Source organism: Paenibacillus marchantiophytorum, from assembly GCF_014640555.1.
GTDB classification, from domain to species: domain Bacteria; phylum Bacillota; class Bacilli; order Paenibacillales; family NBRC-103111; genus Paenibacillus_E; species Paenibacillus_E marchantiophytorum.
Window position 1 is genome coordinate 1 of the sequence record NZ_BMHE01000030.1, and the last position, 90,816, is coordinate 90,816.

The 90,816-nt window shown below is 48.3% G+C and carries 78 protein-coding genes, 1 rRNA gene and 1 riboswitch; of the genes, 23 read left to right on the forward strand and 56 right to left on the reverse strand.

What is annotated here, in order from left to right:
• The 3 genes from IEY34_RS23390 to IEY34_RS23400 all read right to left on the reverse strand — a co-directional run.
• Positions 1-61 (reverse strand): 16S ribosomal RNA (locus IEY34_RS23390); the annotation flags it as partial.
• 352 nt (positions 62-413) lie between these two features.
• Positions 414-1,538 (reverse strand): FtsW/RodA/SpoVE family cell cycle protein, encoded by a 1,125-nt coding sequence (locus tag IEY34_RS23395; RefSeq protein ID WP_229757811.1) that lies wholly within the window; start codon positions 1,536-1,538, stop codon positions 414-416.
• A 132-nt stretch (positions 1,539-1,670) separates the two neighbouring features.
• A complete protein-coding gene (locus IEY34_RS23400; RefSeq protein WP_189015659.1) occupies positions 1,671-3,074 on the reverse strand; it encodes an NCS2 family permease in 1,404 nt (467 codons plus the stop codon).
• A 138-nt stretch (positions 3,075-3,212) separates the two neighbouring features.
• A riboswitch (purine riboswitch) is annotated at positions 3,213-3,313 on the reverse strand.
• A gap of 597 nt (positions 3,314-3,910) precedes the next feature.
• Between IEY34_RS23400 and IEY34_RS23405 the strand changes: the two genes are divergently transcribed.
• Entirely contained in the window at positions 3,911-4,282 is a 372-nt protein-coding gene (locus IEY34_RS23405; protein WP_189015660.1) for a hypothetical protein, read from the forward strand.
• 409 nt (positions 4,283-4,691) lie between these two features.
• On the opposite strand, the gene guaA is transcribed toward IEY34_RS23405, so the two are convergent.
• The 5 genes from guaA to IEY34_RS23430 form a co-directional block, all read right to left on the reverse strand.
• The gene (gene guaA / locus IEY34_RS23410) at positions 4,692-6,230 is read right to left on the reverse strand and encodes a glutamine-hydrolyzing GMP synthase (RefSeq protein WP_189015662.1); all 1,539 of its coding nucleotides are present in this window, start codon (positions 6,228-6,230) and stop codon (positions 4,692-4,694) included.
• A gap of 98 nt (positions 6,231-6,328) precedes the next feature.
• Entirely contained in the window at positions 6,329-8,647 is a 2,319-nt protein-coding gene (locus tag IEY34_RS23415) for a transglutaminase-like domain-containing protein (protein ID WP_189015664.1), read from the reverse strand.
• Positions 8,634-9,848, reverse strand: coding sequence for a DUF58 domain-containing protein (locus IEY34_RS23420; protein ID WP_189015666.1), 1,215 nt, complete (start codon positions 9,846-9,848; stop codon positions 8,634-8,636). The genes IEY34_RS23415 and IEY34_RS23420 overlap by 14 nt, the downstream gene beginning before the upstream one ends.
• 11 nt (positions 9,849-9,859) lie before the next feature.
• On the reverse strand, positions 9,860-10,837 hold the full coding sequence (locus tag IEY34_RS23425) for an AAA family ATPase (protein ID WP_189015668.1): 978 nt from the start codon (positions 10,835-10,837) through the stop codon (positions 9,860-9,862).
• A 56-nt stretch (positions 10,838-10,893) separates the two neighbouring features.
• Complete coding sequence (locus IEY34_RS23430; RefSeq protein WP_189015670.1) at positions 10,894-12,336, reverse strand: polysaccharide deacetylase family protein; 1,443 nt, start codon at positions 12,334-12,336, stop codon at positions 10,894-10,896.
• 174 nt (positions 12,337-12,510) lie between these two features.
• Here IEY34_RS23430 and IEY34_RS23435 point away from each other — a divergent pair, with 174 nt between their 5' ends.
• A complete protein-coding gene (locus IEY34_RS23435; protein ID WP_189015672.1) occupies positions 12,511-14,025 on the forward strand; it encodes a methyl-accepting chemotaxis protein in 1,515 nt (504 codons plus the stop codon).
• Between the two features lie 80 nt (positions 14,026-14,105).
• On the opposite strand, the gene bcp is transcribed toward IEY34_RS23435, so the two are convergent.
• Together bcp and IEY34_RS23445 are read right to left on the reverse strand one after the other, a co-directional pair.
• Positions 14,106-14,585, reverse strand: a complete 480-nt coding sequence (gene bcp, locus IEY34_RS23440; protein ID WP_189015674.1) for a thioredoxin-dependent thiol peroxidase — start codon at positions 14,583-14,585, stop codon at positions 14,106-14,108.
• Positions 14,586-14,619: 34 nt separating this feature from the next.
• Positions 14,620-14,826, reverse strand: a complete 207-nt coding sequence (locus IEY34_RS23445) for a hypothetical protein (RefSeq protein ID WP_189015676.1) — start codon at positions 14,824-14,826, stop codon at positions 14,620-14,622.
• Positions 14,827-15,015: 189 nt separating this feature from the next.
• On the opposite strand from IEY34_RS23445, the gene IEY34_RS23450 reads away from it, so the two are divergent.
• Positions 15,016-16,266 carry an S-layer homology domain-containing protein gene (locus IEY34_RS23450; RefSeq protein ID WP_189015678.1) on the forward strand — a complete coding sequence of 417 codons (1,251 nt, stop codon included), beginning with the start codon at positions 15,016-15,018 and terminating at the stop codon, positions 16,264-16,266.
• 49 nt (positions 16,267-16,315) lie between these two features.
• Here IEY34_RS23450 and IEY34_RS23455 read toward each other — a convergent pair whose 3' ends face one another.
• The gene (locus IEY34_RS23455; RefSeq protein WP_189015679.1) at positions 16,316-17,332 is read right to left on the reverse strand and encodes a hypothetical protein; all 1,017 of its coding nucleotides are present in this window, start codon (positions 17,330-17,332) and stop codon (positions 16,316-16,318) included.
• A gap of 141 nt (positions 17,333-17,473) precedes the next feature.
• Between IEY34_RS23455 and IEY34_RS23460 the strand changes: the two genes are divergently transcribed.
• The 4 genes from IEY34_RS23460 to IEY34_RS23475 all read left to right on the forward strand — a co-directional run bounded on the left by IEY34_RS23460 (position 17,474) and on the right by IEY34_RS23475 (position 21,971).
• Complete coding sequence (locus tag IEY34_RS23460; protein ID WP_189015681.1) at positions 17,474-18,169, forward strand: response regulator transcription factor; 696 nt, start codon at positions 17,474-17,476, stop codon at positions 18,167-18,169.
• A complete protein-coding gene (locus IEY34_RS23465) occupies positions 18,162-19,172 on the forward strand; it encodes a sensor histidine kinase (protein ID WP_189015683.1) in 1,011 nt (336 codons plus the stop codon). Before IEY34_RS23460 ends, IEY34_RS23465 begins: the two co-directional genes overlap by 8 nt.
• A gap of 98 nt (positions 19,173-19,270) precedes the next feature.
• Positions 19,271-20,032 carry an ABC transporter ATP-binding protein gene (locus tag IEY34_RS23470; protein WP_189015685.1) on the forward strand — a complete coding sequence of 254 codons (762 nt, stop codon included), beginning with the start codon at positions 19,271-19,273 and terminating at the stop codon, positions 20,030-20,032.
• A complete protein-coding gene (locus IEY34_RS23475) occupies positions 20,022-21,971 on the forward strand; it encodes an FtsX-like permease family protein (RefSeq protein WP_189015687.1) in 1,950 nt (649 codons plus the stop codon). The genes IEY34_RS23470 and IEY34_RS23475 overlap by 11 nt, the downstream gene beginning before the upstream one ends.
• A gap of 73 nt (positions 21,972-22,044) precedes the next feature.
• Here the strand turns inward: IEY34_RS23475 and IEY34_RS23480 are convergent, their stop codons facing one another.
• The 3 genes from IEY34_RS23480 to IEY34_RS23490 are packed head-to-tail and all read right to left on the reverse strand — an operon-like array spanning position 22,045 to position 24,677.
• Positions 22,045-22,830, reverse strand: coding sequence for an ABC transporter permease (locus tag IEY34_RS23480; protein WP_189015689.1), 786 nt, complete (start codon positions 22,828-22,830; stop codon positions 22,045-22,047).
• Positions 22,831-22,834: 4 nt separating this feature from the next.
• Entirely contained in the window at positions 22,835-23,629 is a 795-nt protein-coding gene (locus IEY34_RS23485; protein WP_189015691.1) for an ABC transporter permease, read from the reverse strand.
• Positions 23,622-24,677, reverse strand: coding sequence for an ABC transporter ATP-binding protein (locus IEY34_RS23490; RefSeq protein WP_189015693.1), 1,056 nt, complete (start codon positions 24,675-24,677; stop codon positions 23,622-23,624). Before IEY34_RS23490 ends, IEY34_RS23485 begins: the two co-directional genes overlap by 8 nt.
• A gap of 206 nt (positions 24,678-24,883) precedes the next feature.
• Between IEY34_RS23490 and IEY34_RS23495 the strand changes: the two genes are divergently transcribed.
• From IEY34_RS23495 to IEY34_RS23505, 3 genes are all read left to right on the forward strand, one after another.
• Positions 24,884-25,924, forward strand: a complete 1,041-nt coding sequence (locus IEY34_RS23495; RefSeq protein WP_229757812.1) for an LCP family protein — start codon at positions 24,884-24,886, stop codon at positions 25,922-25,924.
• 138 nt (positions 25,925-26,062) lie between these two features.
• Complete coding sequence (locus IEY34_RS23500; protein ID WP_189015695.1) at positions 26,063-27,409, forward strand: glutamate-1-semialdehyde 2,1-aminomutase; 1,347 nt, start codon at positions 26,063-26,065, stop codon at positions 27,407-27,409.
• 1,113 nt (positions 27,410-28,522) lie between these two features.
• Positions 28,523-33,073, forward strand: coding sequence for a glutamate synthase-related protein (locus IEY34_RS23505; RefSeq protein ID WP_229757813.1), 4,551 nt, complete (start codon positions 28,523-28,525; stop codon positions 33,071-33,073).
• A 793-nt stretch (positions 33,074-33,866) separates the two neighbouring features.
• On the opposite strand, the gene helD is transcribed toward IEY34_RS23505, so the two are convergent.
• From helD to IEY34_RS23550, 9 genes are all read right to left on the reverse strand, one after another.
• A complete protein-coding gene (gene helD / locus IEY34_RS23510) occupies positions 33,867-36,266 on the reverse strand; it encodes an RNA polymerase recycling motor HelD (RefSeq protein ID WP_189015697.1) in 2,400 nt (799 codons plus the stop codon).
• A gap of 188 nt (positions 36,267-36,454) precedes the next feature.
• Positions 36,455-37,309: a DinB family protein gene (locus IEY34_RS23515; RefSeq protein ID WP_189015700.1), complete on the reverse strand. Its 855-nt coding sequence runs from the start codon at positions 37,307-37,309 to the stop codon at positions 36,455-36,457.
• 61 nt (positions 37,310-37,370) lie between these two features.
• Entirely contained in the window at positions 37,371-38,033 is a 663-nt protein-coding gene (locus IEY34_RS23520; protein WP_189015703.1) for a bifunctional 2-keto-4-hydroxyglutarate aldolase/2-keto-3-deoxy-6-phosphogluconate aldolase, read from the reverse strand.
• A gap of 36 nt (positions 38,034-38,069) precedes the next feature.
• The gene (locus IEY34_RS23525; RefSeq protein ID WP_189015706.1) at positions 38,070-39,047 is read right to left on the reverse strand and encodes a sugar kinase; all 978 of its coding nucleotides are present in this window, start codon (positions 39,045-39,047) and stop codon (positions 38,070-38,072) included.
• Positions 39,048-39,243: 196 nt separating this feature from the next.
• Entirely contained in the window at positions 39,244-40,104 is an 861-nt protein-coding gene (locus IEY34_RS23530) for an inositol monophosphatase family protein (RefSeq protein ID WP_189015709.1), read from the reverse strand.
• Between the two features lie 174 nt (positions 40,105-40,278).
• Positions 40,279-41,049 carry an enoyl-ACP reductase FabI gene (gene fabI, locus IEY34_RS23535; RefSeq protein WP_189015712.1) on the reverse strand — a complete coding sequence of 257 codons (771 nt, stop codon included), beginning with the start codon at positions 41,047-41,049 and terminating at the stop codon, positions 40,279-40,281.
• Between the two features lie 98 nt (positions 41,050-41,147).
• Positions 41,148-42,104 (reverse strand): UV DNA damage repair endonuclease UvsE, encoded by a 957-nt coding sequence (gene uvsE, locus IEY34_RS23540; protein WP_189015715.1) that lies wholly within the window; start codon positions 42,102-42,104, stop codon positions 41,148-41,150.
• 112 nt (positions 42,105-42,216) lie between these two features.
• A complete protein-coding gene (locus IEY34_RS23545; protein ID WP_189015717.1) occupies positions 42,217-42,534 on the reverse strand; it encodes a hypothetical protein in 318 nt (105 codons plus the stop codon).
• Positions 42,535-42,628: 94 nt separating this feature from the next.
• Positions 42,629-43,210, reverse strand: coding sequence for a TetR/AcrR family transcriptional regulator (locus tag IEY34_RS23550; protein WP_189015720.1), 582 nt, complete (start codon positions 43,208-43,210; stop codon positions 42,629-42,631).
• A 164-nt stretch (positions 43,211-43,374) separates the two neighbouring features.
• On the opposite strand from IEY34_RS23550, the gene IEY34_RS23555 reads away from it, so the two are divergent.
• The gene (locus IEY34_RS23555; RefSeq protein WP_373291318.1) at positions 43,375-44,577 is read left to right on the forward strand and encodes an MFS transporter; all 1,203 of its coding nucleotides are present in this window, start codon (positions 43,375-43,377) and stop codon (positions 44,575-44,577) included.
• A gap of 59 nt (positions 44,578-44,636) precedes the next feature.
• On the opposite strand, the gene IEY34_RS23560 is transcribed toward IEY34_RS23555, so the two are convergent.
• Genes IEY34_RS23560 through IEY34_RS23570 form a run of 3 tightly spaced genes read right to left on the reverse strand, consistent with a single transcriptional unit; the run spans position 44,637 to position 47,173 of the window.
• On the reverse strand, positions 44,637-44,960 hold the full coding sequence (locus IEY34_RS23560; protein WP_189015725.1) for a hypothetical protein: 324 nt from the start codon (positions 44,958-44,960) through the stop codon (positions 44,637-44,639).
• A gap of 6 nt (positions 44,961-44,966) precedes the next feature.
• On the reverse strand, positions 44,967-46,112 hold the full coding sequence (locus tag IEY34_RS23565) for a D-alanine--D-alanine ligase (protein ID WP_189015727.1): 1,146 nt from the start codon (positions 46,110-46,112) through the stop codon (positions 44,967-44,969).
• A gap of 41 nt (positions 46,113-46,153) precedes the next feature.
• Positions 46,154-47,173: an amidase domain-containing protein gene (locus IEY34_RS23570; RefSeq protein ID WP_189015729.1), complete on the reverse strand. Its 1,020-nt coding sequence runs from the start codon at positions 47,171-47,173 to the stop codon at positions 46,154-46,156.
• 456 nt (positions 47,174-47,629) lie between these two features.
• Here IEY34_RS23570 and acnA point away from each other — a divergent pair, with 456 nt between their 5' ends.
• Positions 47,630-50,347 (forward strand): aconitate hydratase AcnA, encoded by a 2,718-nt coding sequence (gene acnA, locus IEY34_RS23575; RefSeq protein WP_189015731.1) that lies wholly within the window; start codon positions 47,630-47,632, stop codon positions 50,345-50,347.
• A gap of 266 nt (positions 50,348-50,613) precedes the next feature.
• On the forward strand, positions 50,614-51,273 hold the full coding sequence (gene sleB, locus IEY34_RS23580) for a spore cortex-lytic enzyme (RefSeq protein WP_189015733.1): 660 nt from the start codon (positions 50,614-50,616) through the stop codon (positions 51,271-51,273).
• A 975-nt stretch (positions 51,274-52,248) separates the two neighbouring features.
• Here sleB and IEY34_RS23585 read toward each other — a convergent pair.
• Positions 52,249-53,133, reverse strand: a complete 885-nt coding sequence (locus IEY34_RS23585) for a cation diffusion facilitator family transporter (RefSeq protein WP_189015735.1) — start codon at positions 53,131-53,133, stop codon at positions 52,249-52,251.
• A gap of 61 nt (positions 53,134-53,194) precedes the next feature.
• Positions 53,195-53,938 (reverse strand): IclR family transcriptional regulator, encoded by a 744-nt coding sequence (locus tag IEY34_RS23590; protein WP_189015738.1) that lies wholly within the window; start codon positions 53,936-53,938, stop codon positions 53,195-53,197.
• A 337-nt stretch (positions 53,939-54,275) separates the two neighbouring features.
• Here IEY34_RS23590 and IEY34_RS23595 point away from each other — a divergent pair, with 337 nt between their 5' ends.
• Positions 54,276-55,265, forward strand: a complete 990-nt coding sequence (locus IEY34_RS23595) for an alpha/beta hydrolase (protein WP_189015741.1) — start codon at positions 54,276-54,278, stop codon at positions 55,263-55,265.
• A 103-nt stretch (positions 55,266-55,368) separates the two neighbouring features.
• Here the strand turns inward: IEY34_RS23595 and IEY34_RS23600 are convergent, their stop codons facing one another.
• The 6 genes from IEY34_RS23600 to queG form a co-directional block, all read right to left on the reverse strand.
• Complete coding sequence (locus tag IEY34_RS23600) at positions 55,369-56,688, reverse strand: deoxyguanosinetriphosphate triphosphohydrolase family protein (RefSeq protein WP_189015744.1); 1,320 nt, start codon at positions 56,686-56,688, stop codon at positions 55,369-55,371.
• Between the two features lie 157 nt (positions 56,689-56,845).
• Positions 56,846-57,433 (reverse strand): GTP cyclohydrolase I FolE, encoded by a 588-nt coding sequence (gene folE, locus IEY34_RS23605; protein WP_189015747.1) that lies wholly within the window; start codon positions 57,431-57,433, stop codon positions 56,846-56,848.
• Positions 57,434-57,461: 28 nt separating this feature from the next.
• Entirely contained in the window at positions 57,462-58,040 is a 579-nt protein-coding gene (locus IEY34_RS23610) for a TetR/AcrR family transcriptional regulator (RefSeq protein WP_189015750.1), read from the reverse strand.
• A 136-nt stretch (positions 58,041-58,176) separates the two neighbouring features.
• The gene (locus IEY34_RS23615) at positions 58,177-58,386 is read right to left on the reverse strand and encodes a YneF family protein (RefSeq protein WP_047687552.1); all 210 of its coding nucleotides are present in this window, start codon (positions 58,384-58,386) and stop codon (positions 58,177-58,179) included.
• A 95-nt stretch (positions 58,387-58,481) separates the two neighbouring features.
• Entirely contained in the window at positions 58,482-59,513 is a 1,032-nt protein-coding gene (locus IEY34_RS23620; protein ID WP_189015753.1) for an HD-GYP domain-containing protein, read from the reverse strand.
• Positions 59,514-59,518: 5 nt separating this feature from the next.
• On the reverse strand, positions 59,519-60,643 hold the full coding sequence (queG, locus tag IEY34_RS23625) for a tRNA epoxyqueuosine(34) reductase QueG (RefSeq protein ID WP_229757815.1): 1,125 nt from the start codon (positions 60,641-60,643) through the stop codon (positions 59,519-59,521).
• On the opposite strand from queG, the gene IEY34_RS36945 reads away from it, so the two are divergent.
• Entirely contained in the window at positions 60,567-60,764 is a 198-nt protein-coding gene (locus IEY34_RS36945) for a hypothetical protein (RefSeq protein ID WP_229757816.1), read from the forward strand. The two genes, queG and IEY34_RS36945, sit on opposite strands and share 77 nt — an antisense overlap.
• Here IEY34_RS36945 and lepB read toward each other — a convergent pair.
• From lepB to IEY34_RS23655, 6 genes are all read right to left on the reverse strand, one after another.
• Positions 60,732-61,331, reverse strand: coding sequence for a signal peptidase I (gene lepB, locus IEY34_RS23630; RefSeq protein WP_189015759.1), 600 nt, complete (start codon positions 61,329-61,331; stop codon positions 60,732-60,734). The genes IEY34_RS36945 and lepB overlap by 33 nt on opposite strands.
• Positions 61,332-61,886, reverse strand: coding sequence for a DUF402 domain-containing protein (locus tag IEY34_RS23635; protein ID WP_189015762.1), 555 nt, complete (start codon positions 61,884-61,886; stop codon positions 61,332-61,334).
• A gap of 142 nt (positions 61,887-62,028) precedes the next feature.
• Positions 62,029-62,460: a GNAT family N-acetyltransferase gene (locus tag IEY34_RS23640; protein ID WP_189015765.1), complete on the reverse strand. Its 432-nt coding sequence runs from the start codon at positions 62,458-62,460 to the stop codon at positions 62,029-62,031.
• 362 nt (positions 62,461-62,822) lie between these two features.
• A complete protein-coding gene (locus IEY34_RS23645) occupies positions 62,823-64,022 on the reverse strand; it encodes an MFS transporter (RefSeq protein WP_189015767.1) in 1,200 nt (399 codons plus the stop codon).
• A 127-nt stretch (positions 64,023-64,149) separates the two neighbouring features.
• Positions 64,150-65,178 carry a DJ-1/PfpI family protein gene (locus IEY34_RS23650; protein WP_189015769.1) on the reverse strand — a complete coding sequence of 343 codons (1,029 nt, stop codon included), beginning with the start codon at positions 65,176-65,178 and terminating at the stop codon, positions 64,150-64,152.
• Position 65,179: 1 nt separating this feature from the next.
• Positions 65,180-65,860 (reverse strand): DUF2306 domain-containing protein, encoded by a 681-nt coding sequence (locus IEY34_RS23655; protein WP_189015771.1) that lies wholly within the window; start codon positions 65,858-65,860, stop codon positions 65,180-65,182.
• Between the two features lie 136 nt (positions 65,861-65,996).
• Here IEY34_RS23655 and IEY34_RS23660 point away from each other — a divergent pair, with 136 nt between their 5' ends.
• The 5 genes from IEY34_RS23660 (at position 65,997) to IEY34_RS23680 (ending at position 70,355) form a co-directional block, all read left to right on the forward strand.
• Positions 65,997-66,587 (forward strand): TetR/AcrR family transcriptional regulator, encoded by a 591-nt coding sequence (locus IEY34_RS23660; protein WP_189015773.1) that lies wholly within the window; start codon positions 65,997-65,999, stop codon positions 66,585-66,587.
• A 129-nt stretch (positions 66,588-66,716) separates the two neighbouring features.
• Positions 66,717-68,522 (forward strand): PAS domain-containing sensor histidine kinase, encoded by a 1,806-nt coding sequence (locus IEY34_RS23665; protein ID WP_189015775.1) that lies wholly within the window; start codon positions 66,717-66,719, stop codon positions 68,520-68,522.
• Positions 68,523-68,586: 64 nt separating this feature from the next.
• Positions 68,587-68,802, forward strand: coding sequence for a mother cell protein YfhS (gene yfhS / locus IEY34_RS23670; RefSeq protein WP_189015855.1), 216 nt, complete (start codon positions 68,587-68,589; stop codon positions 68,800-68,802).
• An 84-nt stretch (positions 68,803-68,886) separates the two neighbouring features.
• Positions 68,887-69,498 carry a superoxide dismutase gene (locus tag IEY34_RS23675; protein ID WP_189015778.1) on the forward strand — a complete coding sequence of 204 codons (612 nt, stop codon included), beginning with the start codon at positions 68,887-68,889 and terminating at the stop codon, positions 69,496-69,498.
• A 173-nt stretch (positions 69,499-69,671) separates the two neighbouring features.
• On the forward strand, positions 69,672-70,355 hold the full coding sequence (locus tag IEY34_RS23680; RefSeq protein WP_189015780.1) for a Crp/Fnr family transcriptional regulator: 684 nt from the start codon (positions 69,672-69,674) through the stop codon (positions 70,353-70,355).
• 504 nt (positions 70,356-70,859) lie between these two features.
• On the opposite strand, the gene mutY is transcribed toward IEY34_RS23680, so the two are convergent.
• Entirely contained in the window at positions 70,860-71,984 is a 1,125-nt protein-coding gene (gene mutY, locus IEY34_RS23685) for an A/G-specific adenine glycosylase (protein ID WP_189015782.1), read from the reverse strand.
• Positions 71,985-72,087: 103 nt separating this feature from the next.
• On the opposite strand from mutY, the gene IEY34_RS23690 reads away from it, so the two are divergent.
• Positions 72,088-72,648 carry a hypothetical protein gene (locus IEY34_RS23690; protein WP_189015784.1) on the forward strand — a complete coding sequence of 187 codons (561 nt, stop codon included), beginning with the start codon at positions 72,088-72,090 and terminating at the stop codon, positions 72,646-72,648.
• 299 nt (positions 72,649-72,947) lie between these two features.
• Positions 72,948-73,382 carry a c-type cytochrome gene (locus tag IEY34_RS23695; protein WP_189015786.1) on the forward strand — a complete coding sequence of 145 codons (435 nt, stop codon included), beginning with the start codon at positions 72,948-72,950 and terminating at the stop codon, positions 73,380-73,382.
• A gap of 12 nt (positions 73,383-73,394) precedes the next feature.
• Here IEY34_RS23695 and acpS read toward each other — a convergent pair whose 3' ends face one another.
• Positions 73,395-73,781, reverse strand: coding sequence for a holo-ACP synthase (gene acpS, locus IEY34_RS23700; RefSeq protein ID WP_189015788.1), 387 nt, complete (start codon positions 73,779-73,781; stop codon positions 73,395-73,397).
• Between the two features lie 207 nt (positions 73,782-73,988).
• Between acpS and IEY34_RS23705 the strand changes: the two genes are divergently transcribed.
• On the forward strand, positions 73,989-74,966 hold the full coding sequence (locus tag IEY34_RS23705; RefSeq protein ID WP_189015790.1) for an aldo/keto reductase: 978 nt from the start codon (positions 73,989-73,991) through the stop codon (positions 74,964-74,966).
• Positions 74,967-75,009: 43 nt separating this feature from the next.
• On the opposite strand, the gene nadE is transcribed toward IEY34_RS23705, so the two are convergent.
• The 14 genes from nadE to IEY34_RS23775 all read right to left on the reverse strand — a co-directional run bounded on the left by nadE (position 75,010) and on the right by IEY34_RS23775 (position 90,385).
• Positions 75,010-75,819: an NAD(+) synthase gene (gene nadE / locus IEY34_RS23710; protein ID WP_189015806.1), complete on the reverse strand. Its 810-nt coding sequence runs from the start codon at positions 75,817-75,819 to the stop codon at positions 75,010-75,012.
• Positions 75,820-75,989: 170 nt separating this feature from the next.
• Complete coding sequence (locus IEY34_RS23715; RefSeq protein ID WP_189015809.1) at positions 75,990-76,427, reverse strand: BrxA/BrxB family bacilliredoxin; 438 nt, start codon at positions 76,425-76,427, stop codon at positions 75,990-75,992.
• A 106-nt stretch (positions 76,428-76,533) separates the two neighbouring features.
• Positions 76,534-78,180 (reverse strand): DUF4179 domain-containing protein, encoded by a 1,647-nt coding sequence (locus IEY34_RS23720; RefSeq protein ID WP_189015812.1) that lies wholly within the window; start codon positions 78,178-78,180, stop codon positions 76,534-76,536.
• On the reverse strand, positions 78,137-78,694 hold the full coding sequence (locus IEY34_RS23725) for an RNA polymerase sigma factor (protein ID WP_189015815.1): 558 nt from the start codon (positions 78,692-78,694) through the stop codon (positions 78,137-78,139). The genes IEY34_RS23720 and IEY34_RS23725 overlap by 44 nt, the downstream gene beginning before the upstream one ends.
• Before the next feature lie 434 nt (positions 78,695-79,128).
• Positions 79,129-79,512 carry a DUF3905 domain-containing protein gene (locus IEY34_RS23730; RefSeq protein WP_189015817.1) on the reverse strand — a complete coding sequence of 128 codons (384 nt, stop codon included), beginning with the start codon at positions 79,510-79,512 and terminating at the stop codon, positions 79,129-79,131.
• Positions 79,509-80,393, reverse strand: coding sequence for a prolipoprotein diacylglyceryl transferase family protein (locus tag IEY34_RS23735; RefSeq protein ID WP_189015820.1), 885 nt, complete (start codon positions 80,391-80,393; stop codon positions 79,509-79,511). Before IEY34_RS23735 ends, IEY34_RS23730 begins: the two co-directional genes overlap by 4 nt.
• A gap of 29 nt (positions 80,394-80,422) precedes the next feature.
• Positions 80,423-81,403: a substrate-binding domain-containing protein gene (locus tag IEY34_RS23740; RefSeq protein ID WP_229757814.1), complete on the reverse strand. Its 981-nt coding sequence runs from the start codon at positions 81,401-81,403 to the stop codon at positions 80,423-80,425.
• A gap of 9 nt (positions 81,404-81,412) precedes the next feature.
• Positions 81,413-83,209, reverse strand: coding sequence for a sensor histidine kinase (locus tag IEY34_RS23745; RefSeq protein WP_189015822.1), 1,797 nt, complete (start codon positions 83,207-83,209; stop codon positions 81,413-81,415).
• Positions 83,206-84,822, reverse strand: a complete 1,617-nt coding sequence (locus IEY34_RS23750; RefSeq protein ID WP_189015825.1) for a response regulator transcription factor — start codon at positions 84,820-84,822, stop codon at positions 83,206-83,208. The genes IEY34_RS23745 and IEY34_RS23750 overlap by 4 nt, the downstream gene beginning before the upstream one ends.
• A gap of 104 nt (positions 84,823-84,926) precedes the next feature.
• Positions 84,927-85,952: an ABC transporter substrate-binding protein gene (locus IEY34_RS23755; RefSeq protein WP_373291319.1), complete on the reverse strand. Its 1,026-nt coding sequence runs from the start codon at positions 85,950-85,952 to the stop codon at positions 84,927-84,929.
• 76 nt (positions 85,953-86,028) lie between these two features.
• Positions 86,029-87,030, reverse strand: a complete 1,002-nt coding sequence (locus tag IEY34_RS23760; RefSeq protein WP_189015828.1) for an ABC transporter permease — start codon at positions 87,028-87,030, stop codon at positions 86,029-86,031.
• A 36-nt stretch (positions 87,031-87,066) separates the two neighbouring features.
• Positions 87,067-88,569, reverse strand: coding sequence for a sugar ABC transporter ATP-binding protein (locus IEY34_RS23765; protein WP_189015831.1), 1,503 nt, complete (start codon positions 88,567-88,569; stop codon positions 87,067-87,069).
• Between the two features lie 161 nt (positions 88,570-88,730).
• Positions 88,731-89,630, reverse strand: a complete 900-nt coding sequence (locus IEY34_RS23770; RefSeq protein WP_189015834.1) for a polysaccharide deacetylase family protein — start codon at positions 89,628-89,630, stop codon at positions 88,731-88,733.
• 233 nt (positions 89,631-89,863) lie between these two features.
• Positions 89,864-90,385, reverse strand: coding sequence for a DoxX family membrane protein (locus tag IEY34_RS23775; RefSeq protein WP_189015837.1), 522 nt, complete (start codon positions 90,383-90,385; stop codon positions 89,864-89,866).
• Between the last annotated feature and the right edge of the window lie 431 nt (positions 90,386-90,816).

Sequence of the window (90,816 nt, forward strand, 5' to 3'; positions counted from 1 at the left end):
CTTGCATGTATTAGGCACGCCGCCAGCGTTCGTCCTGAGCCAGGATCAAACTCTCCATAGTAGCGAACAATTGCTTGTCCGTATATCTGAAAGCTGAAATGCTCATTGACTTGCTAGCGAGATTTTACAATCTCTTTTTGAACGATTGCTCGTTCGTGCTTACTCACTCGTTGTTCAGTTTTCAAAGATCAATTTCTTCCATATTCATCCTTCGCCCCTCAAAGGCGACTTGATCAATATACCACATCAGCCTATTCGATTGCAAGAACTTTTTTTAATTTCTTTCGTTCTTTTCGTTCGACCGCCGAAGCGACAAGGAGTAATATAACAAAACTAAAAACAGAATGCAAGCTTTTTCTATATAAATAAAAATGAATAGGAACGCGTATTCATTCGCGCACTCCTATTCACTTCTAATCATTATGAATTTTCACACTCAGTACTAGACCCATACAAAGCATATTAGTCATCAAAGAGCTGCCTCCATAACTAACGAAAGGAAGTGCAATCCCTGTAAGCGGCATTAAGCCCGTATGCATGGCAATATTCTCGAAGATTTGCAAAGTAAACATCGAGATTACACCAATAATGATATAAGAGCCTGCGAGATCTTTAGATGCTATGGCAATATGGATCATTCGATAAATCAAGAAAAAATACAAGAAAAGCAGCAAGGACGATCCTACAAAGCCAAACTCTTCTCCAATTACAACATAAATGGAATCTGCATAATCATACGGTATATAACCACCATGAATCATTGTCCCGTGCAGATAACCCTCACCCATTAATTGTCCGGAACTTACTGCCTTTATTGAATTAAGAACATGATAACTTTGGTCTGGATCGCTGGCAGGGTTCAGGAACGTTTGGATTCTATGCAGTTGATGAGGCTTGACGATTTTATTAAACAACGGCAAATTGTAAAAATATAGAGCTGTGACGCTGCCAATTACCCCAACAATCGCACTTCCCCCGACTAAAGCGAGTTTAATCGGAATTTTACCAATCCACATCATACCGATTAAAATACATACAAACACAATGGAAGTACCTAGATCCGGCTGTTCCAGAACGATAAAGAAAGGAACTCCTACTATAACAATCATCGGTAAGATATCACGAATCGGACGCAAGTACTCTCCTTTCCTAGCACTCAGCATCTTGGCAAGAAGTAAAATTACGAAGATTTTGACAAGCTCAGAAGGTTGAAATTGCATAAAATGAAGGTTAATCCAACGCGTGGAGCCATTAATTGTCATTCCTTTGAACTTAACAAAGAGAAGCATGAGTATGCCGGCAGCATATAAGTAAATTGAAAAGTGCTGAACAATTCCTTTGTAATCAACAAGAGCTATGGCTAGCATAACGATAAAAAACACAAAAAACATGACCAAGTTGTTTATATGAAGCCCCGCGTATTTCGTGTTACTGGTTGCGCTATAAATGGCCATAGTGCTGATAACCATGAAACATAGCAAGATAACGAGCGTTGTGACATCGATTTTTTTGCCTCTAAATAGGATTTCTTTAAACACTTCATTTCCCCTGTTCTCTTCATTCTCTTTCTATCATAAATGAGTTGATAGGCATGTTACAAATATCACTTCAAGGAAATAAAAAAAGCTATGGGATTCTCCCACAGCTCGACGGTCATTCCATTTATTTTATTAACCTTGGCTTCCAATAAAAACATACCGAGCTACAACCAGAATAGCCAGAACCCACATTAACCAGTGGATCGGATATTTTGTCTGACTTTTGCCGCTTAAGTTAGAAGCTGTTGCAAGAACAACATAGGTCACAATACCAAAAGAAATTCCGTTGGCAATATTGTAAGTGAAAGGCATCAAAACAATGGTAAGAAAAGCTGGAATCGCAACAACGAAGTCTTGGAAGTCGATCTCACGAATGGATTGAACCATAAGCACACCAACCACGATCAGAGCAGCCGCTGTAGCGGAACCTGGAATTAACATAGCAATTGGAGCCAGGAACAAAGCAAGCAAGAAACACACGCCTGTTGTTACTGCCGTTAAACCTGTACGTCCACCTTCAGCAACACCTGCCGCGCTTTCAACGAAAGCCGTAACCGTACTTGTTCCAACCAGTGCACCGCCGCTAACCCCGATAGCATCTACGAACATTGCTTTACCAACACGTTTGTTGCCTTCTTCTTTGTTCTTCATCATCCCTGCACGGTTAGCAGTTCCAACCATCGTACCGAAGGTATCAAAAAGCTCAACAAACGTAAAAGTAGCAATCACGGAGACAATCCCCGTTGTCATGATGCCAGCAAAATCAAAATCCGCAAAACGAAGCTTGGACAAATCCGGAACCCATGTCGTATCTGCACTAGTCAACGTACTCAAGTTAACCAGACCCATGAAATAACCAATCACCGTAGTTGCCAAAATACCGATCAAAATCGCTCCACGAAGACGAAGCACCATAAAGACGGAAATCAACAGGATCCCGATGATCGTTAAAATAACACCCTTATCATGTAAAGAACCTAAATGGAAGATCGTTTCAAAGGAAAGGACATCGGTGTACTGATGCGCTTTAAGATCTTTGCCGCTTTCGACAGCAACGCTTAGGATACCGCTGTTTTTAAAACCGATCATTGCGATAAACAATCCGATACCTACAGTAATCGCATGTTTCAAACTGTCCGGTACAGCAACGAGAAGCATCTGCCGAACTTTCGTAACCGTTAATATGATAAAAATAATCCCCGAAATAAATACGGCGGTTAGAGCCATCGAAAACGTAAACTTTCCTTGCGAAGTTAAAATGATCGTTGCAAAATACGCATTGAGGCCCATTCCCGGAGCCAACGCAACAGGAAAATTAACGAACAATCCCATCGCAATCGTCATTACACCCGCCGCAATCGCTGTAGCCAAGAAAATCGAAGTCCAGTCACCGCCGGTAGCCCCCGATTTAAAAGCACTAAGCACGTCCGGGTTTACTGCTAGGATGTAAGCCATGGTCATGAACGTAGTAATCCCCGCCATGATTTCTGTTCTTACGGTCGTACCGTTTTGTTTCAGTTTAAAAAAGCGATCCATCTTCCTACTCCTCCTAAACGTATGGTGGGGAACAGCAAAAAACCCAGAATCGTAATGCTGATTCCGGGTACGAAAAAGGAGCTTCTATATGAGAGCTGCCTTCGATGCTAGGTGCAAAGTGTAGTAGTAACTCATACAGATACCGTTCCTTTTTTTCGTAGCCAGATCATTTGCGGTGATCTCGTAGAAACTCTCGGGCCAATCCCCAAGATTATACGAAAAACTGTTATCCATCTCACATTTTAGTAGGGAACTACGCTGGTGTCAATAAAAAAGACGAACATTCTTGTGGTATTTTTTCCTAGAACGTTCGTCTTTTCTGACTTTCCTATTAATGGAACTCTTCAAAATACTCACTAAGTATTCATATTATATCAAGATATGTATTTACAGTATTTACAACGTCTAAATGAATACCAACAAATTATCTAGATGTTTTAGGTTTATTATTTGAAACGTAAGAGGTATTATTGTTAATTAATTCAGTTATTACATCAATTTGTATAAATCAAATATGTTTATCGCACTAAGGTAACTGGGAACCTTACTGGTGCTTTATTGGGATCATCTCCTAAAAGGACTGCATATTCGAACGTAGTTGAATTAGGCTATACGATTGCCAGATAACATCTATGTTCCTTTCACTACAAATTAAGGAGTTGCATTAATAATGTATTTTGAAGATATGGATACCAGTCTTCTAAAACAAAAAACTAAAACTGAGTATTTTCAATATGTAGACACTAACTTTACAGCTGTTCCATGTGCGTATCGTAACATCGAAGAGTATTCTAATTGAAGTTAGATTAGAAAATCTTAAAAATGAGTCTAAAGAAATGTTTAATTTGTTGTTAAATCAAAAAAAGTTAAATCCCTTGGTATTGGATTTATATCACTTTCGCGGAGTATCTATTTCATCCGGTAATATTAGGCATGTAAAATTAAGCCGCAAATTTGAGGCGCCTATTTATGGAGATTTGGTAACCCCAAATCATATTCAGGAATTCGGTGAAATATGGAATCATATAAAAGGAATGTATTCTGATAAGAAATATGTGCAGCTTTATCCTAATTGGTTTTTCTCTAACCAATTACTAAATTCAAACGTCATGAAGTATTTTTCCAAAGCCTGCAATGAAGCTTATTTGTGTGTAGATAATACAACTTTACGCGTAAATGAGTTAATCCTTTCTAATGATGAAAAATGACTGTTTTCTTTTCCACGATCAGTTCTTTAATCTTGGTCATAAGAAAAACGGCTTCGCCACTCTGATAGATCAGCCTCTTCTTAGCGGTAAAACCTAGTAAGGGAACTAGGGGACGCTAATTAGGCAAAAAGTAGGGATGCGAGGGGTATAGCGGAACTACAGGGTCTTATTTCCACAAAAAGCGTTGAAATTCCCATGAAACAGCAAAATAACGTACTGTAGTTCCCTCAACTTCCCGATACTGACACTTTTGGCTAGAATAGCGGACCGTAGTTCCCTTACGTCCGCGCGAGGCAGCTGGAGTATCTCCGCGTTCACTCCAAAACATATAAACTCTTATAAAAAAACTCCCTTCTATTTGCTAAACAACGCAAATAGAAGGGAGTTTTTTTAAATATATTATTCCAACCTATTCCCACTCAATCGTAGCAGGCGGTTTGGACGTAATGTCGTAGACGATACGGTTCACGTTCTCGACTTCGTTCACGATACGAACCGAGATTTTCTCAAGCACATCCCACGGAATACGCGCCCAGTCGGCGGTCATTCCGTCGATGGAAGTCACGGCGCGGATACCTACGGTGTAGGAGTATGTTCTGGCATCGCCCATAACGCCAACGCTTTTCATGCCAGGAAGGGCTGTGAAGTACTGCCAGATCTCGCGATCCAAGCCGGCTTTGGCGATTTCATCGCGCAGGATGGCGTCGGATTCACGGACGATTTTCAGCTTGTCCTCGGTTACTTCACCAAGCACACGGATCGCTAGACCCGGACCTGGGAAAGGCTGTCTCCAGACGATCGCGGAAGGCAGACCGCACTCTTCGCCGACTTTACGCACTTCGTCTTTGAACAGGGTTTTGAGCGGCTCGATCAGCTTGAACTTCATATCTTTCGGCAGGCCGCCAACATTATGATGGGATTTGATCGTTTGAGCAGTAGCTGTACCGCTCTCTACGATATCCGTGTAAAGCGTGCCTTGCGCCAAGAACGTGAAGTCGTCGAATTGAGCGGACTCTTCTTCGAATACACGGATGAACTCCGTGCCGATAATTTTACGTTTTTGTTCCGGATCGTCCACACCGACAAGCTTGCCGAGGAAACGGTCACGCGCATCGACTTTAACCACTTTCATATCGAATTTACCGACAAATGTATCCATAACGCTCTCTGCTTCGCCTTGGCGCAGCAAGCCATGATCAATGAACATACACGTCAGCTGGGCACCAATGGCTTTATGCAGCAAAATAGCTACAACGGATGAATCTACGCCGCCGCTAAGCGCGCATAGCACTTTCTTGTCGCCAACTTCTTGGCGAAGCTCTTTGATCATATCTTCCACGAAAGAGGACATCGTCCAGTCGCCTTCGCAACCGCAAACGCCATAAATGAAGTTATGGATCATTTCGTTCCCTTGCAGGGAGTGACGAACTTCCGGGTGGAATTGAACCGCGTGAATATTGCGCTCACGATTACTCATTGCTGCAATCGGCAGGGAATCCGTGCTTGCTTCGATCACGAAGCCATCCGGAAGAACGGAAACGTGGTCACCGTGACTCATCCAGACCGTTTGCTTCGCATCCAAACCTTTGACGAGCGGGCTTTCGTTCGAAAAGGAAAGATCTGCTTTGCCGTATTCACGCGTATGCGCGCGTTCTACTTTACCGTTCAATTGGTGAGCAATCAGCTGCATGCCGTAGCAAATCCCCAAAATCGGAATACCCAAATCGAAAATGGCTGCATCTACTGCTGGAGCTCCTTCTCCGTATACACTTGACGGACCGCCTGAGAACACAATCCCCTTAGGCTGAAGCTCACGGATTTTCTCCATCGTGGTGTTGTGCGGCAGCAATTCGCTGTACACGCCCAAATCACGAATCCGTCTGGCAATCAGTTGGTTATATTGGCCTCCAAAATCTAAAACGACGATCATTTCACTCGGTTTACTCATTATCCGTTCCTCCTAATTTCATAGCGAGTGGGCTTGTACCCCTAACGCTATTTATAGGTACTAATTTTAAACATTAGGTACCTAGGATGTAAAGGGGGTTAATGTGTCTTTTGAATGGCTTTCCAAATTGCCGTGATTTCCCGCTTCGAATAGGGCAGCGAATGAGCTGCATCATAACGCACGCTTTCGTAGATCTGGGCAAACGACAATAAGGCTTGCTGCTGGGCAGGACGAAGGAATTTCAAGGCTCCGATATACTCACGGATCGTTTGATCTTTGGATTTCAGGCCATATTTGCGAAACAACTGCATCCATAATCGATCCATATAAGGGATCAAGGGGTGGGAATCAGATGGCCTGTTTATGTAAAAGGGAACATGGAGCCGCCCTGCATACAGATAACCTTTTCGCCTGAGCAATAGAACAAGACCCGCAAATAAGAAACAACAGCCGATGAGGATCATGAATGCTTCCCGATACTGATTGGCGATATGAATAAGTGTCTCCTTCGTTGTTTGAAGCCATTCACTTGGATTTGCAGTAAATCGGTTCGGTTTCGTGATGTTGGCCAGAGAGGCCGTCATTTCGGATCGCGCCATGGCCTCCGTCGTCAAAATCTCATGTGGATAATCCAAAGACATCCCTGAGAAACCCGGCGTAGGTTCAAAAGGCACCCACCCTGCGGAAGGAAAGTAGACCTCTACCCACGAGTGCGCATCCTGGTTACCCACCGCCACTTCCTTGAGCTGTTCATCCTCGCTTCCCTTCAGCAGCGTACCTGGTGCAAATCCTTTGACCCAACGGGCCGGAACACCGACGGAACGAAGCATGACGACCATCGAAGTTGAAAAATGATCACAATACCCCATCTGATCAACGAATAGAAAGTGACTGACAAAGTCTTCATTGCGGCTGGGATGCGTCGACTTTTCCAAACTATAGGGATAGGTGTGGCTCAAATACTGTTCAATCGCTACGGCTTTGGCAAATGGCGTCGGACTGTTCGCTGTCACCTGCTCAGCCAAGCTCCGTACAGACCGCGGCAAGGAAGCCGGCAGTTGCAGATACTCACTCGCAAGTCCAGCCGGATAGCTGGTTGTATCTGTACTTAGCAGAATCGGATCAACTTGTACGGGTTGGACAGTGACTTTGTAATACGATAAGGGATCCATGATCTCCGGAAGAGATATTTTGCCTGAAGCGGCGGACACCAGCAAGAAATCTGGTGATAGCGGTTTTCCTTTTTCGGTTAAGAGCATGTCGACGCTCTGTAGTTTCCCACCCAGGAATAGTTGCTTACTCGGCGATTTGTCGCTCCATAATATTTCCTGTGTAAGTGCCCGATTCGTACCCGCTGCCTCATTCGCTGGGATCGGTTCCGGTGTAACACCGGTTTGGGTCCAACCTTTGCCGTCGTAGACGTTTTTGGATTCTCCGCGCCAGTACGTTAATTCGGAGGTTTTGGCTGTAAATACGGTTGTTGTGTCCACCTGGAGTGGACCTCCGAGTGAGGAGTCGTCCTGCCCGTACCCGGATTTGGCTATCGCCGTGCTAGATGCTTTATCACCATTGTATAACTCGAACATACGATCATATAAATATCCCCAACTAACCGGTTTCATTAAATGAGTTGGCTCCGCCTGTTTCGCGGAGAACCACCCCGCACCAGCAAGTGCAGCAACAAAGACGAAACTCACAGCAAGCCATTGAAAGAAGCTGCCCGGGCGCACAGATGTGAACCCATAGGTTTGTTCAATTCGCGAGAGGTTGAGCAGGGCCAGAAGAAATAAGCCATAACCGATGGTGCGCATAATCCCCGGCACTGTATCCGCGCCTAACATTACTTGCAGCAATACCAAATAGATAAGGGTTGTCCCAACAAACCACAGGCTGTGTTGCCTTTGCAGCATAAGCGCCTGCACCACGGAAATCAGCAGTGACCAGCCGAGCAGAAACAACAATGTGCGCAACTGACCGCTGATGAGGTCAAAGTGAGCTCGCGCAAGGTGACCGATATCCTGAGAAAGCATGTTCACCAAATCGATGACCCATGCTCCGCTCAGAAACCCATTGCGATCAAACATAAACCCTATGAAAAGCACGATGACCACGACTTTGGAAATCCATGCCCCAATCAGGGGAACTTTGCAGCAGTCTATCGCGATGCAAATCCCGAACACGACTAGAATCGGGCCGATTTGGATGTCAGCGTCTGCCATCCAGGCCAATGGGCGAAGCCATTCTGAGATGAGCAGGAAAAGCAGCAGTGAGATAAGGCAATCGCGGAAGAACGTGCTTGGTGTGGTTAGAGATGCTTGCGGGATGGCGCTTGCCCGGAAGAATGGACGTGATGGGATGGCGGCGGGGCGTGAAGCGTGTGAAGGAGCGCCTGCGCGGCGCGGCTCAAGCGGTTGCATCCGCAACACCCCCTTGCTTGGGCCACTGGCTCAGCGGATGCGGCACTTCCGTGAAGCTGCAGCCTGCGGCCTGCAGCTGAGAAGCCCCTTCTCTCTCGGCGACCGAGAGAGAGGGCCGCGCGTGCACGTAGATCACGTGCACGGACCGGCGCCTGGTGCCGCTATCCGCGATCGCGCGCACCAGCGCCAAATCCAGCGTCGATGTGATGCACAGCATCGACGTATCCAGCGGCAAGGCCGCCGCTTCTTTCCTGACGAGGTCAGGAAAGCTTAGGGCGGGCTTGCCGCCCACGCTCGCGAGTACTTCGTACGCGAGAGGCAGATCGGGGCGAATCGTCGGAGCGATTCGCCGGCTGTTCGAGCTGCTGGCGAAGCCGCAGCTCTCGCGCCCGCCCGCCGCGGCTTCGAAGAAGCCCGCCGCAAGGGCAACGCCCTTCTCCAGCAGCGGCTGCGCCGCCTCCGCTGGACCCGCCGCAGGCGCGGCATCGAGCAGCAGCATCCGCTTCGCGGATGAGGCTTGCTCAGGGTCTTTGACCATCAGCCGGCTTAGCCGGGCTGTGGACTTCCAGTGGATGCGGTGATAGGGATCACCGCTGACATATTCACGCACACCGCTGACCAGCGGCGTCTCGGATTTGGGGCCGCGGGCAGTAGGCACCTCGCCATCCTCGGCCTGGAACATCATGACCGATCGGTCCAAGCTAGCGGGCCGTGGATAAACGACACACCGATGCAGATCATCTCGGTGAACTTTGCGAATAGCAAAACCAAACAAATCACCGGATACGGCCTCAAAGCCCGCGAAACGATAGACGCCGCGCATCAGACCGGTTATTTTGTAATGCAGCACTAATTCGGATTGAAACCACGGGAACAGCAGCTTGCTGTAACTCAATTTCGCTCCGCTTCCTTCATGGACCCAATTCTCCCGCATGACAATCCAAGGCAAAGGCATGCGCGCCCGATAATTCACGCTTAATCGAACCTTTACTTCCTCCCCCGAAAGGAGTACTTCACTGGACAGGTGTCTGCTGACCGCCAATCCTTGCAGCGCAAACACGTAAAATAGGCCAGCTTGCAGCCAAATCAGCAGCAAACAAATTCCCAAATACCAAGCAGCGAATCCGCCCTGCCAATAGACCAAACAAACAGCAAGCACACACCCAACCATGAGCAGCGATGATTTACCCCAGCTTTTCATAGATAGGCCCCCTACTTCGAAGAAACATAACGAAGAACAGGAGTTTGCAACGCAGCGATCAAACCAGACAAAATCGTGTCAGCCGATTTGCCTGTCATACGGGCTTCTGAGGTCAATAGAAGCCGATGCGCCCACACAGGGAGCACCAAATTTTTAATATCGTCAGGCACTACAAAACTTCTGCCCTTCATATAAGCGGATGTTTGGGAAGCGCGCATCAACGCATAGGAAGCTCTTGGACTTGCGCCCAAGTACAAATCAGCATGAGCTCTCGTCGCTACAGCAAGACGGACAATGAATTCTTTTAGCGTGTTATCCACATGAACTGCGGCGGCTTCTTTTTGCAGCTGAACGAACTCATCCTGTACGATTACCGGCCTCAGATGATCCAAGGGTTGGCGATCCTGAAACCGATCCAGCATCAGGATTTCCTGCTCCGCAGTTGGGTAGCCAAGCGTCAGCCTCATCATGAAACGGTCCATCTGCGCTTCCGGCAGCGCGTAAGTCCCTTCGTAATCGACCGGATTTTGCGTCGCTAACAGAACGAAGGGTTTGGGCAACTCATAACCAACGCCGTCAATCGTTACCCGCTTCTCCTCCATCGCCTCCAAGAAAGCCGATTGCGTCTTAGGAGAGGTGCGGTTGCATTCATCTGCCAATACAATAGGTGTCATTAAAGGACCAGGACGAAATTCAAAATCTCCTGATTTCGCATTAAACACAGACACTCCTGTCACATCCGAAGGCAATAAATCCGGGGTACACTGAATTCTCTTAAACTCGCAACCAATCGTCTTAGCCAAAGCGCGCACGAGCATCGTTTTGCCCACACCTGGCACGTCCTCCAGCAAGAGGTGGCCGCCGCTCAGCATGGCAATGAAAGCCTGTTCAATCGTTCCTCTTTTGCCAACAATAACTTTCTCTACGTTCATGATCATCCGTTCCACAAGAGGCTGTGGCTGATCGAATATCCGGGTTTCTGACGCCATAGACAAGAAGCCTCCTTCATAAGGTATGCTTCTAGTTTTTCCATCCCTCTACTATTTTAGACATGACCCCCCATGGTAAAAAGAGAGTTTTTTAGAAGACTGCTAGTCTCTTTGAATAAATAGAACTGGCGGAAAGCCATAGACACTTCGCGTCTGCTTGGTTCAATGACAGAATCTGTAATTCGTCCACCTAACAAATCTATCGTTTTGCGCAATGGCACAATAATTTTCCCTTCCAGCAGTTCCATATCCGCCAAAGAATAGGAAGCAGAAAGCGTACCCAACGTAAACAACCTGATGCTTCGAGCCGTCAAATCATACTCCAGATCATAGACCCCATAATGCGCGTTAGCCGTCCTCGTCTCTGCCTGCCACTGGACATCCCCCCCTATTTTCTCAATGAGAAAACGCAGCGGCAATTCAATCCGATTCGCGCGCAATTGATACTCTGTCGGCTCCAAAGTGAAGCTGCTGCCTCCCGAGATATGTACCTCCAGAGGTATAGCCGATTGTGCGGATAATATTCGCGCCGACTCTTCTCTCGCCACCTTGGTCTGTTGAATAAGCTGCTGCTCCGCTTCTAGCTGGTTTGAATCGGGCTGAGACAGATGAGCTACAGCATACTGCTGCGTTTCCTTCAGAAGCGCTTGAAAGTGCGCTAGGTTCATGTTTCTTGACCACTTCGGTTTCCCGAGTGAGAATTGCTTAGGCTTCACTTGCGTCGTAAGCGGAGCGAAGGCGTAGCCTAGCTTTTTATAATAGGCGATCACTTGCGGCAATACCTCTACCGTCGATTCATGCCCAGTGCCATCATGGAATAAAACGGTAATCTCATGCTCAAGCGGCGAATTTTTCACGGTTTGCCAAATTTCATTAACGGGGACATGCGCTCTTTTGGAATCGCCGCTATCTACATTCCAATCCACGGTTGTATAACCTGCTTGTTCCAGGAAGTAGTAGTAATAGGCATCGAAATTCGTATAGGTCCCCCCTGGAGCACGAACCAGTTGCGGCCGCACATCCACGATATCTGCGAATACCTCTTCGCTGCGCTGCACTTGATCCCAAAACGTTTGAAAATCGCTATAGAGCTCTTTATATACATGATTATAGGAATGATTGCCTAAGGTATGTCCTTCTTTCACAATTCTTTTGACCAAATCCGGATGCGCTTTAGCCTGTTCGCCAAGTGCGAAAAACGTAGCTTTCACATCCTCTTTCTCCAAAATATCCAATACTTGCGAGGTCAGCTTGCTCGGACCATCATCAAACGTCAAATATACGGTTGGCTGTTCTGGTGTTTCATACGTCTTCTCATTCTTCTCGTCCGCAAGTCGCTTGCCTGTTTGCAGTTTGTGATAAAGATCTTGCCCCTCATTCGCATCGTCGGCAGCTTGCGCTGGGATCACATAGGAAAAGAGAGAGACTAGTAATAGAACTACTAACGTAATTTGAATTCGTTTCTGCCAAATGGCTGCACGTTGTACCTGAAAGCGCATCCGATGATCCCTCCGCTTATTCTATCATTTTGCTTTGCTGATAGAGTATATGGAAGAATGACCCAGAGTATGTCACTTCTATGGAACGAAATGAAGAGGAATTCCAACGGGCTGCGCAGAATGAACTTAACAAAGATGAAGACGACAATTTTCGACAGGAAGCAGGGGGTTGCGGTGAGTTTTTCGACAAGCCTATTCGGGCAAAATCAAACTAACAATTCACAGGTGTCACTGAGGGACAAGGATGTAATTCGCAGAAATTTTGTTGTGTTTTTAGCGATTGCTGCCACTACATTAATGATTTACATGAGCATTTTCGCTTTAGGCGCCAGCATGATGGACATGAAAATGAAATTTACGATTATCTTTGAAACCTCGATTTTAGTGATTTACGGTTATTTGCATTTCAGCAGAAAACTCATCCACTATTTATGTTATTTTGCCATTATCGCAAGCGGTGTAAGCACGACGGTTCAGCTCATGACCAATGCCGATATCACCAATATATTCTCCATTTACTATCTGATGATCATGGCGCTTATTTTCATGCGAATGATTCCGTGGCTGATCAGCGCCGCCTGGGGACTTTTCCTTATTTGTTATATGTTTATAGCCCAAAAAGATGCCCTTCACTTGGATCCCAAGGTTGCCCCGACCTACATCATTTATTTCATCTTAATTAGCGTCTTAATGTTCGCTGCTCTGAAAGTGTCGGGCTATATGAACAAAAGCATGTCCGAGGCTAGGTCACAAGCGGAGCAATTCCTTGCCCTGCAGCAAGAACAGCGGGAGAAAGCATTGAAGCAAGTGACCTTGGTTACAGAGCATTTGCAATCCATTACCAAGTCCGGTGAAGAAGACGGGTCCTCCTTTGATGAAATGAATAATGCCTTCCAAGATATCGCGACAGGCGCAGGCGACCAAGTGGATTCGACCATTTCCATTAATGATTCCGTAAACCACATGAACGGCCTTATCAAAGAGATGTCCAACTCGATCCATACGCTGCTTGGCAAAACAACGGAAGCCGCCTCCCTATCTGATCAAGGAAGAGGCCGGATGGAGCTGCTTTCCGATACTTTCGCGATCTTCACTAAGGACATTGAAGCTGTGTCGCAAGATACGGTGTCCCTCATTGAACGCTTGGACGAAACCAGCCAATTCAGTGAAACGATTCAAGATATTGCGAATCAAACGAATTTACTTTCCCTCAATGCCAGTATTGAGGCAGCCAGAGCCGGGGAGCACGGGAAAGGGTTCGCTGTCGTTGCGAATGAAATTAGAAAACTAGCCGATATGACGGCTAAATCGGCGATTCGTATCTCGGAGCAGCTGCAGGAGTTCACCTCATTGTCCAATCAAACCCGCTCCCGTATGGACCAAGTTTCCCAACGCATGCATCAAAGCAATGAGATCACGGGCCAAACGAAGCAAGCCTTCGAGTCGATCACGGATTCCGTTACGATGCTGAAAGAGCTCTCGACAAGCTACGGCGATTTAATGGACCGCATCAGCAATTCATCGGTTACGATTAGCGATTCCACGAACAATCTTGCTGCTATTAGCCAAGAAGCTTCAGCAACACTCGAGGAGTTGTCAGCCACGCTGCAATCCTTGTTGATTAACAATCGTAAGAACCTGGATCGGATTAAAGAGGCTGAGATGGGTTTGCGGTTGGTTACGGAGTAAGAGAAAAGGAGAAAAGGAGTTAAGCGGCTGGTTCGCTTAACTCCTTCTTTGGGTCTTGGCAGCAACTGCCCTACTTCCCCTCAGTCCCCCAGAACTGCGTCCAAAACAGACTGCACGTGATTCTTAATCCTCACCTTCGTCCATTCCTTCACCATGTATCCCTCTTCATCAATGAGAAACGTAGAACGAACAATCCCCATGTATTCGCGTCCATATAACTTTTTAAGCGCCCATACGCCGAATTGCTCAGCCACCTGATGCTCAGGGTCTGAGAGCAGCAAGAAAGGCAATTCAAACTTGGCGATGAATTTATGATGGGCATTCAGCTCATCAGGGCTGATCCCAATTACCTCTACTCCAAGTTCTGCAAACTTGCCATTATAGTCCCGGAAATCACAGGACTGCTGTGTACAGGTAGGGGTATTGTCTTGGGGGTAGAAATAGATAACCAGCTTCTTCCCTCTATAGTCCCGCAAGGATACGTTGTTTCCATTCGATGCAGGAAGTGTAAAATCAGGAGCAAGACGTCGAATGGTCTCATTTTCTTTTTTCTTAGCCATCAATAGGTTCTCTCCTCTATCTCTAGTCGTTGATTTATTCTGTTATTTTCTTCAAATCACTTACTTGCAGCGAAGCCTCACGATTCGTATCATGAAAGACAACCCTAACTTCTAACTCGTAATCAGGATTCAAATCAAACGAAAGTATGGTGCATAATCTACCACGATTCTTCGTTTTCCTAGGATTATCCGGGGCAACAACATAGGAGCCCCCAATGGCAAGATTAACGGTTTCATTCACTGTATCTGCAACCCTCTCATGTTGTATTTGGGCAACACTTAGTTACTTTACTATAATCGTTCTATCATCTTACTTCCAAAAGATCTTTCTAGCAATTAACTAGCCATATTTGTCAAAACTAGCTTTACATAAGAAATATATGGTAATTTAAATAGAGTTCTATCACATTTGAAGGAGTGAACTGTCGCCATGATACCTATCAAACGCACGTCCTTACTCGCCGTCCTGGGATTAACGCTAGCCGTCCCTTCCCTAACTGTCTCTGCCGCAACACCTGCGGACAGCTCGATGATGACACGCGGACAATTTATTAAACAAATTGCCGACGAGCTCAAACTGGCACCTGCGAGCAACCAAACCTTGCTCCCGTCTGATGTAGGAGCACAGTCTCCTTATGCCGATGTTGTCCGCGTCATGCGCGAACGCCAAATCCTGCAAGGCTATTCGGACGGAACGTTCCGACTCGATCAAGCCGTAAGCAAAGAGGAAGCCGCATTTATCCTGGGTCGCTTCCTTGGCCTGTCAGACAGCAAAGCTGCAGCTAAATTAAAGAGCGATCTCGCTGTCGATTTCGGCTCTAACGCTGGAATTAGCCAAGCGATTGCCGGAGCCGCAATTAAGAAAGCCTTGGCTACGGATTCAACTATCGCTACCTGGTTAGCAGCAGATCCCAGCTCCCCCACAGAACTAAAAACGTTCCGAGCTCATATGGACATGGCCATGGACATTTTCTTTAAGCCAAGTGCTGAATTCCCTGGAGACAGCCTTCAAACTGAGGCTAATTCGGAATTGGTGTTTAGCGCAGATCAAGGTATTCATCAAACTATAACGACTACTGCTCCTGGTCCTGACATGAAGCCTAGAACGGTTAAGATGGAGCAATATACGGTTAGCCAAGGCACCTATATGCATATGCCAAATGCCACGAACGACGGCTTTGAATGGTATGATTTATCCAAGCAAATGCCATTTACGTTCGACCAGTTGATGGAGTTGCAGAAGAAAAGTCTTGAAATGAACAAAACCTTAGTCACTCCATATTTCTTCTACAAGGACCTCGGTACTACAGAGAAGGATGGGAAGAAGCAGCGCAAGGTTTCAATTCAAGGCAAATTGACGAATTCAGCCGATATCTTGAAAACATTGAGCGGCCTTGGCGGGGGTCAAGATGCGTTCAAGGATGTACTGAACTCCCCCGCTATTACTGGAATGAGTGTAGCCTTATCCGCAGTGATGACCGTAGATGAGCAAACCAAGCTGCCCGTCAGCATGGATGCCGACTATGTCATCATTTATGGCGAAGATCCTAATATTCCGATTGATCACATGGACATGACCATGTCGATGACCTATCAGGATGTGAATCAGCCGCAAGATATCAAATTACCGGCAGAAGCTAAAGCTGCCAAGCCGCTTCCGACACCCGTCATGACACCTTAAAAGGAAAAAGAGCTGCCACAAGTCGCAAGACTTCGTGCGCAGCTTTTTCTCATTGGATGCCAGGCAGAAGGTTAGGAATGCTGGTTCTGGCTTTTGCAATGAGATCGTCATTGAACTCTTTCGTTTGCATATTTTGCTTATATCGTAGTCCATCAAAATCTAAAGAACTGCCATACTTAAACTTCTTATCTCCGATACTGATCTCCATCGTATACAGATAACCATAGTAAGTTCTCTGGTCTCTCGATGGGACAAGCTCAATCTTTTGCAACTTAGCTGAAATGTCAGCAAGCCACTCACTGTCCGTGATCTCAAGATTCTTGCCATCGCCAAAACGGATATCGATTTTATCCATTTGTTTCAGGTCTGTTTTCATTAGCGTTGTCAGCGCAATCGGTGTTTCATCCAGCGGCTCGGCAATCTCCATCTCCAACGCGACCATTTGAGCAGGATAGCTTTGTTCGACTGCCCCTGTTGTCCATACATGGAGCCAATCCCCGACCTTCAGATCCTCAAACTTCAATGGTCCACTCCCGCTTCTAATAACCGTATCCTCTTCCAACTTCAGCCGATATGCTTCTGGTTGGAACTGACAAGGACCATCCACACAGCCTTCACGATTGATGATGAGTACTCGGCGCTCTGTCTCATTGATTTCCGTAATGGCGCCAACCACCTCGGCCTCCAATGGGATCACTTTCGTTGTGATTTCAAGAGGAAACCGCTTTCCGATAACTTTGTAGATAGCCTCTTTGATCGAGGTATTTTCCTGCATATTCAATCCTTCACGCGGTTTACCGAGCTTACGGAGCTGCAGATTTACTGTTTCTCGCGGTTGTCCTTTCAAAGAAATATCCATACGCAATGGCTTCACAGAATATTGTTGGTACACCGCATCCAACTCAAAAATTTGCGTCTGGAGCTCATCGTGCAATGCATTTGGGCTATTGAGCGTGGGCAGTTCATATACCGCCTCTTCCCGCTGTGCGGCATGCAACAACTCATATGGCATACCTGAATCAGTCATGCCTAACGCAACTAATAGGAACAATAAAATTGAATTCACGCGCGAGTTCTCCCTTTCTAAATTGGGTTATATTTATATAGACGCCCATTTTTCCCAAATGTTTCAAACCGAGCATTCGCACATGCCGCAATTATCCATTACAATGAAGGTGAGAAATTTAGCTCAAGCGGGTGATTCCTATTGTTTAAAATCTTACTCATTGAAGATGATGTTACCCTTTTCACGGAAGTGAAGGAGCGATTGGACCAATGGTCGTACGATGTCCACGGTATTGCCGATTTTAGCAAGGTGTTTGAAGAGTTTGTCACACTGAAACCGGACCTCGTCCTGATTGATATCCAGCTGCCCAAATTCGATGGGTTCCATTGGTGTCGTATGCTGCGAACACATTCCAATGTCCCGATCGTCTTCCTGTCTTCGCGCGACCACCCGACGGATATGGTGATGTCGATGCAGCTTGGCGCCGATGATTTTATTCAGAAGCCCTTTCATTTCGACGTGCTCATCGCGAAAATTCACGCGATTCTTAGACGCGTTTATAATTACAATACGGAGCCGATCAAGCTCAAAACCTGGTGCGGAGCAACCATTGACTATGAGAAAAATACGGTCACGCATCCAGCCGGAACCATAGAATTAACGAAGAATGAAATTTACATTCTCAAGCTGCTTATTGAACATAAAAACAATATCGTGAGTCGGGAACATATCATTAGCAGTTTGTGGGATGACGAGCGATTTGTCAGCGACAATACGTTGACGGTGAATGTTAATCGACTGCGAAAAAGGTTGGACGAGCTTGATCTAGGCCGCTTTATTGAAACCAAAGTTGGTCAGGGCTACCTAGCGCTAGAAGAGGCACATTACCATGATTAAAAGATATTTGGCAGAGCGATTCAGCTGGATTCTCCTTTTTTTATGCGGGCAAGCCCTCCTGCTGTTGATTGCTTCTTTGGATTATGCGATTCCGTTCTGGCCTATTCTCTATATTGTTTTCCTGACCACAACCCTATTCGTTATCTTCCTGATCATCCGTTACAACAAAGAAACGAGATTCTACAAGCATCTGGAAGAAAGAGACAGCCAACTCGATCTCTCGGGCATCTCAGCAGCGGACAGTCCCTTCGAGTACATCGTTGAGAACAGCATGACGAATCTGACAGAACGGCTAAGCCACACGGCTTCTCGGCATCAAATCGCTCTGGAGCAAGAGAAGGATGAGTTATTATCTTGGATTCATGAAGTGAAAACACCGCTTACCGCAATGCGCTTGATGATTGACCGCATGGGCGATGAGACAATGAAAGCCGCGCTCACCTATGAATGGCTGCGCATCCATCTCCTGCTTGACCAACAACTGCATCAGAAACGGCTGCCGTCCATGGAAAACGATCTGTATATTGAACAGATTAATGTAGAAGCATTAACTTATACAGAAATTAAAACACTGAAATCTTGGTGCATACAAAAAGGGATTGGCTTTGAGCTCATCTTCGAGATCACGGAAGTGTTAAGCGATGCCAAATGGCTGGCTTTCATCCTGCGTCAGCTATTGACGAATGCTGTGAAATACAGCGGAAGCCACGCCCCGGATATCGCCATTAGGTGCTTTCAGAAGCAGGAGCACACGGTGCTGGAGGTGACCGATCATGGTCGCGGCATCGATCCCAGAGATTTGCCGCGCATCTTTGACAGAGGCTTCACCTCCACGACTTGGCATCAAGACAGCGCCTCAACGGGGATGGGACTGTATCTGGCCAAGAAAGCCGCGGAATCCTTGCATATCCTTCTCACTGTAGATTCAGAAGTTAATGCGGGGAGTACATTCACACTCACCTTCCCGCTGCCTAATGAAGCGGTCCAAATGACGGGCATGTGACAACATTGTCACATGCCTCTCTTCTTTGTTCGTTCAATCGAAGGAAAAAAGAAGCGTAGCTTTTTATAATGAAGCTAACGAATAAAGGAGTGTGTGTGATGACCATTTTGGAAGCAAACAAAATTCATAAAAGCTATGGCAACAAGTTCAACAAACAAGAAGTGCTCAAGGGCCTCGACCTCAGCATTGCAAAAGGGGAATTCGTCAGCATTATGGGCGCATCAGGCTCAGGCAAGACCACTTTGCTGAATGTCCTTTCTTCCATCGATCGCGTGAGCCAAGGCTCCATTCAAATTGAAGGCAAGGAAATTACCAACCTGAAAGAAAAGCAGTTGGCTGAGTTCCGGAAGCATCATCTGGGCTTTATTTTTCAAGATTACAATTTGCTCGATACGTTGACGGTGAAGGAGAACATCCTCCTTCCGCTATCCATCACCAAAGCCTCACGGCAAGAGGCTGATCAGAAATTCCAGGCGGTCGCCACCGAACTCGGGATTTATGAGCTCAAGGATAAATATCCGAACGAAATTTCCGGCGGCCAGAAGCAGCGGACCTCAGCAGCCAGAGCTTTCGTCCATGAGCCAGGCATTATTTTCGCTGACGAGCCGACAGGCGCGCTCGACTCGAAGTCCGCTTCCGACTTGCTTCACAAGTTAAGCGATATGAATCAGAAACGAACAGCGACCATCGTTATGGTCACTCATGATTCTGTCGCCGCGAGCTATGGAAGCCGCGTTATTTTCATCAAAGACGGTCAAATCTATACACAGCTCTACAAGGGGCAAGAAACCAGGCAAGCTTTCTTTCAAGACATTATGAAGACGCAAGGTGTGCTGGGCGGGGTGCAGCATGAGCATTAATCAACTGATTTTGCAAAACTTGAAATCAAATATCAAACATTACTACTTATATGTGTTCGCCTTGATGTTCAGCGTTGCGCTTTACTTTGCCTTCGTCACTCTGCAGTACGATCCCGCCCTGGACCAAGCCAAAGGCTCGATTAAAGGCGCAGCGGCGATTCGTGCCGCCTCTATTTTACTAGTCGCCATCGTAGCCATCTTCAACTTATATGCGAATAATATTTTTGTAAAAAGGCGCAGCAAAGAAATTGGCTTGTTGCAATTAATCGGCATGACCAAATCAGCCATTTTCCGGATTCTCAGCACGGAGAACTTCATTCTATATTTCGGTTCCTTGCTTGTCGGATCATTGATCGGATTCTCGGTGTCGAAGCTCATCCTAATGATTTTATTCCGGATAACGGGTGTAGAAGCCGTGGCTACGCTGCATTTTTCCACCAAAGCATTCATGCAGACTTTTATTGTATTTGGTGCGATCTACGTATTTATTATGCTAGTCAACTATGTATTCATTAAAAGACAGACGATCCTTTCGCTGTTCAGGGTCTCCTCTTCTACGGAAATCAAGGTAAAAAAAATGTCCCTCACGGAAGCGATTCTAGGCCTATTGGGACTCATACTCATCCTACTCGGCTACTATGTGTCCTCGAAGCTGTTCAGCGGAGATTTCACGACGATGTTCAAGCTTTTCGCAGCGATGATCTTTATTCTGGCCGCCGTCATTATCGGGACCTACCTCTTCTACAAAGGGTCTGTCCAGTTAATCCTGAACATCATCCGCCAAAGGAAAAACGGCTATTTGAACGTTCGCGAAGTCCTTTCACTCTCCTCGATCATGTTTCGCATGAAATCCAATGCTTTGCTTTTGACCGTGATCACGACAGTGTCCGGTCTTGCGATCGGCTTGCTGTCTTTGAGTTACATCTCTTACTACTCTGCGGAAAAAACAGCAAAAAACAACGTGCCAGCCCATTTCACCATGACCCATATCGCCGAAGCCGACAAGTTTAAAGCCGTGTTAGATGCTAGCCAAATCAAACATACGGATACAAGCATTGAGATCGTTCAAGTAAAAGCTAATTTGGAAGACATCTTCAAATCCAAAATGGAAGGAATTGTTCCTGATCGGAACGATTTAATCATCCCAGTGATCAGTGACAAGGATGCCAAATTCGTTGATCTAAGCCCTGATGAAGCGATTTTTACGGGCATGGACGATCTATTGCAGAAATTTCTGGGCCTCAAAAATTCCGGCCAAATCGAGCTTAAAGGGCAGCAGACGGCGATTAAGCAAAAGTATTTAGGTTCCAGAAAGCAGTCCGTGATATCCTGGTATTTTGCCAGCGGCGGCCTGCCGGTTGTTGTTGTAGATGAAACGGTGTTCAACCGCTTGAAGCAGGATAAGGATCCTTCTATTCAAAAGGAATCCTCCCTTTATTTGGGGATAGATATCGCGAATGACAAAGAAATTCAAACAGCCAATCAGATTTTCCAAGAACTAGGCTTAGACAGCAATTCATCTCACAATGATTCCCGCCTCATCATGGCGAACGAACAGAAGAATAAGATGGGACTCCTCATGTTCATCGTCGGATTCTTGGGTCTCACCTTCCTGATCACATCCGGCTGTATTCTCTATTTCAAACAGATGGATGAGAGCGAAGAGGAGCGACCGACCTATACCATTCTAAGAAAGCTTGGCTACACGCAAGATGACCTGCTGAAAGGCATTCAGCTCAAGCAGCTATTTAACTTCGGAATCCCCTTGATCGTCGGACTTTTCCACAGCTATTTCGCCGTGCAGTCCGGTTGGTTCCTCTTCGGCGCAGAGCTATGGACACCCATGATGATCGTCATGGTGCTGTATACGGCTTTGTATTCGATCTTCGGAATCTTATCCGTGCAGCATTATAAGAAAGTCATCCGCAGGGCGCTTTGATTCTACAATAAAAAGGGACTGCTCCTCAGACCATCTCTGGCTGTGGAGCAGTCCCCTTTTTAAATAAAATTCCTTACGATCCAGCACCGCGGTAACGTCGAACGCCGATATTCCAAATGCTAATGCCAATAACACTGAAGACAACACCCATGACAGGCGTCAACAACGCAAACCACTTCCAGTTATCCGGATCAATGAAATACGCGGCTGGATAGAAGCCAACGAACGCAAACGGCAAGATCCACGTTAGAATACTGCGAAGCAGCTTGTTATATATCGTTGCCGGATATCGGCCATAGTTTTGAATATTCCAAATCAGCGGCAGGATCCCGGTCGGCGCATCAGAGAAGAAGGCCAGCGCTGTCAGTGAAATGTATACTCCTGCATAAATGAGAATGGACCCAATGACCATCAAGATGAAAATCAACGGATCATGCCAATGGAACGGAATGCCCAGCTTAATCCACGAGTAAATCATCACGACTATACCAGCCACGGCGCTAAACAGAGAAGCAGGATCCATATTTTCGAGCATCAGCTGCCACAGATTGTAAGCAGGACGTGTCAGAATGCGGTCCATTTCCCCTTTGACAATATAGCGCTCGCTAAAGCCCCATAGATTAAAAAAGGAAATAAATATGCCATACGGTATCATAAAATAACCATAGATGAACAAAATTTGTTCTTGATTCCAGCCGCCCAGTGATTGCGTTTGGAGAAATACGACAAGAATGAAGAATAAATTCAGTCCATTGAACAACAAATCGGAAACAACTTCAATCCAGAAATCGGATCGGTAGGTGAGACGCGTTTTCATGTAATTTTTGAGATAGTCGGCAACAAGGGAGATATAGAACATCGCGTTACCCTCCCTGAACGAACAGACGTGTTTTGGATTTTACCCAGAGGACGTAGATCGGAATAATCAGAAGCAAGAACCACAAAGCCTGTATACCAAGGCTCGAAATAATCTCAGTACCTGTAATTTTCCCGGTAAACGTTGCGCTTGGCAAATAAGTAATCGCTTGAAATGGCAGCCACTTCAGCATGGATCCGAACCAGCCCGGAAAAAATGTAACTGGAATAATCAAACCGGAGAACAGGTCGACCGCAATGCGTTTCATGCGCATCAGACCTTCATTATTTTCTAAAAAGAAGGCAAATAGGCCGGTAATGATATTTAATTGGGTATTAATAAGAAAGCTGAAAAATAACATGACGAAATAAATCGCCCATAAACCTGGGTCCGTCGGAAATTGAATCGGCAGAAGCAGCCAAATGAAGATCATGCCAGGCGTCGTGAAGAGCAGTAATCGAAATACGCCTTCACCGAGTCCCTGCATCATTTTCACGAATACATAATTATAAGGACGAATGAACTGGATCGCTACACTGCCGTCGCGAATCTCACTCGCGATCTCACGGTCCAGATTATTGAAGTAAAAAGCGCGGCCCATCCAAGAAACGGCGACATAGGTCGTCATCTGCCCCAGCGTTAAGCCGCCCAGCATCTCTTGCCCGCCATAAATCGCTTTGTAGACGAAGTAATAAGAACCAATATTAAGCGCGTAAATCAAAATGCCGCTGTAGTAATTCACACGGTAGGCCAGCATCATGAGAAACCGCATGCGGACAACTTCTAGATAAGCACTAAGCATGCGAAATGGCTCCCTCTGGATGTTCCGTTTCAACGGGACGTTTCACATCGGCTGAGCCGGACTTATAAATTTCACGGACGATATCATCGGTATTCGTTTCATTGATTTTAATATCTTGAATTTGCAAAACGCCGACGACACGGCTGAGAACTTCGGAAACATTAGCGCGTTCATGCGGTATGAACACTTTCGCCGACAGCTCATTCTCGAGCTGCCAGGCTACATCTAAGCCAAGTGTAAGCTCTTGGAGACGGGCGAGTGTAACTGGATTCTCGAATTGGAGCACGACTTCCTTGCCTTTCCCCCACTTCACTTTGAGCTCTTCGAGTCCGCCATCATAAATAATACGGCCATCATCGAGCATAATAACACGGGAGCAAAGCGCTTCAATATCTTGCAAATCGTGCGTAGTCAGCAAAATCGTCGTTTCATACCGCTGATTCAGCGATTTGAGGAACTCACGAATTTCGGTTTTGACAACGATATCCAAACCAATCGTAGGCTCATCCAGGAACAAGATAGCAGGATTGTGAAGGAGAGACGCCGCTAATTCACAGCGCATCCGCTGCCCCAAGCTAAGCTTGCGAACAGGTCGTGACAACAAATCGGATAGCTGTAAGCGATCAACGAGTTCATCCAGACGCTTTTTGTAGTCGGCCTCTGACACGCGATACACTTTCTTCAATAATTGAAAGGATTCAACAACGCCAATGTCCCACCATAGCTGACTGCGTTGACCGAACACAACACCGATGCCGGCAACGAACTTCTCCCGCTCCTTGAATGGAACGAAACCGTTCACTTTGATATGTCCGGAAGTTGGGGCAAGAATCCCCGTAAGCATCTTGATCGTCGTGGACTTGCCGGCGCCATTTTCACCGATATATCCACAAATTTCGCCCTTTGGTATTTGAAAGCTAATATCTTTCACAGCGGTGATCTGCTTGTATTCTCGATGAAATAAATCTTGAAATGCACCTTTTAAGCCACCACGGCTTTGCTGAACCTGAAATTCCTTGCGAAGTAAATCTACATCTATGGCTAACATGAACTTCCCCCTGTCTGTATAGACTCGGCTACATATTGTGGCAAAAATCGCCGTAACTTGCTATCGAAGTTTCGTAGCATCTATAATATGGATCATAACGATGATTTGTACAACAAGTTCCACAAACTCACCAAACTCATGATACATTAAATCTGTAAGAAAAAAAAGTACAGATAATCTCTACCTATGAAAGGAGCGCACATAATTTGAGAATTTTTAAACGAACCTTGCTCCTGATAGCCTTGCTGCTTATCGTCGCAGCCGGTTATTACACCTACTCCTTCTACCAGTTCGCTAATAATATTTCCCACAAAGCAGAAACTCCCAAAGGCGGAGGCACAACCATTGCCCAGAGCATCAAAGATAAAGGGGACAAATATACCCCGCCCAAATGGGAAGGCAAACAACGCGTTAATATCCTGCTTCTGGGTGGAGATTCCCGCGGTATGAAGAAGAATGAACTCCCTCGTTCTGACAGTATTATGCTTGCCTCCATTGACCCTGTAACGAAGAAAGCGCACCTGTTCTCCATTCTGCGCGACACTTACGTGAAAATCCCAGGCGAAGGCGAAGATCGCATTAATACAGCTATCACATCCGGTGGCCCGAACCTGGCTATGAAAACGGTCAGTGATTTGCTGGGGATTCCGGTACAATACTATGTTTATACTGATTTCAAAGGATTTATTGCTCTCATTGATGCCGTTGGCGGCATCGATATTGATGTCGAGAAGGATATGAAATACACAGACTCCGAAGACGATCATGTGTACGATATTAATTTAAAAAAGGGACAACAGCATTTGGATGGCAAAACGGCCTTGCAATATGTACGTTTCCGACATGATGCCTTATCCGACTTCACGCGTACGGAGCGACAACGCAAATTCCTGACCGCCGTTGTTCAGAAGATGCAAACAACTTCTTCCCTCATTAAAATGCCAAAAATTCTGAATGCGATGGATCCTTACATCGATACTAATCTCAGTGTCAATGACATGGTCAAGCTAGCTACGCTCGGCTACGAATCCAAAGCAGAAGGCATTATCAGTTCCCAATTGCCGCCAAGCGAATTGCTGATTGAGAAGAACGTTCGCGGTGCCGATGTCATTACAGCGAACAAAGATAAGCTCCAACAACATGTGAAGGATTTGTTCGCTGGGAAAGCTGATGCAGATTCCGGTCCTACGAAGCCATCACCGTCTCCTACGCCTAAGTCTTCCGTGAAAACGACTACGGTGAAATAACGACTCAACCAACCTGCCCAAAGATTATAGCCTCTACTTGTACTGGGCTTAGCGCCTGACAGGATAGAGGCTTTTTAGTAAGATAGGTACAAGCCCAGAACAGTTACATATCATTATAGTAAAGGAATGGTTACTTACATGGAACGCAAACAATCCGAGCTGTTATATCAAGAAGCCCTTCAACATATTGTAGGCGGGGTCAACTCTCCTTCCCGCTCATTCAAAGCCGTCGGCGGCGGCGCTCCCGTCTTCATGAAGCGTGCGCAAGGCGCACACTTCTGGGATGTAGACGGAAATCGCTTCATTGACTACCTCGCCGCCTACGGCCCTATCATTACAGGTCACGCGCATCCGCATGTGACCGAAGCGATTTGCCGCGCCGCACAGAATGGCACGCTGTACGGTACCCCAACCGAACTCGAGATCGAGTTCGCCAAGATGCTCAAGTCGGCGATTCCTTCGCTCGACAAAGTGCGCTTCGTCAACTCCGGCACCGAGGCCGTGATGACGACGATCCGCGTGGCGCGCGCTTTCACGAAGCGCACCAAGCTCATTAAGTTCGCCGGCTGTTACCACGGCCACTCCGATCTAGTGCTGGTGGCGGCTGGTTCCGGGCCGTCCACACTCGGTACGCCAGACAGCGCTGGCGTACCGGCGAGCATCGCGCAAGAGGTCATCACCGTGCCGTTCAACGACATTCCGGCACTGGAGGCCGCACTCGCACGCTACGGTGAAGAGATCGCCGCGGTGATGGTGGAGCCGATCGTCGGCAACTTCGGCATGGTCATGCCCCATGCCGGCTACCTCGAGCAGCTCTGCGCAGCCGCTCGCAAGCACGGCGCCCTCGTCATCTACGACGAGGTCATCACGGCCTTCCGCTTCCACTATGGAGCGGCGCAAAACTATGCCGGCCTCCCGATCGTGGAGGGCGGCACGGCTGAGGCGGCGGCGCGCTTCGCCGCCGTCGAGCCGGACCTTACGGCCCTCGGCAAAGTGATCGGCGGCGGACTGCCGATCGGTGCCTACGGGGGCCGCAAGGCCGTGATGGAACAGGTCGCTCCGCTCGGACCTGCCTATCAAGCCGGCACGATGGCGGGGAATCCCGCCTCCATCTCGGCCGGCATCGCCTGCCTGGAAGTGCTCCAGCAGGCTGGTGTCTACGCCAAGATGGAGCAGCTTGGCGCAACCCTTGCTGGCGGCATCGCGGAATCCGCCGCCCGCCACGGCATTGCCTTGACGCTGAATCGCATCGGCGGCGCGTTCTCTACCCACTTCTGCGACCATCCCATCACGAACTTTGATGAAGCGCAGGACACGGACGGCGAACGCTTCGCAGACTTCTTCCGGCTCATGCTGGAGCAAGGCATCAACCTTGCCCCTTCCAAATATGAAGCGTGGTTTATGACGCTTGCCCATACCGATGACGATATCGCCCAGACACTCGATGCTGTTGATCATGCCTTCAAAACGCTGAAGGCGCGTTAAAAAGCCTCACTGCTCCCATACTCTGTCTTAGAGTTTTGAGGTGGATGTAAGGGGTTCTCCCTTTTTAGTTGACGTCCACCGCAGGCCTCACTGCTTTGGAGGTTCTCGGTCTTGAGTGACATCTAATGAACTGTAGGATGCTTATAGACGAGAAAATGGCTGCTTTAGAGATGTAATGAACTGGATTGGCGTTACCCGGCACTTTATTGGCCGAATGGTCGTCAATTTCTTGAAATAGCGCATCTGGCATTCATTAGATTTTCAGAATGAGTGATTTTGGCCGAATAAATGGTATTGAGTTCGTAAGGAGACTTGCGAAGGTGCATGGACTTGAAGACCTAGCCACAGGCTGGGTCTTTCTTACTTCCAATTTCACTCGCTCACCTTAGATAACTCATCAACTCCGCCATTCAGTAAATATTGTCATCCCGAGCAGCTTCGCCCTCACCCCTCATCGTCTGAATAGGGGGAAAACTTTAAATATTTCGACGAAACTTATGGATATTCACCTTCCATGAAAACGCAAGAATCCGACCATTCCCCAAGTGATCGGACGCATTTCGACATATATTTAGACATCGGTCAATTCTCCAACATGTCCCAGAAACGAACTATGATCCTATGTACGACAGAGTTCGTTCGTATTTTCAGAGCACTCCATGCTAGGAATAATTTGGTTTTATTCACGAATATACAAAAAAGGCAGCGCTTACATTCGTGTTTTCGTTCTGCAACTATTGTCGGATGAAGTTTTTCATGCTATTCTAAGATTACTTTTACCCTTTTCACGAAATGTCGTGTTTTCACAGTATTTCCCTAGAAAGTTAGGGCATGATTTACAAATTTGCCCTTGATTTTTGTGTGTGATGCCTTACTTTAAGGCGGGTCGATTAAAGTCTTATTTTAAGGGAGTAACCCCTTTGAAATTGACATGCTATTCAGTTAGATTGCATTTTTATTCATAATCATGCATCTTTCGTCTTTAACCCATTTGTGGTTAATCCGCGAAAATGCTGAGAGTTGCGGGCTCTATAGTGCCAGAATGCAAGAAATGCAGTACCAGAGGAGTTTAAATATGTATGGGAGGTGACGGTCAGGCGACTGACCAGAGCAATGAATGAAATTATGCGTAATGAAGGCCGTTTTCAAGATTTACTAGGAACTGAACACGACAGCTGCGGTATTATTTGTATTATTGAAAAGAACGGTCACCCTTCCCGTGATAACATCCAAAAAACGATTGATTCCCTTGTTAAAATGGAACATCGCTCGGGTTTTATCAATGGCGAAGGCGACGGTTGCGGTATTTTAACGGATATTCCACGCGCTCTTTGGGAAAAGAAACTAACCGATGCGGGTCAAGACGGCAAACTTGCCTACGATAACCGTTTTTCTGTTGGACATATCTTTGTTCCACGCAAGCTGGACCTGACTGTTACCGAGATCCAAAATGGCATTCGCGAGCTCTTCGCTTCCCATGATGTATCGATTATCCTCGAGCAAGAGAACCAAGTAGACAGCAGCGTTCTTGGACCTAACGGTTTGAATGACGAGCCTACTTTCTGGCAAATTGCAGGGATTAGTAACCAAACAGAAGGCCAAGTGGCTGATCACCTATATGAGTTGCACATCGCAATCGAAGACAAATACAATGTTCACGTAGCAACGCTAAGCAATGTAACTTCTGCTTACAAAGTGCTTGGAGCGGCAAGTATTCTCCCTAAATATTTCAACGATACGCGCGATGCTTTGTTTGCTTCCCAAGTTACCATCGGTCACAACCGTTACTCCACAAACACATTGTCCAGCTTCTTCCGCGTCCAACCGTTCTCCCTGCTGGGGCACAATGGTGAAATCAACACGGTTAAGAAACTTCGCATCGAGGCCGACATGGTTGGCGTTCCGCTCGTTAGCGGCGGTTCTGACTCCCAGGACATGAACAGAACGATCGAAACGTTCATTCACCGCTTTGGTTTGTCTCTTTTTGAAGCCATGGAAATGGTATTCCCTCCTATTATTAATGAAATGAAACAGTTCCGTCCGGAACTTCAAGATTTATATGTGTACTACCGTCAAGTTTGGGGCCACTTTGCCCAAGGTCCTGCGGGGATTGTTTCCCGTTATGGCAACGAGTGTATTTTCAGCGTAGATGCTCTTGGTCTTCGTCCGGTATGGATGGTTGAGAGCGATACTTCCCTCTACTTCTCCTCCGAGCAAGGCGTCATTACGGTTGGTGAAATGGTCGCTGATCCGAAACCAATCGCACCAGGTGAGAAAGTGGGCGTTGTCCTGACACCAGGTGAACACGTTCAAGTTATCCCTTACCATGAAGTTCAAAGCTTAGTGTATGACCGCGCAAGCAAACGTCTGAATATTGGCGGCCTTCGGAGATTTCTGAATCCTGTCAAAACGGATACACAAGCTGATCTCAACGACAACATTGTGGCAACAGATCAGTTGTACAGTGCATTTGGTTGGGATCGTGACGGTATTCAACATATCGAAACCATGTCCGAAACAGGCGCTGAGCCGATCCGTTCCCTAGGTCACGATTCTCCTCATGCTGCACTAGCTTGGGAACGCCAGAACGTTCCTGACTTCATTAAAGAAAGCGTAGCGGTTGTTACCAATCCAGCGATTGACCGTGACCGTGAAATGGAGCATTTCTCCACTCGTATCATTGCGGGTACACGTACACCTGTTTATGGGCAAGTAGATGAGAACTTGCGTCTTGAGCTGCTGGCTCCACTCGTGCTTGAAGGTACGAACGGTGTCGACAGTGAAGAACATTTGTCCCAGCCATCGTATGAGCAATTGCTTGCCTTGTTCCGTGCTCAAGGGGATAACAAAGTTGCCGTTCTTTCTGCTACTTTCGCAAGAGGAACTTCGCTCAGCGAAGGATTGGATAAATTGGCTGCTGACGCTATCTCCGCTGCTCGCAATGGCGCAGCGCTTCTCGTCCTAGACGATGCTGACGCTCACCAAAATGATCGCTTGTGGTTGGAGCCGCACTTGGCTGTTTCCAAAATCGATATCGCACTTCGTGCTGAGAAACTTGGCTTCGGCGACAACTTGCGCCGCCATGTCACATTGATCTTGCGTTCCGCTGCTATTCGCAGCCTGCATGATATCGCAGTTGCTTGCGGACTTGGGGCCGATGTTATCTCACCTTATCTGTTGTTCTCTACCGCTTCTGACAAAGAAGGCAACGCAGCAGCAGCTCGCAAAGTATACGCAGCTCTATCCAAAGGTTTGGAGAAAGTCATCTCCACCATCGGTACGCACGAGCTTCGCGGTTACACACGCTTCTTCTCCTCCATTGGCTTCCACCCGGAAGTTGCTGAGGTGCTGGATATCGTGAACTACCTAGGTAGCGAAAAAGCAGGAACAAGCTTCGCTGTGCTTGAAGCGGATGCTGAAGCACGTTACAACGACTTCACGAATCCAAAAGCGAAAGCTGCGAAAAACTTCCGTTTCTTCCAACGTATGTGGAAAGCTTTGGGCGATGCTGCATCAGGAACGGCTCCTTACAGCGACTACCGCGACAAACTGCGTGAAGAAGAGAAGAAGAACCCGATTTCCATTCGTCATATTGCTGGATTTAATGTAGCGAAAGCTTTGAGCGATGGTCGCAAAGCGCTTGACCCGTCTCAAGTTGATATCTCCATTGGCGGTCATTCCTTGCCGATGTTGATCTCTTCCATGTCCTTCGGTTCACAGAACGAAACAGCTTTCCGTGCCTACGCTGAAGCCGGCGATCGCCTGAACATGGTTACCATGAACGGCGAGGGCGGAGAGATTAAAGATATGCTTGGCCGTTACAAAACAACACGTGGTGCGCAAGTCGCATCCGGTCGCTTCGGTGTTAACGTAGAATTGGCTAATGCTGTAGCATTCCTTGAGATCAAAATCGGTCAAGGGGCAAAACCAGGCGAAGGCGGTCACTTGCCAGGATCCAAAGTAACAGCCAAAATCGCTGCTGCTCGTAACGCAACGATCGGTTCAGACTTGATCTCGCCATCCAACAACCACGATATTTATTCCATCGAGGATTTGGCGCAAATCATTTCCGAACTTAAAGAAGGAAGCGGTCGTAAAGCTAAAATCATCGTCAAAATCCCAGTTGTTCCTGGTATCGGTACGATTGCAGTTGGTGTCGCGAAAGCAGGAGCTGACGTAATTACCCTTTCCGGCTTCGACGGCGGTACAGGGGCGGCTCGTATTCACTCCTTGACACACGTTGGTCTTCCAACAGAAATCGGAACGAAATTGGCTCACGTTGCTTTGATTGAAGCCGGTCTTCGTCACCGCGTAGAGCTGTGGTCCGATGGCGGTCTGAAATCAGGTTCTGACGTTGTTAAAATGGTTATGCTCGGTGCAAACCGCGCAGGATTCGGCAGTATCGCTATGCAATCTATCGGCTGTACAACTTGCCGCGGCTGTCACTTGGATACTTGTCATGTTGGTATCGCAACACAAATCGATTCCATGGAAGAAGCCGAAGAAAAAGGCCTTCGTCGTTTCGTACCGCGTCAATTCGATGTTGCAGTTGACAGCTTGGTTCGTTTGTTCGGCGGTATCGGTGAAGAAGTTCGTGAAGTCGTTGCTTCCCTTGGTTTCAAAAGCTTACAAGAACTCGTTGGCCGTTCCGATCTATTGGAACAAATCAGCCACATTGATCGCATTGATTTGTCCGACATTCTTCGTCCAGCTCCATTGCAGTTCATCTCGGCTGCAGAAAGAGCGATGGAAGAAGCAGCTGTATCGTCCGATATCCGTATCGCGGCTTGTGCTGAAGGTCAAGAATTCTTCCCGGATTCCTTGGCTCTGGACGCTCCAATCGTACGCAATTGGTCCAAAGTAGATGCTGAGTCCCGTATTCTCGGAGCTCGTTACTCCAGCCATCGCGTAAGAGATCGCTTCGACGGCAGCTACGATGCATTGCCGACAGTTAAATTGAACTTCATCGATGGTTCCGTACCAGGTAACGGTCTGGCTGCGTTCAATGCTCGCGGCGTAGACATTACCGTTCACGGTGGAGCAGAAGACGGTCTTGGTAAAATGGCCTTCGGTGGTAAAGTCGCCATCGTCAAAGCACTTGGCAAAAACAACACCTTCATCAATGGCAGCGTTGGTAAATCCTTCGGTTACGGCGCTCAAAAAGGCTTGTTCTTGATCCAAGGCAGCGCAGATACGCGTGCATGTATCCGTTTCTCCGGTGCTGACGTTGTATTCGGCGGCGAGATCACGACACCACTTCAAGACGAACTCGGCGGACTTGCCGCTCGCGCCAATCTCAAAGGCTTCGCGTTTGAATACATGACAAACGGCCGTGCCGTTGTTATGGGCGATCCAGGTCCATGGATCTGTGCAGGGATGACTGGTGGCGTAATCTACCAACGTCTCGTACCAGAAATGGGTCTTGATCAAGCAGCTATCGAACGTCGTATCGCCAAAGGCGCTAAAGTTAAACTTGAAACCATTGGCGTACAAAGCAAAAAAGATCTGACAGAATTGCTCACAGCTTACCACGCTGAGCTTGCTAACTCCGGTCAAGCCGAAGCAGCAGCTAAAATTGAAGGTTTGCTAAGCAACCTCGAAGCTAACTTCATCCGGATTTCCCCGGTCAACATGCAAGCTGACCAATCCGTTGCTACTGAATAGATAACTAAAAGCTCCACAAGACCCTCGTTGGTCTCGTGGAGCTTTTTTCTTGTTGTACGCGGCTTGCCATATACGCCACTCCAAACGCCGCTTGGAGGCTGCTTGGAAAAGCCAAAAAAAGCCGTGCATCCACATGGTAGGGTGAAGGGCCTCGGCACGAGCAACCACTATCCCCTTCCCTCAGGTTACCTCAGATTCCTCCTGCCTGAGCGGTAGGGATAGCAGCTATAGCTCGCCTGCTTCCACTATCCCTTTACCTCAGGTTAGATTTCAGATTCCTCCAAACCTGAGCGGTGGGGATAGCGGCTATAGCTCGCCTGCTTCCACTATCCTCTTCCCTCAGGTTAGATCTCAGAATCCTCCAACCTGAGCGGTGGGGATAGCGGCTATAGTTCGCCTGCTTCCACTATCCCTGTACCTCAGGTTAGATCTCAGTTTCCTCCGGCCTGAGCGGTGGGGATAGCGATTATAGCTCCCTCTGCAACCACTATCCCCTTCCCTCAGGTTATACTCAGGTTCCTCCTGCCTGAGCGGTGGGGATAGCGACTATAGCTCTCCCTACTTTCACTATCCCCTTCCTTCAGGTTAGAGCTTCACATTCCTCCAACCTGAGCGGTGGGGATAGCGACTATAGCTCCCCCCTGCTTTCACTATTCCCTTCCCTCAGGTTAGATTTTCACATTCCTCCTGCCTGAGCGGTGGGGATAGCGGCTATAGCTCTCCCTACTTTCACTATCCCCTTCCTTCAGGTTAGATCTTCACATTCCACCTACCTGAGCGGTGGGGATAGCGGCTATAGTTCGCCTGCTTCCACTATCCCCTTACCTAAGGAATGAATCTTCGACTCCTCACCCACCACGAATTCATAAGTGTCGGGGGATTGATTCGTGATCCACTGACACGGTTCGCCGAGCGAGAATATACGCAGTTCGTGCATAGCTCTGGTGCAAGCGGTGTAGAACAGCTTGCGGTCGTTCTCAAGGCCGTACTGATGATGGGAACCATCATAGACCAGGACGGCATCGAACTCAACTCCCTTCGCCAGATACGAAGGGATGACGAGGACGCCCGACTCGAAGGTCGGGCTATGTTTGGTAACGAGCACCAGCGGCGCAGCCAGCATGGGCTCCAGGGCTTCTTGCGCGAGCCGCCCCTCGCTCGCGGTCTTGGTTATAATCGCGACAGAGGCATAGCCTTCGCCGCGCAGCCGCTCCACCTCGGCTGCCAGCAGGCTATGCAGCGATCCGCGATCGCTGGCTTGAATGACCCGCGGCTTAGCGCCGCCGCGGGTGAAGGGCTCTATGGCATCGCCGCCAGGCACGATGCCGCGGGTGAACTCCACGATCTCGCGCGTGGAGCGGTAGCTCCGGAACAAACGGATGACCTCCGTTTGTTCCGGTCCATACAGGCTGGCGATCGGCTCCATATCGCTGTACGCGGAAGCGTGCGCATAGATCGCCTGGCCCAGATCTCCAAGCGCTGTCATGCGGCAGCGCGGGAAGAGCCGTTTCAGGTAAGCCAGCTGAAACGGAGAATAGTCCTGCGCCTCATCGATGATAACGTGGCGCACAGCACCGTTCGTCTGGAAACCGCAGACCGCTTCCATGAGGTACAAGAGCGGCGTAGCGTCCTCATAGGGCAACCTGCCATTGGCCAGTTCCTCATGTGTCCGCTCATGAACAGCAGACCAATGCGCCTGCTCTTCGGCAATCAACCCAACATGCAGTTGCACGTACAAGCCCGTCAGATCAACAAATTTCAACCTCTTCACCGCATCGCGCACTGGCTTCAATTGCTCCTTGATGACCATCCGAGCCAACAGCACGCGTTCCTGCTCATAATCATCAAATGTGACACCATCGCCTCTCTCCATCTTGCGCAGCCGCTCAAATGCACGATGATAGTCCTCACTGCTCAGGAGTTCAATCTCATCTTCGACCCAAGCAGCCTCACGTTCCAGCTCAGCAAACCGCTCCAACTGCTCCAGCAGCCAACCCTGCATAAGTTCCAAACGGTTCGGGATCCGAATCACGCTATCATAGCTATAAAATCTCTTCACTAACTTATCGGCACTCACGATCTCTCGATCACGAAACACGATAGGGCTAAACAGCATCCCCTCCTGTTGCAAACCCAGTTGGTACGCCTGAACGATTGCCTGGAATGCGGAAGATGACTTAAAGCGAATTCCACTTAACCGAGCTTGATAAGCGGCTGCGCCTCCTGCATCTTGTTCCTGCAATACGTATTCCAACTGCGTAAAAGAGTCCTCAATCTCAAATCTATCCCCCAAACGATGCTCCAAATAGGCTTGATAAGTCGTCTGCTGCATATTCTCTTCGCCCAGTTCTGGCAATACCGTTGAAACATAATGATTAAACAACGGATTGGGCGAAAATAGCACCATTTGATCCGAGCTCAGTTGATCCCGATGCTTATACAGCAAATAGGCGACTCTTTGCAAAGCGGCCGACGTCTTTCCACTGCCTGCAACACCCTGCACGATAAGCATCCTTGCTTGATCATTGCGAATAATGCGGTTCTGCTCTTTTTGAATAGTCGCAACAATCGTTTTCATCTGCGCATCGGAACTTCGACTAAGCACCTGTTTCAGCAGTTCATCGCCAATCGTCAGACCTGTATCGAACATGAGATGAATCTTCCGATCGCGAATGACAAATTGGCGTTTCAGCAGCATTTCCCCTTCTACTGCACCATTCGGTGTGCTAAAGGTGACTTCCCCTGGCGCAAAATCATAATACAAGCTTGAAATTGGAGCTCGCCAATCGTATACCAAATAATCATCCTTCTCTTCATCCAAGAAGCCCGCAATTCCCAAATAAATAGTATCTCCGCCGCGCTCATCTCTTTCCCTGAAATCAATTCGGCCAAAATAGGGCGATTGCACCAGTTTCCTCATCTTCCCTAAAGCAGCGAAGGCCTGTCGATGCGTACGCTCCCGTTCAGACAGCACTTCTGCTTGTTGCCTAATGCTGGCGATCGATTCAACGGCATCTTCCGTCGTGCTCATATCCATCGTGACGTCGTCCCAGTAATGCTTGCGGATTTCAACCACGTCGGACTGCACCTGGCTTACCTGTTCCTCCAACACCTGTATTTTTGTCTGAATCTTCCCAGTGACTTCTTCTACTCTTTGCTTTTCTGCTGCCCAATCCTGCTCGGATAAATGCATAAACAACGCCTCTTTCTACGCTTTGACCTGTGATTTGACACGAAGGCTGTTTTAGTGCTATAATTATATTAGGATAATAATGTTATTTATCCCATATATTATCAATCACTCTTTATCATATCAATTTCATCCACGAAAATCAACAATAAACCCAAATCTTCTCTCAGAGGACTTGGGTTTTTATATGTTTATTTATACTCACCAGTCCGAATGCGCCATATCGCGCGGATATGGTGCGACGCGTGGCCGGCCATCATTTTGAGCAGCTTCGCCACTGTTTCTTCACGATCTTTGGATGTTACTACGGTTCGTCCCAACGCACCTGGCAGGCAGGCGCACAGATTCAAAATATGCTGGCGCAAAGCCCTGAACATAAGGACTTCATCATGAATAGGCCGACTGGCATAGCGGAGACCAACACTCCAATCATCCTGTGAAAAGGAATTGCCCGTATACGAGCGCCCTGGTTCAGCTAACGCGAATTTCACTTTATGAATGGTCACCAGTTCCAGATCAATCACATGCAGCACTTGTTCACGTATCGACCACTTGCCTGGCGCCTCTTGGAGATTTAGCTGCTCCTCGGATAAGTGCGCTACGGCTGCTTCCAGTTCAGTAATCCCACCATGATACATGGCAAGAATCTCTTCGTTCGATGCAGATAACTCTTCCCAATACACCAACAAGTATCCATCAGGGGTAGGCACAAAAAGTTTCCGAATGTGACCCGGGTCTTCTTCTTTCCTGAGATTTGGGACACCTTGATCCAACAGAAATTGATGCACCTCGTTCACGGAGGCGACGCCTATGTAGACGAGATCACCTGGTTTGGGGCAGGATGGCTTAGGCTGAAGCCAGTCCGCTGAGCAGCCATGCTCGGTTACAACAACACGGTAGTCCTCCACGATTTGCAGCAAAACAGCCGCATGTTCCGCATCAGCTTGCTCAACCAAATGCCAACCTAGTTGATCCGTATAAAAGCTGATGGATGCTTCCAACTGCTCTACTTTCAGCAGCAGCCTTGCTTGGCTAGCTTTCATCATTCGCTTCCTTTCTCATATCAAAAAACGCTCCGTCTATATTTCGACGGAGCGTACGTTTTCCCTACTTCTTGGCCGCTTTGTAGGCCTCGATATATTGGGCAGCCTTGTCAGCGACAAGACTGTAATTGCCGGTTTTGACAGCTTCGCTGGTCAAATCTGAACCGATGCCGACGGCAACTGCGCCGGCCTGGATCCATTCGGCTAGGTTGCTCAGCGACACCCCGCCGGTTGGCATAATGTTCGCCTGCGGCAGCGGACCTTTGATGGCCTTGATCATTCCCGGCGAGTAGAGATTGCCTGGGAACAGCTTTACGATATCGACGCCGAGCTCAAGCGCCGTCTGAATTTCTTGAATCGTCATGCACCCTGGCATGACGGGCACGCGGTAACGGTTGCACAGCGCAACCGTATGCGGGTTCAACGCGGGGCCGACAACGAATTCGGCCCCGCTGAGGATCGCGGCACGCGCTGTCTCCGGGTCTAGGGCGGTGCCCACCCCGATAATCGCGTACTTGGACGCGTCCTGCGCGGTGCTCGAGTAGCGCTTCGCCAGCGTCTCGATAGCGCGCAGCGCGAAAGGCACGGTCATCGTCACTTCGATGACCTTAATGCCGCCCGCAATGGCTTGATCCGCCATTTCGACAACTTCTTCCGGCGTTTCGCCACGCAGTACGGCGACAACGCCCTCATTTGATATTTGCTGAACCAATTTAATTTTCTTCAATGGAATCTTCCCTTCTTTTTGAAATGACTCTGTAAGTTAACGTTCGATATGCTTAACATCGTTGAGAACAGCATCCACTTGTTCCCAAGTTGGAGCGCCCTCCCAATCGCCTTCTGTCTGAACGATCAAGGAGCCCACCAGATTGCCGATACGCACGGCTTCCGCGTACTCAAACCCTTTGGTCAAGCCAACCAAGAATCCAGCACAAAACCCGTCTCCTGCGCCAACTGTATCAACCACCTGCTCCGCCTTGAAATAAGGCACAGCTGTAATGGCGTCTGGCATAACAACATAAGTCTCGTTCTCCCCGCCTTTGACGATCGAGATCGCCGACAATTCACGAAGCTTGCTGACGATAACATCCCAGTCCTCTGTTTGATAAAGCAGCTTCAACTCATCCAGACCAGGCAAGAAAATGTCCGATAGCTGAGCCAGCTCGAGCAGCACAGGACGTGCTTCTTCGATACTCCATAGCTTTAAACGCAAATTGGGATCGAAGCTAACCTTCACTCCATGCTTGCGGGCCAGACGAACCGATTCGAACACTGCTGCTTTGCAGGATTCGCTCAGCGCAGGCGTAATACCGGTCACGTGCAGAATTTTCGCTCCAGCAATATAGGCTTCATCCAAATGTTTCACACTTGTCTGACTCGCTGCCGAATTCTTGCGGTAATAATAAACCGATGTTTTGCCCATAAGCACTTCGCGCATCATCAGACCGGTCGGCGCATCTGCCGTCAATTCAGCTCTTGAAACATCGATGCCTTCGCCACGGAGTTTTTTGAAAATCATCCGGCCGAAAGGGTCTTTTCCTAACCGCCCGAACCAACCCACCTTGCTGCCTAGACGCGAGATGCCGATCGCCAAGTTGCTCTCCGCACCGCCAAACAAGCTATGAAGCTCAGAAGAATATTCCAACCCCTTCCCGCCGGAAGGCATAAGCAGCGCCATCGTTTCACCAAAAGTGACAATGTCAGGGCTGTTTCCTGCTTGTACAAGTGTATTGGTCGTCATAGAAGCTCTCCCATTCATTTCCCGAATATGCATAGGCATAATCCGTTAATTGAAACGTTTAAATATAACTGATATCTCATATTATAGTGCATATGAACCGTTTACACCAGACTCTAACTTGCCGAATCTATGAACCAAAATCTCCCTTATCCAAGCAAAAAGAGCCACGTCTGTGACTCTTTCTTGTATTGGTACATTAGAAACCAGTGGCCTCTGCAGCAGCAAGTTCCTGCCCCAGCTCAGCATGAATCTTTCCATTGGTTGCCATTACGTTCCGAACAGCCAGATTGTAAGGCTTGCCTTCCGTATCCGTCACTTGACCGCCTGACTCCTGAATTAACAGCGCTCCTGCTGCAATATCCCAGGAGTTCAAACCGATCTCCCAGAAGCCGCTGAGACGTCCTGCAGCCACGTAAGCCAAGTGCAGAGCAGCAGAACCGGCAACACGAAGGTTGCGCACTTTAGGAGAAAGGGCTTGCACCCCTTTGAGATTTGTAACCAGAGCTCCTTGGCGATCAGCTGGGAATCCAGTAGCAACCAAGCTGACAGACAGTTGGTCCTCAAGTGATACTTCCGTTTTCTTACCATGTCTATAGGCGCCCTTGCCCTTCTCTGCGACGAATAATTCGTCTCGCGTAGGATCATAAACGACACCTACGATGACCTCACCTCTGTGGGCTAACGCGATGGAAACCGAGTAGAAGGGGAAACCGTGAACGAAGTTCGTTGTACCGTCGATGGGATCTACGATCCAGAGGTATTCCTCATCGGACATCGCCTGCAGCGCCTTAGCGGAAGCCTCAGGACCTGGTGCTACGCCTTCTTCGCCCAGAATGGAGTGGTCTGGGAAATGCGTCAAGATCAAGTTGCGGATCAGTTTCTCAGACCCTTTATCGACTTCTGTAACCAAATCCTGTGACGAGAATTTCGTGTCGACCCGGTTGATATCTCCTAATTTGGTTTTAATCCATTGCCCTGCCTTCGCTGCTGTATTAATCGCCACCGCTGTAAAGCTTTTGCTCCCTACTACGAACGGTTCCGCCTCGCCATTTACCATTTATATCAACTCTTTCTTTTCATTAGTTTCAAAGTACTTTAAGTATAGTAAATTATACGTTTTAAATACTAGTGCGTTTCATCCCAATTTATTCGTACATTTTTACATTTTTTTAAGATAAAGACAAAAAATCCGCATCGCCGCTAGGCAATACGGATGCTTTCCGCTATTTTTTTAGATTCCGACGATGTGGTATCCGCCATCCACATAAATCACTTCGCCCGTGATTCCGCGTGAAAGGTTGCTCATAAGGAACATCGCTGTATCCCCAACTTCCGCTGTATCGGTCGTTTTGCGCAGCGGCGCTTTCTCTTCCACTTGGCGCAGAATGGAGTTGAAGTCCTTGATGCCTTTGGCAGCCAAGGTACGGATTGGTCCTGCGGAGATCCCGTTGACACGGATTCCGAATTGGCCCAGATCAGCAGCCAGATAGCGTACGCTGGCTTCCAGCGCGGCTTTGGCAACGCCCATGACGTTGTAGTTCTTCATCGCGCGTTCAGCGCCGAGGTAGGTCATCGTCATGATGCTGCCGCCTTCTGTCATCAGCGGATAGATACGCTTAGCCACAGCTACTAGCGAGTAAGCGCTGATATCATGCGCCAAAGCGAAGCCATCACGCGAAGTATCCACGAACAGCCCGTCCAGTTCTTCTGTTTTGGCAAAAGCAATACTATGTACGAGACCGTGAACCACGCCTAGCTTCTCTTTGAGCGTAGAAGCTAGCGTTTCGATCTCAGCATCCACAGTCACGTTACAAGGCATCAGCGTTGAGCCTGGAATCGTGTCGGCCAATTTGCGAACGCGTTCTTCAACACGCTCATTTTCAAACGTAAATACAAGGTTAGCTCCTTGCGCTGCTAATGATTGAGCAATTGCCCATGCGATACTGCGATCATTGGCAACTCCCATAACAAGTATATTTTTCCCGGTTAACAGTTGACTCATGGTAGTAAAACCCCTCTCAACATTGGATTATGCGGCATTAATTCCCATTCTCCAAAGTACCCCATTTTGTCCAACAATTCAAGGATTAAATATACAGTTTACAGCTGAATCGACGCTTGATTAAGAACTGTAACGCCTTCCTGCTGCTTGAAGTCCTCCATAAGCTGAAATAAGGCTTCATCCTTCTTCTTCGCTTCGATCATAATATCAAGCTTAGGCGTTGTGGGCGCAATCGCTTGAAGGAAAGCCAATAAAGGCCCTATTTCCACGTAATCAGCGTGACTTCTCGGATCGCTCTCGCCCCTTGGGCTGGAAGCGTGAATTTTGGGAGGCAGCTCGCTCGGCCATGTCGCTTGAATACGTGGCCACAACTCTGCGGCATCTTCGCCTTCGTTATTCACCGCATGATGATGGATGTCCAGCACCATAGGAGCGCCTACCGTTTCGGCAATTTCCAGCGTCTCGCGCGCATTGAATGTTTTGTCGTCATTCTCGAGGGTGATTCGCTGTTGGATCTCGGGGGGCAGCGAGGTGAAATTATGAATAAAACGCTTAGCCGCCTTTTCTTTATCCCCATAAGCACCGCCAACATGAATATTGCACATGGCTTCTGCGCCAAACCCCATCGCATTCAGCATAGCGGAATGACGTTCCAGATCCTGAACAGACTTCTGCAGAACGTCCGCCTTAGCTGTGCTTAGCACGGTAAAATGGTCGGGATGAAAGCTGATGCGCATGCCTGACTGCTTGGCATAGCTGCCCAGCTCGGCGAATTCCGCTGAGAGTGTAGGGATCGGGTCCCATTCGGCCAGCATCTCATGACCAATTAGGGGGATCAGCCTAGAAGATAAGCGGAAAACCACGATATCATGGGCACGATTATGCCTGAGCAAGCGAAGTGTATTATGCAGATTCTCAGCGCCGAGTCGTTCCAGCTTCCGAATAGCGGCATCACGATCCAGCAGCTTGCTGAAATTGGTGGCTGTCATGGTTTTGGACGGCGAAGCATTCTTGACCACAGTCGACATGGCCACATAGCCAAGGCGAATAATCATGCACGTATAACCTCCATTATGAGGATATAAATATGAGGATATAATAAATCCTTCTATAGAGTACCCTCCCAGGCACCGGTGCATACACGTTCTGTTTAAGCTGCAGCCATGATTACGATGAGATTACTGCCATGATTTTGAAACTGATATAAGCAGAGAGCGTCAGTGGCAGCACACTGAGCACCAGCATACCCAGCCTCGTCCCGCGGTCTTCTTTGCGCAAAACAATCGAATTGCCAATGAACCACACCAGTACATAAACACATAAAGCAGCTATCGCCATGTACCGTTCCTGATTGGCCGGCCGCGACATGAAGCCATAAAAGCCGAAAATCATATAAATGACCGCATAGGGAGTTGGAATACCCAACAGCAGATTGAAAAGCCAATAGGCTTGGAATTTTCGTTTGGTGAAAATCGTTTGATTCACTTCGGCACGCTCCTTTGACCGGAAATCTACTAGAAATATTGTAGCTTTTCCGGCTAAGAAGAATAAGTACTAAATTTTTATAGTACTGTTTATCCTAAGATGGTGTTTTAATGCCTTCAAAGGCCATTGTCACCAGATTTTCCACATAAGCATCGTCCAGCTTGTCCCCGGTTAATAGCATTCTATAAAAAATGGGACCATAAATGAGATCAATGCATATTTCCATATCGATATTTGCTTTCAATTCCCCGCTCTGAGCCCCTTGCTCCAATAAAAGTCGGGCCTCGCGCCGACGGGGTTGGAAGTATCTAGTTCGATAAGCTTCAGCCAGCCCTGCATCAAACTGTCCTTCCCCGATTAATTCGGTAATGATTTTACCTTCCCGACTTGTCAAAAAGCGGGCTACATTCGTGGCATGAATGAGTACATTATTGAACACTGAGCCGGTGTCAGGCACTGGCAGTCTTGCTGTAGCCGCCGACATGTAACCATCCATAACAACAGCTGCCTTATTGGGCCACCATTTATAAATGGTCGCTTTGCTGACTTGGGCACGCTCAGCGATTTTCTCAACAGTAACGACTCCAAAGCCATGCTCCAACAACAAGTCATACGAAGCAGCAAGGATAGACTGCTGCGTTTCAAGATTACGCGGACGCCCTCTTTTGGCTTTCACACGAATTCCTCCTTTTTATAAAAACGATACGTTTATTATACAAATAATTGAGAATAGAAAAAATAACTATTTACAAAACGCTGCGTTTAGTATATCGTTTAATTACTAATTAGTAAACTATACGTTCAGTATTTAAAATTCAGAAAAGACTGAGGAGGATTATGATGGAAACAAAACAAAGGACGGAAGGTAAACATATTTCAAGTTGGATGATCTTTTTGCTAGCCGCATCTTGCGGGCTTATCGTTGCTAATCTTTATTATGCGCAAACCCTGATAGGACCAATAAGTGCCGATACAGGTCTGTCTGCCGCTGCGGCGGGTTTAATTGTTACTTTGACTCAAATCGGCTATGTGTTAGGACTCCTGTTTATCGTACCGCTCAGTGACATTATTGAAAACCGGCGTCTCGCCGTGATATCTCTCATTGTGGTAGTAGCTGCTTTGATTGGTGCCATATTCGCCCCTAACGCGCCTCTGTTTCTGATTGCGTCTCTATTCATTGGTTTGGGATCTGTGGTAGCCCAGATATTGGTGCCCTATGCGACTTACTTAGCTTCTGAAGAGCAGCGTGGCCGCGTTGTGGGGAATGTGATGAGTGGATTATTGCTCGGCATCATGTTTGCTCGTCCAGTTGCGAGCTTTATTGCTAGCTTTTGGGGATGGAAAACGGTATTCCTTCTGTCTGCGATTGTCATTGCGCTCTTAACGGTGTTATTGTCGCGTGTTCTTCCTGAGCGGAAGCCTTCACCTGCCATCAACTACAGTAAATTGCTCCTCTCATTAATCACTCTTTTGCGCCAAACGCCTATATTGCGCCGCCGCGCCATCTATCAAGCTTGCTTGTTTGCGGCCTTTAGCCTTTTTTGGACTACGGTCCCTTTGCGACTGATCGATGAATTTGGAATGTCTCAGCAAGGCATCGCCTTGTTTGCCTTAGCAGGTGTAGGAGGAGCCGTCGCGGCGCCGATCGCTGGGAGACTTGCGGATAAAGGCTTGACGCGACTTTTGACCGGATTGGCCATGCTGATTGCAGCCTTATCCTTTGGGTTGGCTTATTTATTTCAAAATAATTCAACTACAGCTCTCGCTCTCCTGGTTGTTGTCGCTATTCTGCTGGATATGGCTGTATCGGGAAACCTTGTGCTAGGACAGCGCGCGATTTATTCGTTGGGGAGTGAAACAAGAGGTCGTTTGAACGGGTTATTCATGTCCATCTTCTTCATTGGCGGCGCAATCGGCTCCTCGTTGGGCGGCTGGTCTTATGTCCATGGGGGCTGGAATTTCACAACTCTGCTCGGAATTGCGCTGCCGCTTGTGGCCTTACTTTACTATTTTACGGAAAAAAGAGCTTTAGCGAGGACATAAGCATACGAAAAGGCGCCTTCCCTTGCGGGACGGCGCCTTCTTCCATCTGATTGACCCAATTACGCTTGCTCTTGCTCACCGAAAAACATCTCAAAAGCCAGCGCCGTTTGAATCTTCGCTTCTTCTTCGTTCAGCCGGCGAATAAGCTCCATTTCCACTTGCGTCACTTCTTCTCCTTGGAAATTAATTTCCGCGATGGAGGCGACGATGCGAACAATGGCAATTGCCTGATTATCCGGCGTGTACGCGATAACCTTCTGACCTGTCGGGAAGACGCGGAAACCGCTCTTCACCATTTTGCCGCGACCATATTCCAGCAGCTCGAACAGCTCCTGCGCGGACTTGAATTTGCATACTGAATTAAATTCGGTTTGAAATCCCATTTGCATCTACTCCACATCAAAAGAATATTGGATACTTTGCTTCGTCGCATGCCGTTCGATCGCTAATTGGATCAAATCATCGAGCAGCTCTGCGTAGGGCTTACCAGTTTCTTGCCACAGCAAGGGGTACATGCTGAATGGGGTGAAACCCGGCATCGTGTTGATTTCGTTGATGTAGATTTTGTTATCGGCTTTGCCTAGGAAGAAATCCATACGTGACAAGCCGCTGCCATCCACAGCCAAGTAGGCTTGAATTGCCAGCTGTCTAATTTGTTCAGCTGTTTCCGCGGGAATATCGGCAGGAATCACCATAGCTGACTTGCCATCGAGATACTTCGCTTTGTAATCGTAGAATTCGTTGGATGAAACAATTTCACCCGCTACAGAAGCGATAGGCTCATCATTACCCAGAATAGCGACTTCAATCTCACGCGCATCGATATTTTCTTCAATGATGACTTTGCGGTCGTATTGGAAGGCAAAATTGACAGCTTCGATTAATTCTTCTTGATTTCTCGCTTTGGAAATACCAACACTGGAACCTAGATTAGCCGGCTTCACGAAGCAAGGATAACCGATCGCTGTTTCGAGCTCGACCAAATGATACGCCCGATTCTTCTCCCACTCCGTACGCGTGAAATGACGGAAAATGCATTGCGGCAGTCCCTCTTGCGCAAAAATTTTCTTCATCATGACTTTATCCATTCCGACTGCAGACGCAAGCACGCCTGCCCCTACGTATGGAATATTGGCCATTTCGAGCAAACCTTGGATCGTTCCGTCTTCCCCGAACGTACCGTGCAGCAGCGGAAATATGACATCCATCCCTGTGTTCTTCGTTGCGGAGGCGCCTGCTGCGGCAACACTCACATCGCCTTTGGCTTGAATAGCTCCGAATATAGGAGCGAATGCGTTAGAAGCAGGCGCATTTGCGGCATCTCCCGTGCTGAAGGTGAGAGCCTCTTTGGATTCTGCCGGACCAAGCAGCGGCGCACCGCTTCTCCACTCCCCTTTTTTGGATATATAAAACGGTGTTACCTCATATTTCGTGAAGTCTACGGCTTTCATAACTGCCAGTGCCGTTTGCAAGGACACGTCATGCTCTCCGGATTTCCCTCCATAAATGAGTCCAATTCTGATTTTGCCGCTCATTCCGTACCTCCGTCTAGTCGTTCTATTTCCGTTCTTACCTATTACATTTCATCAGCAACTCGAACGAAAACGTATTTGGTCCGCTCCGTCCAAGCGGGTGAATCTTTATAAGCCCAATATCGATTTCGGCTATTATACGTGTGGGCATTCACAAGAGGCATATCGTTGGCATCTTTGCCAATGACGATGACGTTGTGCTGGAACCGGCCGTCGCCGTCCCAATCGTAGCTAATTGTGTCTCCCTGCTGCAGTTCGCGCGGATCATCCACGGCATGACCATGAAGCCCCTTGCGGCTGTGCGAGAGAAATGATTGCAAGCTGTTGGCTACCGCCCAGCTGAAGCTCCACAGCTCTTGATGGCCTCTTCTGCCAGCGTACCACCAGCCCAAATCCCTTTTTCCAGTATAGTCCATTGGAGCCCCGCCTGCAAAGAGGCATTGCGAGACAAAGTTGGTGCAATCGACTTCGAATTCTTCATATTTGGGGTTCGGGGTTTTCCACCAAGTTTCGGCATACTCTACAGCTTTGGGGCGGTTATAAATGATTTTTCGCGGAGCGAATTCCTGGGCCCCGCTGTTGAGAATACTATGGTTGATGTAAGGAAGAGAGGGGGCTCTTCGCAGCCCTTCCACGAAATCTTCAGGCTCAGGCATAACAAAGCCACGCGACTTACCAGGAAGCGATTTCTCAGCTTGCATTGCTTCCGCAAACCTTACTTGCCAGCGGTTCGCTGTATGATCTATGGTGACGCGTTCTGTTTCAATCCGCTCCTCCAAATGCTGCGTTGATCCGATCTGATAATGCAGGAAACGATGCATTCTGATTTCTGTAATCGTCTCCTGAGCGGATTCTCTGACTCCTGTGAGGCGAAGCTTGGTTTCTCCCCGCAGCAGCTTGGCGTCGCGTTCTCGGTAGCAGTCCAGCAGCCTGCGAATACGGACATCCTGTGTGCGAAGATAAGCGCTGTCGGCGATAAAGGCTTCAAGCGGTGCTGCAGAGCCTTCGACCTCTGCTTGATTTTTGGCGTGAACGTAGTTGTAGAGCGCTGTTTGCCAGGACATCTTGGGTAACCTCCTAAAATAGTTTTCCGATAAGAGACTCCAAAGACTGCTATTTATTGAAAAGCACGTGTGTGAGGCATACTAAGAGTCTTTAGAAGCTTCTATTTCCCTTAAATTGACACAAAACAGACGAATCCCAGTAATTAGAAGTCTTTAGAGACTGCTAATCGGCATCTTTCTTCCCATATTTCATGAATAGAAGTCCCAAAAGACTTTTATCCAAACATGCTTTAGCGACTCTTAGAGCCGCCTGCAAGTGTTTCTTGCTCATTTTCTGAAGGACGAGCCCGATTTGCTTTGAATTGATTCAATATATGACATTTATCCGATAAAAATGATTGAAATAAATCTTTACTGATACACAGTGAGACGGTATACTTGAAGTAGGGGATAAATGAAATTGAGTTTCACTAGTTGAAACTCGGTGGATGAAGATATTTTAAGGAGGAATTACCCATGTCCAACAAGGACTCTTTTTCCGTGCGTAAGCAGTTAACTGTCGGCACGAAATCGTTCCAGTATTACAGTCTTCCTGACTTTGAAAGCCAAGGTCACGGCACTATCAACAATTTGCCTGTTTCCATCCGCGTTTTGCTTGAAGCTGCTATTCGTCAATTCGACGGTCGCGCGATTACAAGCGAACATGTGAAACAAATCGCTGGCTGGGCTGAAGGCCGCGATGAAAACAAAGAAATTCCTTTCATTCCTGCTCGTATCGTTCTTCAGGATTTCACCGGAGTTCCAGTCGTCGTTGACCTTGCGGCAATGCGTGCGACTATGGCTCGTGAAGGTGGAGATCCGAGAAGGATCAACCCGCTTGTTCCTGTAGACCTTGTTATTGACCACTCTGTCATGGTTGATGCTTTCGGATCCCCGGATGCACTCGAAATGAACATTAACTTAGAATTCGAAAGAAACGAAGAGCGTTACCGCTTCTTGCGTTGGGCTCAAACGGCATTCGATAATTTCCGTGCTGTTCCTCCTTCAACAGGTATCGTTCACCAAGTTAACTTGGAGTACCTGGCTTCCGTAGCCGCTACGAAAACAATCGACGGTGAAACTGTCGTTTACCCAGATTCCTTGGTTGGTACTGACTCCCATACAACCATGATCAATGGTCTTGGTGTTGTAGGTTGGGGCGTCGGCGGTATCGAAGCTGAAGCAGGCATGCTTGGACAACCGCTTTACTTCGTAGCTCCGGACGTTGTTGGTTTTAAATTGACAGGCCACTTGGCAGAAGGCGCTACAGCGACTGACTTGGCTTTGACTGTTACGCAAATTTTGCGTAAAAAAGGCGTTGTTGGTAAATTCGTTGAGTTCTTCGGTCCTGGTCTGAGCAACATTTCCTTGGCTGACCGTGCAACTGTAGCTAACATGGCTCCTGAGTACGGCGCAACCATCGGTTTCTTCCCAGTTGACAACGAAACATTGAACTACCTGAAATCTACAGGCCGTGAAGCTGATCAAATTGCACTTGTCGAAGCTTACTACAAAGCACAAGGCATGTTCCGTACAGACAGCACACCGGATCCTGTATTCACAGAAGTTGTTGAACTAGATCTTGGTTCCGTAGTACCAAGCTTAGCTGGTCCTAAACGTCCTCAAGACCGTGTTGAGCTTACGAACATGAAAGAGTCTTTCAACTCCATCATCCGTACGCCGATCGACAAAGGTGGATATGGCCTGACAGACGAGAAAATCAACGAAGTTGTAGAAGTCGTTTACCCAAGCGGCGAAACAGCGAAAATGGGCACAGGCGCTGTCGTTATTGCAGCGATCACTTCCTGTACCAACACTTCCAACCCAAGCGTTATGCTAGGTGCCGGACTTGTAGCGAAAAAAGCGGTAGCTCGCGGTTTGAGAAAACCAGCTTTCGTAAAAAGCTCCCTGACACCAGGCTCCTTGGTTGTTACCGAGTACCTGATCAAAGCTGGCTTGCTTGAGCCTCTAGAAGCACTAGGCTTCCACGTTGCAGGTTACGGCTGTGCAACTTGTATCGGTAACTCCGGTCCGCTTCCAGACGAAGTCAGCAAAGCTATCATCGATAACGATATGACAGTGGCTGCCGTTATTTCCGGTAACCGTAACTTTGAAGGCCGTGTACATGCGCAAGTCAAAGCCAACTACCTGGGATCACCTCCACTTGTTGTTGCTTATGCTCTTGCAGGAACAGTAAACATTGATTTGGCTAACGATCCAATCGGCTATGACCAAAACAACCAACCTGTCTACCTCAAAGACATCTGGCCAACAAACCAAGAGATCCAAGAAGCTCTGGGCATTGCAATGAGCGCTGATATGTTCCGTGACAAATACAGCAATGTATTCCGTGCGAACGAGCGTTTCAACGAAATCGCAATTCCAGAAGGCGATCTGTACGAATTCGACAACAAATCCACTTACATTCAAGAACCTCCGTTCTTCACGGATCTGGGTACGGTTCTGGATGATATCGCGGATATTCGCAACGCCAAAACATTGGCTCTGCTTAGCGATTCCGTAACAACGGATCACATCTCGCCAGCAGGTAACATCAAAGTTGACAGCCCAGGGGGCCAATACTTGATCGACCATGGCGTCAAAAAAGAAGATTTCAACTCCTATGGTTCCCGTCGTGGTAACCACGAAGTGATGATGCGCGGTACGTTCGCGAACATCCGTATTCGTAACCAAGTGGCACCTGGCACAGAAGGCGGCGTAACAACTTACCTGCCAACTGGCGAAGTTGAGTCCATCTACGATGCTTCCATGAAGTATCAAGCTGAAGGCCAAAACCTTGTCGTTATCGCTGGTAAAGAGTATGGAACTGGAAGCTCCCGTGACTGGGCAGCCAAAGGAACATTCCTGCTCGGCGTGAAAGCTGTTATCGCAGAAAGCTTCGAGCGTATTCACCGCAGCAACCTTGTTGGTATGGGCGTTCTTCCACTTCAATTCCTTGATGGAACTGGCTGGAAAACACTTGGTATCACAGGTCGCGAAACATTCGATATCACAGGTCTGAGCAACGATGTTCAACCAGGTTCGACGGTTAAAGTTACAGCAACTCGTGAAGACGGAACAAGCTTCGAATTCAACGCTCTCGTGCGTTTGGACAGCTTGGTTGACGTGGATTACTACCGTAATGGCGGTATCCTGCAAACCGTTCTTCGCTCCATCCTTGCTGAGAATAAATAATTCAGTTTACAACATGCAAACACACACACACATGTATGCAAAAACACACCAAATCCGGGAATGCCTTATGGCATTTTCGGATTTTTTTATTTGGATAAGATGCGGCTGCTAATAGGTTCACCGGACTGTGAATGCGTTTTCTTCGAGTTTGCGCCACACGCTGAACCCTTAGAGCCCCAAGTGATTGACTTACATTTCCAAATACTGCGGGTTGAGCCTGCCTTTCTCCCCTACTATACTGGGTAGAGCGAAAGGGGAGATGAACGATGAACACATTGAAAAAGCTCGTCTTAGTCATGCTGTTCGCGTCGATCGGGTTCGGGTATACTGCAAGTCAGTTCAGCCAACCGACTTACGCGGCAGAGGCTGCCTTACAGTTAGGTACTCAAAACGGAGACGTATGGGACGCACAGTTTCGTCTAAAAATGTTAGGCTATTATACGCAGCCGGTGGATGGCAAATACGGTCCTGTAACTGCCGCGGCTGTTCGTAATTTTCAATATAATTATGGCTTAACCGTTGATGGTCTTGTCGGAGCGAATACGTGGCAGAGCTTGCGTAAATACTCCGTAAATCAAGAAGATCTGGACATTCTGGCTAGAGTGGTCTACAGCGAGGCACGTGGTGAGTCTTACGAAGGACAAGTGGCGGTGGCCGCCGTTGTCATGAATCGCCTGAAGTCGAGTCAGTATGCCAACACGATTGAAGGCATTGTATTTGCCCCAGGAGCGTTCACAGCAGTAAGTGACGGCCAATACTGGCTCACACCGGACAGCACGGCCTACAAGGCTGCACAGGACGCCGTACGAGGCTGGGACCCAACCAAAGGAGCGACCTACTACTTTAATCCAGAAACAGCGACAAGCGCTTGGATCTGGTCACGTCCGCAAACCGTGCGGATTGGTCATCACATCTTTGCGAAGTAACATGGCGCATACAGAAAACCGTCAGGGGGATTAGTAGTCCCCTGACGGTTTTTTTGCGTTTCAGTCTTAGTGCTACTGCTATGCACCCCTCTATTCGCCAGTTCGCATGCTTTTAACGCTGTGTTTCAGCGTTAAAAACTAGATCTCACCTGCTACCCTTGCTGTAACGCTGCATTTCAATCTTAACTACTCCCATTTGTTCCTTTCCACGTGAGTTCTGTTGGTGTAGCGCTGTTTTTCAGCGTTAAAAACTAGTTTTCACCTGCTCCCCTTGCTGTAACGCTGTATTTCAATCTTAACTACTCCCATTTGATCCTTTCCACGCGAGTTCTGTTGCTGTAACGCTGTTTTTCAGCGTTAAAATCTTGTTTTCACCTGCTACCCTTGCTGTAACGCTGTATTTCATTCTTAACTGCTCCCATTTGTTCCTTTCCACGTGAGTTCTGTTGCTGTAACGCTGTATTTCAGCGTTAAAAGTTAGTTTTCACCTGCTACCCTTGCTGTAACGCTGTATTTCATTCTTAACTACTCCTGTTTGTTCCTTTCCACGTGAGTTCTGTTGCTGTAAACGCTGTTTTTCAGCGTTACAAACTAGTTTTCACCTGCTACCTCAGTTGTAACGCTGTATTTCATCCTTAACTGTTCCAATTGGCTCCTCTACACGTGATTTCTCATGCTGTCGAGAAAGTCTCGGCAGCCTTTATTTTTTGTGTTTGGGTTTGAGTATTGGAGAGTGACTCCCATCCCGAGTTTGCGCTGTTGGGCCCCCCACCGTGATGTAGGGGTTCGATGCGCTGAGAATAAGATAGCTGAAAGTGTTTATTTGTTCGAAGGGCTGCTGGTTCGGAGGTATTAGCAAGGCACGTTAATTCCCCCATTCTCTCGACAACAAGCGTATAAAGACAGCATCTCTTTTAGCACAAAAAAAACTATCCCCAGGTTCTGAAACCTGCCGGATAGCTTAGCTTTCTACACCTATTCCTCATACCAAGGATTCAGATGCACGAGCACCTCATCCACGTCGCTATGAGCTGCTTTGATTTTTTGCTTGATAGAGCGGCTGATATCGTGGCCTTCTTGAATGGTCAATGTCCCGCGAACGGCAAGCCTGGCGTCGACTAGTATGTAATGGCCATGCTCCCGCGCCCGCAAACGGTCAATGCGTTTGATCTCTGGTACAGAACGGATCAAGGCCGCATATTGTTCAATCTGATCCAAATTTACACTTCGCTCCATGAGAATGTCGAAGGATTCTCTGCCCATTTCGTAGGCCAGCTTCAAGACCAGGAAAGAGACGATGATCCCCGCTACGGGATCTCCATACGCCAGGATGGCATAGCCGAAATGCTCGCCAATCAGAGCCAACCCGATACCTACGGATGCAGCAATAGAGGCATAGACGTCCGCCAAATGGTCGTAGGCGGTAGCGATTAAGCCTTTGCTGTTGAGTTGGCGGCCGATGCGCATGGTGTAGACATAGAGAATTTGCTTCCAGATCAGCGAGATGACCGCTGCGACAAACGCGATCCAATGCGCCGCGCCCGCTGGCTCGAATAGCGCATGTATGGAGTGATAGCCCATATAAATGGCGGCTCCGGCCAAAATGATCGCGACGATAAAGGCGCCAAGCACTTCAGCCTTGCCGTGGCCATAGGGATGATCCACATCGGCCGGCTTCGAAGATACGCGCATGGAGCTGTACGCCGTCGCAGAGGCGATTACATCACCGGCGTTATGGATGCCGTCGGCGATGAGCACTTGGCTTTGGAACGTGAGTCCGACGAATATTTTGATGGCGGTAAGCACGACGTTGCTGGCAAGACTAATCCAGATCGCCAGCATCGAGGCTGTCTTCTTCATACTTGCCACATCCTTTCCCACTTCTAGTATGGACCTCCTAGAAGATAAGCATCCGTCGCCGCTAGCGCAGCATGGTTCCCATCCGTCGCGCCGCTTCCATAATCAGCGGCGCCTGCTCTTGCATGACCTCCAGCGTCAGCCTGTTCGCTGGGCCCGAAACGGCAAGGGCGGCGACCAGCCGGCCGCCTCGATCCAAGACCGGTGCGGACACAGCCGCTGCACCGGGCTCGCGCTCTTCCACGCTCGTGGCGAAGCCAGCGAGCTTGGTGTCGCTGAGCTGCTGCAGGAACGCCTGCTGGTCCAGCCCCGTCGGCCAGTCGGCCGAGGCTAGCAGTTGTTCCCGCAGCGCGGGCTCAGCGAAGGCGACGAGCACCTTGCTCGAGGCGCCGACGTACAAAGGCATTCGCGCCCCGACAGGGGCTACGCGGCGAATAGCCTGGTTGCTTTGCACGGCTTGGATGCGCACGCGAAGCAAGCCGTCCTGCACGTACAGCGAGATCGTTTCGCCGAGTTGGTCGCGCAGCCGCTCCATCTCCGGCAGCAGAATAATGCCGGGGTCTCCCTCTTTGGAAAGGTTGGCGGACAGCTCCCAGAGCCGGTAGCCAAGCCGGTATTTATCAGTTGCGGCATCGCGCATGATAAAGCCCTTCCCTTCCAGTGAAGCAAGCAAACGGTGGACAGTGCTTTTGTGCAAATCAACGCGGCTTGCAATTTCTGTTAAAGTAAGTTCTGTTGCCCCCGTAAAACAGAGCATAATATCTAAAGCGCGCTCTACAGCACGCACGGTCAGCTTGCCATCTTCCATGACGAACACCACTTTCCTTATATGGATATCTAAGATATGCCAGTTGTGCAAAGAAGTTGATTAGTTTCACTATATGAAACCCAATTACATCTAGTATAACCAAACTCCCCCTATGCGTAAAGGTCAATGATCTGTTTCTTCCATTGTTACAGAACGATTACAGAGGCCTTACAATTGGTGCATCTTCATTGACTTGAAAGCGCATTCAGAATAATATTAAGTTAATAGATTACTTATCAGAATATTTTGTCAATTCTATTCCTGATTCATTCTCCCTATGACCTCTTAGAGCAACTAGGATAACTCACACTAACTTTTATGGAGGGAGGGTGCTGCGATGTCAACAACATCTCTATCCCCTGGTTCACTGCAACCCACACTTGACGAGGTCGTAACTCGACCCCTTTTACGCAAAAAAAGGCTGGTTCTCACCATCCTCATCTCATTCCTGACCCTATGTCTGTCACTCTTGCTTGCCTTTCATGCTTATATTGCTTGGACGCTCGCTAGACCGCACATTGATCCGCTTCATTCAGATCCGATGAGAGCTGTCGGACTGCCTTTCAGCAGCGTGACTTTCCCGAGTAAGGACGGAACATCGCAATTGGACGGCTGGTTCATTCCCGCTAAATCAACCAAAACTGTCATCTTCTCCCATGGCTATGGCGGCAATCGCGAAGAGTTATGGGTACCGCTCTACAACTTGGCGCGCGAGCTTCATTTGCAAAACTACAATGTCCTCATGTTCGACTATGGCTATGTCCACCCTGGCAGCAAACGATTGATGACTGGCGGTATTCAAGAATCTCAGGAACTGCTTGGCGCTATTGATTACGTTAAGCATCTTTCCAACAACGGTTCTATCTATATCTGGGGCTTCTCGATGGGGGCAGGAACAGCGCTGCAAGCCGCTCTCCAGAATGGCAATGATATCTCAGGAATGATCCTGGACAGCACCTTTCTGCTGAATCCGGATACACTCTATCACAATATGAAGCAGGTCGTGAACGTTCCCAAATTCCCATCTTTACCGCTGGTTCGTTTATTCTTCCCGCTGCTTAACGGCGTAAGCTTGCACGAAGTGCCTTATAATAAGGTCACCTCCACCGCTTACCCGATGCCGATCTTCTTCATCCATGGGACTGAGGATTACAAAGCTCCCTACGGTATGGTGGAGGATATGTTCAAGCAGCAGAAAGATGCCGAATCCAAGCTATGGATCATTCCCAAAGCGCAGCACGAACTGCTCTACCGGGCAGAACCCAAAGCCTATATTCGCAAAACGATGAACTTCCTGAATGGCATTGCGACGGCGCCTGTCTCTTAACTCTGGTATTCCCTCCTCCCTATAAAATCGGCCCTAAACAGAACAAGAACGCTGACTCTGGTCAACGTTCTCGTATCTGCCTATGAGGTCGATATTTTTTTGCCTAATCCATCTCGTAGATCGATCCGGACTTGCTTGCGAACAGCTCGGCATAGACTTTCTCCGCGTACGCATCCGTCATCCCGGAAATATAATCGGCAACGAACCGCGGCCAGCTCCAATTGCCTCTGCGCCGCTCATAGCTGTCGATCCAGTCAGGCGGAATAATCCATTGGCCCTTGTCTTGGTCGATAAAGCTGTCCCACAAGCGCTCCACGATGATTTCACTGCGTTTTTGCAGACGCAGTACACGGAAATCTTTGATCAGGGTGACCCAAGCGAGCTTCTTGAGAATTTCCATCGTCCGCAGCATGTTCATATTCTCCGCTCCGTCTTTGACGAGGGCAACCTTCTTCCAGCCACGGTCAGGATCATCTATGATATCCAGACAACTGGCGAAGGAGCTTACCCAACGCGCTTTCATCTCTCTGCGCGTCCGTGATTCTTCCCGATTGCATTCGATGAAAATCTGCTTCCACTGCTCTAAGTAATCAGTCAGCACCTGTCTGACCATGACTTCAATATCCACTTGCTCCCAGCCGAATTTATGCTTATTGGGATCATTCAGGATCTCCATGACCAGATGCCGGATCAATCGCTGATCTTCAAAAAAGGTCGCGTTCATTTGAATTTTCCCCGCACGGATGCCGTCTTCAATGTCATGGGTCGAGTAGGCGATATCATCACACAAATCCATCAATTGGGCCTCCAGCGTGGAACACCCCTCCGGCATCTGCCACTGTGCTCTCAGATCACGGATAATGTCCCATTCGGAACCGTACACCCCTTTGAGCCTGCCTTCCTCCTCAATCAGGAACGGATATTTATTAATCCCCAGCAGCACCGCCGCGGTTAGGTCCAGACCGCTTTCACTGCCTGCTCTTTTTTCCAGGAACATCAGGATTCTGAAGTTTTGGGCATTGCCCTCATATTTCAGGCCGTGATCCTTCAGCAGAATATGGTTCAGTACTTCCTCCCCTTTGTGCCCAAAAGGCGGGTGACCGAAATCATGGGCAATCGACGCGCATTCTACCACAGTAGGATCGATTACAAGCCCTGGATGCTCTCTCTTTTGAAGAAAAGGATTCGTGCGCTCCAGACGTTTGGCCACTTCTCTGGCAATTTGTGCAACCTCCAGCGAATGGGTGAGTCGTGTCCGATAGTAGTCACCTGAACCAGCACCGAACACCTGTGACTTCCCTTGCAGCCGACGAAAGGTCGGTGACTGAATGAGCCGCGCATAGTCGCGTTCAAATTCATCTCGTTCTTCACTCACTTTAGAGGAAGCGGCCTCGCCGGGCCGATATTTCCGTATGTCATTCATAAGCTTGCCTCCCCGAGTGCTATGCCCTATCCCTGCAACGTTTATAAAAGAATACTATATCTGCCGCCCCTGCAACAAGTCGTTGCCAGTGATCTGAACAAAAAAAAGGAATGCCGCACAAGACCATTGTCTTCATGCACATTCCTACGCGAGTCTCTTATTTTAACAATGACAGAAATTCCGAACGCAATGTTGCGTCTTTACGGAATGAACCGCGAACCGCCGAGGTAATCGTCTGACTGCCATATTTCTTCACGCCTCTGGCGCACATGCACATATGTTCACCTTCCACCACAACCATCACGCCATGCGGTTTCAGCACTTCATCCAGAATGTCTGCAATTTCAGAGGTGATCCGTTCCTGCACCTGCAGCTTGCGAGTAATAACATCGACCAGACGGGCAAATTTGCTTAATCCCGCCACTTTGCCGCTTGGCAAGTAACCGATATGCACTTTACCGAAAAATGGCGCCATATGATGCTCACATTGGCTGTAGTAAATGATGTCCTTAATAATGACCAGCTCTTCGTGCTGCTCGTCGAAGGTCACACCCAATACATCGCGGGGATTCGCTTCATAGCCGGAGAAGATTTCTTCATACATCCGAGTGACGCGAGCCGGCGTCTCCAGCAGACCTTCCCGATCTACATCTTCGCCGATTAACCTCAATATTTCCCGGACATGCTGTTCGATGAGCTCCCGATTCTCGGAAACTCTATTATTTTTATAATCGATTGAAGCCATGTTTTCTCTCACACCTCTTTCTATGTCTCTACCCCATGCAAACCGTCAGAAGCTTGATACTATCGCGCATTGCTCTACTATCTTTGTGCGCTTTGGTCAGCAGCATACCGCCCTGCAGCAAGGATACGATAGGCATCGCGAACTCCACGGGCGTTAACCCTTGCAGAGACAGCTCTCCCCGCTTCGTACCGTCTTGCAAGCAATTCTTGACCTCAGTCTCCATCTCGCTAAAAAAACGGCTTAGCGGCTTGCGCAGCTCCTCTGAGCTGTCACTAAGCTCCAAGGCCAGGTTGCCGAAGAAGCACCCTTTCCGACAAGCATGCTCTTCACAGAAGCTCAGCATTCTTTCGAACAAGTCCAATACGCGCTGTTTCGGCGATAATTCCGAATTGCCCAGACTCGGTTCCAAGACGACTTGCCGCATCTCCTGCACCTTGCGTTCAATCACTTTCACGCCCAGCTCTTCCTTGCTTTTAAAATGATAATAAAAATTACTTTTGCAAACCCCGCTGCTCGACAAAATATCTTCCAGTCCCGTTCCTTGAAAGCCATGGTCATGAAACAGCACCATCGCCGCTTCGAGGATGCGGTCTTTGTTGCTTGCCATCGATTAGCCACCTCTGAATAGTACTGGTATGTCCTACATCTTCCATACCTGACCATAATAGGAAGGGCTCATGCTGTCAGCCGTTGGTACGGTGGACAGCAAAGCCCTTGTGAAGGGTCATCTTACACCCAACGTCTTATTTCCATTTTTGGTTTTTCATCATTTGCTGCGCTTTGTTCAGTTGCTGCTTATTCATGTTGTAGCCCATTTGCTTCGCCATTTTGGCCAGCATTTCGGGATTGTTCTGCATCGACTCCAGCTGTCTTTTCAAATAGAATACGCCGATGAAAAAACCGCCGACTAAGCCCACAATCAACGTGAGAATAGGTATAAGATAACTCCACATCGTGAATGCCCCCTGCTTGTACATAGTCATATTGTTGCATTACTTTATCATATCATTTCTGTTCATCGCTTTACAAATGAGTTTCTAGGCCAAAATCACAGCACTTGCTCAATAAATAGAGTGGTGTGTTTGGCCAAATCAATCTCCTTGATGTCCAGTTCCCGGTCCATCGTGTCTTGCTTCACAATACGGACAATGGGACGGCTTGGCAGTCCGCGATGCTGTCCCACCACAACGCCGGTCTCCCGACTAGATAAACGCACCGAAGAGCCCGTCGGGTAAATCGAAACGATTTTCAGAAATTGAATTAAAATATCACGATCCAGCTTCGTCTCAGCTAATGCCATCATATGCTCGCAAGCCTCATAAGGCATCATCCTTCGCCCTAAGGAAATATCGAAGAGCAAGTTATCATACATGTTAGCGACAGCTGTGATTTTGGCATAGACATGGATATCCTCACTCAGCAGCCCTCTCGGCAATCCAGACCCGTCCATAGCTTCGTGGTGCTGGAAAGCAACGTGCGCCACCAACAGGCTGAATTCCCGTTTACTTTTCAAAAGTTCAAAGCCTCTCCACGTATGATGCCGCTTCAGATCAAGCGATTCATCGTCAAACAGAAGTTCTGCTTTGCCTACATCATGCAGCAGTGCGCCTACGGCGAGCTCTTTCAATTGCGTTTCACTAAAGCCCATATTAATGCCGATCAACACAGCCATCATGCAAACATTCGTCGCATGGACATACATTTCGTTATCCTTCGTGCGAATATCGGTCAACTGAATCAAGACGTCGCGATTTTTCATCACTTCATCCAGCAAGGTATTGATGGAAATACTCATCGAACGAGAGTTAAACTCCTTGCCCGATTGAATCGCCGCGAAGGTCTGGCCCATCTGCTGCATGACGATCCGTTTCGTCTCTTCCGAGAGAATTTCCGGAATCTCCACATCCTCCAGATTGGGATCCTGAATGTAGATCATCGTGACCCCGATGCGATTGAGTGTGTTGATCATGAAAACCGTTAGCTGCACGCCCTCAGAAAGCAGGATAGATCCATTGCTGGCAAATATCGTACGCCCCAAATATTGACCCGATTCAACGGAATCCAAATGGACATATTTCATAGAATTCACTCCATTTTATTCAGTTTCGACCTGCTCATTGCCTTCACAGCTTTCTCCACATCCTGCAGAACAGCGGACTCCTGTTCCTTGGCTTGGGCTCTAGCCAGAGCAGCCTCGGCTTCCTCCCCGCCAATCCGCCCCAGCGCCCATGCACAGGTTGCCCGAATCTCAGGCCTTGGGTCGGACAGGAGCAGTTCGCTTAGAATCGGCACAGCCGACACGTCCTTGAAATTGCCAAGGGCGATAATCGCGTTGCGCTGAATCGGCTTCTTGCCTCTCCAGGAGGCGGCGATACGGCCGTATTGTTCCTTGAATTCCTTGTTCGTCATGGTGAGCAATGGAACCAGCAGCGGCTTGACTTTCTCCGGGTCAGGCTGCAGTTCAGGCTGATGTGTCCAATTCATCCCTTTATTCTTAGGGCAAACGATTTGGCAGGTGTCACAGCCATAGATACGATTGCCAATTTTAAGTTTAAACGCGTCATCGACATACCCCTTGGTCTGTGTAATGAAGGAGATGCAGAGGCTTGAATTCAACTGCCCTGGGCCAACTAGCGCCCCTGTGGGACAGGCGTCTATGCAGATCGTGCAATCCCCGCACTGATCCATAATAGATGTATCGGATGCAAACGGAATATTCGTAATCATTTCGCCCAAATACACCCACGAGCCCCATTCCGGTGTGATGACCGCACAGTTCTTGCCGCTCCAGCCGATCCCTGCGCGCTCGGCCACGGCCCGGTCGACCAGGACACCGGTGTCGACCATGCTCATCAACCGCGCATCCGGCACGCGCTGCGCGATGAAAGCCTCCAGCTTCGCGAGCCGGTCGCGAAGCACATCATGGTAGTCGCGCCCCCACGAGGAGCGCGAGATGATGCCCCGATAAGCCCCAGGCTCGGATCGGGGCGGGTTCGGCAGTTTCGACGGGTACGCTACCGCGATGGCAATGATCGACCGCGGCGCGTCGAAGCTCAGCTCGGGATGAACCCGCTTCTCGATATCCGGCTCTTCGAAGCCGGATTCGAACCCCTTCTCCCGGTGGCGGAGAAGGATGTCTTTCAGTGCCGTGAACGGCTCTGCTGACGTGAAGCCGATCTTGTCGATGCCGAGGGACGACGCGGCTTCCACGATCTCTTGCCGCAGCTTGCTGAAATCGGCAGGCGTCCCTGCTGCGATGGTGGTGGGAACCGCCATTCGTCACACCTCTCTTCTGCGTTTAGAGTTTCGCGGCCATCGAGAATGGCCATAGGACATACTCGGCCCGGCCTTGAATCAGGCTCGCCGGGACAGCCCCAAATCTGCGGCTGTCGGCGCTTGCCGCCGCATGGCGGTTATCGCCCATAACGAAGACGCAGCCCTGCCCGATATGGATCGGGCCGAAGTCGCCATCTTCTATGGGCGTATCTGTGTACGGCTCTTCCACTTTGTCGCCGTTGATGTACAAAAATCCGGCTCGGCCTTGCACCTCGTCACCGCTGATGGCAACAACTCTTTTCACCAGGAAAAGGTGCTTCGCCAGAGCAAATTCCTTAGACTCCTTGAGGATAACAACCTCGCCGCGCTTGGGTGCTTTCAGGTAGGTAGTCGCCTTGTTGACGAACAGCCACTCCCCCTCCTGCAAGGTAGGCAGCATCGAATTCCCGCGAACGGTCGAGAGGTTAAACCCGAACTGGTGCACGAGAATGACAACAAGAAGAGCTACGAGAATGGATTTCGTCCAATCCCACAGCTCATGGGTGAAGCTTCTCGACTCCGTATCCTGTCTGGGCCGAGCAGTCGCTTTATTCGTATCATTCCGCCCTACAAAGAAGCTCATTCATGCTCCTCCGTTCTTATGCTTTTCCCACTGTTCATAGTAATACAGCACCATCTCATCTTGAAAAGGAGGCTTGTCTGCATTCACCAGTTCGAGAACTGCGGCAAGCCCTTCCTTGACTTTCCTTTCGACAAGCGGCGAATAATGATAATTCAGCTTATGACGTTCATATTCATCTTGATCCACGATATGCACAGAACGGTCCGGCATGCGTATAACATCAAGATCATAGTCGATATACGTTAAAACTTGTTGGATGACATACATGGGAGAAGCCACATTACAATAATATCTAACGCCTGCTTCTTCGATTAGAGCTACAATGTTAAACCACATTTTGGGAATGAAGAAAGAAACGCCTGGAATACGGCTTACCCATTCCTTGCCGTCAGCTTCCTGAATTTTGGTCTGGCTGTTGATAAAAACCATCATATCTTGCTGCTTATGAGCGGCATGCAGAATATGCTGCGGAACCCGCCAATTCGTCAGCCACATCCGGTGAAGATGTCCATCATGTTTGAAGCTTTTTATCACATAAGGCGCGAAGTTATCCATGTCTCAAAGCTCCTCCGTTGATAGCTGGCGATAAGTTCCTTATTATATAGAAAAGCATATCTGACCCCCAAATGCAATGGCGGCACCGATATGCTTCCCTCGATCCAAATCTATTCAACTAAACGAGCTTCCGAACAATCCGTTAGACGCTGACTTTCTTCACAATACTAAGACGATGTGCGGCCCGTGAAAAATCAGATGTGCTGTAACCTGCTGACTCATACACAGGTAGTACCATTTCGTTATGGACGTCTACCGTTACCATAATTTTGTGCACGTTCCGTTGGAGGAACCTTATCTTCATGGACTCGATCAAGGCCTTGCCGATACCCTTACGTTGATACTCTGTGGCAACTGCAATGCGGTAATAGTAGCCGTTGTTGTTATCGATGGTCCCGATAATGATGCCAACAATCTGCGATTCTTCTTGAGCGATAAGAACAAGTTCCGTATCCCAAGAAAGTTGACGAGCAAATGCTTCCATCGTTTCTTCATAGCAGGATTCCGATAAAACGTCCTGCAAGAGTGTTGTCACGGAAGAAGTATCACCAAGTTGAAATGAACGAACATGCATACGGTTCTCTCCCAATCCCCTAGTATTGTTAGGATTAATTTTCTGGTAAATTAGTAAATACGACAAAAAAGTACGGAATCCTGCTGAAAATGTGTTAAAATTCACAAAAATCTTTGTTTTTTTCACATTTCCTCTTGAAAGCGCTTAATTGCAAGCGTTTTCAACAAATTTCATGCTTTTCACACGTTTTTTATGTCACTAAATACCTAGGATTTGCTCCTTGAGTAACCGTTAACAGCTTATTCAATTTTTTAATAAAACATTCGCTTAACATACCGGAAGAAGCCGTCCCTGAAGGACGACCTCATCTTAAATCCTATATGGGCGGAACGGGATAGCGCTGCGTTCCGCTAAGTGACAATTCACTCTGCTGAAGGAACAGCGTTCACCTTCGGTCCGCGATGCTTGAAGAAAAACGCGACACTGATGAGCGCCAGACCATTGACCGCAAAAACAAGCGGGATTCCAATCCAGCCGCCCAGGAAACCGCCGATGATCGGCCCGCTCATCGTCCCTAGCTGTGTAGCCGATTGATTCAGGCTAAACGCCCTGCCTCGAAAGCTGGGATCGGTGAATTTCACGATAAGCGCGTTTAAAGCGGGATACACGGCTGCAAAAAACAGCCCGTAGCTAAACCGCAGTATGCCAAAAGCCAACAAATGATGGGTGCCTAGCTGCAAGAGATTCCCTATCCCGCCGCCCAGCAGGCCGATAAACAGGGTTTTGGAGTAGGTGATTTTTTGGCCGAGCTTCCCCCATCTCGGCGCTGCAATCACGGTCGCGATGCCTACCGCAGAGAAAATAATCCCTGAAGTGAGCGAAGCCGAGCCTTGGTTGCCGCCCATTTGGAGCACGTAGATGGTCAGCAGCGGCTCCACGATCATGACCGAGGTCGCTACCAGCATGGTAACGCCGAGAATCATCATGAAAGGCCGATTATGCGCAGCCGACTTCAAGTCATCCACCACGCCTGATCGCGCAGCCGAGCGGTTAAAGTTGGTTTCTTTGGCTCCAAAGAGCCCAATGAAAGCTGCAACCAAGACGACACAGCCAGAGACGAGGAACGATTCCCGGTTGCCCACCCAATGGCTGACGAATCCCCCCACCAACGGACCAATTACACTTCCGGCGGCGCTTGCAGTTGACATGACGCCCAGCGCATAGCCGACTTCTTTTTCCGGCGTATTCGTAGCAATTAATGCAATGGAAGCCGGGACAAAACCAGCCAGCAGTCCTTGAAGAATTCGCACACCCAGAAACAGATAAGGGTCATGTACGAAAAATGTCGCAAAATAAAGCACACTAAGACTGAAACCAGAGCGAATCAACATCGGTTTACGGCCATACTTGTCCGCCAAGGAGCCCCAGTAAGGAGCAATTAGGGCGCTTGCCAGAAAGGTGATGCCGAATGTAATACCTGACCATGCTTCAAGCCCTTTATTAATGCCGAGTTCTGTGTGCAAAAAAATAGGTAAAAAAGGAATAGAGATCGTATAAGCCATCCCACAGAAAAAGACACCGATCCATAACGTGATGAGATTTCGTTTCCATGAAAACGCCATTGTTGTAAACCTCCTGATGCTTAATAACTGCGTACCCCACGATGATGTTCATCCGACAACCTCACTTGATAAATTTATTTTATCATCTTTGGATAGATATTAGAAATTTCGCATCAGATTCGCGGAGTCATAATCGCTCTCCGACTAACCGGGAAGCCGGCAGTAAGCCTGCCTTGGCAGTGCCTGTCATACGGTCCCCCTCGACCGTTACCTCGAACTTCAAGTTCAAGCGCATCGGTTTCGTTACCCGCTGCGACCATGAGAGCTGGTTCCCCATGCGGACTGGATCTTGGAACGCGGTAACTTCACTGCCTTGCTGCGCTTCTCCCGTAATCTGACCATTACTGGTTTCAATGCTCAGTATGACCGGCATTTTGCCTAGGGGCGTAGCGATCACCGTGCTCCATCTTCCATCAAAGAGAAAATCCAGCGCTGCCTCCTCTTGAGCCTGACCAGGACGAAGGGATTCGTCTGAGCGATGCTCCGCGGAAGGCGCCTCTAGATTCATGGCTTCGCTTGCCAGTGGCAGCCCCTTATTGCGCCAAACCGTGCCTCGCCGTTCAAATTCAAACAGCGATTCCACGGCGTGAGCAATGCGCGGCCCAAGCTGGCGCTCCACCACATAGATGGCAACATCGAGTCCCGATGTCACACCGCCGCCTGTCACGAGATTGCCATCGTCGACAATCCTTGCAGCAATGGGAATCGCCCCCGTGGCCCCCAGAGCATCCATCCCCAGATGGTTCGTCACGGCATGACGCCCTTCGAGCAAGCCGCCCAACGCGAGTAACAGCGAGCCTCCGCAGACCGTTACAACCGTCAAATCCCCGAGCTGCATGGCTTCCCGCATCAAGTCTGTTAACTTGGTTTGCGCAGCCCTCCCTAGAATTGCGGGCACGCTATCCTCGCCATCGCCGAGAACTGCGCCTGATGCGCCAGGCACCACAATGAGATCGGCTATGCTTGGATCAAGCATGCCGCTGGCGGGAATCTGCAGCCCATTGATGCCGCTGGCTACGAGCCTGGCGCCTTCTGCTGTAACGAGTTCAACCTTCAAGTCTCCCCCTGTGTACATGTTAGCTGCACAAAACACTTCATAAGGAGCGATCGCATCCAGCAGATCAAAACCATCAAACAATACAATTTGTATATACATCCTATAGCTCCTTTCTGTTCGCTTGAACTGCCACGTTCGGAGTCTTTCTATACACAAAGCGGATCACTAATTCAGCCAAAATAAAGTTAAGCAGGATGGCTCCATAGACCCCCATGGTGTAGCTTAATTCATACTTTAAACCAGCGCCTTCATAGAGGATGAAACTGATGAGATGTATGAACAAATTCGTGAAACAGAAGAGATAGCTGCGAACCATCCACTTGCGATGCTTGATGATGTTCTTGCGCTTAATTTGCACAATGGCTGCAATCGTCATAGCAAACCAGACCATGCTCACCAGGTTGAAAGCCACACTATTTATTTTCCCGCCGGTCGTATAAGGCGCCATATACCCCGAAGTTAGGACAACTACAAACACAGCAATAACATAAAGATAGCCATTCACCCTGTGAAATTTGCGCGCGCTGCGCAAAAGGGTCTGCGAGAAGTTGAGGATCCCTGTCAACATAGCCAGGCAAGCGGCGCCTACATGGATATGCATGACATCCAACCAAATGGGTAGATTCATAGGACGTTTCAAATCGATTTTGCGACTCAAAAATACCGTTGCTTGCGGATCTACGAATAAATTCATCAACGTTACATAAGCCATATAAAGGATTAAAACGGTCAGTACAAGCGGATATATGTAGTTCTTTTTCGATGTAGCCTGTTTCGCCATTGGATGCTCTCCCCTTTTTATTTTTGAGACCGAACCGTACGGTCTTTTTTATTGTACAATAATCTATGCTATGATTCACTTATAAAATGTTACAATATTACGAGAGTGTTAATGTCTCTGTGAAAGGATACTGAGCATGCGCAAAGGTGAACAAACCCGACTGCATATTATTATGAAATCTGCGGAGCTCTTTAACGACAAAGGCTACACAGGTTCGACTATACAAGATATCATGAAAGCAACAGGCCTAACGAAGGGCGGCATTTATCGCAGCTTCGCTAATAAAGATGAGATTGCACTCGAAGCTTTCGCCTATGCGGGACAAGTGCTTTGGAGACATTTCGCCGAGGCTGTTGAGGGTGCGTCTACGGCAACGGGTAAAGTTATCGCAATGTGTGATGTCTACAGCGATACCGTTCATAATCCGCCGCTGAAAGGCGGGTGCCCTTTTCTCAATACAGCGGTAGAAAGCGACCATTCCTTCCCCATTCTGCGCGAGCGAGCGTTGGGCGCTTATGAGCAAATGCTCGGTTTCATCCAGGGCATTTTGCTGAAGGGCGTTGCTGAAGGTGAGTTCCGAACCGACCTCCCTGCTGAGTCTGTGGCTTCCTTTATTTTCTCCGCCATCGAAGGCGGCATCATGGCAAGCCGCTTGTCGCGGGATAATAAGCATATCAGCTATGCCAAAGCGAATATTGAACTGCTGCTAACTTCTTTCCAAAAATAAAAGAACCCCAATTTCCATCTTAACTGGAATTTGGGGTTTATATATAAGCAATTGCAGGAAAAACGACATAACGGATAGAAACCTTCAAGGAATCTAGAGTCCTACGCACTTAACCGGAGGTCGTTCATCATGCCCATTGACCATAGATTAGCAAACGAATCTTTATTTAAACAAGCTTTTAAGTATGCGCCGATTGGCATGGCTCTCGTACATTTGAATGGCGCTGTGCTAATAACCAACCCTGCGATCTGTTCCATACTTGGCTATTCGGATGCCGAATTACTCACAATGACGTTTCACGACATGACACATTCGGAAGATCTGGAGCTCGATTGTCTTTATTTGTCCGAATTGCTTGCTTGCCAAAGAGAATCCTATCAAATGGTCAAACGATATTTTCATAAAGAAGGACATGTCATTTGGGCTTTATTAGCCGTTTCACTTGTTAAGGATGAGGAAAATAATCCACAATTTCTAATTGCCCAAGTTATCGATCAAACCGACCACAAACATATAGAAAGCCAAGCTCTGTCGCACATTATTTCGGAAAATGCGCAGGATATCATATCAATTGCCACACCGGACTGTATAACCCGTTATATATCTCCGGCTGTTCGACGTTTGCTTGGATATGAACCAGAAGAAATGGTCGGAACCAAATTAACGAACCTCTGGCATCCCGATGATCTTGATGACTTCTTGCAAAATGGGCTGTTTAAGAATGGCGATGTTGATATCTTAGAATGTCGTGTTCGCCATAATGAAGGACATTACGTTTGGTTCGAGACTACAGTCAAAATGATATGCGACGAGCAAGGAAATATCGCGCAGGTCGTTGGCGTTGGCCGGGATATCTCCACTCGCAAGCAAGCTGAAGCTGAGTTGCGCGCAACCAAAGAAAGACTTGAGTCATTCATCGATCACAACATCGATCCCGTTATGATGATTAATTTGGCCTATGACGTGGTGAAAATTAATCTAGCCTTTGAAACAACATTCGGCTGGACATCCTCTGAGATTGTTGGCGTCAATGTCTTCGATTTCCCTTTTATTCCCGAAGCTTCTAGGCCAGGCTGCCTTCAGGCTCTTGAACAACGGCAGCCCTATTACCTCGAAACAGTCAGAAAGAAGAAAGACGGCGGCGAACTACCCGTGATGGTTTCGTTGTTTACCATGCAGGATGAGTCTGGCATTCTTAGTGGTTGGGCGGTTACATTGAGAGACCTAACAGCCCACAAGCAAACGGAAGCGCTATTAATCAACTCAGAGAAACTAACCATCGCAGGTCAACTTGCTGCAGGAATTGCCCACGAAATCCGTAACCCGATTACGGCGATCAAAGGTTTCATGCACCTCATGCGATCAGGCAAATCAGAGAAACAAATGTATTACGACATCGTCTCTTCCGAGATTGAGCGCATCGAAATGATTCTCAGTGAGCTGCTGATCTTGGCCAAACCGCAGTTAATTCATTCCGAGTGCAAGGATCTTCGTGCTCTTTTGAGCCAAGTCACAACATTGTTGGAATCCCAGGCGAATATGAATAATGTTCAAATTCTAATGGAATTCGAGCCCTGTAACACTTACGTTCAATGTGACGAAAATCAACTGAAACAAGTGTGTATCAATTTCATAAAAAACGCGATCGAAGCCATGCCTCACGGGGGAGACCTGTTCATCCATCTCAAAAGCAATCATACCGACAGAATCCTGCTGCGTTTTATTGACCATGGATGCGGGGTTCCTGAACATATTTTAGCTAAACTGGGTCAACCCTTCTTCACAACAAAGGAAAAAGGAACGGGTCTTGGCTTCATGGTGAGCAAAAAGATCATTGAAAATCACCATGGCACTGTTACGGTTATGAGCAAGGAGAATAAGGGTACTACAGTAGAGGTTAGTCTTCCGACTGTTCCTAAGAATCGAACCGACTGAAATAAATGATGTGGATGATGCATAAAAGATCGCAAAATTTCGGATTGTATAGGATGAATGCGAGGTGAGACTATTGTCCAACCAAGAGGAATCCTCTTCAGGCTATCCGCGAAATATACGAGATTTCCAAGAATTAACTTCCGTTAAACCCAGTGAGTGGACGGAGATCGAACTGCACTTCAATCACCGGCAAATGAGTGATTTATCTCCTTGGCTCAATGAGCAAGGCACTCATATCCACAATCAAATTATTCAGGAAATTGAGCGGCGCGGTGTCTGACTTAGTAAACATACATGTTGCTTTATTATCGAAATTCCTTCATAATGAACATGAAACTACATAAATTTAGGAGGTATTTATACAATGGCACATCAACTACCAGCTCTTCCGTACGCAAACGACGCACTAGAACCACATATCGATGCAAAAACAATGGAAATTCACCACGACCGTCACCATAATGCATATGTAACAAACTTGAATGCAGCTCTGGACAAACACCCAGCTTTGCACGAGAAATCCCTTAACGATCTGATCGCTGACCTGAACAGCCTTCCTGAAGATATCCGCACTGCTGTTCGCAACAACGGTGGCGGACACGCGAACCACTCCCTTTTCTGGGAAACAATCGCACCTAACGCTGGCGGAGCACCTACTGGCGCTTTGGCAGCAGCTATCGAGAGCGAGCTTGGCGGTTTTGAGAAATTCAAAGCTGACTTCGCTGCAGCAGCTACTACACGCTTTGGTTCCGGCTGGGCTTTCCTAGCTGTTGACAAAGCTGGCAAATTGAAAGTATACAGCTTGCCGAACCAAGACAGCCCGATCTTCGAAGGCGAAACGCCAATTCTTGGTCTGGATGTTTGGGAGCATGCTTACTACCTGAACTACCAAAACAAACGCCCTGACTACATCGCAGCGTTCTGGAACGTTGTGAACTGGTCTGAAGTTGGCAACCGTTACGACGCAGCGAAATAAGCAGCGTTGATCGCAAAGAACCTCAACCCCTCGTGGGATTGAGGTTCTTTTGCTTTTTTTGACGGGATAAGTTCTTTACGCAACTGCTGGAAAGCTGTACGATATAGATATGGTCAAGCTGAAATTAGCGAGCAGCTGGTCGTTGAATATGACCGAAACGAGATGAATGCATAATGAAAACCATCATTTCTTTGCTTCACAATGTTCCCTTATTTCAACAGCTCACCGAAGATGACTTACTGGGAATTGCGCCTTTATTCACGGAAAAAAAGGTCAAGAAAGGCAGCATTCTATTCTTCGAAGGAGATGCTGGCGGAGAATTTTTCCTCATTAAATCCGGTGTCGTCAAAATCTATCGGTTGGATGAAGCCAAAGAAATTATCCTTGCCTTGTTTCGAGATGGCGATTTCTTCGGGGAAATGTCCTTGATCGGCAGCCATCAAACCCGTTCTGCCACCGCCGAAACGCTAGAAGCATGCACGCTTTATATATTGAAGCACTCTGATTTCAGTCAATACATGGAAAAGAGCCCGAAGCTCCTTTTCAAGCTGCTTGAAACAACCATGAACCGACTTCGTCAGGCTAATGAGCAAATCTACGATCTAACTTTCCTCGGGGTACGATCCCGCATTATGAAGACCATTATTCGACTTTCCGAGCAGCATGGCGTGGCAACATCGGATGGACTTCTGATTAACGTCAAACTGACCCATCAGCAGATTGCCAATATGGTGGGCACTGTCCGTGAATCGGTTACCAAAGTTCTGCAGGAACTCCTCGACGATGAATGCATTCAGATTGATAAAAAGCTAATCACTCTACGAAATGTAGATGCCATTAAGAATGAAATTCGTTAGACATACAATTCGCACGAAAAACCTAGCCTGCGGCTAGGTTCTATACTTATTTTGTTGCCTTATTCTCAGCGTATCGCTCACCCTCTAGCATGGCCGGGATCCGAGATGGAGCTTCTTCAAAGCGACCAATTCTATTAAGGGCCAATTCTATTAAGGGAAATACAGGACGCTATTTAGGCAAATAGCAGGGGTACTATGGCGCAAGCGGAACTACAGGGTCTTATTTCCACGAAAAGCGCTGAATTTCGCATCAAACAACAAAATAGCGTATTGTAGTTCCCTCAAGCTTGCTATAATGGCACTTTTGGCTGGAATAGCGCACTGTAGTTCCCTCCGCGCGAGGCACTTGGACAACTCTTCGATGCCAAATCAACAATCCCCTTGCCCCTATGCGATTCTGCTATAAAATAGCTAAACGTCTACGGCCTTGTCTAAGAATTCCTTCAGCATTCCCAATGCTGCAATGCTGCAAAAAGATACGACCATAACCCTTCACACAAATTATTATTCCGCGTCCCGCTCCTGCCATTCTTTCATGATTCGCAAGAATACATTCGGAAAAGCATACTGCTGCAGATCCTCCGGTCCTACCCAGCGATAGTGGAAAGGAATCCATGCTCCCTCATGTCCTGGCCGATTCACATCGCCCAGCTTGGCGCGGTATACTTTCATTTTCCAAACAATATGGCTAAAAATATGTTCCGTATCCATAAACCACTCATCGGGCTGAATTAGAATTTGCTCTTGATCGGCGAGGCTTTGGCGCAGCACATGACCATTTTCTTCATCGGAAAGCCAGTCGCCAGGCTCCCAAGCTACATGCGGCAGTTCCCACATACGAGCGAGCAAGCCCTCTTGCGGACGCTGCCGGATCAACCATTTCCCTTCATTCTCACCCGTACCCTCTATCAAAGCCACGGCTCGCAGCTCAGGACGCGGCGGCTTGGCTTTCTTCTTGATCGGCAGCGCCTCTTCCATCCCTGCATCCCGCGCAGAACAATGCGCCATCACCGGGCACGTCAAACAGTGCGGCGAACGAGGCGTACATACCATAGCCCCTAGCTCCATCAGCGCTTGATTGAAATCGCTAGCCGTTCCATCGAGGATTAGTTCACGCGCCAGCTTCTCCATGACGGTTCGCGTCGAGGGCTTCATAATATCTTCCTCAATGAGAAAATAGCGCGATAAAACCCGCATCACGTTGCCATCTACAGCTGGTTCTGGCTTATTATATGCGATACTTAGCACCGCTCCAGACGTATAGGGTCCAACACCCTTCAGGGAAGAGATCTCCTCTTTCGTCTGCGGAACGATGCCGCCATAACGCTCGTGAACCTCGCGGACTGCCGTTTGCAAATTTCTTGCGCGCGAATAATAGCCCAGACCTTCCCAAGCCTTCAACACATTTTCCTCCGGCGCTGTCGCCAAAGCTTCAACGGTTGGAAATTGATCAATAAAACGATGAAAATACGGAATCACCGTATCCACCCTTGTTTGCTGCAGCATGACTTCCGAAATCCATATATAATAAGGGTTTTTACTTCTTCGCCAAGGTAAATCACGTTTATGTGTATGATACCAATTCAGTAAATTAGTGGAAAAATATCGCTTTTGTTCTTCGCTGTACATGAGCTCTCCTTCTCTATGGGGCACGTTCCAGTTATAATGGTTGAATGGACATGTCTCCATCCATTATACGAGAAGTGCGGAACATAAAACTAGAGGTGAATGTATGCAAAACACGAAACAAACTGATTTGGCCACCAAAAGAAAAGCCTGGCTTAGCCAAGCTCATGCCTTAATTCCGCTGTTATTTATCTGGGGCGCGGAATGGATGTTCAGCGCGATCATGGATTTCGCGATCTACTGGCGTGATCTGGATTGGTTAAAACAAGCCGCTTTTATCACGGCCGTTATAGCAAGCTTGGTTCAAATCTGGAGCCTGCGGAAGGATTTCCGGAAGGATGCTTCCGCCGAGCAGAGCGGCTGGGGCCACCCTGCGCTGCTGCTGCTGCCAGGCGTGCTGCTCATCGCAGCTATCGCGCTGCTGGAGGCCATTGGCGCCGTCACGCCACTGTTTGCACCAGTCCTGCGAGCGTTCGTCCTCGCGATTGGATTCGTACAAGTCGGACTCCTGCTCGGCAAGCCGCTCATGTATTTGGGCCTGTGGCTTTTTGCCTTAACCGCCCTCATGGGCGTATGGTATTTGGGCTACTCTGCCGTCATCCTCGAAGGCATGGGCGGGATTAGTCTGATTGCCGGCGGGTACATGCTGCGGGTCTGGGGACGATAGGGCGAGAGGCGGCGGTGGACGAGCGAGCTTAAGATTGTTTTTCACTCTTATGTTACGTGAATCGAGCGAATTCTTCACGTTAACGTTGTTTTTCAACCTCTCCGCCGAAATAAACAGTGATTTGAGGCGAACGCCTCGGCGTAAGGTTGTTTTTCACTCTTATGACGAGGGAAATGAGCGGATTGGTCACTTTAACGTTGTTTTTCACGCTTACGGAAGTTTACGGAGCGTGAAAACCTTACTTTAGCGATGTTTTCACGCCGCTAAAGCATAAAAAAAAGGCGCATAGGAGGAAACTCATGCTGAAGATGAACAAACAGGCTTGCGCAGACACCGCAAGCCTGAACGCAAACAAGCCGCGCACGGCGCGGCGGCGTATTACCGGCGCGCTTATCCTCGCGCCGATGGTGCTCGCGCTAGCCGCGTGCGGCGGCACTTCGGGCGGCAGCGCCACCCCGAAGGCGCCGGCCGCGACCGCTGCAAGCGAGAGCAACCCTGCGTACGTGAAGGCGCAGGAGCTCTTCACTACGAACAAGTGCATCAGCTGCCACGGAGTAGATCTGTCAGGCAAAGCCGGCGCCAAGACGAATTTGCAAAAGGTCGGCAGCAAGATGAGCAGCGAGCAAATCGCGAATCAGATCAAGAACGGCGGAGGCGGCATGCCCGTCTACAAAACGAAGCTGTCCGATGAGGAAATCGGACTGCTCACAGACTGGCTCAGCTCCAAAAAATAGCATCCGGCATTTTTATAGCTCCTCCACAATCGCATAGGCGGCAGCCATCGAATCCGTATGCGTAATGCTGATATGGATACGGTGGCTGCCTATTAGGCCTGCCCGCAGCAAGGCCTCTTCCCGCACCTGACAAACAGGCTTGCCTAGAGCATCCGGCAGCACTTCAATATCCTGAAAGCCTATTTGCTTGCCGATTCCGCAGCCAATCGCTTTAACAATCGCTTCCTTGGCCGCAAAACGGCCGGAAGCAAACTCCGCAAGTCGCCCCCGGCGCTTCTGCGCCAGTTCTCTCTCTGGAGCCGTCAGAATCCGCTCCAGAAATCTTTCGCCTGACGAGCCCTCCAGCATCTTGCGCAATCGCGCAATTTCAACCAAATCTGTTCCGATACCTTTAATCATCGTGGCTATGCCCCACTTTTCTTCCAGCATTTTGGGTTCAATTTACATGATTCTGCGCCTGCGGTCAAGGCTCTCTGCCATTTTGCATCAGCCTGACCTCCCCATTGGTTACTTCAAGGTAAGTAAGTCACCCTATTTTCAGTTCTTCTACGTTCTCTAAACTGCGGGTATACTGAACATAGACTAAATTGCTAGGAGGCCAACTGAATGAGAATTATGCCGCTTGAGAAACGCGGAATCTCGAATAGCCGGATCGTTTTCGGTTGTATGGGAATTGGCGGAGAATGGAACAACGCCCCTTATACCAAAGAAGATTACATCATTGCTGAGAAAGCAGTGGAAGCTGCCTTATCCATAGGCATTACCATGTTTGATCATGCCGATATTTATAAAAGAGGCAAATCCGAATCTATTTTTGGCGAAATCCTCAAAAAAAGACCTGATTTGCGTGACCAAATTATTCTCCAATCCAAAGTTGGTATTCGCTTTCAAAACGAAGTGAATCCACAGCGCTTTGATTTCAGCAAAGGTCATATCATCAGCGCGACGGATGGGATTCTACAGCGCCTCGGTGTGGAACATTTGGATGTGCTGCTGCTGCACCGCCCTGACCCGCTCATGGAGCCGGAAGAGATCGCAGAAGCCTTCAACACGCTGCGCTCCGCAGGTAAAGTACGGCATTTCGGGGTTTCCAATATGAGTTCTGCCCAAATTCGCTTCATTCAAAATTCACTGCCTGAGCCGCTCGTTGTGAATCAACTGGAGATGAGCTTGGCTCGCATCGACTGGGTTGAACAAGGCATCTTGGTCAATCAAAAGGATGGCCTCGGCGTGAACTTTGCTGATGGCATCATGGAGCATTGCCAAATGAGCGATATTCAAATTCAAGCTTGGGGCCCGCTGGCTCAAGGCAAATTCTCCGGCAGCTTGCCGGAAGATGCGCCTGAGACGATCACAAACACAGCCACTCTTGTACAAAAAATGGCTAACGAAAAAGAAACGACACCAGAATCAATCGTTCTGGGCTGGTTAATGAAACACCCTGCGCGTATTCAGCCGGTCATCGGTACATCCTCAGCCAAGCGTGTCCTTGCTTGTCAAGATGCTGTGCGCATTGCCGAAACTATGACACGCGAAGAATGGTACACACTGCTCGAGAGCTCCCGCGGCGCTCGCATGCCATAGACGAACAACAACCCCTGACCATTATGGTCGGGGGTTGGTTATTTTAGATACCTGGAATCGGAATCCGTTTATGCTCCGTTTTCAAATACTGCTTCTCCAGCTTCTCTTGCGCCTCAGCGGAAATTTGCTTGCCTTCCAAGTAGTCGCTGTTGTCGCCATAGGTAATCCCCAGCTCGTTCTCGTCTGTTTGACCGTCCCATAGGCCGGCTGTAGGCGCCTTATCCAGCACGCTCTGCGGAACGCCCAGCTTCGCTGCCAAGGAACGCACTTGGCGCTTGTTCAGCGTGCTCAGCGGTGTAATGTCGACCGCTCCGTCGCCATATTTGGTGAAGAAGCCCGTGATCGCTTCCGACGCATGGTCGGTTCCCACAACGATCAAGCCCAGTTCAAAAGCCAGCGCATACTGCATCACCATGCGCGTGCGCGCTTTGATGTTGCCTTTGCCGCCGCGGCTGACATGCTGGTGCACGCCGATATGCTTGAGTCCATACTCAACTTCAATGGCGATTTCATCGACAGCCTCTTCAATGTTATTCTCGATTTGATGTTTCAAATCGAAAGCCTTCGCCACCGCATAACTGTCCTCGATATCGACTTGCTGCCCGTAAGGCTGAAATACACCAACGGTTTTGTACTCCTTGCCCTTCTCCGCTGTCAGCTCGTCCGTCGCTTGCTTGCACAAGCCAGCCGCTACTGCGCTGTCAATACCGCCGCTGATTGCAATCAGCAGACCGCTAGCATTGGCGCCCAGCACATAATTTTTCAGGAAATCCACGCGCTTGCGAATTTCTTCATCAATATCAATCTCCGGTTTCACGCCAAGCTTAGCAATAATTTCAGTTTGCAAACTCATGGTTCTCTCCACCTTTTTCTATCATTTGGAAAGCATCGTTCTTTAAGCTTCAGTATAGACTTTCGTACTGCAAATTTCAAAGGCCCGCCCCGTAGTTTTCCGTTAAAAAAAGAAAAAGCCCCCTTCGCAGCAAACTGCAAAGCGGGCTTTTCTTATGATGCTATTTGTTATTATTTGCAGAATTCGTTGAAAGCACCGATCAAATCGCCGGCAATCATGTCAGCGGAACGGTCCTCAATTTGGTGACGTTGAATGAAGTGAGCCAGCTCACCATTCTTGAACAACGCGATGGATGGGGATGAAGGCGGGTACGGCGCCAAGAATTCACGCGCTTTCGCAGTTGCATCCTTCTCTTGTCCAGCAAACACGGTGTACGTGTAAGTAGGCAGTGTGTCGTTTTGGAGCGCTTTTGCCACGCCTGGACGACATTGACCTGCTGCGCAACCACAAACGGAGTTCACAACGAGCAGCAACGTGCCATCTTTCGATTTTTCAATCGCTTCTTCCACTTGCTCTGGCGTTAGAAGTTCTGTAATACCCAGACGAGTCAAATCTTCTCTCATCGGTTTAACCATATCTTTCATGTACGAATCAAAAGACATTGCCATATGTGCCACCCCTTAGGATTTAATAGTTAATAATAAAACGTAAATGGTATTCATTCTATTATACATCCGTTGGTGATGAAAGCAAAGTGCCGGCACGTCTATTCCATTAATTCGCAGGAATTATTTCTACCTTCAGAGATTGCTCAGGTTTTTCCGTATAGTACCAGAAGATGTTCAGCTCGGCTTCATTTTTCTCATAATTGGCGTACATGTCGATCGCCTGATTATTGCCATCACCGTTGAAATTAGCCGTTACTGGCTTCCCTAGAAGCTCATGTTTTCCTTTGCCCATATAGGTCTGGTTCACACCGCCAAAACTAGGATCGGCACTTTCACTCTGCACGAACAGATTATTATCCTGCCTATAGTATGTCCATACAACTGGATATCCGCCAACCTGGGTCGTTATTGTCTGCTTCTTCTCACTAATATTCGTAAGTCGAATCGGATCTTTGGCATCTTTATGCTCCTGCACTTGATAGGAAGCAATGAAGGCGATTGGCTTATCTGCTTTAATCTCCATACCGATCGGCCGTTCAAAGCGGTAAATGCTTTCTGTCGGATCCTTCTCGTTATATGAAGACCACCCCTTCAACCGCACTCCGTCGATTTCCAGTTCATAATTCCTATATGGAAATTGAACGTATTTCTCATGGCTAGCCTTAACTCGAATTTGCGTCGGTGTAATGATCATTTCCTTCAACACCATCGTGATGCCTGAATCCTCCACCCGAATGTTCAGCTCACGCTTGATCGTGCCGCTAAGCATTTGCTTTTTGTCCAAATGAAGCTGATATGTCCACGTCTCGTCCACGCGTCGAGATTCTTTGGTATAGCTCAGTTTATAGCTAATTCCAGATGCCTTGAGTTCCTCCGTCTTAAAAGCTTGCTGGCCCGTATATTCACCGTGCTCCCCAGGTGTCCCAAATACATCATGACCGTCACTTTTGAGAAGAACTCCGTCTTTGTAGACAGCAATATTCGGATATGCCAACGCTTTGGCCTCGGGGTCATTAAAGAGAATGGCCGATTTCAACAACGTCTTCTCCCCCTGTTCAAAAGACTGAAGCGTCAGATTGTCAATGCCGTCTTGGTGAATGGCAAATGATCCTGTTTGACCGCTTATCGGATTGAAATCAAGCTCTCTCTCCACGGTCGTGAAAGAATGCAGTTTCTGCGCCGTGAACTGAACATCATCTTCGGACTGTTTGGGGGTCCACTCCGTTTCGAAGTAGCCGTTCATCGATTGGGTCGCTTCATCCCAGCGCTGAAACCGATTGCCTTCAATAACCTTTCCTTGACTGTCCTTCATCGTCACTTCCGTAAAATACATATCTTTCACGGACCCTTTTTGAGCGCTGAGGCTATATAAAATAACGGTACGGTTATCGTCTACAATCGCTTTATTGACTGTCAGCTTAATGCCTTCACGTGTAACAGATTGATCGATGACTTGACCGAGTCCTTGCTGCAAAACAGCCTGAATCCCGCTGCGATGCGGAAATAAGCTCTCCCAGTTATAAGTAAAGGCTGCAAAGACCGGTGTAGCGACCAAAATTGCCGCTGATGCTGTAAGAATTGCGAATTTGCAGTATCTTTTTTTCCTGGGCAAAGATAAATCAACAGCCTTAAGAGCCGATTTTTCACTGGGGAGGCTCGGTTCAATTCTTTCCCACATTTTATCGAAATCGGGGTAAGCCATCTCCTGATTATCGTCTAAAAACCGAGAAAAGGTTTGTTCTGCCTTGTCCATAAGTGCTGCCTCCTTGTCGGGAATCTACGCCATGCTTCTCTACCATGCGCCTCATCACCTGCAGGCTTTTGTTCAAACGCGATTTGACCGTTCCTAGCGGGATGCCAACGATATCGGCAATTTCACTTAAGCTGTACTCATTTAAATAACGCAGGGAGACGACAACTCTCATCTTATCGGGCAGTCGCTCTAATAGCTGCGCGCACTCTATGGCTGATTCCTTATCTGCAAGAATAGCTTCCACCGTCTTCTCCGAAGCTGGCGTGTGGCCTTGCTGCCATCTGAGACGCTTCGCACGATCGCGAGAATGCTTCTTCAGATGGTTCAGACATTGATTTACCGCGACTCGCAGAATCCACGTTTTCAAGTATTCGACCTGTCGCCAATCGTGTCTGAACACGCTTATGAATACTTCTTGGCAAACATCTTCCGCATCTGCTCCATGCTGAAGCATGAAGTAACAGGTTCGATAAACTTCCTTCTTATGCAGGTCGAATACGTCCTTTTCCGTCAATGCATTCACCTCTCTTTTTACACTATAAACAATCTGAGTCGAAAAAAGGTTCATTATTTATGTGCGAACACATAAGAAAAACTGCTTCGCCTGCCTGAGAGATCAGCCTCTTCTTATCGACAGACCGATTAAGGGAACTGTAGTACGCTATTTAGGCAAATAGCAAGGATGCGAGGGCCATAGCGGAACTACAGGGTCTTATTTCCACGAAAAGCGCTGAATTTCTCAGGAAACAGCAAAATAACGTACTGTAGTTCCCTGAACCTCGGGATAAGGACTCTTTTTGCTAGAATAGCGTACTGTAGTTCCCTCCGCCTCCATGGAGGCAGCTGAAATAACTCCGCGTTCACCCCAAAACATATAAACTCTTATAACTAAACAAAAAGCCCACCGAATGCTCGGCAGGCCTCTTTGTTGTAAATTCGGTTGATTGGTCACGCCTCATCTTCCTTTTGCTTCGTGGTGCTCTCGCCTGGATCGAAAGAAACATCCTTATCCGGATGCGTGAATATACCGCCTTGCGGCGCGATCCCTTTTTCAAAATAGTCGCGGTTCTCAGCCGTTTGGAAGCCGATATCCTTATAAGGATGAACCCACTCATCCCCCGCCATAACCTCGGGATCGGTCTGGGCCGTCCACTGCTCCAGCGGGGAATTGTCGGATTCATATTCATGATCGCCGATGACAACGCCGTGCTCGTTCACGAAAGCTTCATGAGGACCGCGGCCTTGCTCAAATTGCGGGAGAAAATTAATTTCGAACGGGTCAAGCTCACTCTGTTCCTTAGCGGAGGCAGCCTTCTTCTGGTCCTTGCTCATGTCGATGGCCGGTTGGGACCGTCCAGTTTTTTATCAACAAAGCCCTCTTTCCCCGCTGGCGCAGCTTTCTCGCGCTCTTTGTTTTGCTGCTCTTGCTGAACTTGGGTTTTGGAATCATTTTGACTCATACTCATCAGCTCCCTTCTGCCAGTATTATGTGCCAAAGTTGGGAGAAGCATTCCAAGAATGAGCATCAATAGGTACGCAAGCTGCGGTAGGCTCAGGTACACAACGGTTGCTTCAGCAGCCGCGAACAAGCTGGCCAGCATCCCCGCCACGCCCCCATAAAGCAGCGAATATTTGAGCAGATTGCCTTGTCCGATCGAGTGTTTGCGCCATTCCCGAGCATGCTGCCAAATTAGTAGTGGTACCAGAAGCAACGCCGTATAAGCATGATAAGGGTGGAATCGAGATATCGTGCCTTCGGGGCCTATGCCCCACGGCAAATCTGTTGGCAATCCGTAGACAGGCAGTAAGGTGCAGACGAGAAACAAGGAGGCCGTCAGGCCGAGTGTGAATATATCCAGAAACACATAAAGCCGTATGGCATGTTTGCGCAGTTGAATATAGGTGTAGACACAAGCGAAGAGCAAGCCAAGCAAGATCTCCATGCTTGAACCGGACACCATAAGAATTTTCAAAGGACTTTTCCATAACATAGAAGGCTGCGTCAACAGAATGCCTAGTTTCCAAGTCAGCAGCATGATGACAGCCGCATTAAAGGCAATGTCGCTTATAGGCTTAGCTTGCATATCTTGCGTTCGCCGCACTGACCTCCTGCCAAAGATTCCAATCATCCATAATCCCAGTATGGCCGCCAGCAATACAGCCACTAATTTGCCTTGCAGTTGAAGCGGTCCGATCTGTAACACGTCAGGCATTGCCGCCAGCCCCTCTCTTACCCATTATTTTACTTCTCAACGAAGGGAAATAACAGCTTTTGATTCTCGCTGGTGTACATATTCTCTTTGGTAATCACCTCTGATCCCGTATCTATGTTCGCTTTCACTTTCTTTCCCTCATAAGCCTCGAGGGCTGTTCTCACTGCTAAATATCCCATGTTAAAAGGCTTCTGCACGACGGTTGCTTGCAAGATGCCCGCTTCCAGAAATGCCACCTCATCCGTCGAGCTATCGAAGCCAATTAATTTAATCCGTTGTTCCGGATCAAGCTCCTTGAGTGCTCTTGCAGCTCCAATGGTAGAGACCTCGTTCAATCCGAAAATGCCGCGAATATCCGCATGCTCGGACAGCAGCTTTTTCGTCTGCTCATACGCTTTGTCTTCCGAGCCGTTGCTGTATAATGTGTCTAAAACCTGTATAGACGGGTCCTGCGTCAAATGATCCCGCACGCCATTTTCCCGATCCATCTGCGTTGTGGACGTTTTGACGAAGCTGACGATCGCATAAGTCGCGGGGCCCTGCACATAGTTTCTCATGGTTTCCACGGCTTTGCGTCCTGCCGCGTAGTTATCGGTGGCAATCAAGCTGGCCGAAAGACCGCCTTCCAGACCGGAATCCACCGTAATGAGTGTAATACCTGCATCGATGACTTTCTGCGCTGTGGGGACCAAGCGATTATAATCGGTAGCTGCGAGGATGATCGCTTTGGGCTTCTCGGTTATAGCCGTTTCCAGCAATTTGATCTGCTCTTCAATATCAGACTCCGATTTCGTGCCGATGACTTTCACTTCCGTCTTGTACTCTTTGGCTGCCGCGCTCACGCCTTGATTCAAGACACGCCAGAATTCCACGTGGGGATCGATGGTCTTGGGAATGAGAATCATCGGCCGCTCTTTCCCCTCCAGGCCTTGTGATAAGACAACATACCCAGCCGTTATCAGGAGGACCATAATGACAGCAATCGCTACCGAGCCTACCCTAATTTTCAACCTGACACCTCAATTCTCACGTTCGCTTTCATTAGGCAGGGGAGGCATATCCGGAATCCGCACGGTGACCGACGTGCCCTCTTCCTGTTCACTTTCAAACTGCAAGCCATAATGTTCGCCGAAATACAGCTGTATCCGATGGTTAACGTTGTGCAAGCCAAACCCTTTGCCTGACTCTGCCTGCCGTGTCTTGAGCATTAACGTCTTGAGCTGCTCTTCGCTCATCCCTACGCCGTTATCGAGCACTTTGAGCTCAATCATCCCGTCCAGCCTTCTTCCGGTGATATGGATATGACCACGTTCCGGCGAATGCTTTATGCCATGATAAATCGCATTTTCGACCAGTGGCTGCAAAATAATTTTCAAAATACGACGGTTCTGAATGTCCGGGTCCACCTCAATCGCGTAAGTAAATTTATTGCGATACCGGATGCTTTGAATGGTCAAATAGTTCTCGATATGCTGCAATTCAACGGCAATGGGAATCAGTTCTTCCCCTTTGCTGATGCTTGAGCGAAGAAGCTTGGACAAGGCCGAGGTCATCGTGACCACCTCATCCACCTTGCCCATTTCGGCCATCCAAATGATAGAATCCAGCGTGTTGTATAGAAAATGAGGCTGAATCTGCGCTTGCAGCGCCTTCAGCTCACTGATCCGTTTCACTTCCTGATCCTCCAAAGTTTGGCTCATCAGCTCTTTGATTTTGCCAATCATCAGATTAAAAGTCCGTGACAGCTTGCTGATTTCGTTCGCACCTTCCACATCGACCCGAATATTGAAGTTGCCTTTCTCCACCTGCTTCATATGGGCTTCCAGCACCTTGATGGGTCTAGTTAACGTGATAGACAACAGAATGGAAATCCCCAGCGCAATAATCAGCGCAATACCGCCCCACATCATCGAAGCCAGCTGCATGTCTTTCTTATTGCCGATCAGATCCCCTGCATACGTAACTCCAACAATTTTCCAGCCAAAACTAGATGTGCTCACGGTATAGATTTTATTCTGCTCCTTCTCCGGCGACGGAAAGGTCCCCTCTTTGGCTTGCATAAGTGTAGGCATATCCTCGGATTTAAGCCCCGAATAAATGAGCTGCTGCTGGGGATGGAAAATAAGATCTCCGGCCTGATCCAGAATGAACACGTAGCCCCGCTGCCCGAGCTGGATTTGATTGCATAGATCATTGATGACGTTATAATTCAAGTCTACCAACAGAACGCCGCTAGCGGCCCCAGGTAATGGATTGGGCATAGGCTTGCTGATCGAAACGACCCATTTGTACTCATCCTTATACAAGTGCTGAACATGCGAAGAGGAGATGAGCACCTTACCGCTGCTTCGACTTGCTTTGGCATACCAATCTTGAGTAATTAATTCGGAATAAGGTTTAAAATCGCTTGCTGTTCGCTCTGAGACTAAGGCGCCATTAGAGCCAGCAAATAAAATGGAAGCGATATCATTTCGCGAAGCAACAATGGATTGAAAGTAATTGCTGATCTGATTCGTGAGTTGCAACCCTTCAGGATCAGCCGGATTTTTCAAGGCGAGGTAACGCTTCAGGTCATTATTGCTCAGGGATAGGGTTGCAATGCTTTCCATATTCCCGATATAGGTTTGAATGTTTTTATCTACTTGATCGATCAATTGCTTGGTGTATGCCAAGGATGTGTCCGTAACGGCCACCGTGGATAGGCGATAAGCGCTGTAGCTTAAGATAACGGTTGTGCACAGAATTAAACAGGAGAACGCCAAGGCAATCTTCGTATGAATGCTTTTGAACTGAATAGGTCGGCTCCAGATTCTCATAGGCTCAACGGGCCTTTGTGCACAGCTCTGAATTCTTTGGGGGTCATGCCTGTATTTCTTTTGAAAATCACGCTAAAATACTGCGGATCATTATAGCCCACCTTAGCGGCTAATTCATAGGTCTTCAGTTGCGAGGCCACCAGCATTTCCTTGGCTTTCTCCAGCCGATGACGGGTTACATACTCCACGAATGTCATGCCTGTGTGGGGTTTGAATAAAGCGCTGAAGTAGCTCATGCTCATATAGATTTGGTTGCATACCTGCTGAAGCGATAGTTGTTCGTCGGCATAATGCTCATGAATGTAGGCCACGGCTGCTTCCATCTGAGCTTGGGAAACCTTGATCCGTTTCTCCGTGAGTACTTCCACAAGTTCCAAACATAACGCTTCCAGCCATAGCCGCATATCATCTAAGGTCTTCTTCCCATACAGCTCTGCAAAAGAATGATCCCCCAGCACGTTTGCTTCATCATAGCCCGTTTCTTCCAAAACATTCATTAACGCGACGAGCAGTTTATTCATTTTGCCGTAGCAGCGGTCCATCAAACAACCGGCCTTCTTCATTTCGTTGATCCATTCACATACGGTTTGTGTGACGACGGCTTGATCCCCCGTTTTGATCGCTGAGATCAGCCTCTTCTCCATATGCGTGTAGTTAAGGTGATCGAGACTTCTCCCGAATTCCATATCACCGATCGAAATAATTCGGTTCTTCCCCAGCAAGAAGCGATAATCCAGTGCAGAAATGGCTTCTTGATAAGATTTAGGCAAGTCTCGCAGCTGTCCATAGGTTCGTCCGATGCCCATTGTAACAGTCATGTTCAAATATTTCTCAATGCTGTGCCTCACGTGCTCGGCAAGTGTCTGGCAAGTCAGCTCGATCTGCGGCAAGTCCCCGGAGAGCAGGGCAATCAGCTTATCATCCCGTGTGCGGAATACGATGCCACCCTGCTCTTTTTCGGCAATTTCATGCAAAATGTTGTAAGCTGCAAAGCGCAGCAATTCTTCTTCGGCAGCTTGGTCATTGTAAGCCTCACGATGAAACTCATCGATATCGAGCGCAAGCACCATATAGCCAGGCCCGCTCAGCGAAAGGCCAAACATCTGAAATTTACGTTCGATTTCAGCTTCCAGGATACGTGAAGTAACCAAGCGCTCAAGAAAGCGCTCTTTGAGCAAGGGCATGCTCTCGTGAAACTGCCTGCGGAGAAAGCTAACATCCTCTCGCTGCAGTCGCTCCTCATCCAATTCCCCCCTTAATTTACGCAGAAATTCGGTGAATTCCGTGGCGTTAATCGGTTTTAAGAGATAATCTTTTACTTTTAATTTAATCGCTTGCTTCGCATACTCGAAGTCCTCATAACCGGTTACAATGACCACCTTAATATCTCTGTAATTCGCCGAAATGAGTGAGGTAAGCTGCAATCCGTCCATGAATGGCATGCAAATATCCGTGATAACGGCATCCGGCTGCAGCCGCTCCACCGCTTCGTACGCATCTCTGCCGTTATCGAAATCTCCGACCAATTGAAAGCCGCAGGCGGCCCAATCGGTCTTTCGCTTGATGCCTTCTCTTACTTCATCTTCATCGTCAATTAGGATGATTGTGTACATGCGGGATTCACCTCTGATCGATATCAAGCGCTATGTTCATTGTACACAGCCATTCCATGAAATGACAATAGAGGCTGCCCTTTGGGAGCGCAGCCTCTTTCATTTTATTCGTACAGCAGCGGCTTAATATCAGCGGCATCGATATTCGTTTTGTCGTACCAATGGAAGCCTGTATCGATGGATTTGGGCACGGTTTCTCCTTTAATCGCCTGCACAGCCGCTTTGACTGACCAGTACCCGATGCCGATCGGATCCTGCGTAATGGCACCGGCCATCTTCCCGCTGCGGATCGCATCCATCTGCTGCTTGCCGGAATCGTAGCCGATGATGACGATTTTGCCTTCTTTCTTCAGCTCTGACACTGCGTTGATGACACCGATAGCTGAACCTTCATTAGCGCCGAAGAAGCCTTTGATATTAGGGTGCGCTTGCACGATAGCCTTGGCCAAATCGGTTGATTTCAGCTGATCGCCGCCGCCATATTGCGTATCAACGATTTTGATTTTCGGATATTTCTCTTTGATCCGATTCGTGAAACCATCCCGGCGATCAATCCCCGTACGGCTGGTTTGATCGTGCACGACCAACGCGACCTCGCCTTCGTTGCCGATGAGCGCAGCCATCTTATCCGCCGCAAGCGCAGCAGCTGCTTTGTTATCGGTGGCGGCAGTCGTCACCGGAATATCACTGTCGACACCGGAGTCGAAGCCGATGACGGGAATTTTGCCAGCCTTCGCCTTCTCCAGCAGCGGCGTAGCGGCTTTGCTATCGAGCGCTGCGAAAGCGATCGCAGCCGGCTTTTTGCCAAGCGCAGCCTGCAGCATTTCAATTTGCTTATCCACTTGGGTTTCTGTTTCAGGACCTTCAAACGTTATTTCGACGTTGAATTCTTTCGCTGCTTTCTCGGCGCCCTGTTTGACCGCCTGCCAAAATTGGTGCTGAAAGCCTTTGGAAATGACAGGGATATAGATTTTATCTGTCTTCGCTGCCGCAGGAGCTGCTGTGGATGCTGCCGGGGCGGCGGTTGTCCCCGCTGTTTTGGTCTCTGTTGTTTTGGCACCGCAAGCCCCTAACATCATGGCGGTGACTAGCAATAAGGATGAAACTACCGCAAATTTCTTGTTGCGCAATTGTCTTTGCAAGTTCGATCTCCCCTAACGTTTCATTTTGGTGTGTATGTGACTCCATCTCGGAGCAGATACCAGCTTATTTCTTGCGGCGCCGCATCATATCTGCGTACACCGCCAGAACAACGACGATGCCAACGATAACGGTTTGCCATTCTTGCTTTACAGACAAGATGCGGAGCCCGTTGGTCAGCACGCTCATGATGAGCGCTCCGATAACGGTTCCGAGAATGGAACCTTTGCCGCCGCTTAGGGATGTGCCGCCGATGACAACGGCGGCGATCGCTTCCAGCTCATAGCCGGAGCCAAGGGCTGGCTGAGCGGAGTTCAGCCGGGAAGCCATCATGATGCCGGCGAGACCGCTGAATAATCCGGTCAGCGAGTAGATCACGATCTTCCAGTAATCCACATTCACGCCGGAAAGCCTCGTGGATTCCTCATTGCTGCCTAAGGCGAAGTTATAACGTCCGATAATCGTCTTGGATAACAGAATGCTCGCAATAATGGCAGCTCCGAAGAAAACTAGAATGGCATTCGGAATTTCGAGACCGGGTATCACTTTGCTGATGATAGAACCCATCGAAATCTGCGAAAAGGCAGGCGTGTCGTTAAAATAAATCGGTTTCGTTCCCGAAATAACCAAGGACAAGCCTTTGGTCACCATCATCATGGCCAGCGTAGCGATAAATGGCGGGATTTTCATTTTGGCGACGAGCAGGCCACTGATCAGGCCGCAGACAGCGCCGGTGAGAATGCCGCCTACGATGCCCAGCGGCATGGGCATGTGCCACGTCGTAATAATCACGCCGGCCATGACGGACGAGAAGGTCATCACGGTTCCGACTGCCAGATCGATACCGGAAGTAATGATGACGAAAGTCGAGCCCAGTGCCAGTACGCCGATTACAGCCGTAGAGAGCATGATCGCGACGAGATTGTCGAACTGAAAGAAATTGCTTGAAGCGGCTGAGAAAATGATCATTAAGATAATTAAACTTGCGAAAGCGAGCAGTTTCTGGGCAGCTCCCGTTTGGCTGCGTATGGTTGGGACTATTTTTTTACTTTCCAGCCATGTTGACATAAGATTCCTCCTAGAATTCCTCCTGAACTATTTCGACTAACTAATCCGCATCGTTGCGTAGGTCATGATGGCTTCCTGTGTAGCATCTCGCCGATTCAATTCGCCCGTGATCCGCCCTTCACACATCACCATGATGCGATGACTCATTCGTAATATTTCCGGCAGCTCGGATGAAATCATAATGATCGATTTCCCCTGTGCGGCCAGCTCATCCAGCAGCTTATAAATCTCTGTCTTCGCCCCAACATCAATGCCTCGCGTGGGTTCGTCGAAAATCAGAATATCGCAATCGCGCAGCAGCCATTTGCCTATAACCACCTTCTGCTGATTGCCGCCTGACAGAAATTTCACTTGTTGATGAATGCTTGGCGTCTTAATTTGAAGCGCTTCCACGAAGTGTGAGGCAGAATGATCCATTTTAACGTCGTTCATCCACCCCAACATTCGCTTTACCTTGCGGTAAGAAGCAATTGCAATGTTCGTCTTTACATCCATATCGACCATCAGCCCAAATCGCTTGCGGTCCTCGGATAAATAGCCTATCCCGTGCTTCACGGCATCATGCGGGGCTTTGATCTGTACGCTGTGCCCGTGGATGAGAAGCTCGCCGGAGTCAATCGGATCGGCTCCGAATATCGCTCTGGCTACTTCCGTTCTGCCCGCTCCCATCAAGCCCGCGAAGCCGAGAATTTCGCCTTTCGCCAGATGAAAGCTGACATCTTTGACCGCAGAACCGCGGTTTAGATGTTTGACTTCGAGCACCTTAATCTTCGAAGCTTCGATCTCTTGCTGCTCGGAGGAGACGAACAGTTCGCGTCCTACCATCATCTTGATAATTTGATCAATGGAGGTATCTTGGGTCCGCACCGTATCGATATAGCAGCCATCGCGCATCACCGTGATCCGATCCGTTATTCGCTTGAGCTCTTCCATCCGATGTGAAATATAGACAATGCCCACACCGCGCCGTTTCAGCTGCCCAATGATGCGAAACAGTTCTTCGATCTCCGCATTCGTAAGCGCAGCCGTCGGTTCATCCATAATGAGCACTTCCGACTGGAAGGATAAGGCTTTGGCAATCTCCACCATTTGCTGCTTCGCCACGGTCAGCTCGGACACTCTGGTCCGGGGATCCAGTTGGAGATTCATCTCACTTAGGAGCCGTTGCGCCTGCTCATTCAGCTTCCGATCATCAACGAACAGCTTCATGCCCTTTCTCGGCTCTCGGCCGATAAATATATTCTGGGCAATCGTCAAATCCGGCATTAAATTGAGTTCTTGATGAATCATCGAAATGCCCAGCTGCTGAGCTGCTCGCGTATTGGGCAAGTTCACTTCCTTGCCTTTGAACAAGATACGGCCTTCATCTTTCTGATAGACACCCGTGGCAATCTTCATCAACGTAGATTTCCCAGCGCCATTCTCGCCGACAAGCGCATGCACTTCACCAGCAGCTAACTCTAGGCGACATTGATGGAGGGCGTGTACGCCCGGAAAATGCTTCTCAATTCCTTCCATACGAACTAGGAACTCACTCATGACCTCACCTCGTACCTCGTCATTCATCTTCTGTGATATAACGCTATTGTATCTTCTATTTACTGGAAAAAGAGTGGATAAATCTCTTCAAAAACGTTGAAATTCCTCTGATTATGCAGCACACAAAAGAACCCGCCAGCAGAAAATCTCTGTCGGGTTTCTTATGGGGTCAAAAATTGAAAAGTAAACGAGGATCTATTTAATGTGTCAAAATGGAACCCAGCCGCTTGCAGCTTACGGATCACAATGGGCAGTGCTTCTACAGTGGTCGTCTTGTACGTATTGTCGTGCATAAGTACGATTATTCGCTTTTTACCTCGGCTTGCGCTCAGCACAGAGTCAATAATCATGTCTCTCTCCTGTACAGGAGCCGCCGCATCCGTCGAGCTAACGTTCCAGTCAAAATACTGGTAGCCCTCGTCTCTCACCTCGGCCGTCACCTTGCTCATGACGTCCCTGCCACCGGCCTTCCGGCTCAAATGATTGTTCGAACCGCCTGGAAACCGTAAAATATCAGGTCGATACCCGACCGTCTCCTCCAGCAGTCGATCCAGCTTGCGCACATCCTTCATGAAAGCTTCAGGGGATTTATAAATACGGTTATAATCATGCGAATACGTATGATTCCCAAGCGCATGGCCATCCGCAGCGATTTCTCTATAAAGCGATTTCCCTTCGCTCGTTTCTGTGCCTATGACGAAGAAAGTCGCCCTTGCCCCAAAGGTTTTTAAAATATGCAGAATCTTCCTCGTACTCGCGGAAGGTCCGTCATCGAAGGTCAAATAGGCGATTTTATCCGCAACAGGAGGAGGCGAGTGTGGAGGCCCTGTGTAAAAATGCCTCGTCTCCACGATGGCTTTATCTAAATCATCCACCACCTCCTCTTTCGATGTCGGGGTCTGGCTGCCGCTGGAGTCGATGCTTGCCGTTTCTCCTGACAATTGTTTTGGAACCTGCTTGGCTTGCTCCGTATGGATTTGTTCAGTCGAGCATCCAACTAAATTGGCGCTAATTATTAACCCCATCACATACATACCTGATCTGCGTATCTGAACCCCCATCCAAGCTCCCCCTCTTCTTGCAAATCCTGAGCTTTTTTAGTATGGCTTTTCTCGCTTTCGACATTAAAACCAATATTTCCCGGGAAATCTGCAGGATTAGCCCTTTTTGCCACCCGACTTTAACCATAGAACGAAAGAAGAACGCATGAACATGAAGTAAGGACTTCATGTTCATGCGTTCTTTAGACTTCGTCTTCAACTATTTTCATAAGAAAGGGATTTACAATTACTTTTCACGATGGAGCATGCAGGGAAGTTTTCCCGATTCGGAAGAGGGTTCGGAAGCTCTTACGAGTCAAAGGAATAACCCAGTAATCCCCGCCGAATCGACCTGCGTTCATACCCGCTGCCAAGATAAAGAATTGAAGAAGAATTAAATTGGGATTGCTGCTGATCGCTCCGGCGAACAAATAATTGAAGTTCATAATGATGCCCATTAAAGCTGCGAAAGTCGTGAGAGTACCTGTGATTAAACCAATACCCACAAGTAACTCCCCCCATGGAACTAGGAAATTAAAGAAATCTACCTGAGGCAGCGCAAAACCTTGCAGGAAATCTCCGAACCATTGTTGAACGACGGGTTTTTCTCCATCTGCTTTGGCAATTCCCCCTTTGATAAAACCAGAAGCATCGAATGGCTTGTCTCCTGATAGCTTCCCCCACCCCGCTGAAAGAAATTTCCATCCCACATACAGACGAAGCATGATAAAGAGTCCTGCGGCTGCCCAGCTGTTTCGTAACCAATTCATCATCATTAATCCCTCCAAATTAAAATATTCGATCCTAGTACCTAAGAACTCTGATTACTACTTAACTACCTCCTAAATTAGACATTAATGCATTTAATATACAATTAAAACCTTTTTTTGTAAACTATTTCTTAAAGATACATTTACAACACGAGACCTTGAGCGTGTCAACGCCCGCTCCGTTTACGACTTAAGATAAACGGCTTCACCGCCCTGATAGATCCGTCTCTTGTTAGCAGCAAAACCTAGCAAGGGAACTAGGGGACGCTAATTAGGCAAAAAGTAGGCATGCGAGGGTAATAGCGGAACTACAGAGACCGTCGATTAACTCCTTAAATTTACCAAACATACTCGGGAGGGGTAGGTTTCGTCTATTCCTCTCCCCCCCCAATGAAACCCCCGAATTTACTTTAAAATGACTATTTATCTCCTGTTTT

What these genes read in the sequence shown, in the direction of transcription:
- IEY34_RS23400 (WP_189015659.1), bottom strand. Translation starts at nt 3,074, where the DNA reads ATGGATCGCTTTTTTAAACTGAAACAAAACGGTACGACCGTAAGAACA.
- IEY34_RS23405 (WP_189015660.1), top strand. Translation starts at nt 3,911, where the DNA reads ATGTTTAATTTGTTGTTAAATCAAAAAAAGTTAAATCCCTTGGTATTG.
- guaA (WP_189015662.1), bottom strand. Translation starts at nt 6,230, where the DNA reads ATGAGTAAACCGAGTGAAATGATCGTCGTTTTAGATTTTGGAGGCCAA.
- IEY34_RS23415 (WP_189015664.1), bottom strand. Translation starts at nt 8,647, where the DNA reads ATGCAACCGCTTGAGCCGCGCCGCGCAGGCGCTCCTTCACACGCTTCA.
- IEY34_RS23420 (WP_189015666.1), bottom strand. Translation starts at nt 9,848, where the DNA reads ATGAAAAGCTGGGGTAAATCATCGCTGCTCATGGTTGGGTGTGTGCTT.
- IEY34_RS23425 (WP_189015668.1), bottom strand. Translation starts at nt 10,837, where the DNA reads ATGGCGTCAGAAACCCGGATATTCGATCAGCCACAGCCTCTTGTGGAA.
- IEY34_RS23430 (WP_189015670.1), bottom strand. Translation starts at nt 12,336, where the DNA reads ATGCGCTTTCAGGTACAACGTGCAGCCATTTGGCAGAAACGAATTCAA.
- bcp (WP_189015674.1), bottom strand. Translation starts at nt 14,585, where the DNA reads ATGGCTAAGAAAAAAGAAAATGAGACCATTCGACGTCTTGCTCCTGAT.
- IEY34_RS23450 (WP_189015678.1), top strand. Translation starts at nt 15,016, where the DNA reads ATGATACCTATCAAACGCACGTCCTTACTCGCCGTCCTGGGATTAACG.
- IEY34_RS23465 (WP_189015683.1), top strand. Translation starts at nt 18,162, where the DNA reads ATGATTAAAAGATATTTGGCAGAGCGATTCAGCTGGATTCTCCTTTTT.
- IEY34_RS23470 (WP_189015685.1), top strand. Translation starts at nt 19,271, where the DNA reads ATGACCATTTTGGAAGCAAACAAAATTCATAAAAGCTATGGCAACAAG.
- IEY34_RS23475 (WP_189015687.1), top strand. Translation starts at nt 20,022, where the DNA reads ATGAGCATTAATCAACTGATTTTGCAAAACTTGAAATCAAATATCAAA.
- IEY34_RS23480 (WP_189015689.1), bottom strand. Translation starts at nt 22,830, where the DNA reads ATGTTCTATATCTCCCTTGTTGCCGACTATCTCAAAAATTACATGAAA.
- IEY34_RS23485 (WP_189015691.1), bottom strand. Translation starts at nt 23,629, where the DNA reads ATGCTTAGTGCTTATCTAGAAGTTGTCCGCATGCGGTTTCTCATGATG.
- IEY34_RS23490 (WP_189015693.1), bottom strand. Translation starts at nt 24,677, where the DNA reads ATGTTAGCCATAGATGTAGATTTACTTCGCAAGGAATTTCAGGTTCAG.
- IEY34_RS23500 (WP_189015695.1), top strand. Translation starts at nt 26,063, where the DNA reads ATGGAACGCAAACAATCCGAGCTGTTATATCAAGAAGCCCTTCAACAT.
- IEY34_RS23505 (WP_229757813.1), top strand. Translation starts at nt 28,523, where the DNA reads ATGAATGAAATTATGCGTAATGAAGGCCGTTTTCAAGATTTACTAGGA.
- helD (WP_189015697.1), bottom strand. Translation starts at nt 36,266, where the DNA reads ATGCATTTATCCGAGCAGGATTGGGCAGCAGAAAAGCAAAGAGTAGAA.
- IEY34_RS23515 (WP_189015700.1), bottom strand. Translation starts at nt 37,309, where the DNA reads ATGATGAAAGCTAGCCAAGCAAGGCTGCTGCTGAAAGTAGAGCAGTTG.
- IEY34_RS23525 (WP_189015706.1), bottom strand. Translation starts at nt 39,047, where the DNA reads ATGACGACCAATACACTTGTACAAGCAGGAAACAGCCCTGACATTGTC.
- IEY34_RS23530 (WP_189015709.1), bottom strand. Translation starts at nt 40,104, where the DNA reads ATGGTAAATGGCGAGGCGGAACCGTTCGTAGTAGGGAGCAAAAGCTTT.
- fabI (WP_189015712.1), bottom strand. Translation starts at nt 41,049, where the DNA reads ATGAGTCAACTGTTAACCGGGAAAAATATACTTGTTATGGGAGTTGCC.
- uvsE (WP_189015715.1), bottom strand. Translation starts at nt 42,104, where the DNA reads ATGATTATTCGCCTTGGCTATGTGGCCATGTCGACTGTGGTCAAGAAT.
- IEY34_RS23555 (WP_373291318.1), top strand. Translation starts at nt 43,375, where the DNA reads ATGGAAACAAAACAAAGGACGGAAGGTAAACATATTTCAAGTTGGATG.
- IEY34_RS23560 (WP_189015725.1), bottom strand. Translation starts at nt 44,960, where the DNA reads ATGGGATTTCAAACCGAATTTAATTCAGTATGCAAATTCAAGTCCGCG.
- IEY34_RS23565 (WP_189015727.1), bottom strand. Translation starts at nt 46,112, where the DNA reads ATGAGCGGCAAAATCAGAATTGGACTCATTTATGGAGGGAAATCCGGA.
- IEY34_RS23570 (WP_189015729.1), bottom strand. Translation starts at nt 47,173, where the DNA reads ATGTCCTGGCAAACAGCGCTCTACAACTACGTTCACGCCAAAAATCAA.
- acnA (WP_189015731.1), top strand. Translation starts at nt 47,630, where the DNA reads ATGTCCAACAAGGACTCTTTTTCCGTGCGTAAGCAGTTAACTGTCGGC.
- sleB (WP_189015733.1), top strand. Translation starts at nt 50,614, where the DNA reads ATGAACACATTGAAAAAGCTCGTCTTAGTCATGCTGTTCGCGTCGATC.
- IEY34_RS23585 (WP_189015735.1), bottom strand. Translation starts at nt 53,133, where the DNA reads ATGAAGAAGACAGCCTCGATGCTGGCGATCTGGATTAGTCTTGCCAGC.
- IEY34_RS23590 (WP_189015738.1), bottom strand. Translation starts at nt 53,938, where the DNA reads ATGGAAGATGGCAAGCTGACCGTGCGTGCTGTAGAGCGCGCTTTAGAT.
- IEY34_RS23595 (WP_189015741.1), top strand. Translation starts at nt 54,276, where the DNA reads ATGTCAACAACATCTCTATCCCCTGGTTCACTGCAACCCACACTTGAC.
- IEY34_RS23600 (WP_189015744.1), bottom strand. Translation starts at nt 56,688, where the DNA reads ATGAATGACATACGGAAATATCGGCCCGGCGAGGCCGCTTCCTCTAAA.
- folE (WP_189015747.1), bottom strand. Translation starts at nt 57,433, where the DNA reads ATGGCTTCAATCGATTATAAAAATAATAGAGTTTCCGAGAATCGGGAG.
- IEY34_RS23610 (WP_189015750.1), bottom strand. Translation starts at nt 58,040, where the DNA reads ATGGCAAGCAACAAAGACCGCATCCTCGAAGCGGCGATGGTGCTGTTT.
- IEY34_RS23615 (WP_047687552.1), bottom strand. Translation starts at nt 58,386, where the DNA reads ATGTGGAGTTATCTTATACCTATTCTCACGTTGATTGTGGGCTTAGTC.
- IEY34_RS23620 (WP_189015753.1), bottom strand. Translation starts at nt 59,513, where the DNA reads ATGAAATATGTCCATTTGGATTCCGTTGAATCGGGTCAATATTTGGGG.
- IEY34_RS36945 (WP_229757816.1), top strand. Translation starts at nt 60,567, where the DNA reads ATGTCTTTCAGTGCCGTGAACGGCTCTGCTGACGTGAAGCCGATCTTG.
- lepB (WP_189015759.1), bottom strand. Translation starts at nt 61,331, where the DNA reads ATGAGCTTCTTTGTAGGGCGGAATGATACGAATAAAGCGACTGCTCGG.
- IEY34_RS23635 (WP_189015762.1), bottom strand. Translation starts at nt 61,886, where the DNA reads ATGGATAACTTCGCGCCTTATGTGATAAAAAGCTTCAAACATGATGGA.
- IEY34_RS23640 (WP_189015765.1), bottom strand. Translation starts at nt 62,460, where the DNA reads ATGCATGTTCGTTCATTTCAACTTGGTGATACTTCTTCCGTGACAACA.
- IEY34_RS23645 (WP_189015767.1), bottom strand. Translation starts at nt 64,022, where the DNA reads ATGGCGTTTTCATGGAAACGAAATCTCATCACGTTATGGATCGGTGTC.
- IEY34_RS23650 (WP_189015769.1), bottom strand. Translation starts at nt 65,178, where the DNA reads ATGTATATACAAATTGTATTGTTTGATGGTTTTGATCTGCTGGATGCG.
- IEY34_RS23655 (WP_189015771.1), bottom strand. Translation starts at nt 65,860, where the DNA reads ATGGCGAAACAGGCTACATCGAAAAAGAACTACATATATCCGCTTGTA.
- IEY34_RS23660 (WP_189015773.1), top strand. Translation starts at nt 65,997, where the DNA reads ATGCGCAAAGGTGAACAAACCCGACTGCATATTATTATGAAATCTGCG.
- IEY34_RS23665 (WP_189015775.1), top strand. Translation starts at nt 66,717, where the DNA reads ATGCCCATTGACCATAGATTAGCAAACGAATCTTTATTTAAACAAGCT.
- IEY34_RS23675 (WP_189015778.1), top strand. Translation starts at nt 68,887, where the DNA reads ATGGCACATCAACTACCAGCTCTTCCGTACGCAAACGACGCACTAGAA.
- IEY34_RS23680 (WP_189015780.1), top strand. Translation starts at nt 69,672, where the DNA reads ATGAAAACCATCATTTCTTTGCTTCACAATGTTCCCTTATTTCAACAG.
- mutY (WP_189015782.1), bottom strand. Translation starts at nt 71,984, where the DNA reads ATGTACAGCGAAGAACAAAAGCGATATTTTTCCACTAATTTACTGAAT.
- IEY34_RS23690 (WP_189015784.1), top strand. Translation starts at nt 72,088, where the DNA reads ATGCAAAACACGAAACAAACTGATTTGGCCACCAAAAGAAAAGCCTGG.
- IEY34_RS23695 (WP_189015786.1), top strand. Translation starts at nt 72,948, where the DNA reads ATGCTGAAGATGAACAAACAGGCTTGCGCAGACACCGCAAGCCTGAAC.
- acpS (WP_189015788.1), bottom strand. Translation starts at nt 73,781, where the DNA reads ATGATTAAAGGTATCGGAACAGATTTGGTTGAAATTGCGCGATTGCGC.
- IEY34_RS23705 (WP_189015790.1), top strand. Translation starts at nt 73,989, where the DNA reads ATGAGAATTATGCCGCTTGAGAAACGCGGAATCTCGAATAGCCGGATC.
- nadE (WP_189015806.1), bottom strand. Translation starts at nt 75,819, where the DNA reads ATGAGTTTGCAAACTGAAATTATTGCTAAGCTTGGCGTGAAACCGGAG.
- IEY34_RS23715 (WP_189015809.1), bottom strand. Translation starts at nt 76,427, where the DNA reads ATGGCAATGTCTTTTGATTCGTACATGAAAGATATGGTTAAACCGATG.
- IEY34_RS23720 (WP_189015812.1), bottom strand. Translation starts at nt 78,180, where the DNA reads ATGGACAAGGCAGAACAAACCTTTTCTCGGTTTTTAGACGATAATCAG.
- IEY34_RS23730 (WP_189015817.1), bottom strand. Translation starts at nt 79,512, where the DNA reads ATGAGCAAGGACCAGAAGAAGGCTGCCTCCGCTAAGGAACAGAGTGAG.
- IEY34_RS23735 (WP_189015820.1), bottom strand. Translation starts at nt 80,393, where the DNA reads ATGCCTGACGTGTTACAGATCGGACCGCTTCAACTGCAAGGCAAATTA.
- IEY34_RS23745 (WP_189015822.1), bottom strand. Translation starts at nt 83,209, where the DNA reads ATGAGAATCTGGAGCCGACCTATTCAGTTCAAAAGCATTCATACGAAG.
- IEY34_RS23750 (WP_189015825.1), bottom strand. Translation starts at nt 84,822, where the DNA reads ATGTACACAATCATCCTAATTGACGATGAAGATGAAGTAAGAGAAGGC.
- IEY34_RS23760 (WP_189015828.1), bottom strand. Translation starts at nt 87,030, where the DNA reads ATGTCAACATGGCTGGAAAGTAAAAAAATAGTCCCAACCATACGCAGC.
- IEY34_RS23765 (WP_189015831.1), bottom strand. Translation starts at nt 88,569, where the DNA reads ATGAGTGAGTTCCTAGTTCGTATGGAAGGAATTGAGAAGCATTTTCCG.
- IEY34_RS23770 (WP_189015834.1), bottom strand. Translation starts at nt 89,630, where the DNA reads ATGGGGGTTCAGATACGCAGATCAGGTATGTATGTGATGGGGTTAATA.
- IEY34_RS23775 (WP_189015837.1), bottom strand. Translation starts at nt 90,385, where the DNA reads ATGATGATGAATTGGTTACGAAACAGCTGGGCAGCCGCAGGACTCTTT.